Below are 108,589 nucleotides of genomic sequence, written 5' to 3'. Positions count from 1 at the left end.
GAGTCCGGCGGCATTCGTCGGAAGGAGCGAATGGGCGGGCGTCGGTTTCGGTAAACTCGCGTCTTCCGATAGACCCCCCGGATCAGGGTGGGCAGATATTTGTCTTGCAGGTTGAGTGCATGGTCGCACCGCCTGAAGCGGAGTTTGAGATGTCGCTGCAGGCGCTTTGGGCCATGTTCCTGGCCCACCCCGCACAGGTCGTCAATGGCCTGGCCGTGTTCTTTGCTTGTGCTGGTGCCTGGGTGCTGCTGGCTACCCGGCTGCGGGAACAGCGTTCCATTGCCCGCCTGGTTGCCGACAGCGAACTCGACGAAGCGGCCGATATGCAGGATGACGGTGCCCGGCGTCTGAACCGCTTCTTTTACGCCTTCGGCTATTTCAGCCTGGCGGTGGCCCTGGGGGTGTCCTGGGCCAGTACCCAACTCTGAGAACTTGCCCACGACCTGTTGCACGTTGGAATGAGTGCGTTGAATTTGGCTTCGGGCTGCTCATTTACTTCGCGCCCTCAGCCACCAGCTCGTGAACAGGTTCCGGTGCCTCTTGCTCAATAAAAAACGGCGACCCCAGGGTCGCCGTTTTGCATTCTGACTCCGCCTTACAGGGGCAGTCCTGCCTTGATCCGGTACTGATTGCGTACGGGGGTGGCGTATTGCTGGATCAGGTAAGGACGCTGCTCCTCCGGGCAAGCGTCAAGACGCTTCTGCCACTCGGCCTGGGCGCGAGCCAGTTCATCGCCTTTGAAGATATCGGCGGCAGTCGGTACGTGCAGATCGGGGGCGCGCTCGCCCCACATGGCGTAGGCCAGGTAATGCACAGGGAACAGGCGATAGCCACCGAGGATCTGCTTGTCGATTTCCTGGGCCAGTTGCTTGGCGTCCTCGCTGGAGCTGCCGATTTCGCTGCCGAAGGTGATGTGCACGCGGCCTTTGTAGCCGGTGATCCCGAGGGCAATGCTCGCATCGTCCTCACCAGGGGCCTTTGCGTAGCTGCCGGTGCTGGCGCGGACCTGCAGTTCGCGGGCCTTGGCCTGGTCGCACGGATCGTATTCGTAGCTGATGGAGACCGGGATCAGGTGCAGGTCACGAATGACGTCGGCGAACGCTTCGTCCTTGCGGCTCATGTGGAACATCTTGAGGATCGCCGAATCGGTGCGATCGTCTCCGTCCTTCGCGCGGCCTTCGGCCTGGGCGATCCAGATCGACTGACCATCCTTCTGGATCGAATGGTTGATGTACGCCGACAGCAACTGGAACGCCGCCAGCTTCTCGCGGCGCCCGGCGAGGTTGCGATGCACGATGAAGCTCTTGTTCAGGCGCATCAGGTCACTGACGAAGGGCTTCTGCAGCAGGTTGTCGCCAATGGCGATGCGTGGCGTCGGCAGCCCTGCGTGGTACACGGCGTAGTTGACGAAGGCCGGGTCCATCACGATGTCGCGGTGGTTGGCCAGGAACAGGTAGGCGGTACCCGGCTTCAGGCGCTCCACGCCGGAATAGGTCACGCCATCGGTAGCGCGCTCGATGGTGTTGTCCACATAGGGCTCAATGCGGTCTTGCAAGGCCGCCACCGAGTTGATGCTCGCGAACTCGCTGCGCAGCCGATGAGCTATAACAGGCTTGAGGAGCCAGCCCAGCGGGCCCGCCAGTTTCGGGAAACGATAGCGGGTGAGGGTGCCGAGGAAGGCGTCGTCGGCAAAGAGGCGCGCAAGCACCGCCGGGACCTCGGCATCGTCATAGGGTCGGATGGCTTCAAATTCGCCCATTGGTCACTCTTGTTCTGGAATCGGCTGGATAAAGGATGGAGGCCCCGTCATACGGGGCGTCAAATAGACCGGCGATTATACAGGCTAATCACAGCAATCCCGCAGAAGCCCCGCCAAATCAGCACCTCAGCAAGACCCCTCCACGAAATTGCCTACGAATTGACTACACCCTGTCCACGCATCGAAGCGAGGGCCAACGGGTTCAGCGACCGCGCCTTGTCCAGATACTCCGGTGCAAGGTGGGCATACAGCATCGTCGTCGTAATATCGGCATGCCCTAAGATATCTTTCAGCGTCCGCAGGTCACCGCCAGCCATCACGAAATGCGACGCGAAGGTATGGCGCAGCATGTGCGTCAATTGCCCAGGCGTCTCAAAGCCACAGCGCAGATAAGCCCGTTCATAAGCACCCCGAGCCGGACCAAACATCCGATCCGAGGGCAAAGCCAGCGCCAACGCTTCCCGCAGCAACTCAGGATCAACCGGCACGGTACGAAGCTTGCCGTTCTTGGTTGCCGAAAAAACGATCCGATCCCCCAGCACCTGAGAACGCCGCAGGTTTTGCGCCTCAGACCAGCGCGCACCCGTGGCCAAAGCAATGCGAGCAATCATCAGGACATAGGGATTGGTCGAATTGCGCAGCTCTCCTAGGAGCTGGTCTATCTGCTCAAAGGACAGGAACGCCAAGGGCTTCTGATCGACCTTGAACAGCTTAATCTGAGACAGCGGGTTAACCCCCTGATAGTGACCCTGCCGAATCAGCTCCGCGAACACCGACGAAACGTAGAGCTGTTCAATGTTCATCGTCGCCGGAATCACCTCCTTCATGCGCCGCGTCCGGTAATTCGACCAGAGCGACGAGGTGAATTCCGAGACGTAAGGATCACCCAACCGCGCCACCGTCAGACGCAGGGCAGCAAGGCGCCTAGGACCGCTTTTCAGCGTGCAGCCATAGACCCGATACCAGAGGTCAACCAAGCCAGAAAAACGCCCCGTAGCGGGCTCAGGGGACACCACGTAATCCCGTTCAAACCGTTGCGCGTGTGCCTTGCTACGGAAACCACCACGACGCACCCGCCGACTACCACGACCATCGACGTAGAAATCAACGGACCATGTTCCGTCAGGTTGTTTCTTCACCGTCATATCGCACGCCCCCACCGAACATGCCGTTCCTCCAGCAGGTCGCGGATATGCTCATAGAGAGCCTTTTCACCCTTTCCCTTGGCTGCGTAGTGGTCGCGAATCACCGGCCAGCATTCCCACTCTTTCAACCGTGCAAACGCCTTCTTTGCGCCGTGACGTTCCCGCGCCAAGAGGGACACGAAGTTACCAATGAAGAGTTCAACATTCTTGCCGCTGAACCCCGTAGCGGTCTTGTAGTGACGCTTGTAGCCGGTCTTATCGATCAGGGATTCGGCCTCCACCGACACCCGCACATCCTGACGAATCAACGACCAGAAAGGCTCCAGATAGCCCGGACGGTGAACCAAGCGAAACGCCTCCAGACCATAGCGCCACAGGCCATCCAGATGGCTCGCCAGCTCGACAAAGGTATGCGTATCGATCATTGCCCCAGTCGCAAAATCAGCGGAGCCGTCCGCAAACTGCTGGACAATCGAATGGTGGTAGCGCAGCTCAACCCGCCAAACCGGCAAGGTCGCGTCGTAGTTGTAGGAATCCTCAACGTCGAAGGGGTTATCCGAACGACGCCAGACCGCTTGCCAGTAGTCCAGTTTGTCGGTGGATTTAGCCTGATCGGTTTTGTTGTAGATGCAGAGCTGAACCCCGTCCGGCGAACCAAACAGGAATGTTTCCCCACGACCGTAGACCGAGGCATTGGACGCCCAATGAATTTGATCAATGCCAGTAACAGTGCGTTGAGCACGGGCCCGGCAATGCAGCCGAGCGACGAGATCAGCAGGCGGATTCCAACCTTGCACGTCCAAGGCCAAATGCACCGCGCATTGATTTGGGGAAACATGCGTCATTACCGCCGAGGCGAAGCGATCCAGGTATTCCTGCAAACGCTCCGGGGAAAAGAAATCGATAGCGTGCGGGCTCACTTCGATCTTGAGGTGCGGCCCAATGCTGTCGGCCTTTTTGCTGAAGGCCTTGATCAGCAGAATGAAGCCGAGGTCGGCATTCTGGAGCTTGAATTGATAACCCGAATCACGCCCAACCCGACCGGCGTGCCACTTGTGCCCGGCAAACTCAACCATGCCCGGCTCTTCGAACAGAGCCAGCACCTCAGGGCGAATCAGCCCGTGATAAAGCTGGCGAACGGTATCCACCGCACAGCGCAGCAACCGAACCGACGACAAATCAAAAATCGCAGCCGAACCCGGATCAACAAAGACGCGGGAAAACTGCTCTACACGGTTCATATCAACAGCAGCCTTGCTAGCCATCGGCAGTCCTTTTTTTAGAGATTGTTCGACTTTGTGTCGGTTTCTGGTTGGTTTATCTGACGTGTTACAGGGGCGTCAGTGGGGCGCGCCTTCGCTAGGCCGGCCCCGTCACCGGCTGCGCCGATTCCCGGGCCGGCCACGCTCAGCGCGGGCAACACGAGAGGGCGAACAGGATCACGCAGGGAAACGCCATCAGAGGCCCCATGAATGCGCGCGGTGAGCAGGACGACCAGATTGGTAGCCTTGGCGCGACTCGTCGTAGAACGGAAAATAGGACCGATTACGGGCACGTCCGAAAGGAACGGAATGGACGACACGGACTTATCCACCTGCTCAGAGCGCAATCCCCCGAGCAGCACGCCCTCCCCACTGCGAAGCTGAACCTTGGTGGTGATCCGGCGCGTGTTGGTGATGATGTCTGCCGCCGTTCGATCATCCGAAACGCTGGAGGCGGTTTGGCTCACCTCCAGCTCTATGGCATCGGCTGGCGTGATGAACGGGGTGACCTCCAGCGTCACGCCCACATCCTGACGAACAATGGTTTGGAACGGATCTGAAGCCGGCGTGGCGCCGCTGGTGGTTTGGCCGGTGATGAAGGGGACATTCTGGCCGACGACGATGGAGGCGGATTCCCGGTTGAGCGTGAGCAGCTGGGGCGTGGAGAGAATGCGGTTATTACCCGTGGTCTTCACCGCCTTAAGGAACGCCGAAAGAGTAGGGCCGGAGAACGTCAGGCTAAAGCCAAGATCGGATTTGTCCGACTCGCGCAACGACACCCCCGCGATATCGGTGCGATCCGAATCCAAGCCGACATTAAGCCCCAGGGCTTCGAAATCATCGTCGGCCAGCTCCGCCACCACCGCTGTGATGATCACCTGCCGACGAGGCCGGTCAATTTCCGCGACCACTTGCCTAATCACATCCAATTGGGAGCGGGTGCCGGTGACGATCAACGCATTAGACGTAGGGGAGGGGCTAACCATGGTTTGCACCGCCGCCCCTTCCTTGCCCTCAGAGCGCGACGACAGCACATCCCTTACCGCCGCATGGGCAAAGTCGGATTGCAGGTGCTGAAGCTGGAACACCTCAGTTACAAGGTCGGGGGACTCTTCGACCGCCTGAGCGCTAATCCGCAACGCCCCCGGCGTGGACGAAAAGTGAAAACCGGAGGACACCACCGCATTCTCTAGGAGTTGCTCCAACTCTTTCGGGCCGCTGTAGGTGGCGAAGATCGAAATCGGTGCAGAGCGAATGTCCGCCCCGACCACCACTGATTTATTGAGCTGAACAGCGGACCACTCCACGAAGTCTTGCAAAGTCGCGTCGTATAGTTCTACCCGCTCCGTCGCCTCAGACTCAGGAGCAAATACCAGAACGACAATCGCAAAAAAAACCGCAAGGAATGCAGCCTGCAATAATTCTACTAAATCCCTAAAAGACATAATTCCAACTCCTAGCGGAAAACCGAAATGTAATCGGCATCCCGCACTAACAAGGCTTCACGGGGGCCACGATCTTTTACGGAGACACCCTTAACGCTGAGGTCATCCATAGTGATTCGATTGCCGTCACCGTCTCTAAATACGTAAACAGTGTTCCCAGCGAGACGGCCATAAGTAGCAATGCGCAGTGTCCCGAAATCATCAGCCAGCTTTTGGGCTGGCTCAGCCGCTTTCGGCGCACTAACAACAGGAAGAGACTGGCCATTCGATCGATCAGAAATAGCGATAGCACTGAAGATAGGAACGCAAAGAAAGAGTGCACAGACACCTCCTAGAAAGAACGCATTCACAATGCGAGTTCGCCGGAAAAAGACTTTGGTAGTGCGCATATAGAAACCTATATTGCGAACGGCTTTCGGCAGGACGCGCCGCCAATAACCGGGAGGAAGGAGCGAATAGGAACCTTTGTCGTAATCCTTGTTGTATTCCTGCGTCGTGTCGTAATAGGAGTAAAAGTCTTCGCCCCGGTAATACCAGTCATCCACCTTGGGCGAGTTAAACTTCGCGCCGTACTTCACAATGGCCTGATGGAGTTTCGGCAGGCGCCCTTTCCAGCGTCCGAGGGAGAGAATTTGCAGCGGGAGACGGAACATGAAGGGCAATTTCAACCGGTCCCAGCGGTTTATATAAATCACATGCTCGGCAATGGATTCGCGGACTTGTTTGTCAATCACATTGACGTTTTGCACGCAGAGCCACAAATCCCAACGGCGTTTGCGCAGGAACAGGAAAAAATTAAGGAGGTCTTTGCGACCCCCTTGGTTCCAGTCCCGCGAGTTCAGCCAAACCCCACCCTCATCGAGGAAAATGCCACCGAACATTTCTTCGTTATAAGTTTCGAAACCCATGCCCAGACCGGTCAAATCATCCGCCGAGGGCAGATCAGGCAAGCGCACCACGCGGGAATACTTGTTGCCCGGCTTGCAGAGCTTATCCATGAAGACATCGACATTCACCGCAACTCGACGACGAGCCTTCAGATACTTCAATATCTGCATAATGAGCAAAAGGGTTTTGCCCGCCCCAAGCTTCCCTGTGACGATATAAACGGCCATGTTTAATTACTCAGGTATGGATCAGCTTTTCCGAGAGTCGAGTTACCCACATGAAAATCAACGACTTGAGGCGGGCTAACACTAGAAGTGTGATGCAGAACGAGAGGTTATCCGGGATAAACATGCGCCCCACTTCCAACATCCAAGGCGCGCTTTCCTCAATCACCATCTCCGCAATGATGCCTATGGCCGAAGACAGTCCCTCAATGGCCAACCCAATCGCCACCACAATCAAGGCGAGCAGGCCGATCTTCTTAAAGGCGGTCGCGACAAACTGGACCACTGTCGGCAGTGCGCTACCGACAAACCCCGCCAGAAACAGACCGGCCCTACGAAACAGCGTGGGGAAAAAGGCTCTGAGGAAGCCCAAGATAATCGGCATATCAGAAGCCCCCCTTCGACGCTTTCACATCTTCTTGCCGCAAGGCGCTATAGAGAATCTTCCAGAGGCCGACGACAGTGACCACCCAAATAACCCACTCCAACAGCGGCTTCATGCGGGTTAACTCGCACACAGGCAGATCGAGGCGAACCGTGTACGGCTTGTTATTGATGGGATTCTGAACGGTGAACTCTATTCGGTAATCCGCGCAGCCCATGGAGGTCGGCAACACACTATCAATCACGCCATTCAGGCCGACCTTTTCACCATTAATACCGAACCACCCGCCCACAGTGTTCGGCAGGCCATCTAGGAACGCTTCAGCTTCAGAGTCGCGCTCTGCCTGTATCTCTTCGGCCTTGCCCTCGAGCGCCTCACCAAGGCCATCTCCAGCCTGTTCACCGGCCTGACCTGCCCCCGACTCATCGCCCAAATCGCCCTCAGAGAACTCACCGCCGAACAGCCCCTCATTCAGCTCTTCGAACTTGCCGCGAATGTCGCTGAGTAGGGAGTTGGTCTTGTCAATCTTGGGCCCCAACTTTTCGCCCAGATCATTAACAGCCTGATTAGTGGCGCCAGAACCAGAACCCTGAACACTGGTGCCCGTACCACCCGACGGGCGTGGATCGTTGGTATCGTCGCCGTCAGCGTTACCACCGTTTACCGGGTGATCCGAAGACGTTTGAGCAATCTGTTTTGTCGGGTCTTTGGGGTCGAAACAGACCTGCTGACCATTGGCATAGCCGCAGTTGCGATTAGGCTTTTCCTTGTCGAAACATTGAAAGGTGCCGTTGAACGTTCCGCAGTTCTTTTCTTCGGAAAAGCAGCCTTCTTTTCCGTTGATAGTGCCGCAGCCTGTTTCCTCATCTTTGATACAGACGGTGTTACCGCCGTTAGTCACGCAACCTTCATCAGGAAGGGGCGGATTATTCTGAGGTACAGGCGCACAGGTCGCAGACGTGCACTCTTCTGCCCCGGCAGAAGCCACATTACCCGTCCCGCTAAAGCGAGGAGTGCAGATACTTGTAGCTGAATTGCAATTAAGCGAACCATTGGGCGTCGTTACATAAGAGCATCCATCGGTATATTTGACCTCAGACGGACAAGCCCAATACTTAGTCGCTACCTGATAACTACACTCCACTGCCGCATAAATCTCTTTATTAGCAGAGGCAGAGCAATTAATTGGCGCATCGCAAGCACCAGTAGTCGGGTTATACGTGCCACCAGCCGGGCAGGAATCACCGTATCGAGTGACGTAACCGATCTGGCTGGTACCGGAGCCACCATCGGAATTGCGGGTGTAAGTAACCACGCAATACTTCAAGTCGGCCGTTCCGCCCTGCACGTACGAGCTGACATAGGTATTGCCAGCAGTTGGCGCCCACAGCTTCCCACCGGCAGCACAGGCAGCCGCCGCCGAAGGCTGCTGGCCCCCGCCGCTCTGGGAGACCCAGTAATAATCCACCGCCAACGCAAATTGCCCCCACGCCATAAGCGTGAGGGCAATGAGGGTGCGGATAGCCGCGCGCATCTATCCGCGACCCCGTTAGGCGCCAGCGGCCGAGAAGATACGGCCAGCCAGTTTGAACAGAGCGACACCACCACGAATGACGCCGAAGAGCACGGCACCCGCAGCCATGATCACACCGAAGGCAGTCGCCAGATCGGTGAACACGTCGAGCATTTCCGGAGGAACGGTGATAGCCGCATTGGCCATCATGGGAACAGCAGAAGCCGCAGCAACTACGGCAACGATGGCGGTTTTCGCGCCCAGTGCTTTACCGACACTGGTAACGCTCTGACCATCTTCTTTGCCCATCAGGGCAGACAGCTTTTCTTTGAGCATGATTGCTCTCCTTCAGACAGAGGCGTCGATTACTTCTTTCCAGCTCAGCCGGAATTGTCCCCAGGCGACGCCGACACCCAGAGTGCCCATGAAGCAGCCAGCGATAACGAGATACGAAGTCCAGGTGAACCCCATGGCCGTTACCTCTGGTGCCCGTGGATAAGGCCGAGGGCGAGCAGTTGGCACGCCCCCGAGATCAGTTGAAGCGCCCACAGGTCACCGAGAGTGATCTGCGACAGCGCCTGTTCGATGACACCCATTGCGAGCGCTCCGTCATTCGTTGAATTCAGTCGCACAACCCTGACCGCGTGCCGGGGCGTGCCATGGAAAAGCGCGGCTGACAGGTTCGGAACTGCCGTAAGCGGAACCGGCCAGACGGCGGACGATCCGGGGAGACTGCCAGCGCAAGCGCGGACACCCCGGCGCGCGGACCGGTTGTTAAACAGGGCGCGAGGGAGGCCCCCACGCGGCCTGTGACGGCTTGTCCCGCGGAAAGGCAGCGGAGCCGTCGGGAAGGCCGCGGGGGCCTTTTCGCTGCCTTGGCTTCGGGCCGCTTCGCGGGTTCCGGCGCGGGGAGCGCAGCGTTCCACAGCCAAAACCGTGCAGGCGCCTAATCGGCCGTTGGCCGAGGTCGAGGCCAAACCTTGGCATTGGCGGGGGACGGCACGCCCCGGCACGCGGTGAGCCACGAAGCAGCCCATCACTTAGGCCTGAACCCCGGCCTTGGCCGGAACAACACCGATGATGTGCGGCTGCGACTTGCCACCCGCCGCATCCTTGAGAACCGCCAGGAACTTGATGGGGGTCATCGGCTTGTAGCCCTGCGGCATTTGCGGGATCAGGGCATCGTCAGCCGGGATCTTCTTCACCCGCAGACCGGAACAGCCATCGGCGCGTTCTTGATCCGTGGTTTCTTCAGCCACCATGACGTTCACGAAGCTACGGCCTTCGATCGACTGACGACGCACACCAATTACGATTGCAGTGAATTCAAATTGCATTGCTAGACCCTCCTAGGGTTATTAAGTCCCGAGCTACCCGATTAGTTCGGACTCTGGGGTTTTACAGATAACTACCGATTCGGCCTCAGCCAGCGAGTCGCTAATACGCGCAATGCTCTCCCGCATTCCCACCGTATCCGCATCAATTCCACGCATATAAAGCTTGATTTGCGAGACTTCATCTCTGAGAAGATGAATGTGTTTAAGGGTGCGCTCTAGCTTTACATCTAGTTCGTAATTACTGACCGGCTTCCCCATCCACCTGAAAACTAAGCGGACAGCCACTAGCAAGCCAAACAGAGAGAACAATGCCACTGAGAGATAGAATGTCCAATCCACGATCTGCCGCCTCCTTTTGCAGTGCGAGATATTCAGAAGTCTTAACCTGGGTTAAAAACTTCTTCGGGGGATCACCAGCGTCCTGCTTTTTAGGGGGAATGCTTGTGATACTCATATAGACCTGCCAAATTTTCTCTATCAGCAAAAAAGTTAGGTAGCAGCACAGACTGAACAACACCGCGAAGAACAACAAAAGGAGCAAAAACAGAATCGAACCTAAAAAGAACTGAAGAAATCCTTCAGAGTCCAACAAAGCGAGTCCCTGATTCATCCTTGATTACCCTCCAATTCTTTTCGCGAACCTGAGCCAGTTGAGGAGCTTCTACCCGATAAAGCTGGCGATCGGATTCACGCAGACGCGCCAAGAACTTCTCATTCCACCACTTCACCAGCGCATCAACATCGGAAACAAAGAAAGCCCGGCGTCCATGCTCATTACGGTGAACGGCCACGTAGCCCAAGTGATACAAGTGGTCGAAATAGAAGTTTCGAAAGTCACCATGAAAGGGAACCGGGCGACCCGAAAGCAAATGAAGGACCTGAGCGCGACGAGAAATAAGACTCATGGTTCAATCCCACTTAAAGCCCAGGCCACGAACTATCAGGATTATGGTCAGGACGGGCACGAAAAGGATGTAGCCAGAGACAGCGGCGACCGCCCAAACAACCGAATCAATCCCATTCCAAAGATCACCAACAACCGCAATCGAGGAAGTAAAGAAATTGATCAGGGCAAAAATGAAGAAAAGAACCTTAACGACATCTTTTAGATACTGAAGACGCTGACGCGATCCCTGTGCCATTTCTAAATCCTCAGCAGTAGTCGCCCGAAAGAAACTCGGTCTTGCCGGCTTCAAGGTCTTTAATGATCTGGTGAACATTCACCAGCGAGTGACGGCCAACCTTCACGGTAGGAAGGGCACCGAGATTGCACATGCCGAGAACGACAGACTTTCCCTCGCCTATCAGGCCGGTGATTTGCCCGAACTCTTCGCGGGTACAGAAAGGTGGAAGACTCACGTAGATGTTTGACATCAAAAGGCCACTCCCTTGGAAACGTGAACGCCTGCCATAGCTGCTAACCTCACAAAGTCTCATAATGTCTAACGGCGTGATAGTTACTATCGCTCCGTAATAGTTACGAATATAGTGAGCTTGACGTACCCCGTAAAGGTTACGAGGTAAAAAATAAATCTATGAGCAACGACCAAGAAGAAAGGTTTTATCTATTGTTAGATATGACCAGCCTTGACCGACTGGCGAAGGAGAGCGAGACCAAGCACTCCCGCTGGGACAACATCAAACGACGAAAAATAAGGATGGGCGCCTATGAAGCAGGCTTCTTGATGTCCCTATACCCGCAATACTCGCTATGGATAGGAACCGGAGCAGTCAGCCCAGAGATAGGGCAAACCAGCCCAGCCTATGACGAAGCGAACCTAAAATTGCCAGAACCAAAAACGGGCAGCAGATAACGGAAGCAGTGGCCCAACGCTGGTTTTCAAGGAAGGCTTAAGGGAGAAAAAATGCAGGAATGGATACTGATAACGACGTTTTTTATGACGCCGGCACCAGGGCAATACACTGACATAAGCCCCATGATGCTAGGCGGATTCACTAGCAAAGCAGCTTGCGAAGCAGCGGCCGAGAAAATACTACGACAGCTAATGGGCATGGGTGAGTCAGCAAGATCAATACAGAGTCCAGGACCGAACTACACAGGCGAGGGAAATCCCAACGGCGCCACTACATGCACAATGATTATCAAGTGACCACAACGCCCATAATGCATAAGAGATAGTGAGCGATCACGCAGAGGACAAAACGCCAACCCCCTGATTTTTCAGATGTTGTGAGAGCTTGTTAAAGAGCAGCGACGATACAGGCAAGTCACACGGGAGGCGGGATGCTGGAGACAGAGGACTACCAATGCCCCTATTGCGGCGAGCCGGCTGAAGCCGTGCTCGATCTCTCGGGTGGCGAACAGCAGTACATCGAGGACTGTCCAGTGTGCTGCCGGCCCATCCTCTTCCTGCTCTGGACCGATGGCCAGGACTGGACACTGGAGGTTCGCCGGGAGGACGACTGATGCGACGAATCTATGAGCCCAGGGACCTGATCGAAGCCGAACTGCTGCTGGGCATGCTCGCCAGCGAGGGCGTGGAGGCCCATCTGGCCGGTGGACATCTGTTGGGCGGAATCGGCGAGTTGCCTATGTTCGGCTTGCTCGGCCTGCTGGTCGAGGACGAGGACGCCGAACGCGCCAGCAGGCTGATCGCCGCGTACAATGCCGCGCAACCCCTGCCGGGTGAAGAGCCCGACAGTTACCCCGGGACTCTGCTCTGCTGATTTCCCGCACACGAACTGGCTGCCTCATGTCTGGACGTTTCGCACTGTTCCGCTGGTCGCCCACTCAGGCCGCCCTTCCGGGTTTCCCCGCCGACCACCAACCACACTGGAACCTGGCTCCCGGCAGCCGGGTGCTGATGCTGCGCGAGGTGGACGGCCAGTTGCGTGCCGACATGGCCCGCTGGGGCCTGACGCCGTCCTGGCTCACCGATCTGTCCAAGACCCCGTCGCACGCCCGTGTCGAAACCCTGGCCGACCAGCCGATGTTCCGTGAGCCTTTCCGCTCGCGGCGCTGCCTGATCCTGGCCAATGGGTTCTATGAGTGGCGTGGCGTGCGCAAGCGGCCCTACTGGCTCAGCGCCGAAGGCGGGAGCATGTACCTCGCCGCTCTCTGGGAAGCCTACCCGGTTGGCGATGTGGAATACCTCAGCCTGGCGATGGTCACCCAGCCTGTTGCCGGCCTGCGCCGCCCGCTGGTGCTGGATGAGGAGGGCCAGCGCCTCTGGCTGGCCGCCGATTCGACGCCGATTCAGTTGCAGGAACTGCTGGCCCGGCCCGGCCCGCAGCTGCGCGAGCGCGCCCTGGCGACACTGGTGAACAATCCCAAGCTAGATGGACCGGAGTGCCTGACACCGGCCTGATGTGTCGCACCCACCCTCGCAGTTACGCAGGTTCGTGCGTGCGGCGTTCCGCCAGAGCGAAGCGAAACCCAAGGAATCTCCGTCGGGCTGCGCGTTGGGCGTCGCATAGCTCAGACACAACCTACAAGAGCAGTTCGCAAGCCGAATGAAAAAGCCCCTCGTGATGAGGGGCTTTTTCTTACACCTTGAACTGATTGATCAGCCGTCGTTGCTGCTCGGCCAACTTGGTCAGCTCGGCGCTGGCCTGGGAGGCTTCGTCGGCGCCGCCGGCGACCTCGTTGGCCACCTGGCCGATGTTGATCACGTTGCGGTTTATATCCTCGGCCACCGCGCTCTGTTCCTCCGCGGCGCTGGCGATCTGGGTGTTCATGTCGTTGATCACCGATACCGCCTGGGTGATGGACTCCAGCGCATGGGCCGCTTCGTTGGCGTGCTGCACGCTGGTGTCGGTCTTCTCCTGGCTGTCCTGCATCACCTTCACCACTTCGCGGGTGCCGTGCTGCAGTTGCTGGATCATCGTCTGGATTTCTTCAGTGGCCTGCTGGGTCTTCTGCGCCAGGTTGCGTACCTCATCGGCGACCACCGCGAAACCACGCCCCTGCTCGCCGGCGCGTGCCGCCTCGATGGCCGCGTTCAATGCCAGGAGGTTGGTCTGCTCGGCGATACCGCGAATGGCGACCAGGATGGCATTGATGTTCTCGCTGTCCTTGGCCAGGTTCTGCACCACGCCCACGGCGCGGCCGATCTCGGTGGCCAGGGCGGAGATGGCTTCGGCGGTGCTGTGGACGATGCGCTTACCGTGGTTTGCCGCCTGGTCGGCGTGGCTGGCGGCTTCCGCCGCATGGGTGGCATTACGGGCCACGTCCTGGGCAGTGGCGGTCATTTCATGGACTGCGGTGGCCACCAGCTCGATTTCCGCTAGCTGCTTCTGTACGCCCTGGTTGGTGCGGATGGCGATATCGGCAGTGTGCTCGGAAGAGTCGCTGACCTTCTGCACTGAGGTCACTACCTGGCTGATCATCGACTGCAGTTTGCCGAGGAAGGTGTTGAAGCCCCCAGCGATGGCGCCCATCTCGTCGGCGCGGTTGTTGTGCAGGCGTTGGGTCAGGTCGCCGTCCCCCTTGGCGATGTCATCCAGCATGCCGACCATCTGGCGCAGCGGACGGGCGATACCGTAGCCGACGAACCAGATCACCAGCAGACCAAGACCAGCGATGAGCAGGCCCACCAGGGTCATGCCGAAGATATCGGCTTCGCGCTGGGAGGCGAGGTCGCTCTGCAGCTGAGACAGCTCCTTCATCACTGCCTGTACCGGCAACTGAATCAGCAGCACCCAGCGGGCGTCGGTGTCGCCGATGCCGAAGGGAACCATCAGCTCGATGCGCTGGCTGGCCTGGTCAATGCGGTAAGCCGGCTGGTCGCCGGACAGGCCGCGCAGGCTGTCCAGGGTGGTGGAGTCCAGCGCCTTGGCAGCGTCTTCGCCCAGCTTCGAGCTGTCGCGGGAATAGGCCACCAGGCGGTTGTTGCTGGCAAGCAGCGCCATGTCACCGGCGCCCTCGTAGAGCTGCTGGTCTGCTTTACTCAGCAGGTCCTGGATGAAGTTCAGGGAGAAGTCGGCACCGGCGATGCCCTTGAACTCGCCCTTGATCATGATCGGCGCGGTGAACGACGAGAGGATCACGATCTTGCCGCCCACATCATAAGGTGCGGGGTCGATGGCGCAGGGCTTCTTGCGCTCTTTCGAGCAAAGGTAGTACTCGCCCTCACGTACACCGGTGGGGAGCATCTTCTCGCTTTCCATGAAGCCGATGGCGTCCTGGCCAACGCTGCCGTCGGCATTGCGGAACCACCAGGGCAGGAAGCGGCCTGTGCCGTCGTAGCCATTCCCCTTCGGGCCGGCATAGTTGGCGTCGGCACCGTCGATGCCATTGGGCTCCCAGCCGATGTAGCTGCCATTGAGCTTGGGGTTGCGCTCGGTGGTCTGGCGAACCAGGTTGTTCAGCTGCTCACGACTGATGCTCAGCTTGGGATTGCCGGCGTCGTCGGTTTCACCGAGCAGGCTGTTGAGGTTAGCCATGTTCTTGGCAATTCCCAGGGGCAGCTCCAGTTCCCGCTGGATCTGGCTCACCTGGGAGCCAGCGAGCGCAATCAGGCGATCATTGATCACCTGTTCGAGCAATGCCTGGGTGCGTTGCTGGACCAGTTCCTGGGTTTTCGCACCGGAAAACAGGGCGTAGAGCACCAGGGCGGCAACCACCGCCAGCACGCTGGCTCCTGCCAAGGCTGCGATGGAGAACTGAATGGACCTGAACTTCATGTGGACTCCGGAAATGGGATTTCACCGTGATTCCTTATATCGGCCGGACTGTGAAATTTCCTAAGTCGTGCATGCAGTTAAAAACGTCGCCAGCTTGTCTACATGCGACGTGGTTGCCCGGGTTTCTGGCCAGCCTTAGCATTACCGACCTCGCAAAGAGATGGAGAGCCACCATGGCCAAGCTGTTTTACCTGTCCGGGCTGACCGCGGCCCTGCTCCTGGCAGGATGCCAGGCCGTCAATACCACCAGCGGCGGAGCAGTCGGCGTCGAACGCAAGCAGTACATGTTCAGCATGTTGTCGAGTTCTGAGCTGAATCAGATGTACGCCCAGTCCTACCAGCAGACCGTGACCGAGGCGCAGCAGAAGGGCGTGCTGGACAAGAACAGCACCGACGCCCGTCGTGTCGATGCGATTGCCAAGCGGCTGATCGCCCAAACTTCCGCGTTCCGTCCGGATGCCGCGCAATGGGCCTGGGAAGCCAATGTGATCGACAGTGACGAGCTCAACGCCAACTGCGGTCCGGGCGGCAAGATCATCGTCTACAGCGGCCTGATCGATAAGCTCAAACTCACCGACGACGAACTGGCAGCGGTGATGGGGCATGAGATCGCCCACGCCCTGCGCGAACACAGCCGCGAAGCCATGTCCAAGGCCTATGGCGTGCAGATGGCCAACCAGATCGGTTCGGTCCTGGGTGTCGGTCAGGCTGGTCTGGGGATGGCCAACGCGGGTGTGGAATACCTGATGACCCTGCCCAACAGCCGCTCCAATGAGAACGAAGCCGACCTCATCGGCCTGGAGCTCGCCGCCCGTGCCGGCTACAACCCGAACGCCGCCATCAGCCTCTGGCAGAAGATGGAGCAGGCCGGCGGTGGAGCTCCACCGGAGTTCATGAGTACACACCCGTCGTCAGGCTCGCGCATGTCGTCGTTGCAGGCAGCCATTCCAAAGGTGATGCCACTGTACGAGCAAGCGAAGGGACAGCGCTAGGAACATCCGGGTTGTCGGTGATCCCGGCTGGCATCCCGGCAACCCGCGTTCTAGACTGCTCGCCGCCACCTCGAAGCGTCGGGGTGGCGAATCTCCAGCGGATGAGGAGTCGCAGTGAAAATCGCCGTACTGGGAGCAACTGGCCTGCTCGGCCATCACGCGGCACGAGCGGTAAAGGTCGCCGGGCACCGCCTGGTGCTGATACACCGGCCGACGTCACGGATCGAACGCCTGGCATACCTGGAGCCCGAGTGCCGGGCGGCTGAACTGCTGGACCATGCCGGTCTCACCCGCGCGCTCAGCGACATCGACGGCGTGATCTTCTGTGCCGCCGGCTACCCGAAGCGGCCGCGCCGCTGGCAAGAGGAAGTCGCCAGCGCCCTCGACCAGACCAACCATTTCTATGCCGCATGTCTCGCCGCGCATGTCCCGCGCATCCTCTACACCGGCGCCGCCATCGCCCTGCCGCGACATCCCGAAGGACTGCCCGGCCACGAAGGGCTGTTCTATGAGGGGATGCCGCGCTGGAAGAACCCATATCTGCTGAGCAAGTGGGCACTCGATGAACAGGCCCGCGAACAGGCCCGCAGCGGACTGCCTGTAATCATCGGGATTCCCGGCATGTGCCTGGGCGAGTTCGACGCAGGTCCTAGTACCGGGCGCCTCGTCACCGCGATGGCGCAGGGCTGGATGACTCATTACGTACCCGGCCGGCGCAACCTGCTGGATGCAGCCGACGCCGGGCGGGGCCTGCTGTTGGCGCTGGAGAAGGGAAGGGCGGGCGAGCGCTACCTGCTGACCGGGCAGAACATCGAGCTGGCCGAGCTGACCGAGCGAATTGCCAGGCTGCTCGGTGTTCAGCCGCCGCAACCCATGCCGCTGGCAATGGCCAAGGGCATCGCGGTGCTCGGACGTTTGCGTTACCGGTTATCCGGCGAGCTGCCGAAACTGGATGACACCGCGATCGCGGTGATGGCTGGCGGGCAGTTCCTCGATGGCAGCAAGGCGCGCCATGAACTGGGCTTCGTCGCCGAGACGCCGCTGGACGTCACCCTGGAACGCACCATTGGCTGGTTCCGGGCCAACGGCTATCTCTGATTAAGGCAGGGCTTTCTCGGCCAGAGGCTGGGTGGCGAGACCGAGTTGGGCGCGGAAGCTTTCCATGTCGAACATGGTGCAGATTTCCTGCACTTCACCCACGCTGTTCAGGGTCCAGAAGGCCATGGCCGAAATGCTGAGGATCTTGTCGCTGGGCGGGTAGCCCAGGGCGGGTTTCTGGATGCTGCCGATCAGGGTGCACCAGGTCACCACCTTGTTGCCTTCGGCGATGCATTCCTCCACCACCACTTCCAGATCAGGCATGGCCTCGCGGATGTTCGCCACCATCTGGGCGTAGGCGGCGCTGTTCAAGGCGCGGCCGATGAAGGAGCTCTTGTAGAGGAAGTCCTTGCTCTGCAGCTGCTCGGCCAGGGCCAGGCGACCCTTGTTCCACGACAGCTCGATGTGCTGGCGAACCAGCCGCTTCATATCGTCCAGTGACACGATGCGCTCCCCTGCGCCTTGATCCAGCGCGTAACAATACCGATACACGTGGCGATTCCATTGGCCGAAGCGCCGTGGTGCGGGGTAAGCGGAGCGAAGCCCGAAGGGCGGCAGCCGCCCCACGGGCTTCTCAGGCGCGGCAACCCGTCAGAACGTCCCGCTGAGCTTCAGCGCTTCGTAAACGGCATAGACGGCCAGGGCAGCGAAGGCGATGGCGGCCAGGCGGCGGATCAAGGTTAGCGGCAGGCGGTCGGCGGCGAAGTTGCCGGCCAGCACCACCGGTACGTTGGCGATCAGCATGCCGAGGGTGGTGCCCATGACCACCATGACGAAGTGCGGGTACTGGGCGGCCAGCATCACGGTCGCGACCTGGGTCTTGTCACCCATTTCGGCGAGGAAGAAGGCGATCAGCGTGGTGAGGAACGGGCCGTACTTCTTCAGGCCGGACTCTTCGTCGTCATCCAGTTTGTCCGGCACCAGGGTCCACAGGGCCACGGCGGCGAAGGATGCCGCGAGGATCCAGCTGAGGGTGGCGGCAGAGAAGAAGCTGGCGACCCATGAACCTACGGCGCCAGCGGCGAAGTGGTTGGCCAGGGTAGCCGCGACGATGCCCCAGATGATCGGCCAGGGTTTGCGGAAGCGGGCGGCAAGCAGTAGTGCGAGCAACTGAGTCTTGTCGCCGATTTCGGCGAGGGCAACGATCAGCGTCGGGACGAAGAGGGATTCCAGCATCAGGGTTCCTACGGGGGCGGGTCGACTAATCACCATGACACACGCAATCTGCCCACCCCGGGTCAGGTTGTATGTGTCATAGGTCTTGTCAAACCGCTGGCCTGTCTTTGCAGGCTCGGGGTCGCATGCGCCATGGTCTGTGGACCAAGTGTGTTGACGCACGCCGGGCGAGCAGGGCGCTCGCGGGAGACTACTCCCCTAGGACGGGGCGCATTTTGCACAAGCCGGGCCGCCCCGGCAAGCGCGAAATGCCGGTCGGTCAGTTGTCGCCGCCGCGCACGTCCATCTCCGAGTAGGCGACCAGACGGCTGCCCTTCTTCATGCGATAGCCCAGCCAGATGGCGAGGAACAACGGCAGGCTGATGTAGGTGGCCGCCAGACCGGCCCAGTCGATCTTGTCGCCGAAAAAGGCCTGGTAGTTCTGCCCGAGGGTGATCAGCAGGCACAGGGTGAAGGCGAACAGTGGTCCGAAGGGGAACAGCTTGGCGCGGTAGGGCAGGTCTTCCAGGCGCCCGCCTTGGGTCAGGTAGCCCTTGCGGAAGCGGTAGTGGGAAATGGCGATGCCCAGCCAGGCGATGAATCCGCACATGCCCGAGGTGTTCAGCAGCCAGGTGTAGAGAGTGCTGTCACCGACGATGGAGGTGAAGAAGCACAGCGCGCCGACCAGGGTAGTGGCATAAAGCGCGTTGCGCGGCACGCCACTGGCGGAGAGGCGCGCGAAGAGTTTCGGCGCTTTGCCCTGCAGGGCGAGGTTGTAAAGCATGCGGGTCGAGGCATACATGCCGGAGTTGCCGGCGGAGAGGATGGCCGTGAGGATCACCGCATTCATCACGCTGGCTGCGGCAGCGAAACCGGCACGCTCGAATAGCAGGGTGAAGGGCGACACGCTGATATCGCTGGCGTCGTTCTTCAGCAGGTTCGGTTCAGTGTAGGGAATCAACATGCCGATCACGAAGATCGCCAGGATGTAGAACATCAGGATGCGCCAGAACACCTGGCGGATGGCGATGGGGATGTTCTTCTTGGGGTTCTCCGATTCACCTGCGGCGATGCCGATGAGCTCCGTACCCTGGAAGGAGAATCCGGCGATCATCGCCACCCCGACCATGGCCTGCAGGCCGCCGACGAAGGGCGCATCGCCTGTGGTGAAGTTGCTGAATCCGGGGGATTCGATGCCGCCCATGATGCCGAAGATCGTGGCCAGGCCGATGCCGATGAACACCACCACCGTCACCACCTTGATCAGCGCGAACCAGAACTCGCTTTCGCCGAAGCCCTTCACCGAGATCACGTTGAGCAGGAACATCAAGCCGAGGAACAGGGCGCTCCAGTAGATGCCGGGCACGTCCGGCAGCCAGAAACTCATGATCAGCTGCGCCGCTACCAGTTCAGCGGCAATGGTCACCGCCCAGTTGTACCAATAGTTCCAACCCAGGGCGAAACCGAATCCATCGTCGACGAAGCGGCTGCCATATGTGCTGAACGAGCCGGAAACCGGGATGTGCGCGGCCATCTCGCCCAGGCTGGTCATCAGGAAGTAGACCATCAGGCCAATCAGTGCGTAGGCCAGCAGCGCGCCGCCCGGCCCGGCAGTTGCGACCGTGGCGCCGGAGGCTACGAACAGGCCGGTACCGATGGAGCCGCCGATGGCGATCATGTTCAGGTGGCGTGGTTTGAGGGAGCGATGCAGCCCATCCTTGAGTGGAGTAGCGCTGGCAGTGTTCAAATTGGTCACAAAGATCTCCAGATCCCCCCCGCCGAGGCCAGGGGAGAGGGCGGCTATTGGATGCCGCTTGAGCAAGGGTATTGAGGCGGTGCCCGCCAGGTCAGGCCAGGCGGGCGCGGTAAATGCGGAAGCCATCCCCTTCGGCGAGGGTCTGGCAGGGGCCGAGATGGTACTCGATAAGCGGTGGGTACTTGAGGAAGCTGTTGGCCACGATACGCAGCTCACCGCCCGGCCGCAGGTGGTTGCGGGCCTCGTGCAGCAAGTCCTCGCTGGCCTGGTAGTCGGTGTGCACGCCCTGGTGGAACGGCGGGTTGCTGATGATTGCGCAAAGGCCTGCCGGAGCGCCATGGATACCGTCGGCGGCGATCACCTCCCCTTCCAGTCCATTGGCGGCCAGAGTCAGGCGGCTGCTGGCAACGGCGAACGCATCGACGTCCAGCAGGGTCAGCTGGCTCTGTGGATATCGCCGTTTGAGTACCGCGCCCAGTACGCCGGCGCCGCAGCCGAAGTCCAGCAGATGGCCATTGGGCAGGCCATCCAGTTGCTGCAGGAGCAGGGCGCTGCCGCGGTCCAGGCGGCCATGGCTGAAGACGCCGGGCAGGCTGACCACTTCCAGCGGGCCGTCGGCCAGATCCAGCGAGTAGCGCTGGGCCAGGGCCTCCAGGTCGGGGGCGGCGGGGGTCTGCTCAATACTCACCTGCCACAGCTGGCAATGGCGCGCGCTATCCAGTTTGCGCGGCTTGCCGAACGCGGCCAGTTGCTTGGCAGCACGCTCGATACCGCCGCGTTTCTCGCCGACGAGGAAGAGTTCACCGCCGGGCAGGCGGGCCGCAAGCGCGGCCAGCAGGTAGTCAGCCAGTTCACGGGACTTGGGCAGGAAAAGCACCGCAGCGGTGAAAGGGGTATCCGGCGGCGTGGTGCCGAAATGGCTACGCCCGGCAAAGCGGCTTTCAAGGGCCGCCTGGTCACCGGCGTGCCAGCTCCAGCCACTGGCCTGCGGCAAGGTGCCGAGCAGGTCGTCGGCGGGCAATCCGGCCAGTAACACCGCCCCTTGGAACAGATCGGCCTGTCGAAGCAGGACTTCGCTGCGTGGGTCCATCTAAAGGAGATCCTGATAAAAGCAGCGAATTTTATCAGGAAGTTGTAGGAACTAGCTGACGACTCTGACGGGCGAATCCTTCAGCCAGGCGGCGCCGTTCTCGGCAAGCTGTTGCACGATGCGCTGGCGGGCCTCGCGGCTACCCCAGGCGCTGTGCGGGGTGACTATCAGGCGCGGGATGTCGGTGGCCAGCAGAGGGTTGCCATCCCGTGGCGGTTCCTGGGTCAGTACATCAGTCGCGGCACCGCCGAGGTGGCCGCTGCGCAAGGCGGCGGCCAGAGCCTCTTCGTTCACCAGGCCGCCGCGGGCGGTGTTCACCAGCAGGGCGCCCGGTTTCATCAGGGCCAGTTCGGCGGTGCCGATCATGTCGCGGGTCTGCTCGTTTAGCGGGCAATGCAGGGTCAAGGCATCCACCTGGGGCAACAGTTCGTGCAGCGGCAGGCGGTCGGCGCGAGGTGGGCGACCCGGTAGCTGGCCGAGCAGCACGCGCATGCCGAAGGCCTCCGCCAATCGGGCCACCGCGCCGCCCAGCTCACCGTGTCCGAGCAGGCCGAGGGTCTTGCCGTCCAGTTCGAAGATCGGGAAGTCCAGCAGGCAGAACTGGCTGGACTGCTGCCAGCGGCCGGCGCGCACGGCGGCCTGGTAGTCCGGCAGGCTGGTGGTCAGGGCGAGCAGCAACGCGAGGGTGTGCTGGGCCACCGAGGGCGTGCCGTAGGCCTGGCAGTTGCAGACAGTGATGCCGCGGGCGCGGGCCGCCTCGAGGTCGATGTTGTTGGTACCGGTGGCGGCTACCAGGATCAGCTTGAGAGCCGGGTTGGCTGCCATCGCTGCCGCGTCGATGTGCACCTTGTTGCTGATCGCCACCTGGGCACCGCTCAGGCGTTCCGCCACTTCGGAAGGCGCAGTTTGCCCATGCAGTTGCAGCTCGCCGAAGACTTGTCGCAGCGGGTTCAGGTCGAGGTCGCCGAGATCGAGGGAGGCGTGATCGAGGAAGACGGCGCGGCTGCTTTTCATGCGGGGCTGTACCTTTTGCGAGTCCGTGGGAAGGCGTAAGGTTGCCAGCCTAACAAAGCTTGTTACATCCCTTGGAGGTCGCATGTACTGGACGGAATTCCTCACCGTCGCCCTGATCCACCTGCTGGCCGTGGCCAGCCCCGGACCGGACTTCGCCATCGTGGTGCGCGAGAGCGTGGCCCATGGGCGCCGCGCCGGAACCTGGACCGCGCTTGGCGTGGGCACGGGCATCTTCGTGCATGTGGCCTATTCGCTGCTGGGCATCGGCCTGGTCGTGTCCCAGTCGATCATGTTGTTCAACGCGCTTAAGTGGGCTGCAGCGGCCTACTTGCTGTACATCGGCATCAAGGCCCTGCGGGCCAAGCCGGCCGACCCAGTCGCTACCGAGGCCGCGCTCATGGCTGGCGAACGCAGTCCGCGTGGAGCCTTCGTCACCGGTTTCGTTACCAATGGCCTGAATCCCAAGGCAACCCTGTTTTTCCTGTCGTTGTTCACGGTGGTCATCAACCCGCACACGCCGCTGGCGATCCAGGCCGGCTACGGCGTTTACCTGGCTTTCGCCACTGCCACGTGGTTCAGCCTCGTGGCGCTGCTGTTCAGCCAGCGCCGGGTGCGTGCAGGATTCGCCCGTATGGGGCACTGGTTCGACCGGCTGATGGGAGCGGTGCTGGTGGGGCTGGGGATCAAGCTGGCCTTTACCGAGCTGAAATGAACCACGCTGGGCGGGCCTTCAGCCCGCTTGGCGTATGAGTTCGCCCCCGCAGGTAACGGTTCATCCTTTCCGTAGGAGCGAGCTTGCTCGCGAAGGATCGTGCTCGGACTGTTCGCGAGCAAGCTCGCTCCTACACGCCCGGTAAGTCGCCAGGCGCAAAGGTCATGCTTGGCGCAGGGGGCACAAACAATTCCACGTCCTACAAGCGTGGTTTTTCTATTCCTTCTCCAGCGTGGCCAGCAGCCCCAGGCTGTTCACGTACTCCTTCGGATTCTTACCCAGCAGGCGCCGGAACATGGCGCTGAACGCACGGCCGCTGCCGTAGCCAAGGTCAACGGCCACTTTCTGCACGCTCTGTCCCGACAGCAGACGCGGCAAGGCCTCGGTCAGCCGCAATTGCTGGCGCCAGTCGTTGAAGCTCATGCCCAGTTCGCGAGCGAACAGTCGGGCCAGGGTGCGGCTGCTGGCGCCTACTTCCAGTCCCCAATCTTCCAGCGTGCGGTCCTGTTCCGGAGCTTTCAGCAACGCCAGGCAGATGGCCCGCAGGCGGCGGTCTTCCGGCAAAGGCAGGTGCAAGGGCATGTGCTCCAGGGCGGCGATTTCGTGGAGGACCAGCCGTTGCACCAGGGACTTGTGCTCCTCGGCGTCCATTTCTTCCAGTTGAACGGCGCGCAGGACCAGCTCCCGCAGTAGGGGCGGTACCGCCAGCACGCAGCAACTGTCGAGCGAGGCGGGCGCTGCATCGGCGGTGATGAACAGGGTACGCATCTGCACCTGCCCGGCCATGAAGATCTGGTGCTCCACGCCCGGCGGAATCCACACCGCCTGGGTCGGTGGTATCACCCAGGCACCGGCTGTGGTGACCAGACGCATCAGACCTCGTGCCGCGTAGAGGAACTGCGCTTCCTCGTGGCAGTGGCGCTCGACATGGGCACCGTCCTGATAGTCGCGGGCGACCGCACTCAGGCGGCCTTGCTGGTGGAGTCTGATGAGCATGTCTGATTCGATGACTTCTATGGCAGGTTGGTTCAATGCGGACAACCTAGCATGGCCGCTCCACCAACAAGAACGTCGCCGTCATGAATCGACCCCGCACCGTTATCCGCTTCATCAATGCCGCCCATGTGATCGACCACATGTTCATGCTCATCTTCCCGGCTGCCGTGCTTGGCATGGGGCGCGACTTCGGTCTGGCCTACGGCGAGCTGATAGGCCTGTCGCTCGGCGGATTCATCGCCTTCGGTGCATGCTCGCTACCTGCCGGTTGGCTGGGGGATCGCTGGAGCCGGCGCCAGATGATGCTGCTGTTCTTCCTGGGTATCGGCGCCTCGGCCATCTTCACAGGCCTGAGTACTTCGGTCCCGACACTGGTGGCGGGCCTTACCCTGGTCGGAGTGTTCGCCGCCATCTACCACCCGGTGGGCACGGCGATGCTGGTGGCCCATGCGGAGAGTCGCGGACGTGAGATCGGCATCAACGGTATGTGGGGCAACCTGGGAGTGGCCTTTGCGGCGTTGCTGACGGGTTTTCTCACGGTGCGTTTCGGCTGGCGCGTGGCATTCATCCTGCCGGGCGTTGTGGCCATGCTGGTGGGGTTCTGGTTCGCCTGGTGCGTGCGCGACGAGGCTGCGCCCGTGGCAGCGGCCGGGGCCCGGCGTGGAGGTCTTGCGGGCGGGGTCTCCATGCCACTGGTATTCGGCGTGCTGGCATTGGTGACGGCCACCGGCGGGGTCGTGTTCAACGCGTCCACCGTGACCTATCCCAAGCTGTTCCAGGAGCGCCTGCATGACCTCTTCTCCACACCGGAAACCCTCGGCCTGGTGGTCAGCCTGGCTTACGCCTTCGGCGCCATCGCCCAGTTGCTGATCGGCCGGGTGATCGATCGCGTCAGCCTGAAGGTGCCCTTCGTCCTGCTTACCTTTTGCCAGGCGCCGCTGCTGCTGGCCATGGCCTGGGTCGATGGCGGGGTGGTGATCCTGCTGGGCGCGGCCTTCATGTTCGTGGTGTTCGGCCAGGTGACGGTGAACGATTCGATGGTCGCCAACTTCGTGGCACCGCAATGGCAGGCACGAGTGTTCGCACTGCGCTATTTCGTTTCCTTTGGTGCGAGTGCCGCGGCAATCCCGATGATTGCCTTCATCGAGCCGAGACAGGGGCTGACGGGGCTGTATCTGGTGCTGGTTGGATTCGCGGTGCTGACCTTCGCGGCAGCGCTAGTGTTTCCGCGCACGCCGGCGCATGTGCCGAAGGTGGTGGCGGCATAGCTCTTGGAAACTCCCTCATTCCCAGCCGCTCTCCGGGAAGTAGAAGTGCTCGCGCCTGTTAGGCAAAAGCCATACTGACGTCCACTCACACAAAAAAAGGCGCAGCCAAAGCCGCGCCTTTCTCTATCCAGCGATGGGCCTTAGAGCAGCTCGATCGCTACCGCAGTCGCTTCACCGCCACCGATGCACAGCGAAGCCACGCCGCGCTTGCCGCCCTTGTTACGCAGGGCGTTGATCAGGGTGATGATGATGCGCGAGCCGGTGGAACCAACCGGGTGGCCTTGGGCGCAGGCGCCGCCGTAGACGTTGACCTTGGCGTGGTCCAGGCCGTGTTCGCGCATGGCCAGCATGGTCACCATGGCGAAGGCTTCGTTGATCTCGAACAGGTCGATCTCGTCCTTGTTCCAGCCGGTTTTCTTGAGCAGGTTGGTCATGGCGCCAATCGGGGCGAGGGTGAATTCGGCCGGGTCCTGGCTCTGGGTGGCGTGGCCGACGATCTTCGCCAGCGGCTTGAGGCCACGGCGGGCGGCTTCTTCGGCGGTCATCAGGACCAGTGCGCTGGCGCCATCGGAAATGGAGCTGGCGTTGGCGGCGGTGATGGTGCCGTCTTTCCGGAAGGCAGGCTTGAGGCCTGGGATCTTGTCCAGGTTGGCGGTCAGCGGTTGCTCGTCGTCTTTGACCACGACCTCACCCTTACGGGTGGTGACGGTCACCGGGACGATTTCGGCGGCCAGTGAACCATCGGCAATGGCGGCCTGGGCGCGCTTGAGGGATTCGATGGCATAGGCGTCCATTTCTTCTCGGGAAACGCCGTACTTGTCGGCGGTTTCCTGGGCGAACGAGCCCATCAGACGGCCGGTACGGGCATCTTCCAGGCCATCGAGGAACATGTGGTCCTTGATTTCGCCATGGCCCATGCGCAGGCCGGTGCGGGCCTTTTCCAGCACATAGGGGGCGTTGGACATGCTTTCCATGCCACCGGCCACCATTACGGAGTTGCTGCCGGCCTTGAGCAGGTCATGGGCCAGCATCACGGCCTTCATGCCGGAGCCGCAGAGCTTGTTGATGGTGGTGCAACCGGTGGCTGCGGGCAGGCCGGCATTCAGCGCCGCCTGGCGGGCCGGGCCTTGCTTGAGGCCAGCAGGCAGCACGTTGCCCATGATCACTTCCTGCACGTCGGCCGGCTGGATGCCGGCGCGGTTGACGGCCTCGCGTATGGCCAGCGCTCCAAGGTCCACGGCGGAAACGCCGGACAGGCTGCCCTGGAAGCCGCCCATGGGAGTACGGGCGCCACTGACGATAACGATATCGGACATCTCGAACCTACCTCTGTGGATTACTGGCCGCGACCGGCCGGAGCGCCGGATTCTATCTCGTGACCAGAAGGCTAAAAAGAGTCATCCATCAAATCACTCTTTTGACTGATTTGCGCCTGGCCAATGCGACCTAAAGTCGGGAACAACGAAAAGTTTCCCAACCTCGCCAGGTGTGCCTCATGCTTCAGACCCGCGTCATCAAGCCCGCTGAAAACGCCTACGTCTATCCCCTGCTGATCAAGCGCCTGCTGATGTCCGGCAGCCGCTACGAGAAGACCCGCGAGATTGTCTACCGCGACCGCATCCGCTACAGCTACGCGACCTTCAACGAGCGCGTCGCGCGCCTGGCCAACGTACTTACCCAGGCCGGGGTGAAGGCTGGCGACACCGTTGCGGTGATGGATTGGGACAGCCATCGCTACCTGGAGTGCATGTTCGCCATCCCGATGATTGGCGCCGTGCTGCACACCATCAACATCCGTCTTTCGCCGGACCAGATCCTCTACACCATGAATCACGCCGACGACCGCTTCGTGCTGGTCAACAGCGAGTTCCTGCCGATCTTCAAGGCCATCGGTGGTCAGTTGACTACGGTGGAAAAGACCCTGCTGCTCACCGACGGCAGCGACCACGATGCCGACCTGCCGAACCTGGTGGGTGAGTACGAGACCCTGCTGGCAGCGGCCAGTCCGAAGTACGATTTCCCCGACTTCGATGAAAACTCGGTGGCGACCACCTTCTACACCACCGGTACCACCGGCAATCCCAAGGGCGTGTATTTCACCCATCGCCAACTGGTGCTGCATACCCTGTCCATGGCCGCCACCATCGGCGCGCTGGACAGTATCCGCCTGATGGGCACCAATGACGTCTACATGCCCATCACCCCGATGTTCCACGTGCATGCCTGGGGCGTGCCTTACGTGGCCACCATGCTCGGGGTGAAGCAGGTTTACCCCGGCCGCTACGAGCCGGACATGCTCTGCAAGCTGATCCGCGAAGAGAAGGTCACCTTCTCCCACTGCGTACCCACCATCCTGCAGATGGTGATGAATGCGCCCACTGCCCAGGGCCATGATTTCGGCGGCCTGAAGATGATCATTGGTGGCAGTGCGCTGAACCGTGCCCTGTATGAGTCGGCCAAGGCTCGAGGCATCCAGCTCACCGCCGCCTATGGCATGTCCGAGACCTGCCCGCTGATCTCGGTGGCCCACCTCAACGAAGAGCTGCTGGCCGGCAGTGAGGATGAGCGCACCACTTACCGCATCAAGGCTGGCGTGCCGGTACCGCTGGTCGAGCCCGCCATCATGGATGCCGACGGCAAGTTCCAGCCGGTGGACGGCGAATCTCAAGGGGAACTGGTGCTGCGCGCGCCCTGGCTGACCTATGGCTACTTCAACGAAGCGCAGAAGAGCGAGGAGCTCTGGGAGCACGGCTGGCTGCACACTGGCGACGTGGCAACGCTGGACGGCATGGGCTTCATCGATATCCGCGATCGCATCAAGGATGTGATCAAGACCGGTGGCGAATGGATCTCTTCCCTTGAGCTGGAAGACCTGATCAGTCGTCACCCGGCGGTACGCGAAGTGGCAGTGGTTGGGGTGCCCGATCCGCAGTGGGGTGAACGTCCCTTCGCCCTGGTGGTGGTTCGTGACAACCAGAGCCTGGATGCCAAAGTGCTGAAGGAACACCTCAAGCCGTTCGTCGAGCAAGGTCACATCAATAAGTGGGCAATTCCCAGCCAGATCGCCGTTGTTACTGAAATTCCCAAGACCAGCGTGGGCAAACTGGACAAGAAACGCATTCGTGTCGACATCGCCCAATGGCAGGCTGCCGGGAGCACTTTCCTCTCCGCACTCTGACCTTTCGTCCCTCGTCCGCTGAACAGCCCAGGCCGCGCCTTGCGCGGCCTGGGCTTTTTTTCGGCCAGGCAACCAAGCAAACGCTTGGCTTGTTAATTGCTGCTTTCTGAAAATTACTGGCTATCTTTCCTATCGAAGGATCGGACTAGTCCGTCGGAAGGTGCGAGCCAGAGTGCCTGGGGGTTCCAAATCACACTTTCGAGGGATCAAGCGCTAATACCCGCTGGCTATAGTCCGCAACCATCAATAACAAAAAACACATGGAGTAGCGTCGATGACAACAACCACAACGTTCTGGCGCCTGGCGAAACTGCCACTGGCCGTAAGCCTCGCTTCCACGCTTGCAGCTCCGGCCTTCGGCGTGACGTTCAACCTCGGTGAAATCGAAGGCCAGTTCGACTCTTCGCTGTCCGTGGGGGCCAGTTGGTCGATGCGGGGGGCCGACAAGGACCTGATCGGCGTGAACAACGGTGGAGACGGTCTGTCCCAGACCTCCGACGACTCCCACCTGAACTTCAAGAAGGGCGAAACCTTCTCCAAGATCTTCAAGGGCATCCATGACCTCGAACTGAAATACGGCGATACCGGCGTCTTCGTTCGTGGCAAATACTGGTACGACTTCGAACTGAAGGACGAAAGCCGCCTGTTCAAGGACATCGACGACAGCAATCGCAAGGAAGGCGCCAAGTCGTCCGGCGCCGAACTGCTCGACGCCTTCGTCTACCACAACTACAACATCGCCGATCTGCCGGGCAGCGTTCGCCTGGGCAAACAGGTGGTGAGCTGGGGTGAAAGCACCTTCATCGGCAACAGCATCAACTCCATCAACCCGGTAGACGTGTCCGCATTCCGTCGTCCGGGCGCCGAGATCAAGGAAGGCCTGATCCCGGTCAACATGTTCTATGTGTCCCAGAGCCTGACCGACAACCTGTCCGCCGAAGCCTTCTACCAGATCGAGTGGGACCAGACCGTCGTCGACAACTGCGGCACCTTCTTCGCCCAGCCGGACGTGATCGCCGACGGCTGCGACCAGAACCTGGCCGTACTGCGTACCCAGCAGGGTCTTCGCAATGCCCTTGCAGCCGCCCGTCTGCCGGCTGCAGCCCAGAACAACATTGTCAGCGCATTGCAAGCCCGCGGCGTGCAGTGGGGCAACCCGGACGAAGGCGCGATCGTCAAACGTGGTCCGGACCGCGACGCCCGTGATGATGGTCAGTGGGGTACCGCTTTCCGCTACTTCGCCGAGGAGCTGGATACCGAGTTCGGCCTGTACTTCATGAATTATCACAGCCGCAACCCGTACTTCAGCGGTCGTGGCGCACCGGCCGCCTCCTACTCGCCGACCGCATTGGGTCAGGCGCTGGGCGGCGCATTGGCTGGCACCATTCCTGGCGCCGCGATTCCGGGCACCGTCAATGCCCTGGTACCGCAATTGCTGCCGCTCGTAGTTGCCGGCAACAGCCAGTACTACGTTGAGTACCCGGAAGACATCCGCCTCTATGGCCTGAGCTTCTCCACCACCCTGCCCACGGGTACCGCCTGGAGCGGTGAGGTCAGCTACCGTCCGAACCTGCCGGTACAGCTGAACACCACCGACATCCTGTTCTCCGGCCTGAGCCCGCTGAACCCCAACGTGTCGGTGCTGACCGGTCGTCCGAACACCGACCAGCCTGGCTATCGCCGCAAGGAAGTCACCCAGTTCCAGACCACCTTCACCCACTTCTTCGACCAGGTCATGGGCGCCAGTCGTCTGACGTTGGTGGGCGAAGTCGGTGTCGTCCATACCGGCGGCCTGGAGAGCACGACCGAGGCTCGCTACGGCCGTGACCCGGTCTTTGGTCCTGGCCCGCTGCCGGCTGGTCAGTGCCGTGCGCTCAACCTGAGCACCCTGGGTAGCGCCACTGCGGAAAACCTCACCAAGTACTGCGAGGACGACGGCTTCGTCACCACTACAGCGTGGGGTTACCGCGCCCGTGCCGTGTGGGACTACAACGACGTATTCGCTGGTATCAACCTGAAGCCCAGCATCGCCTGGTCCCATGACGTCGATGGCTACGGCCCGAACGGCGTGTTCAACGAAGGCAACAAGGCCGTGAGCCTGGGCCTGGATGCCGAGTACCAGAACACCTACACCGCTAGCCTTGCCTACACCGACTTCTTCGGCGGCACTTACAACACTTCGATCGATCGCGATTTCCTCGCGCTCAGCTTCGGCGTGAACTTCTAAGCGGTCTGGAAATTTGAGGAAGACGATGAAAATGAAAACAACAAAGAGTCTGCTGCAAACCGGCGTGCTGGCGCTGTCCCTGCTGGCCACTGGTGTCATGGCTGCGGTATCCGCCGACGAAGCGGCCAAACTGGGCTCCACCCTGACGCCCATGGGCGCGGAAAAGGCCGGCAACGCCGATGGTTCCATCCCCGAATGGACCGGCGGCCTGCCGAAGAATGCCGGCAACGTCGATGCCCGCGGTTTCCTGTCGGATCCCTTCGCCAGCGAGCAGCCGCTGTTCACCATCACCGCGCAGAACGTCGACCAGTACAAGGACAAGCTGACTCCCGGCCAGCTGGCGATGTTCAAACGCTACCCCGACACCTACAAGATGCCGGTGTTCAAGACCCACCGTTCGGCCACGGTGCCAGACGGCGTGCTCGAGGCCACCAAGTTCAACGCCACCAATACCAAGCTGGTCGAGGGTGGCAACGGCCTGGAAAACTTCCGCACCGCCAACCCCTTCCCGATTCCGAAGGACGGCCTGGAAGCGATCTGGAACCACATCACCCGCTACCGCGGCGGCAGCGTGCGTCGTCTGGTGACCCAGGCGACCCCGCAGCCGAACGGCTCCTACAGCCTGGTGTACTTCCAGGACGAGTTCACCTTCCGCGACAAGCTGAAGGACTACGACGCGAGCAAGCCGAGCAACGTGCTGTTCTACTTCAAACAGCGGGTAACTGCGCCGTCCCGCCTGGCCGGTAACGTGCTGCTGGTGCACGAGACCCTCAACCAGGTGAAGGAGCCGCGCCTGGCCTGGCTCTACAACGCCGGTCAACGTCGCGTGCGTCGCGCCCCGCAGGTGTCCTATGACGGTCCGGGTACCGCGGCTGACGGCCTGCGTACTTCCGATAACTTCGACATGTACAACGGCGCACCGGACCGTTACGACTGGAAGCTGGAAGGCAAGAAGGAGATTTACATCCCCTACAACAGCTACAAGCTGGATGGCCCGAACCTGAAGTACAGCGACATCATCAAGGCCGGCCATATCAACCAGGACCTGACCCGCTACGAGCTGCACCGCGTGTGGCATGTGGTAGCCACCCTGAAGCCGGGCGAGCGCCACATCTATGCCAAGCGTGACTTCTACATCGACGAAGACACCTGGCAAGCCGCCGCCATCGACCATTACGACGGTCGTGGCACCCTGTGGCGCGTTGCCGAGGCTCATGCCCAGTACTACTACAACCATCAGGTGCCGTGGTACACGCTGGAAAGCCTCTACGACCTGCTGTCCGGCCGTTACCTGGCGCTGGGCATGAAGAACGAGGAGAAACAGTCCTACGACTTCAGCTACACCGCTGGCGAGAGCGATTACACCCCGGCGGCCCTGCGCCAGGCGGGCGTTCGCTGATCGCTGCAACACCCTGTTGCGAAGCCGGCCTCCGGGCCGGCTTTTTCTTGTCTGTACTTCCTTCCCGGCGGGGCTTCTATTGGCTCTCCCGAACGGCTAGGCTCCTTCGAGCTCGCCCCCCGCACGTACAACATTCCTAGAAGCTGGGTGATGACCGTACTGACCAGTTCGCGAACCATTTCGTCGTCCGCTGTCCCCGTGGCAGATGCGCGCTTTTTCCGCCCGCCGCGTCCCGCCGGCCATGTCCCGCGTCCGCGCCTGTGCGAGCGGCTTGCCGCCGGCCTCGACGGTCGTCTGCTGATGCTCAGTGCCCCCGCCGGCTTTGGCAAAAGCTCCCTGGCGATCGAGTTCTGCGAGGACCTGCCTGATGGCTGGCAAAGTCTGTGGCTCAGCCTGAGTCGGCGCGACAGCGATCCGGGGCGCTTTCTCGAGCGCTTGCTGGATGGCCTGCGCCAGTTCTATCCGGGCCTGGGCGACGAAGCCATGGGGCACCTGAAGATGCGCCAGCGCCACCAGCCTTTCGCCTTCGAGCAGTGGCTGGATGGCCTGCTCGACGAAGTCGCCGAGCGCCTGGATGCAAACCAGCCGCTGCTGTTGGTGCTGGACGACTATCACCTTGCGCAGAACGCAGTGCTCGATCGCTGCCTGCAGTTCCTCCTCAACCACTTGCCCGATGGCTGGGTACTGCTGGTCACCAGTCGCCAGCGCCCGGACTGGCACCTGGCGCGGCTGCGCCTGTCGCGTCACCTGTTGGAGCTCAATGAACAGGACCTTCGCCTGACTGAGGACGAGTGCCTGGCTCTGCTCAGCAGCCAGGGCACCAAACTCGATAGCGACGACCTTGAAGGCCTGCTGCAACGCAGTGAAGGCTGGGTCGCCGGCCTTCGCTTGTGGCTCCTGGCCGGCCAGGAAGCACCGGCTGGTACTGGTGTCGAGCAGGTCGCCCATGGCGATGAGAGCCTGATTCGCGAATACCTGCTGGAGGAAGTCATCGAGCGACAGCCGCCCGAAGTCCAGGCCTTCCTCTTCGAGACCGCCCGCTTCGAGCGTTTCTGCGCCGAGCTCTGCGATGCCGTGCGCGAGAGCCACGACAGCGCCGCGATCCTACGCCACCTGCAGGCGCACCAGGTGTTCCTGGTGCCGCTGGACGAGCAGGGCCAATGGTTCCGTTATCACCACCTGTTCTCCGATCTGTTGCGTGCCCGTGGCACCACGAGCCTGACGCCTTCCGGAATGCACCTGCGCGCCTGCCGCTGGTTCAGCGCACGTGGGCTGCTGGATGAGGCGGTGGAACAGGCCCTGCGTGCTGGCCAGCCCGATGTGGCGGCCTCGCTGGTGCAGAACCTGTCCGAGGAGCAACTGCTGGCCAACCAGAACATCGCCATGCTGCTGCGCTGGAAGATGGACTTGCCCGACAGCCTGCTGTCCAGCACGCCGCGCCTGATCGTGCTCTACAGCCTGGCCCTGGGCCTGGCTTGCCAGCTGGATGCAGCGGAAGAACTGGCCAGCAACCTGGCGCGCTTCCTGCCCGCACCGGACGCCGCTCAACAGCGCAGCCTGCTGGTGCAATGGCAGGCCATCAACGGGCTGATCGCCCGTGGCCGTGGCGATATCGAGCGTGCGGAAGCTTCCTGTACCGAGGCCCTGACTGCGTTGTCGCCGGAGAACTACGGCCAGCGCCACCTCTGCCTGTCGCTGCTGGGGAATATTGCCCTGGTGCGCGGCGACCTCTGGCGCGCTCGTGGCCTCAACCGCGAAGCGCTGGAAATGGCCCAGCGCGGCGCCAATCCGTTGTTCGAGTCGCTGGTCCATTACGACCGTGCCCGCGTCCTGCAGGTGCGTGGCGAAACGCTGCGGGCTCAGGCCGAAGTGCAGAAAGGCCTGGAGCGCCTGCGCGGCGTGGAAGTTCCCAGGGCCTGTGTGGCAAGGGCGCGATTGATGCTTTATCAGGGCTTCCTGCTGTGTATGCGCATGCAGCATCAGGCAGCACGGGTCAGCCTGCAGGCGGGCATTGCCGAAGCCCGTGCCTGCCGCGATATCAGCCTGTTGATCGGGCACTGCGCCCTGGCCGCCCTGGAAGGGCGTGAAGGGCGCTTCGCCGCCGCGTTTGCGCAACTGGCCGAGGCCGAGCGGCTGATGCACATCTGGGACGTACCGCCGGTTTACTACCTGGCGATGATCACCCTGTCCAAATGCGAGCTCTGGCTGGCACAGGGGCAGCTCGAACTGGCGGAAGCCTGGCTGCCACGACTGGAAGAAACCTACGCGGGCGAAGGGGCTGCAGCGGCGCCGGAGTTCCACCCGCTGCTGCCGTTGTGCATCGAGCAGCAATCGGCCGCGTTGTCCCGTGCGCAAGGTAAGGCGGTCGAAGCGGAGGCTCGGCTCAGGGCGTTGCTGGAGAAGGCCGAAAGCCAGGGAATCATGCATGTGGCCCTGGGAGCACGGCTGCAACTGGTAAGTCTGCTGCGCACCAGTCGCGAGCGCGAAGCCTCGGCGTTGCTCGACCGTGCCCTGGAATGCCTGCAATGCGGTTCCCTGCTGCCATATCGGGAGCTGCTGGAGCAGCATCCACAGTGGCTCCGCGAGCAACTGGCGACACGCTCTCCGGATTCGGTGCGCGAATTGCTCGACCTGCTGCCGGGCGCCGAGGTTGCGCTACCAGCGGACGTCGGGGCCGCCGAGGCATTGAGTTCGCGGGAGCTGGCGGTGCTGCAGCTGATCGCCCAGGGCTGCTCCAACCAGGAAATCAGCGAGCGCCTGTTCATCTCATTACATACGGTGAAAAGCCACGCCCGCCATATCAACAGCAAACTCGGCGTGGAGCGCCGCACCCAGGCCGTGGCCCGGGCCAAGGCGCTAGGTCTACTTCGCTGAGGTGGCCTGCGGTACCGAGAGGTCCAATGCCGGCTTGGCCGGTTTCGTCGGAGTGGGTTTGGCCAACTGGGCGTCCACGTCCTGCTGGATGCTGACCAGTACCGGTAGCAGGTCGGCCATGTTCGCGCGCACCTCGTCGTATTGATGTTTCTCCGCCAGTTCGGCCACCCGCGCCAGCAGTTGCCCACGCACATCCGCCGGCAGATGCACGAAAAGCTCCGGCAGTTGCTTGGCCAGTTCGGCGCTGTAGAGCACCAGGTCTTCGCGATTGAACTGGCGGGTCAGACCCAGGTAGTCCAGTGCGCTGGAGGTCAGCATGGCGGCGGCAGCCTTGGTCTCCTGCAGGCCCTGCAGGCGAATCTGGCTGGTCTGTTCCTTTTCGGAAAGCGTCATCCAGAACTCCACCGTGAGGGTGAAGAGGATGGCCTGCTGGCGCAGTGAATAGGTCATCAGGCCCAGCGCCTCGGCACCGTAGGGTTGCTGCGCGGCCTTGAAGTCGAAGTACAGGCGCATCAGCTCCTTGAGCTGGAAGAGCACTTCGCGCGCCTCGTTCTGTCGCAGCTCCAATGGCGCATAGATGTTCAGCTGTGGCTTGAAGTTCTGCTCACTGACCATGCGCGTGTAGATGGGGCCGGTGAACTCGCCGCTGCGTCGCGGCAGGGCGTTGACCTGGGTGGTATCGATCTTCTGCAGGGCCAGGATCAGTTGGTGATAGTCGGCGCTTGACCAGGGGCGCTGGATGTCCGGGATCTTCTGCCCCAGGTAGAACAGCTCGGCGGCCGGTGCGCGCAGGGCGAACACCAGCAAAAGGATGGCCAGCGGCAAGAGCAGGGGGCGTGTTAGCGTCATCGATCAGGACAATCCTGCGGGGAAGGGCCGGCCAAGAGTAACGAGGCCGCGATGCGCCGTCACCCGCGCCTTGGTTGGGAAACAGGCTGATGGAAACGAGCGAGCAGGGTGCCGTGCGTGCGGTGTTCGAGGACCTGGGTGGTTTCAACGCCGTGCGCCAGCAGGGCGAAGGCGAAGGGCCGCTGGTGGGCCATATTCTGCGCGCCAATATCCAGTTGGCGGCCATCCCGGTATTCGCCCGCAAGGGTATCGCCGAGACCACGGTTAACGACTTGCTGGAGGCGGCCCGGGTGTCCCGCCGCACTTTCTACAAGTACTTCGCGAACAAGATGGATGTGCTGGAAAGCATCTATCGCACGGCCGTGGTCCTGCTGCTGGCGCGCTTTCGCGAGATGCAGGACGACGCCGGCAGCGCCGACGCCTGGCTGCGCGGGATGGTGGCGCGTTTCTTCGATTACCACCTGGCCGTCGGCCCCATCATTCGTCTGATGCAGGAAGAAGCCCTGCGTGCCGATTCCCCCCTTGCGAGCCACCGCCAGCGGGCCCACGAGGAGATGGGCCGCCTGCTCGCCGAACGCCTGCATGGCGAAGGTGATGCGCGCGACCCGCTGACCTATCGCGCGCTGATCTGGGCGATGGAGGCGGCATCCCTGGAGCTGCTGGGTAGTGCCGCCTCCGCCAGCGGGATCGAGCGGGCCAAGACGGTGCTGGGGGATCTGCTGATCGCTGCACTGCGCCCACGCGCCCTCTAACACGACGGACACATCCTAGGTTGGGCGCGGTCTTCCGGGCTGCGTGCTGTGATAGGCCCTCGACAACAACAATCACGAGGTGCCCCCGCATGTCCGCATCCAGCTTGCCGCTGTCGCCGCCGCTCGCCGCCGGTTTCGCCCGTCTGGGTTTCGGCTCCCTGCCGCTCGACCGCCTCAAGGCGCGCTATGCCAGCGCCGATAGCGGTTCGCGTTTCATCGAGCTGGATGGTTTCAACGTCCATTACCGCGACGAAGGTAGCCGCGACAAGCCGGCCCTGGTGATGATCCATGGCGTGGTGGCTTCCCTGCATACCTGGGATGGCTGGGTCGAAGCCTTCGCCCCGTACTACCGCATCATTCGCTTCGACGTGCCGGGCTTTGGCCTCACCGGTCCCAAGCGCGGCGGTGACTACTCGGCCGAACGCATGGTCGGCATCCTCGGCCTGCTGATGGATTACCTGGGCGTGACCAGGGCATCCATCGCCGGCAACTCTCTGGGCGGCTACATCGCCTGGAACTTCGCCCTGACTCAGCCGCAGCGGGTCGACAAGCTGGTGCTGATCGACCCGGCCGGCTACCAGATGCGCAAGGTACCGTGGATGATCGCCTCCGCTGCGCTCCCCGGCGCCACCCTGGCCATGCCGCTGTGGATGCCCAGGGCACTGATCGCTCAGGGCATCAAGGAAGTCTACGGCGAACCGGGCCGGATCAGGCCGGGTGTGGTGGATCGTTACTACGACCTGAGCCGCCGCCCTGGTAACCGTCGGGCGATGATGGAGATCTTCCGCGTACTGCTGAAGGTCAACCAGGAGGAACTGGAAGGCACCGGCCAGCGCGTGGCGCAGATCACGGCGCCGACGCTGCTGCTTTGGGGCGAGAAGGACCGTTGGATTTCACCGAAGCATGTGCCGCTTTGGCAGCGCGACCTGCCCGGTATCGAGGTGAAGACCTACCCTGGCGTCGGGCATATCCCGATGGAAGAGATTCCGCAGCAGAGCGCGGCGGATGCGATGAGGTTCTTGTTGGGCTGACCGGTCGAACCTGGCTGTAGGGTGCGCCGCGCGCATCGAGTTTCCCGTGCGGACTTCCTGGTGCGCACGGCGCACCCTACCCAATCACCCCGAGCTCAAAAGAAAACGGCCCCGAAGGGCCGTTTTTCTCATCCGGTCAATGCTCAGGCAGCACTCGCTTGAGGCTCATCGAACTCTTCGCGGGTCTTGTACAGCAGGTCCAGGTTGTCGTGCTGCCACGGATGGAAGCCTTTCTTGAAGAAGTCCAGGTAGGTACGCACCAACGGGCGGAAGATACCGTTGCGCCCCCACATCCAGCTCAGGCCGTCGCGCCAGACGAGCCAGTTCCACAAGAGCCCGTCGCGCTTGAGCATGTGGGCCAGGCCGCGGGTGGTGTCGAGGACGAAGAAGAAGGTGCCCATCATCATCGCCCGGCGCAGCAGGCGATGACTGCCGCAGACCTGGTTGTACACGTCGAAGGCCACTGCCTTGTGCTCGGTTTCCTCCAGCGCATGCCAGCGCCACAGACGCGCCATAACCGGGTGGGCGCCAGCCATGTACTCGGGGTTCTTCAACAGACCATCGGCCATGATCGCGGTGATGTGTTCCAGGGCGGCAGTGGCGGCCAGTTGGCGGCGTGCAGAGAACTTCTTCTGCGTGTAGCGGATGCGTGCCTGGGCGCGGCGCTCGATGGCGCCGATGTCGTAGCCGAGGTCGCGCAGGCGATTGCTGTACTCCAGGTGCTCGCGGCTGTGGTGGCCTTCCTGGCCGATGAAGCCGCGGATCTGCTCCTTCAGGGTCGGGTCGTCGATCTGGTGGCGGAACAGGCGGACCGAGTCGATGAAGAAGCGCTCGCCGTCAGGGAAAAGCACCGACATCGCGTCGAACAGGTGGCTCTTGAAGGCATCGCCACTGTGCCAGTGGCGGGGCAGCGGATTGGGAAATTCGAAATCCATGTGGCGCGGGCGGATTACCAATCCTTCGGGTGTGGTGCTGGCCATGGGGGCTCCTTGAGTCTGTATGGACCATGGTCCCAATATCCGCTTGCCGGGTTTTGTAGGACAAGGTTATCTTCTGCCAACCTTCGGGTCATATCCGGCCACAACCAGAACAAGACGCCAATATGAAGCAATCCCTGACCTTCTCCGCCGAACTGGTGCCCGTCGCCTACGCCGAATCCTTGCTGGGTCTGGCTGAAGAGCTGGGCGTGGCGCGCGAGGCGCTGCTTGCCGGTGCGAGGGTCCGGCCGGAGATCCTCGGCACCCCCAATGGCCGCCTGTCGTTCCTCGATTTCAACCAGCTCGCCGGCACCGCCCTGCAATTGTGCCGGGAACCAGCCCTGGGCCTGCTGCTTGGCAGGCGTCTCAATGTCTCCACCCATGGAATCCTTGGCTATGCGGTGCTCTCCAGCGCCAACCTTGGTCGCGCCCTGCAGTTTGCCCTGAAGTACTACCGCGTCCTGGGACTAGCCTATGAACTGGAGCTGGTGGAGCAGGGCGATTGCCTGCAACTGCGGGCGACCGAATCTTTCCCGATGGGCCCCCTGGGACGATTCGCCGGGGAAGGGCTGCTGGCCAGCTTCTTCAGCATCGCGCGCTTTCTGTTGGGTGAAGAGCTGCACGGGCAGCAAGTGGGTTTCGCCCACCCGGCGCCGGCCTATGCGGCGCGCTATGTGGAGGTCTTCGGTGTCGAAGCGCAGTTCGAGCAGTCCTGCCATTGGCTGAGCCTGCCCAAGCACTACCTGGAGCGGCCCATGGCCCTGGCAAACCCCGCCACGGTGCAGATGTGCCAGCAGCAGTGCGAGGCGTTGCTGGCCACCCTGGATGTGCAGGACGCGTTGCTGACCCGTGTGCGCCGCCTGCTCATGGCTCGTCCCGGCGATTTCCCCGACCTCGACGGTGCCGCCCGCGCCCTGCATACCAGCGGGCGCAGCCTGCGCCGACACCTGGCGGCCATGGGCACCAGTTATCAACAGGTACTGGACGAAGTGCGCAAGGGGCTGGCGCTGCAGTACCTCAGCAGCACCCAGCTGCCGCTGTTCGAGATCGCCGGCCTGCTGGGCTTCAACGATCCCTCCAACTTCCGCCGCGCCTTCCGCAAATGGACGGGCAGGCTGCCGAGCGATTATCGTGCCGGGCCGTGATGCCCATTCCCCGAGCGCCGCAGAGCGCACCGCCGTACCGGAGATGCCCGATGACCCAAGCCACAGCCCTGATTCGCGAAACCTTCCCCGTCGGCCCTTTGCAGTGCAACTGCACCTTGATCGGCGATCCGGTCAGCAAGAAGGCCATCGTCGTCGATCCGGGTGGCAACCACGAGCTGATCCTGGCACGCCTGGAGGCCCACGGCCTGAAGCTCGTCAGCATCATCCATACGCATGCCCACCTCGATCATTTCCTCGCTTCGGGCGAACTGAAGAAAGCCACCGGTGCAACCCTGCATCTGCACAAGGAAGACCAGTTCCTCTGGGACAGCCTGGAAATGCAATGCCGCATGTTCGGTGTGCCCTACAAGCCAGTGCCGGCACCCGACCAGTGGCTGGCCGATGATGAGGAGCTGGCCTGCGGTTGCGGCGTTGCCCTCCACACTCCGGGGCACACGCCAGGCTCCATGAGCTTCTGGTTCCCCGAGGCCAAGCTGCTGATCGCCGGTGACACCCTGTTCCGCCGGGGCATCGGCCGTACCGATCTGTGGGGCGGCGACTACGGCACCATCGAACGCTCGATCAAGCAGCGCCTCTACAGCCTGGACGAGGATGCCACTGTGGTGACCGGTCACGGCCCGGACACGCGCCTGGGCGATGAGATGCGGGAAAATCCGTTCGTGCGAGCCTGATCTACGGAATTTTTACGCGCATTGATGTCTAATCGCCCGCAGCCACACCGGCTAAACGATTTCTCAGGAGTAAAAAGTCCATGTTCACCCCGCGTCGCCTGATCATCGCCGCCACCGCTTTCGCCATGCTGTCGGGCTGTGCTGCTCAGAATCCCTACAATCAACAGGGTGAAGTCCAGGCTCCCGCCGAAGGCGGCATGAGCAAAACCGCCAAGTACGGTGCCCTGGGCGCACTGGCGGGTGCCGTAGCCGGTGCCGCGATCAATCATGACAACCGTGGCAAGGGTGCGCTGATTGGCGCCGCCGTGGCTGGCGCTGCCAGCGCAGGCTACGGCTACTACGTCGACAAGCAGGAAGCCGAGCTGCGCCGCAGCATGGAAGGCACTGGTGTGCAGGTACAGCGCCAGGGCGACAACATCAACCTGATCATGCCCGGCAACATCACGTTCGCCACCAACTCGGCAGATATCGCCAGCAACTTCTACACCCCGCTGAACAACCTGGCGACGTCGTTCAAGCAGTACGACCAGAACAACATTGAAGTGGTCGGCCACACCGACAGCACCGGTAGCCACCAATACAACATGAACCTGTCGCAGCAGCGCGCCCAGAGCGTGGCCAACTACCTGATGGCCCAGGGCGTCAACGGCACTCGCGTTTCCTCCCGTGGCATGGGCCCGGACGTGCCGGTCGCCAGCAACGCCAACGAGGCGGGCCGTTCGCAGAACCGCCGTGTGGAAATCAAGCTGACGCCCATCCCCGGCGCCCAGGCTCCGCAGCAGTACTGATACTGCTCCACCACCACGAGGCCCGCTGTTGCGGGCCTCGTCGTTTCTGCCGCTCGTCGTGCGATTACTGGCGCAACGCCAGTTGTCACTTTCCTGTCTAGACTGCGTTGCAGGGTTCCACCGAACCCTGTTTGAACCGTCGGCCAACGCCCCCAGAGGCGCCGCCACGGACAAGGAGTAGTCAGGAGCGTGCATGGACGACAACCAATCCCCCTTCTCCCGCAAGTACCTGTTGCCGCTGCTGGTGACACTGACCCTGCTGCTCGTGCTCGGCGGTCTGGTTATCTGGCAATGGCTGGCTCTCGAAGCACGTAATCGCGACGAGTACGAGCAGCGCTTCAAGATAGAGGCGGAGGAAATTGCCCAGCGTGTCGGCATCCGGATGCGCGCTTATGAGATGGTCCTGCGTGGCATGTCCGGCCTGATGGTTGGTAGCACCGCCGTGTCTGCCGAGGAGTGGGCTCGGGCCACCGACCAGTTGCAGTTGCAGGACCGCTATCCGGGTATCCAGGCGCTGGCCTGGGCGCGTTACCTGAAACACGAGGAACTCAGCGAATTCGTCGGCGAGATCTGGGACCAGGGGCGTCGCGAGTTCCGCGTATTCCCGTCGGAGCCGAGGGACGAGTACCTGGTGGTGCAATACAGCAGCCCCATGGACTGGCGCAACCGACGTACCCTGGGCTTCGACATGCTCACCGAGGCGGTGCGCCGGGAGGCTATCAATCTCGCCTGGGAGACCGGCGAGGCCATCCTCACCGGACCGGTGAAGCTCAGGCAGGAAACCGATCAGCAAGTGCAGGGAGGACTGCTGCTCTACATGCCGGTGTACCGCCCTGATGCGCCCAGCAGCACCGTCGAGGAGCGCCGTGCGGCACTGATTGGCATGGTCTGCGGTGCCTTCCGCGTGAGCGACCTGATGGACGGCATCCTGGGGACCCAGAGCAGCCTCTACAAAATTGACCTGAAGGACCTCGGTAACCCAGGTCTGCCCCTGTTGGAGACGGTTGGTGGCGAACGCCAGCCACGTTTCCACCAGGTCCAGGAACTGAAACTGTTCGGCCGTACATGGGCTTTGGGCGTAGGCAGCACGGCCAAGTACGAGGCCATGCTGGGCAACAACCGCATCGCTTTCAGCCTCTGGACAGGCCTGGCGGCCGCGGTGCTGCTCTCGCTATTGGTAGGGGGCTACCTCTACCAGCGTGAGCGCCAATTGCAGCTCAGCCTGTCTTCCTCCATCGAACTTGCCGAGCGTGAGGAACGCTTCCGCCTGCTGCTGCAGCACCTGCCAGTGGCCACGCTTATCTGCGACGTCCAAGGGCGTATAGAAATGGCCAATGCCAGTGCTGGCGACTTGTTGGCTTGTGATACCGAATTCCTGCTGGGCCAGCGCCTGCAGCGATACCTGCCGAACATGGCTGCACTGGTGTCGAGTGAGGCTGACCAGGCGCCCACCCAGCTGACCGAGGTTGAAGTGCAACAGGAGGGGGGAGAGCGAATTCCGGTGGCGCTGACCCTGAGCAGCCTTAACCTTGGCGTGAATCATCGCTACCTGATCAACCTGGTGGATCTGCAGGCGCGCAAGAGCGCTGAGGAACGCTTCCGCCTGGTGGTCGAAGCCTCGCCCAACGCCATCGTCCTGGTGGATACCCAGGGGCGGATCGCCATGGTCAATCGGCAGGCCGAGCAGCTCTTCGGCTACAGCCGCCAGGAAATGCTCGATGCACCGGTGGAGAAACTGCTGCCCGAGGCGCTGCGCGAGTCCCATGTGGCGATGCGCGAAGGCTTCCTGCGCAAGCCCGAGCAACGGCGAATGGGCAGCAACCGCGAGCTGTTCGGCCAGCATCGCGACGGCACCATGATCCCCCTGGAGGTGGGACTTTCGCCGATCCGTGCAGGCCGCGAAGTCCTGGTACAGGCGGTGATCATCGACATCACCGAGCGCAGGGCGGCGGAACAGCGGCTGCGTGACCAGGCCGAGCAACTGATGCTGGCCAACCGGTACAAATCGGAATTCCTCGCCAACATGTCGCACGAGCTGCGTACGCCGCTGAACAGCATCCTGATCCTCAGCGACCAGCTACGGCAGAACATGGTCGGTAACCTGACCGAGAAGCAGACCCGGCACGCCGACATCGTCCACCGCGCCGGCAGCGACTTGCTGCAACTGATCAACGATGTCCTCGACCTGGCCAAGGTCGAGGCGGGGCGCATGCAGCTCAAGCTGGAGCCGCTGAACGTCCAGGACATGCTTGCCGAGCTGGATGGCAGCCTGCGGCCTATGGCCGAGATCAAGGGCCTGCGCCTGTCCACGCACATCCAGGCGGGCGTGCCGAGGGTTATCCACAGCGACCGCGTGCGCCTGCACCAGATTCTGCGCAACCTGTTATCCAATGCCCTCAAGTTCACCGAGCAGGGTGAGGTGGAACTGTCCGTGGAGCTGGACCCGTCGGCCGCAACCGATGAACGCGAAGTGCTGCGTTTTGCCGTGCGCGACACTGGTATCGGCATTCCCGAAGACCAGCACGATCGTATCTTCCAGGCTTTCCAGCAGATAGATGGTTCCACCAGCCGGCGCTTCGGCGGTACCGGGCTGGGGCTGGCCATCACGCGTCAACTGGTGCTCGCCCTGGATGGCGACATCACGCTGGAAAGTGTGCCGGGGCGGGGCTCGCGCTTTATCGTCCGACTGCCGGTGGCGGTGGCCGCCAGCCAGCCGAAGGACGACGAGACACCGCCGCAACCGGTGCGCAGCGGCCAAGGCCCGTCCGTGCTGATTGTCGAGGACGACGTCAATTTCGCCTCGGTGATGGCCGAGGAAGCCCAGGCCCACGGATTCTCCAGCGTTCACTGCCGCAGTGGAAAACAGGCCATCGCGCTGCTGCAGAGCGAGCGATTCGCCGCGGTCATCCTCGACATCCTCTTGCCGGACATCAGCGGCTGGCAGATCTACCGACGCCTACGCAGCCATGCGAACCACCGTGCCACGCCGGTGAACATCATCTCCTGCGTGCCACAGCCCCAGGACTGGAACGAGGACGATACCCGCTACCTGGTCAAGCCCATCGCCCGGGAAGACCTGGAGCAGGTGTTCCATGACCTGGAGGGCGGCACTCCGCCGGATGCGCGCAAGCTGCTGCTGGTGGAGGACGTGGATGTAGAGCGTGAGCACTACCGCGAACACCTGGAACAACTGGGCTTCAATGTGGTGGCCAGCGCCAGTGGCGAAGGGGCCCGGAAGGCCTACGCACAGAACGATTTCTCCGCCCTGGTGATCGACCTCGACCTGCCCGACCAGGATGGCTTCGAACTGCTCGACAGCCTCGACCGGGAACGTCCCCTGGACGGCTCGCGCGTGGTCATCAACACCGGTGTTGACGTCAATCAGCAGAACCTTCAGCGCTTGCGCCGCTATTCGGCAGTCGTGGTGCGCAAGGCGGGCGAGGACCTCGACAACCTCAGCTCGGCCGTGCAGGGCTTCCTTGCAGCCGTGCGTCAGCCGAACGCCCTCTCGGACATGGACCCTCTGGAAGGTAGCCGGGTGCTCCTGGTGGATGACGATGTGCGGAACATCTACGCCCTCAGCGCCTTGCTGGACGAGGCCGGCCTGAAGGTGACCGCCGCCCGCGACGGTCTGGAGGCCATCGAATGCTTCCAGCGTGAACCCTTCGACCTGATCCTGATGGACATGGCCATGCCCAATATGGACGGTTACACGGCCACCCGCGTGCTCAAGCAGGAGCACGGTTGCGCTATTCCGATCATCGCCCTGACCGCCCACGCAATGAAGGGCGACCGTGAGAAGTGCATCACCGCCGGTGCCGACGACTACCTGGCCAAGCCGGTCAGTCGCCAGGAAGTGCTGGACATGCTCTACCGCTGGCTGGAACAACCAGGAGGTCGCCATGGCGCACCTGCAGCTTAAAGAGGGCCTGGCGGCCAACATCCTGCTGGTGGTGGACGACCGCCAGGAAAACCTCGCCGCCATGGAGGCGTTGCTGGACGACGGTGAATGGCAGGTCCGTACGGTGGATTCAGGCGAGGCCGCGCTCAAGTGTCTGCTGGAAGAGGAAGTCGGCCTGGTACTGCTGGACGTGCAGATGCCGCGCATGGACGGTTTCGAAGTGGCTCGGTTGATGCGTAGCAGTCCGTTGACCCGCTTCACGCCGATCATCTTCATCTCCGCCATCGCCCATACCCAGGACGCAGTGCTCCGTGGCTACTCCTCCGGTGCGGTGGACTTCATTCTCAAGCCGTTCGACCCCCAGGTGCTGCGTCACAAGATCCAGTCGCTGCTGGCCCACGAGCGCAATCGGCGCGACCTGCTGCAGCTCAGCCAGCAACTCGACACCGCGCGCGCCTTCAACGCCTCGGTGCTGGAGAATGCCGCCGAGGGCATCCTGGTAGTGGGCGAAGACGGCCTGATCAGTTTCGCCAACCCGGCCATGGCGCAGATGCTCCAGGGCAGCGTGGACGATCTGGAGGGCCGGCCACTGCTGAGCCTGATTGCCCATCCCGAAATGGCGAGCGAATGGAAACTGTCGGATTTCTACCGCCACTGGAGGCAGAACCAGACCTACCGCCTGCATGACGCCAGTCTCAAGACAATGGGGGGCGAGCGTCTGCCGGTGGCACTGTCGTCCTCGCCGCTGCCACGGCTGCAGCGCTCCATGGTGGTCATTGCCCTGGATATGTCAGTGGTGCGTCAGTTGCACGCCCAACTGGAGTCCCAGGCAATCACCGATGCCCTGACCGGACTGCTCAACCGCCGAGGCTTCCACCAGGCGCTGGAGGCTTCCCTGGCGCGCATCGAACGTAACGGCAAGCGCATGGCGGTGCTCTACCTGGACCTGGACGGTTTCAAGCTGATCAACGACTCCCTGGGCCATGAGGCCGGCGACCGCGTGCTGCGACGGGTAGCGGAACAGTTGAAGAACTGCCTGCGCCCCTACGACATCCTGGCGCGCATGGGGGGCGACGAATTCACTGCACTTCTGGATACCCTCGACCACCCCGAAGACGCTGCAAGGGTTGCCGAGAAACTCATCGAACTGGTCTCGGTGCGCCACCGCATCGAGGGCATCGATGTCACCCTCGGCGCCAGCGTCGGCATCGCCTGCTTCCCCGAGTGCGGACAGAGTGTGGACGGCCTGTTGCGCGCGGCGGACATCGCCATGTACGAGGCCAAGCGCGCCGGTCGTCAGCAGTACCGCTTCTACTCGCCGGAAATGAATGGCCGCGCCCGCTCCCGTCTGATGCTGGAGGAAAGCCTGCGCAATGCCATCGAGCAGAACGACTTCCATCTGGTGTACCAGCCGCAGGTCAACCTGGAGACCGGTCGCCTGCGTGGCTTCGAGGCGTTGTTGCGCTGGGAACATCGAGTGGCCGGCACCGTGGCGCCCAATGTATTCATCCCGCTGCTGGAGGAAACCCGCCTTATCAACCGCCTGGGCGACTGGGTACTGCGGGAGGGGGCCAGCCAGTGCAGCGCCTGGCAGCCGACCTTTGGCAGCGACCTGGTGGTGAGCCTGAATGTCAGTCCGGTGCAGTTCGGCATGCCGCAACTGGTGGATGACCTGCGGCGGGTGCTCGGGGAATTCCGCTTGCGCCCCGAGCAGTTGGAAGTGGAGGTCACGGAAAGCGCGTTGATGCAGGACCTGGAGCTGACCCGCGAACAGCTCAGGCAGCTGCGTGCCCTGGGGGTGCGTATCGCCATCGACGACTTCGGCACGGGCTATTCGTCCCTGGCCTACCTGCGGCATTTCGAGCTGGATACCCTGAAGATCGATCGCCTGTTCATTTCCAACATGCTGGAGTCGCGTCGCGACGCCGCGGTGGTCAGCACCATCATCGACCTCAGCCGCCACCTGGGACTGGAAGTGATCGCCGAGGGGGTGGAGACCCTGGCGCAGCGCGACTGGCTGCTGGAACACGGCTGCACTTTCATGCAGGGCTTCCTGGTGGCGCCCGGGCTGCCGGTGGCCAAGGCTGAGGCCTTCCCGAAAGTGGTGGACTGGGTCGCGTTGCGCGAGGGATCAGATAGCCTGACGGCCTCTCCCTGAAACCGGGGCAGGCCATCACGCATACCGGAAGTCGCGGGCCTACACTTCATTAGTCGGGGCATCGGGGTTCGCGCCCGCTGCCTATTGAGAAAAGGAGGCTCCATGTACTGCTTTGTTGTGGCGTATCCCAATGCACCGGGCGCCAAGTTCGACTTCACCTACTACTGTGAGGAACACATCCCGCTCCTGTCCCGCCTGATCGGCGAAAACCTGGTGAAGCTCGAAGTGCGCAAGGGCTTGGCTGCAGCGGATGGCGCCGTGGCGCCGTTTATCTGCATGGCCAATATCTGGGTACTGTCGGTGGATGAATTGCGCAGCACTCTGGAACTGAACGGCGACGAGATAAGCGCCGATATCGCCAACTACACCAACCTGGCGCCGTTGCTCCAGGTAGATGAGGTGCTACAGACGGCCTAGAGCAAGAAAAAGCCCGCCAATCGGCGGGCTTTTCGTATCCGGCTCAGGCTGCCGGGAATTGCTGGTGCAGCCGCACCAGCTGGGCATCCTTGGCCTCCCACAGGCGGTTCACCCATTGCTGGAAGGCCAGGCGGTATTGCTCGTCCTGGTCGTAGTTCTTGCCGATGAACTCGCCAGGAATCTCCAGTTTCTCGATGCGTACCACTACCTGGCGCAAGCGGCCGGCCAGCAAGGTCCAGAAATTCGGGTTGCCATCCGGGTAGTGAATGGTGACGTTGACCAGCGAATGCAACTGCTCACCCATGGCGTCGAGCACGAAGGCGATGCCGCCTGCCTTGGGCTTGAGCAGGTATTGGAAAGGCGAACCCTGTTCGTCGTGTTTGGCACGGGTGAAGCGGGTGCCTTCGAGGAAGTTGAAAATGCCCACCGGGTTGTCACGGAACTTGTCGCAGGTGCGGCGGGTGGTTTCCAGGTCCTTGCCCTTTTTCTCCGGGTGCTTGGCCAGGTAAGCCTTGGAGTAGCGCTTCATGAAGGGGAAATCCAGCGCCCACCAGCACAGGCCGATCACCGGGACCCAGATCAACTCCTGCTTGAGGAAGAAACGCAGCAGACGGATGCGCCGGTTGAACAAGTGTTGCAGGACCAGGATGTCCACCCAGCTCTGGTGATTGCTGGTGACCAGGTAGCTGTGCTGGTAATCGAGCCCGGCCAGTCCGTCGACGTCCCAGCGGGTGTCGCGCACCAGGCGCATCCACAACTTGTTGCAGCTGATCCAGCCCTCGGCGATGAAGCTAGCGGCCCAGTTCAGCACGCCCTTGGTGGCGCGGAAGGGCAGCAGCAGCTTCAGCAGCGTCACAGCGAACAGCGGCATGCACCAGAACAGGGTGTTGAGCGCCAGCAGGACAGCTGCCAGGGCGCCGAGCAGGGGGGCGGGGATAAAGCTGAGCATGAAAGGGTGGAGCCTCACCGTGGGTGGTCGTAGCCACCGCGTCATGGATAGGGCCCGCTGCATTCCCTGACTGCGGGCAGAATGGTGGCCAAGGTTAACGGTTGTTCACTCAACTGCAAGCGGGAAGGGTGACCGGGCGGTCGGGAGCGAGGCTAATTCGTCGGCTCTGTTGTAGGGGCGAATGAATTCGCCCCTACAGAGGAAATTCCCGGCAAGGTGTGGTTCTGTCAGCCCTCGCTACCGCACGCCGCCTGGATCGCCGTCAGTGCGATGGTGTGGATGATGTCGTCCACCACGACATTGCGCGGCAGGTCGTTCACCGGCTTGCGCAGGCCCTGGAGCATCAGGCCGCCACTGGCTGCGTGATTGCCCTGTTGCACGGCCTTGTAGGCCGCATCACCGCTGGCGAGGTCGGGGAAGACGAACACCGTGGTGCGTCCGTCCCTGGCGGCGGCATAGGGCAGGGGGCCTTCGATGGGCAGGTCCGGGCGGGCGGCTCGGGCCAGGCGCGTAGCCTCGCCGACCTTGGCCAGCTCAGCTGCGTCTGCCGAATCGCAGATCATCGCCACGCGTGGGGTTATCCCCAGCGCCTCGGCGGAATCCGCACTCTGCAGGGCGATTTCCGCCAGGTCGCTGGCGTCGGGATCGGGGTTCACCGCGCAGTCTCCGTAGACCACCACTTGTTCCGGCAGCAGCATCAGGTAGACGGAAGAGGCGATGCGGTAGCCGGGCGCCGATTTGATCAGCTGCAGCGCCGGGCGAATGGTGTTCGCCGTGGGGTGGATGGCACCGGACACCAGGCCGTCCACTTCGTCCAGGGCCAGCATCATGGTGCCGAGCACAACGCTGTCTTCCAGCTGCGCGGTTGCCATGGGCGCATTGAGGCTCTTGTTCTGGCGCAGTTCCACCATGGGCTGCACATAGCGTTCGCGGACCTTGTCCGGATCGAGGATTTCCAGGCCCTCCGGCAGGTCGATGCCCTGCGCCCTAGCCACGGCATGAACATCGTCCGGCTTGGCCAGCAGCACACAATGGGCGATGCCTCGAGCCTGGCAGGCGGCGGCAGCCTGCACGGTGCGCGGCTCGCTGCCTTCAGGCAGGACGATGCGCTTGCCGGCGAGCTGGGCCTGCTGGATCAGGCGGTGGCGGAACGCCGGGGGAGACAGACGCGGGGTCGCGCTGGGAGCGCCGCAGCGGGCGCGCAGCCAGTCGAGGTCGAGGTTGCGGGCGACGAACTCGGTGACTTTCTCCGCGCGCTCGCGGTCGTCCACCGGGATTTCCTTGTTCATCCGGTTGAGGTTGGTCGCCGTGTCATAGGTGCCGGTTGCCACGCCCAGCACAGGCAGGCCGCCTTGCAGGGCACCTCGGCACAGTTCCAGGGTGCGTGGGTCGGGCTGGATATCGCTGGAGAGCAGCAGGCCGGCAAGCGGCACGCCGTTCATGGACGCCAGGCTGGCGGCGAGGATGATGTCGTCGCGATCGCCAGGCGTCACCACTAGCACGCCCGGTTTGAGCTGTTGCACGGTGTTGGGCACGGTGCGTGCGCAGACGACTATCTTCTGCACGCGGCGCTGGTCGTAGTCGCCGGCATTGATCACCTGGGCCTGCAGCAGGTCGGCGACGTCGCGGGTTCGCGGTGCGTTCAGTTCGTCCAGCCAGGGCACGCTGCCCAGCAGGCGGAAGTCGTCGCCGCGGAGCAGGGGTGACTGCTCCTTGAGGCGGCGGGCGAATTCGTCGTCGCGCACCTTGTTGAGGATCACCCCGAGGACCTTCGGGTCACGCGGTCCGCCGAATTGCTGGGCCTGGATCTCCAGGCGATCGGACAATTCCGAGAGACTCTCGTCTTCCGGCGCCGATACCAGGATCACGTCGGCGTCCAGGCTCTTGGCCAGGTGGAAGTTGATGCGCGCGGCGTAGCTGGCGTGTCGGGTCGGCACCATGCCTTCGACAATCACGACGTCCTTGTCCTCGGCGGCCTTATGGAACAGGCCGGTGATGTCTTCCAGCAACTCGTCCAACTGGCCGTCGGCGAGCATCCGCTCCACCTGGGACTGCGCCAGTGGCGTCGGTGGTTTGAGACCATGGGTGCGGGCCACCAGCTCGGTGGAGCGCTCCGGGCCGAGGTCGCCGGGGTGGGGCTGGGCCACCGGCTTGAGGAAGCCGACCTGCAGGCCAGCCAGCTCCAGGGCACGTACCAATCCCAGGCTGGTGGAGGTCAGACCGACGCCGAATCCGGTCGGGGCGATGAAAAAGCAGTGCATGGGGCTCCTTGGCGAAAACGGTTCAGGCGAGCAGGCCTAGGGTATCGAGGGCGATCTGGCGTTCTTCGTTGGTCGGCACCACCAGCACGCGTGGATGGCCACGCTGGTGGATGGGGCCGGCGATGCCGCGCACGCAGCGCGCGTTGGCTTCGCGGTCGATGGCCAGGTTGAGCAGCTTCAGGTGATCCACCGTGCGGCTGCGCACAAGGGGTGAATTCTCGCCGATCTCGCCGGTGAAGATCAGCCCGTCCAGCTGTGGCAGAGCGCAGCTTACGGCCGCCAGGGTCTTGGCCAGGCGATAGCAGAAGACTTCGATGGCCAGGGTGGCGCCGGCGTGGCCCTGGTCGCGGGCTGTTTCCAGGCTGCGCATGTCCTTGGCCAGATTGGAGAGGCCGAGCAGACCGCTTTCCTGACGCAGTACCTGGTCGATCTTCTCCAGGCTCCAACCAAGGCTGCGGTGCAACTGGGTATAGAGATGCGGGTCGATATCGCCGCAGCGGTTGGCCATGACCAGGTTCATGCTGGCGTCGCGGCTCTGGCCGTTGACGATGGCGCAGGCGGAGCTGTGCTCGCCGACGTGCGCGGAAAGCCAACAGCTGTCTCCGAGCGATAGTCCGGCCAGCTCGGCGGCACGGCGACTGACGAAACGGTGGCTGTTGCCGTGGAAGGCATAGCGGCGCAGACCGTGGTCGCGGTAGACGGCATCCGGCAGGGCGAGGCGGTAGACGTGCTCGGGCATGCTCTGGTGGAAGGCCGTATCGAACACGGCCACATGGGGCAGGTTCGGCAGCAGGTGCATGGCGGCGTCGATGCCGACCAGGCTGGCCGGCATCTGCTGCGGCGCCAGCGGGACCAGGGCCTGCAGGCAGCGGATCACCTGGGCATCCACGCGGCAGGCGGAGTTGAACAGCTCGCCACCGTGCAACACGTGGTGGCCGACGCCATGCAGCTTGCCGCCGGCCGCACCCAGGACAATGGGCATCAGCTGCGACAGCGCGGCGCGGTGGTCGGCGTTGGGGATCATCAGACTGTCTTTGTCACCGCCGCGCTGCCAGCGCAGTTCGGCGTTACGGCTGCCAAGCCCGTCGGCCATGCCGTGGAAGATGAACTGACTGTGGGCCTCGTTGACCAGGGCGAAGCGCAGGGATGTCCTGCGGGCATGGATCACCAGGATGTTGCGTGCAGGCATCAGGTTTCCTCGGTGGGGACAGGGGCCATGCCCTGGGCGCACCAGCCGCAGGGGAAGAGGCGGCCCAACTGGTCGGCGCGTTGCGCGGGATCGAGCACCCAGGCGCGCGACTGCCAGGGTGGCTGGTGCCGCAAGTGCTGAGTATGGCCGCAGGAAAGCACTGCCACCCAGTGACCGTCCTCGTCTTGCCTGTAGCCGACCAGCCGGGGCCGCCCGTCAGCGTTCGGGTCGCAATCGACTTGCCGCGCGGTTAAACTTGCTCGTTCATCATTCATTCGCAGAAGGTCTCGCACCATGCTGATCGCCGCCAACAAGGCCGTGTCCATCGACTATACCCTTACCAACGACGCCGGTGAGGTGATCGACAGTTCCGCTGGCGGCGCTCCGCTGGTGTACCTGCACGGCGCCGGCAACATCATCGCTGGCCTGGAACGTGCACTCGAAGGCAAGCAGATTGGTGACGAGCTGAATGTTGCCGTCGAGCCCGAAGATGCCTACGGCGAGTACAGCGCCGAGCTGGTCGCTACCCTGGACCGCGCCATGTTCGAAGGCGTCGACCAGCTGGAAGTCGGCATGCAGTTCCACGCCTCCGGCCCGGACGGCAGCATGCAGATCGTCACCATCCGCGACATCGACGGTGACGACGTAACCGTGGACGGCAACCACCCGCTGGCCGGCCAGCGCCTGAACTTCAAGGTCAAGGTAGTCACCGTGCGTGACGCCAGCGACGAAGAGATCGCCCACGGTCACATCCACGGCGAAGGCGGTCACCACCACTGACCGATCGTCCGCGACTGTCGACCCGGCAATTCGCGAATCGGCTGCTAAGCTGAAAAAACCGAAAAGGCGCCCCGGGGCGCCTTTTTTGTCCGCTGTGAAATCCCTGAGATTTTCGAGGAGTCAGTCATGAGTGCCTTTCACGACCTCAATCTGCGTGCGCTCGACGGTCAGGATCTGCCGTTGGCGCCGTACAAGGGCCAGGTGGTGTTGGTGGTGAATGTCGCCTCCAAGTGCGGCCTGACGCCCCAATACGCCGGGCTGGAAAAGCTCTACCAGCAATACCGTGACAAGGGTTTCACCGTGCTGGGCCTGCCGTGCAACCAGTTTGCCGGGCAGGAGCCGGGCAGCGAGGACGAGATCCGCGAGTTCTGCAGCCTGAACTACGGTGTGACCTTCCCCCTGGGCAGCAAGATCGAGGTCAACGGATCGGCCCGTCACCCGCTGTATCGCCTACTGGCGGGCGAGGGCGCCGAATTCCCCGGCGAGATCACCTGGAACTTCGAGAAGTTCCTTGTCGGCAAGGACGGCCGCGTGCTGGCGCGCTTCTCTCCGCGCACCGCGCCGGACGATCCCGCGCTGATCCAGGCTGTCGAAAAGGCCCTGGCCTGATGCACCTCCTGCACTCATGAACGCTTGACCGTAGGAGCCAGCTTGCTGGCTCCTACGTTTCCTCCCCCGGCAGTAACTTCCCCGGCTTTTAGTGCTCGATCAGCGTCGTCAATAGTGCTGGGCAAGGCGAGACGACCGGTCATATGCTCGCCGCCATGACCAGTATCCGACTCGACAAACGCGACCTCATTCTCGCCAAGGGCTCCCAGGTGATGACCCGCCGTGGCTACCACGGTACCGGCGTGCAGGAGATCGTCCAGGCCGCGGGCATTCCCAAGGGCTCCTTCTATCACTACTTCGCCAGCAAGGAAGACTTCGCCCTGCAGGCGCTGGAGTACCTCTACCTGCCGCGCCTGGATCGTTACGCACAGGCCCTGGGCAATTCGGCGCTGAGTCCGCGCCAGCGCATCCTCGGCTATTACCGCGAGCTGCTGGTGCACTTCTCCAGCCGCGAGAAACCGGAATACCACTGTTTCATCGGCAGTCTCGGCTTCGAGATGGCAGAACTCTCGCCCGCCATCGGCGAGCAGGTTGAACGCATCCTCCAGGGCTCGGTGGACATCCTCCAGGCCTGCCTGGAAGAGGCCGTGGCTGTGGGCGAGCTGTCCGCCGATGAGGACTGCGCCAACCTCGCGGCGTTCATCGCCAATGCCTGGCAGGGCGTGTTGACGCGCCTGAAGGTGGGCGGTGGCACCGTACCCATGAACGCATTCGTCGACCGTCTGGAGCTGCTGCTCCGGGCGTGATTTTTCAATGCCTTGAAACCGAGACGACCGGTCATATGGCCGGCCACAGGAGAACCCATGACCGCTCCCGTACAAGCCCTCTTCGAACCCTTCCGCCTCGGCGGCCTGGAACTGCCTACCCGCGTGGTGATGGCGCCCATGACTCGTTCTTTCTCGCCGGGCGGCGTGCCTAACGCCAAGGTGGTGGAGTACTACCGCCGCCGCGCCGCGGCCGGTGTCGGCCTGATCATCACCGAAGGCACCACCATCGGTCACAAGGCCTCCAACGGTTATCCCCATGTGCCGCGCTTCTTCGGTAACGACGCCCTGGCCGCCTGGAAGGAAGTGGTTGATGCCGTGCACGCCGAAGGCGGCCGCATCGTCCCGCAGCTCTGGCATGTGGGCAACGTACGTCGCCTGGGCACCGAACCGGACGCAAGCGTTCCCGGCTACGGCCCGACGGAAAAGGTGAAGGACGGCCAGGTGGTGGTTCATGGCATGACCAGGGACGACATCCAGGAAGTGGTTGCCGCTTACGCCCAGGCCGCGCGTGATGCCAAGGCCATCGGCATGGACGGCGTGGAAATCCATGGCGCCCACGGTTACCTGATCGACCAGTTCTTCTGGGAGGGCACCAACCAGCGCACTGACGAGTACGGCGGCAGCCTGGCCAACCGCTCGCGCTTCGCCATCGAAGTGATCCAGGCCATCCGCGCCGCCGTTGGCCCGGACTATCCAATCATCTTCCGCTACTCCCAATGGAAGCAGCAGGACTACACCGCGCGCCTGGTGCAGACCTCCGACGCCCTGGGTGAATTCCTCAAGCCGCTGTCCGATGCCGGTGTGGATATCTTCCACTGCTCGACCCGCCGCTTCTGGGAGCCGGAGTTCGAAGGCTCCGATCTCAACCTCGCCGGCTGGACCCGCCAGCTCACTGGCAAACCCACCATCACCGTCGGCAGCGTCGGGCTGGATGGCGAGTTCCTGCAGTTCATGGTCAAGACCGACAAGGTCGCCCAGCCCGCCAATATCGAAGGCCTGCTGGAGCGCCTGAACAAGGACGAGTTCGACCTGGTTGCCGTGGGCCGTGCCCTGCTGGTGGACCCGGACTGGGCGGTGAAGGTGCGCGAAGGCCGCATGCAGGACATCCTGCCGTTCAGCCGAGACGCACTGGCCAGCCTGGTGTAAGGCACTTGAGTGAAGAAGCCCCGCTAATGCGGGGCTTCTTATTTGTGGCCTTGATTCGAGTTCCCTCAAACCCTCTTTCAGTTGGGCTGACACCACATCCTCCTGCGGTCACTCTGCGCGCACCACAACAAGCGCCGGCACACCGGCCGAAGGAGTAACCCATGCGCATTGGCCTGGTAGTGGATGCCACCTGCGACCTGCCCCAGGACTTCCTCGTCACGCACCATATCCCGGTACTGCCCATCCGCATCCGGCTGGGGGAGCATTCCCTGGTGGATCGCCGCGTACCCCAGGCGACCCAAGCCTTCTACGGCGAATTGCTGCCCAAGGTCGGCCCGGCCGATCGCAGCGAGCCGCTGCAGGTGGTGGAAATGCAGGAGTGGTTCCTGGAAGAGCTTGTCACCCGCTTCGACCATGTGATCTGCCTGACGATTGCCTCCCAGCGCAGCCCGATCTTCGAGCACGCAACCCAGGCCTCCTTCGGTCTGCTCCAGCGCTATCGCGACCGTCGTTCGGCAGCTGGGGTGGCCGGGCATTTCGCGATGCGCGTGATGGATGGCGGCAACATCTTCGCCGGCACCGCAGTGCTGGCTGCCGAGGCAGCGAGGCTGATCGGTGATGGTGCCCACCCCAACGCCGTGCGTGCGCGGCTGGAACAGTTGGCAGGGCAGGTCTGTACCTTTCTCGTGCCGGACGATCTCGGCCATCTGCGCCAGCGAGGATTCCAGAAGGGCGAGCGCAGCGGGCTGCTCGACCGCCTGCGTGGCGCTGCACTGGGGCTGGGCTCGTTGCTGGATGTGAAACCGGTGATCAGCGTGCAGCAGGGTGAGGACAAACCCGTGTCGCTGGCCCCCAACTTCGACAAGGCGGCGGAGAAGCTTCTGGCCCATGCGTGCTTGCGGGTACTGGCAGGTGAGCTGCTAGCGCCCCAGCTGTGCATCAGTTATGCCGGGGAGCTGTCGCTGGTACGAGATCTGCCAGGCTTCGCCGAACTGGAAACGGCCTGTGTCGAGCGCGGGGTTGCATTGCACCTGGCGATGCTGAGCCCCACCGGGGCGATCAACCTGGGGCGTGGCGCTCTGAGTCTGGCCTACGCCGCGCCACCGGCGGCGTTTTCCTAGGCCTGCGGGGGCAGGCTACTACCAGCCGGGACTTCCAGCTCGGGGCGGCGGGCATGTGCCAGGTACTGCTCGAACTGCTGAACGATGGCTTCCCAGCCTTGGCGGCCGGCGTGCATGCGTGCGTTGAGGCGCACGCGACGCAGGCATTCCGGGTCTTCCAGCAACCAGGTGGCGGCCTCGATGAAACTGGTCGGCTCGTCCGGCAGCGCCAATGCGCCATTGTGCCCATGGCGAATGTGTTGGGCGGCCGCCGCCTGGTCGAATGCGACCACCGCCAGGCCGGAAGCCAGGGCTTCCAGCACCACATTGCCGAAGGTTTCCGACAGGCTCGGGAACAGGAACAGGTCGCCGGATGCATAGTGGCGGGCCAGCTCCTCGCCGCGTTGCACACCACAGAAGATGGCCTCCGGCAGGGCGCGTTGCAGTGCCAGGCGTTGCGGACCGTCGCCCACCACCACCAGTTTGAGGCGCAGCTGTGGATAACGTTGCTGCAGGCGCTGGAACGTTTCACCGAGCAGGCCGAGATTCTTCTCCGCTGCCAGGCGCCCAACGTGAATCACCGCGATTTCCTGTTCACCCACACCCCACTGCGCGCGCAGTTCGGGGCAGCGGCGGGCCGGGTTGAACAACTGGCCGTCTACGCCTCGCGAAAGCAGCTGCAGGCGCTCGAAGCCGCGCCGGGTGAGGTCCTGCAACTGGCTGACGCTGGGTACCAGGGTCAGTCGTGTGGCGTTGTGGAACCAGCGCAGGTAGTTGGTCAGCAAGCGGGTCAACAGGCCCGCGCCGTAATGACCGGTGTACTGCTGGAAGTTGGTGTGGAAGCCACTGACCACGGGAATCCCCAGGCGCCGTGCGGCGCGCAGGGCGGAGAAACCCAGCGGACCCTCGGTGGCGATATAGAGCACGTCCGGCTTGCGCTGGCGCCAGCGGCGCAACAACTTGTGCAGGCAGGACTGGCCCCATTGCAAGCCGGGGTATCCCGGCAGCGGCCAGCCGCGGATCAGCATCAGATCATCGTCGCTCCGGCGGCCTTGGTCGCACGACTGGCGCGGACGCACCAGCTGCAGCCGATGGCCGGCGGCGCGCAGGCCATCACAGAGGCGGCCAAGGGTATTGGCCACGCCGTTGACTTCGGGCAGGAAGGTTTCGCTGATCAGCGAGATGTACAGGGGCGCTGTGGTCATGCAACCAGTGTCGACAAGGGCCATGTAGCCCGCGTGACAACCCTGTGACGCCTCTGTGACTACCGGCCGCTGGCGGCAAGAATTTGCCGTCCAAGGGCCTGGCTGTCCCGCTCAGGAAATCCGCGAAGCTTTGATTTTCAACGCCTTGGCTCGAATGACGGAAATGGCATGGTACTTGAGTACCAACGCGCGGATCCCCTTAAAGGAGCGGCAAAGGTGTCAATCAACTCGATCGGCGGGGCTGGCGCGGGCAGCGCCTTGTCCGGCCTTGGATTCCGTAACAGCAAATCTTCAAAGGAGAGTGAGGATCCCTTTGGGATCAACACTAGGGAGGAGCCTCGACGCACTGCGTCTCCCGGCTCGGAGCGCGACTACCGGGCCTGGCAGGCAACCGAGGAGGGCTTTGCCCGAATGCGGGTGGAGCTGCAGAACTCCGCTGGGAAGTTGCAAATGAGCAACAAGGACCTGCCGGCCGACCTGGGGTTGGGTGGCAAGACTGCGGTGGAGAAATTCCAGGAGTACATGGACAAGTCACCGGCCGAGAAGATGCGCGACGCCATCCTCGCGGAGATGGGGCTGACCCAGGAAGAACTCGACGCCATGCCGCCGGAGCAGCAGGAGGCGGTGGAGAAGGAAATCGCCGAGCGCTTCCAGCAGAAGATGGAGATGCAGGCCAAGGAAGCGGAGGAGGAGCGTCAAGCGAGGGAGAATCCGATCAATATTCAGGCATGATCAGCAGCGTGCGCATGGCAGGCCCCGATGTGACCGGGGCCCGCCGCTCGTGCGGCCGGACGGTTCAGCGAACCAACTGGCCGGATTGTTTCTGCAGGGCCAGGTCGCCCTGCTCGCGTACCCAGAACAGCGTGGCGCCGGCCACGGCAGCCGGCATCATCAGGATGTTCACGAAGGGAATCATCAGCGCCAGGTAGGTGATGCCGCCAAAACCCAGGCTCTGCCAGCGCTTCTCGTGCAGCCAGGCGAGCATCTCGTTCCAGCCCAGCTTGTGGTTGTCCGCCGGGTAGTCGATGTACTGCACCGCCATCATCCAGATACCGAAAACGATCCACAGCGGGGCGGCCAGCAGGTTCACCCCCGGAACGAAGGACAGGATCAGCAGGGCTCCGGCACGCGGGAGGAAGTAGGCCAGCTTGCGCAGCTCGCGGCCCACGGTGCGCGGGATCATCGCCATCAGCTCGGCCCAACTGAAGGCCGGGAAGTCGTCCTGGCCACGAACCACCACTTCCACCTTTTCCGCGAGGAAGCCGTTGAACGGCGCGGCGATGATGTTGGCCAGCATGGTGAAGCTGAAGAACACCATGACCAGCACCAGAAGCACGAAGAGGGGCCAGATCAGGTACTGGAGGAAGCTCAGCCAGTCTGGAAGGCTGGGCATGAAGGCATCGACCCAGCCGCTGAATTCCCCTATCGCGAAGCCGATCAAGGCAGCGAACAGCAGCAGATTCACGGTCAGCGGCAGCAGGACGAACAGGCGCAGTCCGGGGCTCAGGACCAGCTTCAGTCCTTCGCCCAGGTATTGCGGCCCGGATAGTGCGGGTGCAGGCATGGTGGTTCCCCAAGGTTGCAAACGCGCCGACCTTAACGGCTTTGCCGGCGCCGTGGAAAGCCTGGAAAAGGCTCGGAACAAATTTGATCGCGGTTGCGCCAATAGGTGCGTCCTATGGCCGGGATTGAGAGCGGGTATTTCCGCTATCGAAGGGGCCTTAGTAACCTTGCGCCCATTCCTGGCCGATCGTTGACGGCCAGACCTGGTTCAACGGGGCCACTGCATCCAAAGCCTTCCCCAAGTGCCGCAGTGGCCCCTTTTTATGCCCAGCAGGGCGGGAGTCAGTCATGTCCGAAGTACGCCATTCGCGGGTCATCATCCTCGGTTCCGGCCCTGCCGGTTACTCCGCGGCTGTCTACGCCGCCCGTGCCAACCTCAAGCCGCTGCTGATCACCGGCATGCAGGCGGGCGGGCAACTGACCACCACCACAGAGGTCGACAACTGGCCTGGCGACCCCCATGGCCTGACCGGCCCGGCGCTGATGCAGCGCATGCAGGAACATGCCGAGCGTTTCGAGACCGAGATCGTCTTCGACCACATCAACGCTGTGGACCTGGCCGGCAAGCCCTTCACCCTGGTTGGGGATAGCGGCACGTACACCTGTGATGCGCTGATCATCGCCACCGGGGCCAGTGCCCGTTACCTGGGGCTGCCTTCGGAAGAAGCATTCATGGGCAAGGGCGTATCTGCTTGCGCCACCTGCGACGGTTTCTTCTACCGCAATCGCGAAGTAGCGGTGGTGGGCGGTGGCAATACCGCTGTGGAAGAGGCGCTGTACCTGGCCAACATCGCCAGCAAGGTGACCCTGGTGCATCGCCGCGAGACCTTCCGTGCCGAGAAGATTCTCCAGGACAAGCTGAAAGCGCGCATCGCCGAAGGCAAGATCGAGCTCAGGCTGAATGCCGAAGTGGACGAAGTGCTGGGCGACGACATGGGCGTCACCGGCGTGCGCCTCAAGCGCAACGATGGCGGCACTGACGAGCTGAAGGTAGACGGATTGTTCGTCGCCATCGGCCATACCCCGAACACCTCGCTGTTCGAAGGCCAATTGGCGCTCAAGGACGGCTATCTGGTGGTCAATGGCGGTCGTGACGGAAACGCCACCGCCACTAGTATCCCCGGTGTGTTCGCCGCTGGCGACGTGGCCGACCACGTCTATCGCCAGGCCATCACCTCGGCCGGCGCGGGCTGCATGGCCGCCCTGGACGTCGAGCGCTACCTCGACGCGCACTAAGTTTCAGCCTGATGAGGAAAAGCCCCGCCAATGCGGGGCTTTTCTTTTGTGTCAGGCCAACTTTTCTTTCACGGTGTCAAGCTGCAGATGAGCTTCAGGATGGTTTGGGCCTGGCCAGTGTGAGTCACCCCTCGCCCTTTGGGAGAGGAGCGGGGGGAGAGGGAAGCGTCAGGTCGGCTGGGTGTCCAGCGTGGCAGCCCTTCGGCCTACCTGGCGAATGAATTCGCCCCTACGGAGAAGCGCGCAACCCTGACCCGGATCTGCCTTGCAGGGGCGGGCACCGCTCCGCTACGGATCAAACCCAGGTATTCAGCGACAGGGTCCGCGCGCTCATGCGCTGGTACAGGCCCTGGGCTTCCAGCAGCAGGGATTGCCGGTCCACGGTCAATTCGATCGCCTTGCGGCCTTCCGCCTCGCAGCGATACAGGCTTTGCTGGGGTTGCTGGCGAAGGCAGTGGTAGCGCATGCGGCGGGCTTCCACGCGCATGCTCGACAGGTCGATGTAGGCAACGTGCAATTGTTCGCTCTGGCCCGTTCCCAGGTCGCAGCGATGCAGCGCCGGCGTGTGGGTGAAGGGTGTGCCGGAGAGCATCACCAGCTGGCATTGGTCGAGGTCGCGGCGGTGCTGGCCATCGAGCATCCAGCGGCCGCGGATGTCACGGCTCAGGCGCAGGCTGCGAGATCCCAGGTTCTCCACCTTCAGCCAGAGATGGCGAAAGCGCCAGCGCGGGTCGCTGTCCAGCACATAGGCGGCGGCGATGCTTTGGCCATTGCGGTTCTGGATCAGGTGGCTGCTGGCATGGATACCGGTTTCATCCGTGGACAGGCGCAGGCTTTCCACGCCGGGCGTCGTCAGGGGCTTCCATACGAGGGATTGCTGCATCCGTGCGCTCCGGCAGAGAGAGTGGTGCTGTTCCTGTGGGGATTCCGGTAGCTCCACAGCTATCTGATGAGAATCCTACGCGTTTGAGTGGCGAATTGATGTCAGCCATTGCTGACAGAGAACGGAAGCTAAAGCGTAAGAAAGCCGCCCCGGAAGGGGCGGCGGGGGGAGTCAGGCCTTGCGTTGCAGCGACTGGCGCTCGAAGCGCACACCCGCCAGGCCGGTATTCATCAAAGCGCGGATATTGCCGTGGTCAGTGCCTTCCGGGGTGGCCAGCACTGCGCGGTAGTGCTCGCCGAAAGCCAGCAGGGTTTCTTCCAGGCTGAAACCTTCCAGCAGCGCAAGGCCAAGGGTCTTGCAGGAGCCTTCGTTCTGGCCGGAGGCGTTTTCCACCGCGCCGTTGGTGAAGGCGCTCTGCTGGTAGTCGTAACCATCGGCGATGAACGCCAGGGTGTCGGCGAAGACGTGCTGGTCGCTATGCAGGCGGGCGCGGAAGTCGTTCAAATTGGTCATTCTTTGTTCGCTTTGTTGAAGGCCGTTTGCTGCTCGGCGCTGGCTTCTTTCTGGTACTTGGCTTTCCAGTCGGCGTAGGGCATGCCGTAGATCTCTTCGCGTGCCTGGTCCGGAGTGACCTCCAGGCCCAGATCGTCGGCGGCGGCCTTGTACCACTTCGACAGGCAGTTGCGACAGAAGCCGGCGAGGTTCATCAGGTCGATGTTCTGTACATCGGGGCGGCTACGCAGGTGTTGCACCAGACTGCGGAAGGCGGCGGCCTCAAGTTCAAGGCGTTCTTGCTCGGTCATGGCAGGATTCTCCTGGGGCTTTCGGGAGGGAGTGGCCGGCATGATAAGAGCCCTCCGTGGCACCGGCAAACAGGTCCGATCAAAGACTCATCTATGGCTGGACAGGGTGATCGATACCGACTCGGCGAAGCGCAACGCATGGGGCTTATCCACCTCCACCTCGGCATAGCGCACGCTCGGGTTGGCCATCACCAGGTCGAGGATTTCCTGGGTCAGGCGCTCCAGCAAGGCGAAGCGGTTTTCCTCGACGTGGCGGATGATCGCCTTGGTAATGGTGCGGTAGTTCAGCGCGTGGTCGATGTCGTTGTCGCGCACTGCCTCGGCAGCCGGGTAGAGGATGGTGAGATTGATCAGCACATCCTGCTTGTTGAGGATTTCCTCCTCCTTGATTCCGATGAAGGTGCGCAGGCGCAGGTCCTTGACGCGAATTCGCGCCATTCCGGGCTCCAGTCTCGGCATTCTCTAGTTGCTCCGTCCGATCAGTTTCAGGAATTCGTGGCGGGTATTCTGGGACTCCCTGAAGGCGCCCAGCATCACTGAGGTGCTCATCACCGAGTTCTGCTTTTCCACGCCGCGCATCATCATGCACATGTGCTGGGCTTCGATCACCACCGCGACGCCGGCGGCACCAGTCACCTGCTGCACCGCTTCGGCGATCTGGCGGGTGAGGTTCTCCTGGATCTGCAGCCTGCGCGCGAACATGTCGACGATGCGCGCGACCTTCGACAGCCCCAGCACCTTGCCGGTGGGAATGTACGCCACATGGGCCTTGCCGATGAAGGGCAGCAGGTGGTGTTCGCAGAGGGAATAAAGCTCGATGTCCTTGACCGTCACCATCTCGTCGTTGTTCGAGGCGAAGAGGGCACCGTTGACGATTTCGTCCAGGCTCTGTTCATAGCCGTGACACAGGTAGCGCATGGCCTTGGCCGCGCGCTTGGGCGTATCGCGCAGGCCTTCACGGTCCGGGTCTTCGCCCAGGCCAAGCAGGATTTCCCGATAGTGCCGGTTCAGTTCATCGCTCATGGTGGCAGTCCTTGTGGCGCCTACTTGAGGTGGCGGCCGCCGTTCAGGGTCAGGGTCGTTCCGGTGACGTAGGAGTTGTCCAGGAGGTAACGCAGGCCCTGGTAGACGACCTGCGGGCCGGGCTCGATGCCCAGCGCCGACTTGGCCAGGGTCTTCTTGCGGTAAGCGTCATCGTCATCGGCATTGAACATCACCAGTGCTGGAGCAATGCCGTTGACCTTGATGTGCGGGGCAAAGCGCGCGGCGAAGGACAGTGTCAGATTGTCCAGCCCGGCCTTGCTGGCGCAGTAGGCGATACGCTTTTCGCTGCCACGGCGCGCCACGTCGTCACTGAGGTGGATGATGTCGGCCGGGCTGCTGCGGCGCAGCAGTTCCTCGCACTGCAGGTTGATCAGGTAGGGCGCCAGCATGTGCACGCTGAACATCCGCTGGAAGGCCTCGGCCTCATGGCCGGGCGCTTCCGTGAGCCAGTCCGAGGCGTTGTGGATGATGGCGCGCAGGCTGTTGGTGCAGGCTTTGAGCGAGTCGATGAAGGCAAGGATCCCGACTTCGCTGGCGAAGTCCGCCTGCAGCGTCACGGCACCGCGTTGGCGCAGGTGCCGGACGCCGTCACGTTCGGTGCGGTAGCTGATGATCACCGGCTGGCCGTCGTCCAGCAGGCGCTCGGCGCAGTAGAGGCCAATGCGCTGGCTGGCGCCGGTGATCAGGATGGGGGCGGTGGGGCGGCTCATTTACGCCTCGAAATCTGAGGACTATGGCCGGCCACGTTATACCAGGGGTGGGGCTTGTACAAATTTCCAGAAGAGCGGGCTCAGCGTGGTTGCACCGCCGCCGCACCGCGTGCCATGGATTCCCGACCGCCTTGCAGCCACGGGGCCAGCAGGCGGGTGGAGAGCGGGATGAACCAATAAGTCATGAGTGGCGTCAGCGCCAGGGTGCTGATCAGGATCCGCAGGGCCAGCGGCAGGTCACCCAGCGCGCCTTCGAACAGCAGGTTGAAGGCCAGGGATACCGGGAAGAAGGCCAGCCAGATGGCCACGCTCTGCTTCCAGCGGGGCGGGCGCTGTTCGGCCTTGCCGAACCAGGCATCCAGGCCCAGGGCGCGATGTTCTTGGGGTTGCTCGAACAAGCCGGTGCCGCGTTCCAGCCAGGCGCGACGCGAAGCGGAGTGCTCCCAGGCTGTCATGGTCGGCTCGTCGGTGAAGCGGAAGATCATCTGGAATTCGTCGTCATCCGGCGGCGGCGCCAGTACGCCCGAACCGAGATAGCCGGGAAAGTCGGCGGCCAGTTGCTCGCCTTCGCGCAGCCAGGCCATGAAGTCGTGGTAGCGCTCGCGGGCGACGCGGCGGGCCACCATCAGGGTGACGGGATCGGCAGACATCGTGTATCTCCTTGCAACCGGGTGCCCGCCCGGGTAGGGCTGTGGCACATCACGCAGCGCCGGGGTGGTGGGCTGCGCAAAAAAAGAGGCAAGGATTATTCCGTTTTTTCAACAAAGCGCCAGCGTGAAGGATGACTGGCGGGTCGTAGCGCGCTTTCCGTGGCCTGCGGCCAATTGGAATCCCCGCCGCAAGGTTTAAACTGCGTGAATCTTTCCCCTGACGATTGCCTGCCATGACCGAATCCGGTGCATCCCTCGCATCCCGCGCCCTGAAACAGGAAGAACTCTTCCCGATTCGGGAAGTTTCGCGCCTGACGGGCGTTAACCCGGTCACCCTGCGGGCCTGGGAACGGCGCTACGGGCTGATCCAGCCGACGCGCACCGACAGCGGTCACCGCCTCTATTCAATGGCGGATGTCGAGGCGGTGCGCAGCATCCTCGCCTGGATCGAGCGCGGCGTCTCGGTGAGCAAGGTGGGCAAGCTGCTGGCCCGTAGCCACGCGGCGAAGGTGCCGGTGGCGCCGGTTCACCACGAAGCGGCCGCAGGGGAGTGGAGCGAGCGGCGCGCCCAGGTGCACAAGGCCTTGTCCACCCTGGACGAGGCGGAGCTGGAACGGGTCTACGGCCAGGTGTTCTCCACCTATCCCCTGCATGTGGCTTTCGCCGATGTGCTGATGCCGGTCTGGCAGGCACTGTTGCTGCGCCAGGATGAGTTCGGCCGTGGCAGCGAGTGGGTCTTTTTCGACAGCTTTCTCCGCGCCCGCGTCCTGCAGCGTCTGCAACTGGCCCGCAGTGGCCAACAGCAGCGCGTGCTGCTGGCGCCGTTGCCAGGGCAGGGGCGTGAACTGGAGCTGCTGGTGGCCGGCCTGTTGCTTGGCAGCAGCGAGGTGGCCGTCAGCGTGCTTGGCCTGGGCCAGCCGCTGGCCGAGCTGGAGATGGTTTGCGGCAAGCTGCAGCCCCAGGCCATGGTGCTGTTCTCCAACCAGCCGCCGGACGATGACCTTGGCCAGCAACTCACCCGGCTGGCCCAGGGCCTGGACTGTCCTCTGGCCCTGGCCGGCGATACCTCCGACCTGATGAGCGAGGAGCTCGACGGCACGCCCGTCGCCTGCCTCGGCAGCGAGGGACGACTGATGCAGCGGCGCCTGCGGCAGTTCCTTTCCGGTCACCTGGATACCTGAAGCTGCTTTCGCCCGTCTTTCGCCGAATTCATCGAGGCTAAGGCTGCTGGCCGGCTAGCGGCCCGACACGCTGCGCTTCAAGCGACCGTTCGGCAGGAAGAGTCCAGCAACCCCTTGCTGGCGTGCTGATCAAATTCTATACAATAACTTGTACATAAATTTGTTTTGTACAGATTTTGTCTGCGCTACCGGTGGCCGATTTGTTCACCCTTCTTGGGCTACCGGTTTTTTTCAGCCTTTCAAGGCCGCCAGCTCGGCCTTGAGGCTGGCCAACTCCGCTTCCAGTTCACGCACCCGCTGACGAGCTTCCACCTGTTCGGTGACATCTTTCTGGATGCCGATGAAGTAGGTGAGTTGGTCGGACTCGTTCAGAACCGGGGTAATCGACAGCTCGTTCCAGAAGGGACTGCCGTCCTTGCGGTAGTTACGTAGGATCTGCCGGCTCGGCTGGCCATTGCGGATCGCCTGGCGAATGGCGGCCAGGCCCAGCTGGTTGCGGTCCTTGCCCTGGAGGAAACGACAGTCCTGATAAAGGATTTCGTCGCGGGAGTAACCGGTCAGGCGTTCGAAGGCGGCATTGGCATAAATCAGGATATTGTCTTCGCCTTCCTGCTCGGCGACCACGATGCCATCGTTGGAGGCGTCTATTACCAGTTGCAGCAGCTTGGCATTGATCATTTTTTCGGCTCGTTCGACCTGACCGGAAGCAGTCTAAGGCATCCTGCGCCCGCTGCCAGTTGCGGCATAATGCGCGGCATTTCGCCCCAGACTCGGAGTACCCATGAAAGTCGCCATCCTGTCCGGCTCGGTCTACGGCACCGCCGAAGAAGTCGCCCGTCACGCAGAAAAGCTGTTCAAGGCCGCCGGCCTCGACGCTCACTACTTGCCGCGGGTGAGCCTGGACGACCTGATCGCCTTCGACCCCGAGGCGCTGCTTACTGTGACCGCCACCACGGGCATGGGCGAACTGCCGGACAACTTGCTGCCCCTCTACACCGAGCTGCGCGACCGCCTGCCCAACTGGCGTGGCCGCGCTGGCGCCATCCTCGCCCTGGGCGATTCCAGCTACGACCTGTTCTGCGGCGGCGGCGAGATGATGCGCGAACTCTATGCCGAACTGGGCCTGCGTGAAGTGGTGGAGATGCAGCGCCTGGATGCCAGCGAAACCGTCACGCCGGAACTGGATGCCGAGCCCTGGCTGAACAGTGTCGTCGTTGCGCTGAAAGCCTGATGCATCCGCGCGCTGAACAGCTGATCCGCGAACTGCAACTGCTGCCGCACCCGGAGGGAGGTTTCTACCGCCGGGTGTTCGAGTCGGCCATCACCCTGCCAGGTGGCCGAGCGGCATCGTCAGCCATTTTCTTCCTGTTGCCGCAGGGCGGCGTGAGCCGCTGGCACCGGGTGGATGCCGACGAGATCTGGCACTTCTATGAAGGCGAACCGCTGGAACTGCTGGTTGCCGATTCTCCGGAAGAGGTTCGCCGGGAAATCCTCGGCCCGGTCGCGGAGGGCAGCCTGCCCCAGTGTTCCGTACCCGCCCACGCCTGGCAGGCCGCCCGCGCCCTCGGCGCCTATACCCTGGTGGGCTGCAATGTGGCGCCAGGCTTCGAGTTCGCCGGCTTCCGCCTGCTGGCAGACGATCCGCAGGCGCAGCAGGACTGGCCGTTGCTGGATCGCGAACTGCTCTGAACCTGCCTTGCTTGTGCTGTGGAAGATTCCCTGTCAGTCAGCCGCAGCGTACCCGCAGGTTGGTCCGAGCCCACGAGGCCCAACGCGGCAAGGCACAGGAGCCGCAGCGTTGGGTTTCGCTGCGCTCTACGCCAACCTACGAAAAACTCCGCGCCCTATAAGGTTTCGTCTCGCCCCAGCGGCGAATATTCCCGCAACAGCTCCAGCCACGCCTGTGCGGCCCGTGACAGGTAGGCGCCGCGTCGCCAGACGAAGGCGATGTCCCAGCGCAGGTCCGGTTCGCGCAGCGGAACCAGGCGCAGGCCAGGACGTTGCAGCGGGCGGGCGACGATGCGCGGAAGCAGCACCACACCCTGACCAGCAGCCACCAGCGCGGCGAGGAAATCTGCCTGGCCACTTCGGCCCACTTCGCGCGGAGTGAAGCCGGCCTGGCGGCAGGCCAGCAGCAATCGGTCATTGAGGGTGAAGCTCTGCTGGTAGAGCAGGAACGGCGAGTCGGCCAATTGCGCAAGGGCAAGGCTTGTCTCGCCTACCAGCGGATGGCTCTCGGGTACGAGGACATCCAGTGGTTCGTTGCAGAAGGGCTGGTACTCCAGCACCGGATCGCTGGGCGTCAGGCTGCCAGCCAGTTCGAGTTCCCCCTGCAGCAGCGCCTCTTCCATCAGCTTGCTGCCGCCTTCCTGCAAGCGCACCACGATGTTCGGGTAGCGCCGTCGGTATTCGGCGAACAATTCGGCGAACAGCACTTCACCGCCCAGCAGCGGCAACCCCAGGCGCAGTTCACCCCGGCGCAGGTGGCTGAGGTCATCCAGCTCGCTATGCAGGTCCTGGCGCTGGCGCAGCATGTCTTCGGCGTGGCGCAGCACCACGGCTCCGGCGTCGGTCAGGCGCAGATGCGGGCCACTTCGCTCCAGCAACTGTACGCCCAGCCGCTGTTCAAGCTGGGCCACCTGTTTGCTGACGGTGGATTGGGTGGCATGCAGGGTTTTGCCGGCCTGGGTGAAGCCGCCCTGACGGACGACCTCTACGAAGCTGCGTAACTGGCGGAATTCCATGGCTATTCCAATATCGAATGGCTGCAAGTCGAATAATTCGCTTTTGGGATGATAGGCGCGGACCTAAGCTGGCCACCAGTACCGAGGGTCACCGCCATGAACCGTTCCCGCCTGCTCCATATCACTCGCCTCGCCGCCGAACTCGTCGTTCTCCTGGGTCTCTACGCCCTGGGCGGCAAACTGGCGACGGTGCTGGGTTGGCCGATTCCCGGTGGCGTGATCGGCCTCGGCCTGCTGTTGTCGGCCTTTGCCACCGGCTGGGTAAAGCCCGCGGCGCTGCAACTGGGTGCCGGACTGCTGATGGCCGAGATGCTGCTGTTCTTCATTCCGGCCCTGATGAGCCTGCTGGACTACGGAGCGCTGCTGCGCGCGGACGGACTGCGCATACTTCTGGTGATCGGCGCCAGCACCCTGCTGGTCATGCTGGCCACCGCGCTGACGGTTGAATTCGTTTGCCGCTGGAGGGTGCGCCATGAACATTGAGCCCATGTCCTGGTTCTGGCTGGCGCTGACGCTCATCGGCTACCTGGCCAGCCGCTGGATGTACCGGCGCACCGGCCGCTACCTGCTGTCGCCGCTGATCTTCGTGCCCGCGCTGCTGCTCGTCGTGGCCGTTCCGCTACACACCGCCTACGCCGAGTACGCCGGGGCAACCCACTGGCTGATGTTGCTGCTGGGCCCGGCTACCGTGGCCTTCGCCGTGCCCATCTGGCAACAGCGCACCTTGCTTGCCCGTCATTGGGCGGCGCTGCTTCTGGGCATGCTGGCCGGGAGCGCGGTCGCTATTGCCAGCTCCTGGTGGCTGGCCAATGCCCTGGCGTTGGAGTCCGAGGTGAGCCTGTCGCTGGTGCCGCGTTCCATCACCACGCCCTTCGCCATGCCGGTGGCCCAGGACCTGGGCGGCGTGCCCGAGCTGACGGCGGTCTTCGTCATGCTCACCGGGGTATTCGGCGCGCTCGCCGGCAGCCTGCTGATCCGCTGGCTGCCCCTGCGCAGTGCGCTGGCCCGCGGTGCGTTGTTCGGCGTTGGCGCTCACGGCGCGGGCGTCAGCCGGGCCCAGGAAGTGGGCCGCGAAGAGGGCACCGTGGCCGGTCTTGTGATGGTCCTTATGGGCCTGCTCAATCTGTTCGCCGCGCCATTGGTGGCATCGCTGATCTGACTCGCAAGGCCATTAAGCTGGCTGCCAAGGCGACTATCGCCGCGGCAGCCCATGGCTAGACTCCTCGCACACATAACAACAACGAGGTTTCGCCATGACAGCCGCCCAAGCTCTCCCGTCACTCAACCTCAAGGACCAGGTGTCCGCAGCCGAATGGCAGACCCGTGTCGATCTGGCCGCCTGCTACCGCCTGATCGCCCTGTACGGCTGGGACGACCTGATCTTCACCCACATCTCCGCCAAGGTTCCCGGCACCGAGGATTTCCTGATCAACCCCTACGGGCTGATGTTCCATGAGATCACCGCGTCCAGCCTGGTGAAGATCGACCTGGCCGGCAACAAGCTGATGGACAGCCCCTACGACATCAATCCGGCCGGCTACACCATCCACAGCGCGGTGCACGAAGTACGCCCGGATGTGGGCTGCGTGCTGCACATCCATACCGCCGCTGGTATCGCCGTGTCGGCGCAGAAGCAGGGTCTGCTGCCGCTGTCTCAGCAATCGCTGTTCGTCCTCGCCAGCCTCGCCTACCACGGCTACGAAGGCGTCGCACTGAACCACGATGAGAAAGCCCGCCTGCAGGCCGACCTCGGTCAGGCCAACTTCATGATCCTGCCCAACCACGGCCTGCTCACCGCCTTTGGCAGCATCGCCGACGCCTTCCTCGGCATGTTCACCCTGCAGCGCGCCTGCGAAATCCAGGTGATGGCCCAGTCCGGTGGTGGTGAGCTCATCCATATCCCGCAGCAGATTCTCGACGGCGCCAGTGCAATGATCGCCGGGGTGATGAAAAGCTCCACCGGCATGGGCGGTGCCTTGCCCTGGCCAGCCCTGCTGCGCAAGCTCGATCAGCAGTTCCCCGGTTATGCCCAGTAAAGGCCTGTCCGGCATTTGCCTGGGCGACTGGCGCGCCCAGGCGAGGGACATGGACTTCCGGGGCCAGCGCATTCGCTACTGGACGGCAGGGGAGGGCGAGCCGCTGTTGCTGATACACGGCTTTCCCACCGCCTCCTGGGATTGGCACTACCTCTGGGCGCCGCTGGCCAGGCGCTTTCGCGTCATCGCCTGCGACATGCTCGGCTTCGGTTATTCGGCCAAGCCCCGCGGCCATGACTACCGCCTGTTGGAGCAGGCGGACCTCAAGCAGGCGCTGCTCGCCCATCTGGACGTAACCGGGCCAGTGCATCTGCTCGCTCATGACTACGGCGACAGCGTCGCCCAGGAGCTGCTGGCGCGGCACCACGAAGGGCGTTTCAACCTGGCCAGCTGCGTCTTCCTCAATGGCGGCCTGTTTCCGGAAACCCACCGGCCGGTGCTGGTGCAGAAACTGCTGCTGAGCCCCATCGGTGGGCTGGTCGGGCGGTTGTTCTCCCGCCGCAAGCTGGCCGCCAGCTTCGCCCAGGTGTTCGGGCCATACACCCAACCCAGTGAAGCGGAGCTGGATGATTTCTGGCGACTTATCGCCGAGCAGGATGGCCCAGCGGTCATGCACCGGCTGATCCACTACATCCCTGAGCGTCGCCAACAGCGTGACCGCTGGGTGGCGGCCATGCAGAAGGGCGGTGTGCCGCTGCAGGTGATCGATGGTGCGGTGGACCCCATCTCCGGTGCGCACATGGTCGCGCGTTATCGGGAGCTGATTCCGGACGCCAATACCGTGTTGCTCGAAGGTATTGGCCACTACCCACAGACAGAGGCGCCGGAACAGGTGCTGGAGCACTTCCTGGCGTTTCATGATCGAGGCCGATAGCGGCATTTCCCACAGACTAATCGGACTTGCTCGCCTCCAGTTGCTGGCGGCGTAGCACTAGCATTTCCGGCCTCATCCATTGGCCGGGCACGGGTTGCCCGGCGCCATCGAGGCTCGATCATGCTGTTCCGTTTCTTGGTGTTCCTCTATCCCGTCATTCGTAACCTGGGACCGGCTGCCGCCGCCCTGCTGCTCATCGCCGGCATCAGCCTGATTGGTTACGCGGTACTGCGCCAGCCCGGCTGGTGGAGCTGGCTCGCCGCCGGCGCTTGCCTGCTGGGCGCCGGGCTGCTGGCGCTGCTCTGCCACAGCTATCACTGGTGGTTGTTCAAACTGCGGCCGCACGGTTGCCTGTTCATTCCCATCAAGTAGCGTTGCCCTTATCGGGCACCATTCATGGCGGCTCCGATTCTTGTGGGTCCGGTTGAGCTGCCGGAGACTCGGCGGATACCCAGGCGTGCCGAGGAGCCCAGCCAATGAGCGATGCAATCCGCTTCCAAGACAAAGTCGTAATCGTCACCGGCGCCGGTGGTGGCCTTGGCCGCGCCCACGCGCTGAATTTCGCCCGGCACGGCGCCCGGGTGGTGGTCAACGACCTGGGTGGCAGCACCCACGGTGAGGGTGCCAACGCCTCGGCGGCCGACCGTGTGGTGGCGGAGATTCGCGAAGCCGGCGGCACCGCCGTGGCCAGCCATGACTCGGTGACCGATGGCGAGAAGATCGTCCAGGCCGCCCTCGATCACTTCGGCCGCGTCGATGTGGTGGTGAACAACGCCGGCATCCTGCGCGACAAGACCTTCCACAAGATGGAAGACGCCGACTGGGAGCTGGTCTACAAAGTCCATGTCGAAGGCGCCTACAAGGTCACTCGCGCCGCCTGGCCGCACCTGCGCGAGCAGAACTACGGCCGCGTCATCTTCACCTCGTCCACCTCGGGCATCTATGGCAACTTCGGCCAGTCCAACTACGGCATGGCCAAGCTCGGCCTCTACGGCCTGACCCGCAACCTGGCCATCGAAGGCCGCAAGAACAACATCCTGGTCAACGCCATCGCCCCAACCGGTGGTACCCGCATGACCGAAGGGCTGATTCCACCGCAGGTGTTCGAACAGCTGAAGCCTGAACTGGTCAGCCCGCTGGTGGTATTCCTGGGCAGCGAGCAATGCCAGGAAACTTCCGGCCTGTTCGAAGTCGGCGGTGGCTGGATCGGCAAGGTGCGCTGGGAGCGTAGCCTGGGCTTTGGCTTCGATCCCAAGGCCGGCTTCGACGCCGAGGACGTGGCGGCCAACTGGAAGACCATCTGCGACTTCGAAGGCGCCGCGCACCCGGCGGACAACGTCGAAGCCCTCCGCGAGATGATGGCCAACCTGCAGAAGTACGCCCTCTGATCCCGCCGTTCACCGGGGCAGTTCCGCCAGTGGGCTGAACATTCCTTCGGTGAAGCACTATGTTGAAGGCCGGCCTTGTTGCCGGCCTTTTTCATTATGTGGGAGCGAGTTCATTTGCGATGCAGGCCACAGGCCTGCCCTACGGAGTCCCCAAGGGGGCTGCCGCGCAGCATCTTCGCGAATGAATCTCCCACAAGAAAACTGCCCCTCCATCTGCCAAACCCAGGAGCCCCCCATGAACGTCAAAGTCGAGAAGAACGGTCCGGTCACCACGCTCATCATCGACCGCCCCGATGTGCGCAATGCCGTGGACCGTCCTACCGCCGATGCCCTGGCGGCAGCACTGCGTGCGTTCGAGGCGGATGAGGAGGCTCGGGTCGCAGTGCTTACCGGGGCGGGCGGCACCTTCTGCGCCGGGGCTGACCTGGGTGCGGTGGCGGAAGACGGTGCGCGGCGCAATCGCCTGGAAACCGAGGGTGACGGCCCGATGGGACCGAGCCGAATGCAACTGGCGAAGCCGCTCATCGCAGCCGTCGAAGGCCATGCAGTGGCGGGGGGATTGGAGTTGGCCCTGGTAGCGGATATGCGGGTAATGGCCGAGGACGCGGTGTTCGGGGTGTTCTGTCGACGTTTCGGCGTGCCGCTGATCGACGGCGGCACGGTGCGTCTGCCACGCATCGTCGGCCAGGGCAGGGCGCTGGACCTGATCCTTACTGGACGCCCGGTGAAGTCACAGGAAGCCCTGGCAATCGGCCTGGCCAATCGAGTCGTCCCAAAAGGGCAGGCCCGTGCCGCAGCCGAGGAGCTGGCCCATGCGATTGCGGCCTTTCCTCAACGCTGCATGCTGGCTGACCGAGCCAGCGCCTATGCCCAGTGGGAACTGCCGTTTGAGGCGGCCATCGCCAACGAATTCGCGGGAGGGATGGAGGTTATCCGCAGCGGGGAAACATTGGCCGGCGCGCGCTCCTTCAAGGCGGGGCAGGGGCGGCACGGCAGTTTCAGCGATTGATTTCGATGGAACGCTGTAGGGGCTAATTCATTCGCCAAGCAGGGCGCAGCCCTGCCTGGAGGCCAGCTTGATCAGCGCGAGATGATCACGTACGTCTTGCGCAGGGTTTCCTTCACATCCCAGATGCCCAGGCTGTTGGCCGGCAGCAGCAGGGCGTCGCCTGCCTTGATCTCGATGGGCTCGCCACCGTCCGGGGTGAAGGTGCAGCTGCCGTGGGTGAAATGGCAGAACTCCTGCTCGACGATCTGCCGGCGGAAACGACCGGGGCTGCATTCCCAGACGCCGGTTTCCACGCTGTCGGTGCGCTCCACCGAATGCACGCGGGTGTGCGGCACGGGCTCGTCGATCGGCACCGCGACCGGGCTAGGAGCGGACAGGGGCATCTCGTGGGTGTTCTGCAGCAAGGTGGCTTTCATGTCGTTGGCTCCGCAAATGCCTGGGTGTGCGAGCTCTGCTCGCGAATGGGTGCAGTAATGTTTCGCGCGGCTCAGCGCATCAGGCCTTCCATGAGGTTGGCCAGCTTCAGCGCCATGGCGCGGCGCCAGGGCGCGCTGTGAGGATTGGCCAGCACCCGGTCTTCGTGGACGAAGCTGCGGATGATGGCGTTGTAACCGAGCCAGCGGCAGGGTTCCGGCTCCCAGGTGCTGAGGCGCTCCAATGGGCCGTCGCCCAAGACCCAGGGCTGGCGGGTGAGCAGGGTTTCCTTGCCGAGGATCAGGTCGGCCAGGGTGCGACCGCCCAGGTTGCTGGCGCCGACACCTTCGCCGCCGTAGCCGCCGGACAGCGCGATGCCGTTCCTGCGGTCCACCAGCATGTGCGGACGGAAGCGCCGCGCCATGCCCAGGTTGCCACCCCAGCTATGGGTGATGCCCACGTTGCGCAACTGCGGGAAGAGTTCGCCGAGCAGGTAACGACGCAGGCCGACTTCGTCGTCGGTGAGCTGGAAGTCCTCCCGCAAGCGGCCGCCGAAGCGATAGCCGCCCCGTGCGCCGAAGGCCAGGCGGTTGTCCGCGGTGCGTTGTGCATAAGTGACCTGGCGGCTGCTCTCGCTGAACGCCTGGCCATGTCCCAGGCCGATCTCCGCCCATTGCGCGTCGCTTAGTGGTTCCGTGGCGATGAGCAGGCTCTGTACCGGCAACTGGTATTTGCCCAGCGGGGGCAGGCTGGCGGCGTAGCCTTCGATGGCAGGCACTACCCAATGCGCCTTGAGCTCGCCCTGCGCGGTGCGCACCAGTCCTGGTTGCCAGTGAGTGGCTGGGCTCTGCTCGAACAGTTGCACACCCATGCGCTCCACCGCCCGGGCCAGTCCGCGCACCAGCCGGGCCGGCTGGATGGTGGCGCAGTGCGGGGTATGGATGCCGCCGTAGGGGTTGGCCACACGGAGCTGGCCATTCAACTCTTCGGGGCTCATCCAGCGGTAGTCGGCTTCGCTGAGGCCTTCGGCATGCAGGTCCGCCAGTTGGTCGCGCAGACGCTTTTCCTGCTCCGGATAGCGGGCGGCGCAGTAAAGGATGCCGCCCTTGCGGAAGTGGCAATCGATGCCTTCGCGTTGCAGCACTTCGGCCACTTCATCGGGAATGCCGTGCAGCAGGTCGAAGGACGCCTTGCGCACGTCAGCAGGCAGCGGTGCCAGGGCGCGGTCCTCGCCCAGCAGGTTGCCCATCAGCCAGCCGCCATTACGGCCACTGGCGCCGAAGCCGGCGAACTGCGCCTCGACGATGGCGATCTTCAGCTCCGGGGCCTGGCGCTTCAGGTAATAGGCCGTCCACAGTCCGGTGTAACCGGCGCCGATGATCGCCACATCCACTTCGAGCGATCCCGCCAGCGCCGGTCGTGGCTTGAGGTCTTCGTCGAGCGTGTCCATCCACAGGCTGATTTGGCGCCAGTTCGGCATAGGCAGGTCCCCGTTGGCAGGTTGTCGTGGCTGGCAAGGCTAGAGGGTGGCAGGGCGCTTGTCGTGTGCGCGGGCACGCTGGGAATGTGCTGGTTGCACATGCCCTGTCGCAGGGGGCGCCGTGCACACCAGAACCCCGGTGCGGGGCTGAACTCTGCTCGGTGCGCGTAGCGCACCCTACAATTTGGGGTGTTGCTTGAGATAGGCCTTGGGTGATTGGCCGGTGTGCTGACGGAAGCAGCGATAGAACGCCGAAAGGGAATTGAAACCGGCGCTGAAGGCCAGTTCGTCGATTCGAACCGGCGGCAGGGCGGTTTTCAGCAGTTCGAGCAAGTGCTGCAGGCGGGCCTGGTTGACGTACTGGTAGAAGCTCTGGCCAAGCATCTGGTTGAGCAGGTAGGAAATCTGGTTACGGGTGTAGCCGGTGGCGTTCGCTACCTGATGCAGGTCCAGGCTCGGGTCGAGGTAGGGCTGGGAGCGCTGGAAGTACTCCTCGATGTCCCGCGCCAGCATGCCCAGTTGGCGTGCCGAAAGGCCAAGACGGCTGGCCGCCGGGCGCGGCGACTGGGCCTTGCCGGGCTGGGCAGCGGGTTGTACCAGCAGGGCGTATTCGTTGATCCGCCAGATCAGTCCGTCGCGCACGGTGATGGCTTCACTGGCGCGGAACGTGCCACCGCCGGCGACGCTGATGGCGTACTGGATGAATGCGGTGTCCCCATCGATGCGGATGCGGTCGTTGTGCTCGAGGAAGTCTTCCGGGCCGCTGGGCATGGTGGCGATCAGGTAGTCGCGGAGGTCTTCGCGGCGCATGCAGCGGTTCTGGAAGAAGTCGTTGTATTCCACCTCGGGGTGGTAGAGCGCGAGCACGGCCTCGATGTCACGGGCTTTCCAGCTAAGGTGGTAGCGCATCACCACGTCACGGGTGGCGGTGGTCAGGGGATCGGCAGCTTGATCGTGCGAACTCATGAGGCGGTCACGGCGAGGGGAAGCCCAAAGCATGCCCGAGCCAGAGGGTGGCCTTCAATGCAGGGCTTGAACATGCCCCAGCCTGCGCAGGCGCTGAGCAAGTTGCAGGTGCTGGGTCGGGTTGTCGCAGAGCAGCAGGGCGCGCTCAAGGTCGTAGCGCTCGGCCTGCGGGCAATCCAGACGATGGTAGATGTCGGCGCGCGCCAGATGGTCGTGCATGTTCGGCGGGCCAAGCAGTAATACGCGCTCGGCGTCTTTCAGGGCAGCGAGGAACTCGCCGGCCTCGCGGTGTAGCTGGCTGAGGTTGCGTGACAGACGCTGGATCATGTCTCCGGGGCTGGCGGTCTGCAGGTGCACGGCTTTGAGATCGGCCTGCGGGCCTTGAACGCGTATCAGCAGATCCCGGCAGTCACGGGTATAGAGCCGGCGCCCGCTGCACGGGTCGAGCAGGTGATCGGCGCTCGGCACACGCAGCAGGAAGTGGCCCGGGAAGTTGACCCCGACCAGCGGAATGCCCAACCGGGAGGCCAGTTCCAGGGCGATCAGCGCCAAGGACAGCGGCTGGCCACGTCGCGTTGCCAGCACCTGAGGCAGCAGTGCAGCCCGCGGACGAAGGGGCGTTTCGTCGTCTTCGTGAAAGTCCAGTTCGTTCAGACGCCGCAACAGGGGTTGCGCCAACTCCGTCGGCGGCAGTTGTGGCAAGCCGGCAGCGACCAGTTGCAGCAGTGCGCCGAAGTCACGCAGCACTTGTCCGGGCTCCAGTCTCGGATCGTGTTCGGCGGCAATCCACAGCGCCGCCTCCAGCATCGCTGGAGGGGCGCGTTCGAGGCAGGCTAGACAGTGTTGGCGCGGGTCCATGGGTATCTCCGACGGGTTGATTCCTTGTAGTCAACTGGTTGATTTTCGTCCAGTAGTGGCGCGAATAGCGGTTATCTCGATGGCCAGGCTTATGCCCGGATGCGAGGGGGCGGACGGCGAAGCTCGGCCTATACTGGCCGTAACGTCAGGAAGGGAGCCCGCCATGTTCGCCATGATGGAAACCGCCCGGCTGGAGGCGTTGCACCTCGCCAATGATCCCGCCACCGGACTCAAGGCCATCATCGCCATCCATAACACTCGCCTCGGCCCAGCCTTGGGCGGTTGTCGCTATCTCGCCTACCCGGATGATGAAAGTGCCATTCGCGATGCGATCCGCCTCGCCCAGGGCATGAGCTACAAGGCCGCCCTGGCCGGCCTTGACCAGGGCGGCGGCAAGGCTGTGATCATCCGGCCTTCCCATGTGAATGACCGCGCCGCGTTGTTCGAAGCCTTCGGGCGCATGATCGAGTCCTTGAGTGGCCGCTACATCACTGCCGTGGACAGCGGTACCTCCAGCGCCGACATGGACTGCATCGCCCAGCAGACCGGGCACGTCACCAGCACCACCGCTGCCGGCGACCCCTCGCCGCACACCGCGCTTGGCGTGTTTGCCGGGATTCGCGCCACGGCCCATGCGCGCCTTGGCAGCGATGACCTGGAAGGCCTGCGCGTCGCCGTGCAGGGGCTCGGCCATGTCGGTTACGCCCTCGCCGAACAGCTCCATGCGGTGGGTGCTGAACTGCTGGTCAGCGACCTGGACGCCGGCCGCGTGCAACTGGCGATGGAACAGCTTGGCGCCCATCCGGTGGCCAGCGATGCGTTCCTGACCACGCCTTGCGACATTCTTGCGCCCTGCGGTCTGGGCGGCGTGCTCAACGCCCAGACCGTGGGGCAGTTGCGTTGCGCGGCGGTTGCCGGAGCGGCCAACAACCAGCTCGCCAGCCCCGATATCGCCGACGAGATGGAAGCGCGCGGCATCCTCTACGCGCCGGACTACGTGATCAACTCCGGCGGGCTCATCTACGTCGCGCTCAAGCACAAGGGCGAAAGTCTGCCGGCGATCACCGCGCACCTGTCGCGGATCAGCCAGCGCCTTACCGAGATATACGCGCACGCCCAGGCCGACAAGCGATCCCCCGCGCGGGTCGCCGACGCCCTGGCCGAACGCCTGCTATTTGGCTGAGCGACCGCCAACCAGCGGTCCGGCCCGCACGCTCCCGGCGCCACAAGCCCCGGGCCTCGACAGGCACCCACAAGGTGTAAGGAGAGATGCCATGTCCAATCGAATCGAATTGCCCTATACGCGCTTCCTCGACCCTGAGGGACACCTGGTCGGCGAGCTGCCGGTCTGGGCCGACGACTTCAACCTGCTCACCGACCTTTACCGCCGCATGGTGCTGACCCGCCTGTTCGACCAGAAGGCGGTGGCCCTGCAACGCACCGGCCGCATCGGTACCTACGCGCCGACACTCGGCCAGGAAGCCATTGGCGTTGCCATCGGCAGCCTGATGCAGAGTGAGGACGTGCTGGTGCCTTACTACCGTGACACCGCCGTGCAACTGATGCGTGGCGTGCGCATGGAGGAAATCCTTCTCTACTGGGGTGGCGACGAACGTGGCAGTGATTTCCAGGACCCGCGCTCGAAAGAGGACTTCCCCATCTGCGTGCCCATCGCCACCCAGTCCCTGCATGCCTGCGGCGTGGCGACGGCAATCAAGATCCGCGGCCAGCATCGCGCCGTGGTGACCACCTGTGGCGATGGCGCCACCAGCAAGGGCGATTTCCTCGAAGCCCTTAATGTGGCCGGTGCCTGGCAGCTGCCGGTGGTCTTCGTGGTGAACAACAACCAGTGGGCGATTTCCGTGCCCCGGCGTATCCAGAGCGGCGCGCCCACCCTGGCGCAAAAGGCCATCGGTGCCGGCTTCCATGGCGAACAGGTGGATGGCAACGACGTGCTTGCCGTCTACGACCGCATGCAATGGGCGCTGGATCGTGCGCGACACGGCAAGGGGCCGGTGCTGCTGGAGTGCATCAGCTACCGTCTCGGTGACCACACCACCGCCGACGACGCCACCCGCTACCGCAGTGCCGAGGAGGTCAAGGCGGCCTGGCAGGACGAGCCCATCAAGCGCATGCAGGCCTTCCTCGCCAGTCACAAGGTCTGGGACGAAGGGCGCGAACAGGCGCTGATCGCCGACTGCCAGCGCCAGGTGCAGGTCGCTGTGGATAACTTCGAAGGCGCCGGCGTCCAGCCAGTCGAGTCGGTGCTCGACCACGTCTATGCGCGCTGGCCGGCCGCCCTTGGCGAGCAGCGCGAAATGCTCCTTGAACGGGTCGCCCGCAGGGAGGAACAGGATCATGAGTAACCTTAACGCCACCATCGAAAAACGTGCCCTGCTGGAAGCCGTGAACATGGCCCTGCACCGTGCCATGCAGGAAGACGAGAACGTCGTGATCCTGGGGGAAGACGTGGGCGTCAACGGCGGCGTGTTCCGCGCCACCCTCGGCCTGCGCGACCGCTTCGGATTCAAGCGGGTAATCGACACGCCGCTGGCCGAAGCCATGATCGGCGGACTGGCTGTGGGCATGGCCGCCCAGGGCCTGAAGCCGGTGATGGAGATCCAGTTTCTCGGCTTTATCTACGCCGCCATGGAGCATCTGGTATCCCACGCCAGTCGCCTCCGCTGCCGCACCCGTGGCCGGCTTACCTGCCCGCTGGTGCTGCGTAGCCCCATGGGCGCCGGCATCCGTGCGCCGGAACATCACAGCGAAAGCACAGAGGCCTTGTTCGCGCATATCCCCGGCCTGCGAGTCGTGATCCCGTCGTCACCGGCACGGGCCTACGGACTCCTGTTGGCGGCCATCGACGATCCGGACCCGGTGATCTTCCTCGAACCTACCCGGCTCTACCGGATGAACCCGCAACCCATCATCGACGACGGCAAGCGCCTGCCGCTGGATAGCTGCTTCACCCTGCGCGAAGGTTCGGACATCACCCTTGTCAGCTGGGGCGCCAGCGTCCATGAAACGCTGCAGGCCGCCGCCAGGCTGGAAGGGCAGGGCGTGTCTGCCGAGGTCATAGATGTCGCCAGCATCAAGCCGCTGGATCTCGACACCCTGGAAGCCTCGGTGCGCAAGACCGGCCGTTGCGTGATCGTCCACGAAGCACCGCGCAGTTGCGGTGTGGGCGCAGAGATCGCCGCCAGTCTTTACGAGCGCGTGCTGCTCGACCTGCAGGCGCCGATCCAGCGAGTCACCGCACCGGACATTCCGCCACCGTTGTATCGCCTGGAACAGCTCTATATCCCCAGCCCGGAAGACATTCTCGCGGCCTGCGACCTGGTGCTGAACTACGCCTGAGGAGTGCACGATGAAATACTTCAAACTGCCCGACCTGGGCGAAGGTCTGCAGGAAGCGGAAATCGTCCAGTGGCACGTGAAGGCGGGGGACAGCGTCAAGGCTGACCAGTTGCTCGTCTCGGTGGAAACCGCCAAGGCCCTGGTGGACATCCCGGCGCCCCACGATGGCGTGGTAGCGAAGACGTTCGGCAAGGAGGGCGACATCCTCCATGTCGGCGAACCCTTGCTCGGTTATGAGGGGGAAGATGCCGACGCCGGAACCGTGGTCGGTCGCCTGGAAGGTGGCGGCAATGCTCAGGCCGACAGCTTCTTCGTCGGCGCCGCGCCCTCCACCCGTGAACACCTGGCGCCTCGCGCCACTCCCGCTGTTCGCCAGCTTGCCCGGCAAATGGGCGTGGAGCTTGCGGCCCTGGCCGGCAGTGGCCCGGATGGCCTGGTGACCCGCGCCGATGTGGAGCAGGCCGCGCAAAGCGCCCGCGACAGCTTCGGCGGTGAGCGGCTGCGAGGTGTGCGCCGCAGCATGGCGATCAACATGGCGCGTTCCCACGCCGAAGTGGTGCCGGTGACCATCTTCGGTGACGCCGACCTGCACCGTTGGCCGGAAGCCCGTGACCCGCTGATCCGCCTGGGCAAGGCCATTGCCGCGGCCTGTGAGGTGGAGCCGATCCTCAACAGCTGGTTCGACGGCCGCGCCCTTTCCATCCGCCAGCACGACAAGCTCGACCTCGGTATCGCAGTCGATACCCCCGACGGGCTCTTCGTACCGGTGTTGCGCAATGTGGGCGGGCGCAGCGCGGAAGACCTGAAAGAGGGCATGTCGCGCCTGCGGGCGGACGTGAAGGCACGCTCCATCCCGCCGCAGGAAATGATGGGCGCCACCATTACCCTGTCCAACTTCGGCACCCTGTTTGGCCGCTACGCCAATCCCGTGGTGGTTCCGCCCCAGGTGGCGATCATCGGTGCGGGCGGCATCCGCGACGAGGTAGTGGCCTGGCAGGGCAAGGTGGAAATCCACCCGGTGCTGCCGCTGTCGCTGACTTTCGACCACCGGGCCGTCACCGGTGGCGAGGCGGCGAGGTTTCTGAAGGCGCTGGTGCACGCGCTGGAGCAGCCGTAGGGCAGGGCTGTGCCTTGCTCAGCAATTGACATCGCCCCCACAGGAAAAGCACGTCGCTAAGCTCCGGCGCGAACTGTCCCCTCTCCCTTTGGGAGAGGGTTGGGGTGAGGGCTGTGTCAGGCGCCGCTCAGTGCCATTCCATTTCGCGAATGAATTCGCCCCCAAAGATACCTCGACACTCATCTTGCCGATCCGGCGACCGGCAGCTATTGCTGTCTGCCTTGAGCCGGCAGGAGGCCCCTGATGATCGAGTTACCCTGGCAGGGCGCGCTATGGATGGCCCGCGACTTTTGCCTGCTCGAGGGCGTTGCTGGTAGTGCGCGCCCCCACGCCCACTACGCCCACCAGGCGCTATTGGCCAAGGCCTTGCCGTTTCGCCTGACCCTGGAGGGTGAGCTATTTTGCGGGCGCTTCCTGCTGGTGGAATCGATGCGTTCCCATGCCATCGAGGATCCCAGCCAGGAGGTGGTCGCCGTGTATGCCGAACCCCTGGCCTTCAGTCCGGAGACGTTACGCCAGTTGCTCGCGGATGCCCCGACGAACCTTGAAGCGCTGGCCGACCTGCTGCAGGCTGCGCCCCGGCAACAGTTGGACCCGCGAATCGCCAATGCGCTGGCAACGGTGGATACCTTGCTGGAGGAGAAGGTCAGTGCGGTGGCCCTGGCGCAAAGGGCCTGCCTGTCACTTAGCCAGTTGGAAAGACTGTTCAGCGACCAGGTGGGGCTCTCGGTGCGGCGTCTCGTACTCTGGCGCCGCCTGCGTCTGGCGCTGCGTTTGGCCCTCGAAGGCGCGACGCTGACCCGCGCTGCCATGGACGCCGGTTTCGCCGACGCCGCGCACTTCTCTCGCACCATGCGTGCCACCTTCGGAATCCGCGCCGACCGCAACGTGGCGCGGTTGTCGTTGCGGCTGATCGACTAGACCTGGCGCAGCCCTTCCGGTGCCTCGGGGCTGGCTCCATGCGGCTGAGGGCGGAAGGGTTCGATCAACTGGGCCAGGTAGTTGCGCGGATAGTCCGGACGGCTGCCGATGCCAAGATCATGCACGCCCAAGGGGTAGTCGCTGTGGAAAGCGGTGCCAAGCAGGCGGTCCCAGAAGCTGAAGAACAGCGCGAAGTTCACGTCTCCGGCGCGGCCGTACTTCATGTGGTGGAAGCGGTGTACCGGCGCCCAGGCGAACAGATGGCGTAGTGGGCCGATGCGCATGTCGACGTTGCTGTGCTGCAGCAGGAGCTGCAGGGCGATGGCGAAGGCCAGCAGCGCGGCGATGCCCTGCGGCATGCCTAGTAAGAGTAGCGGTGCGGTACCTGCCAGTGCCTCGACGGCCTGGTGCAGCGGATGCTTCATCAGGCCATTGAAGCCATACAGCCGCTGGACGCTGTGGTGCACGGCATGCAGGCGCCAGAGCGGCTCGAGTCGGTGGCTGAGGTAATGCATCAGGGTAACGCCGAGGTCGGCGACCAGGACGGCCAGCAGCAACTGGAAAATCAGTGGCCAGTGATTGGGCCAGGTATCGAGTCCCTGCAGCCAGGTAGCGACCAGCGGGATGACCGACACGCCGAGCAGGCTCTGGCTTTCGTTGAACAGCGCGTGCAGGCCGTCCCGTAAGCGGTCGCCCCGTGGTCGGTTCCACTGTGGCTCATAGGGCAGCCCGGCTTCGGCGAGGAAGGACAGGGCAATGGCCGGCACCAGCAGGGCCGCGAGCCAGTAGGTCGGATGATGGGCAGTGGTCCAGAGCCCAAGGGCGAGGAAGCCGAAAAGGAACAGCGGGGCGTAGAGCCAGGCAAAGAGTGAGCGCATGGGAGGTCTCCTTGAAAGGGACCTCCAGCGTGAGGGGAAGGGCCTCCGCCGGATTGAAGAAACCGCGCAAGATGGGATTGGGCGACACCCATTGCAGGGGCAATGGGCGGGGCCGTTGGAGAGGGCGGATTACTCGCCAGCCAGCTCCAGTTCGCCCAGGGCGTCGGGCTGGTTCTTGAAGGCGCGGGCGAAGGTGTCGCGATGCTTGGCCATGAAGATGCCGATGTCTTCCACCTGCTGCTCGCTCAGTGACGGAACCGCCTTGTGCAGGACTTCGGCCAGGGATTCGGCCAGCTCGAGCATCTTGTCGTAACGGTCGGCTTCGGCCTTATCCATGAACAGGCGCTCCGGATCGCGGCTGCTGCGGTACACCACTTCGACGGCCATTCATCACCCCTCACCTTCATTGGTTGGAAAAATACTGGATGTGCGTACAGTATTCGGAATGATGGCAAATGGAAATACCCCGTAGGAAATTTCCATTTGCCGGCCTCTCTCAACGGTCGCTGCGAATCGGCCCGAATTCCGCTGGAACCCAAGCATAGTCCGTGCCTCGTCCCTGCGGAGGGCAGGCTGCGACAACCTGCCTCGTGGCGTGGGGGCCAGGGCGGCCCCCATCCTGCATAACCCCACTGTCATTTTTCGCCGGCACCATCGGGGCCGTTGTCGCAAGGAGCTGTATCGTGAAAATCAACTGGGCTGAACAACTGCGTGCAAATGTGCATGGCCTGGCCGAGTCGCTGGGAAATCTCCTGGTGGAGAGTTTCCACTACCTGGCGCTGTTCGCCATCGGCGGTATCACCGCCTGGGCCGCTGTCGTGGCCTTCCTGGGCATGGTGGAGAAGGGGCACATCACGGTCGATGACATCTTGCTGCTGTTCATCTACCTCGAACTGGGCGCCATGGTCGGCATCTACTTCAAGACCAACCACATGCCGGTGCGTTTCCTGATCTATGTGGCAATCACCGCTCTGACGCGCCTGCTGATCTCCGACGTTTCGCACCATCATCGTCCCGACCTGGGTGCGGTATTCGTCTCCGGCGCGATCCTGTTGCTGGCTCTTGCAATCCTGGTGGTGCGCTTCGCTTCTTCGCGCTTTCCCTCCGAGCAGTCCGACGCCCCGCCGCGTCGGCGACACCTGCGTCGTCAGGTCGAGGCGGAAGAGGAAGCCTGACCTCGTGCACGGATAGCGTGCATCAGATGCGCGCTATCTGTGCGGCATTGACCAGCCCCGCGCGGACCGGCGCCACATGACCTCCTGTCATGCTGGTGAGCAGTTCGCCCACCTTGTGCCCGCTCTCGATGGCTATCCCCAGGCGAATGCTTTCGATCACGCGATTGAGGCGTACCACGTCATTACGCTGTGCCGCACTGATCAAACGCCGCGCCACCACGCCGCGTTCATTGGTGAGGGTCAGCATGATGCTGCCGTCCGGGCTCACGAGGCTGAGGTTGACCCGGTATTCGGCCTGGAATGCGTCGGTGAGGATCTGGAAGGGGTTGTACATGGCCTGTCACCTGGTTGATGGAGCGATGTGTCGATGGACGCCAGGAGAACTGCAAAGTTCGAACCGCAATGACCGACGGACCGACCAGCTGTCGCGTATAGCCTGATCCGGGTCGCTCCCTGATGGCTGATAGTATTTCTCTGTTGCAAATATGATGCGTATGTAAATAATTCGCAGTATATTTCTGAAGATGCCTCTTGCCCTGCCGGAACGATCCCGCCGGGAGCGTCCTTGATCAAGGAACTAACGTGAGCAAAGCCAAGACCTCCACGCGCTGGGACGTGACCGCAAGGATGCTGGCGGCGATTCTCGGTGGCTACGCGGCGGCCTATGCGGCCACGGCGTTCCTGTCCGTTTATCTACCGCTGGTGCGCAGCGACCGGGTGGTGTTCGCCAGTCTGTCCTGCTTCGCCGTCTACACCTTCGCCATCATCTACGCCTTTGCCGCGCGTTCGGCCGTGCGCGTCTGGTTCATGCTGGTCGGAGCGACCGTCCTGATGGCGCTGGCCGCCTACCTGCCCAGCGATTTCGGAGTACGTCCATGAGCCTGCGCCAATCCATGGCGGGACTGCACACCTGGGGCGGACTGCTACCGTCCTGGCTGCTGTTCGTCATCTTCTTCGCCGGCAGCATCGCTTGCTTCGACAAGGAACTGGAGCGCTGGATGCGCCCGGCCCTGCATGAGCCATCCAGCCACAGCATGACCGTGGACCAGGTGCGTGAAGCAATTCTCGCCAAGGCGCCGGATGCCCATGCCATCTGGATTCGCCCGCCGAGCGAGCGCGAGCCCTTCTACTGGGCCGGTTACGAGCCGGCCGACGAAAGCGAGTTCGTGCGTTTCGCCCTCGACCCGGCCACCGGCGAGGCGATGCCGGAAACCGTCGGTGGGCTGTTCTTCTTCACGCTGCACTACGACCTCAACGCCGGCATGATCGGTATGTACATCGTGGCCATCGCCGCCATGTTCATGCTGGTGGCATTGATCAGCGGCATCATCATCCACCGGCGCATCTTCAAGGATTTCTTCACGTTGCGTCCGGACGCCAACGGCCAACGGGCCTGGCTGGACGCGCACAGCCTGTTCGGCGTGGTGGGGCTGCCGTTCCACCTGCTCATTGCCTACACGGGCCTGGCCATCTTCGTGACCTTCTACATGCCCGCCGGCATCCAGCTGGCGTACAAGGGCAATGCCGAAGAGTTCTTCAACGACACCATGGGCGCGTACCACCGCGAGGATGTGAAGCGCCCGGCGCTTGCGCCCAAGTCCCTCGATGCGTTGCTGGCCGATGCACATCGTCGCTGGGGTGGCACCGAGACCGGCTGGATCAGCGTGCATCATCCGGGAGACGAAGCTGCAGTAGTGGATATCCGCCGCTACGACCGTTCCGGCATTGTCGACTTCCAGTGGACCCTGTCCTACGACGCGGCAAGCGGTGAGCTGCTCCACGAACAGAAGCCCTACAGCCCCGGCTACCAGAGCTATGCCTGGCTGACCAACCTGCACATGGCGCAGTTCGGTGGGCAGATTGTCCGTGCCCTCTATCTGCTGCTCGGCCTGATGGGCTGCGCGATGCTGGTGGCTGGCCTGCAGGTCTGGCTGCGCAAGCGCGAGGCGCGTGGCGGCTACGGCATCGGTCTGGTGCGGGCGCTGAATGGCGCAGTGGTCGGCGGCCTGCCGATCGCCAGCCTGGGCTTGCTCTATGGCAATCGCCTTTTGCCGGCCGGTCTGGCTGAGCGCGCCAGTGTGGAAACCTGGGTCTTCGTCGGTGTCTGGCTGCTGGTGGCAGTCTGGGCCGTACTGCGCCGCGATAGCGGCAAGGTCGCCCGCGACGCGCTGGTCGCCGTGGCAGCGCTGGCCCTCGGCTTGCCGCTGCTTAACGCGCTGGTCACTCCTCAGGGCAGCCTGTTGGCGACTCTGGCGCGCGGTGATTGGGACATGGCGGGCATCGACCTGGTGCTGATTGCGGCTGGTACCCTTTGCGGCTTCCTGGCCTGGCGCCGTTCGCAACCGCAGACGGCGAAGGCCCCGCGCGTCCGCCGCCTGGTAGAGGAAAGCGCCTGATGCTGCTCCTGAGTTTCGCCTTCTGCTACCTGGCCATGACCGGATTGGCCCTGGCCATGTCCCGACAACACAAGCTGCTCTTCAGTGTCGCCCTGAGTGAATCCCGTACCCGACTGCTGCGGGTCGGCGCGGCGCTCGCCATGCTGGTTAGCCTGGCCCTGGCCATCGCCGAACTGGGTGGCGAAATCGGCATCGTGATCTGGCTCTGCCAACTGATGCTGTCCGGCCTGTTGCTGGTTGCGCTGCTGGCCTGGCAGGCCCGCTGGGTCCTGCCGCTAGTGGCCCTGCTGCCGTTGGGCGCTGGCCTGCTGCGCCTGTTCTGAACCGTCCGACTGGAGCCGCATCCCGTTCGCAATTGCGGACGTAAACTGGTCCTTGCGGTGCCTCGCTTCGCCGTCAGGAGGTGTTCCATGCGACCCACGCTGCCCCTCGTCGTGCTGGCCCTGGTGATCCTTTCCCCGACCGTGCTCGCCTCCACCACCGAGGTCAGCTTCAGCCAGCCCGACAAGTACAGTGATGCGCGCCTGAACCGGGATTACGGTCGGGGTGCGGATGACTTCGTGCTGAAGGATCTCAAGGCGCATATCGAGAAGCTCGGCAAGCGCTACCTGCAATCTGGCCAGACCCTCAAGATGGATATCCGCGACATCGACCTCGCCGGCCAGTTCGAGCCCTGGCGGGTCAATTTCAAGGACGTGCGCTTCATGCGCGAAGTGACCTGGCCCAGGATCAAGCTGTACTACAGACTGGAACAGGACGGCAAGACCCTGGTTAGTCGCGATGTCACGGTGATCGACCAGTCCTACCTGCAACACGGCAACTACTACTTCAGCAACGACCGCCTGCGCTACGAGAAGACCATGCTGGATGACTGGTTCCGCTGGAACATCGCGCCTAAGGACAAGACAGTGTCGTACTGAACGGCCATTGGGGCGGACCTGTGGCCCGCTTGGCAAATGAATTCGCCCCTACAGGATTGCGCTGAAGGTGAGCCGGGAGTCACCCCTCTCCCTCTGGGAGAGGGGCTGGGGGTGAGGGCTGTCAGTACTCCACGCTGTAGCTCAGGCTGTAGGTACGACCACGGCCGTGGTAGTCGAACAGGTCGGCCGGGATGTTGGCGCTGTAGAACACCTGCGCGCGCTGGCCCCAGACGGTGGTGTAGTCCTTGTCCAGCAGGTTCTGGATGCCGAAGTTGAGCGTACCCACCGGCAGGACCTGGCTGCCCAGCAGGTCGAAGGTCGCGTAGCCGTCGATCTTGTGGTCGTTGCCGTCGAACTGGCCATTGGCGAGGACATTACCGTCGTCGGAGAGGTTGAAGGTGCGCACACCTTGCAGGCGCAGGCTGGTGTCGTCGTCACGCCAGCCGACGAAAGCGGTCAGTTTGGAGGGACTGGCCGCGGTCACGTCCTGCTTTTGCCAGCGGTCGTCGATCTTCTGCTGGGAACGGATCGCGAGGGCGCTGGTGCCGATCTGCCAGTTATCGTTCAGCCAGTAGTTGGCCTGGCCTTCCAGGCCAAAGTTGCGCTTCTTGTTGTCCAGCTGCTCCACCAGCAGGGTGGTGCGGTTATAGGTGATGCTCTTGTCGGACCACGCATAGAAGGCCGCCAACTGGGCGTCCAAGCTACCGTCGTAGTGGCGCCAGCCGAGCTCCACCTGCTTGGTCTTGATGCCGTCGAGGGCAGAATCCTTCACGTTCACGCCCTTCTGCAGCACCCAGCGGCCGTTGACCGGCGCGGCGGAGTAGGTGCCCTGGCCGTAGTACTTGGCCGGGTCGGGCAGTTCGAAGCCTTCGGAGTAGTTGGTCCAGACTTGCTGCGCCTTGTTCAGCTTGTACACGGCTCCGAAGTTGTAGAGGTCGACCTGGTAGTCCTTCTCGCCGCCGGGAATGGCGTCGGCACTGGTGCCGTTGCCCTTGCTGATCTGGATCTGCTGGGCCGCTGCAACGAAGTCGCCGACGTCGTTGTTGGTGCGCTGGCGACGCACACCACCGGACAGGGTCAGGGCGTCGGTCGCGCGCCAGCTGCCCTGGGCGAATAGCGAATTGCTGTCTGTATCGATCCCCGGGTAGCGGCCGACCTTGGCGTATTCGTCAGCTACCAGGCCGCCGGTCTGGGCAGCTGTGCTGAGGTCGAACAGAGCCTGGTCGGAGTCGAAGCTTTCGCGCTCGACATCGGCGCCGTAAGTCAGGGTGAAGCGGTCCCACTCTTTCACCAGCACGGCCTTAAGCCCGTAGTAGTTGGTGTCCTGTTGGGAGGCGGAGTAGTAGGAGCGGGACGGGTTGATCGCGCCAGTGCCGGTGAAGGTGATGCTCGGATAGGGCTGGAAGGCCATCTCTTCGCTGCGGTAGTAGGCCTGCAGGTAGAGGTCGTGGCCCAGCACTTCGGGGGCATGGTAGGTGGCGTTGAACTGGGTGCGTTCGGTGCGCGGCTCGCGGTCGAAGTTGGCGCCGCCTTCGATCTCGAAGGGCTCCAGTCCACGCAGACCACGGAAGTTGCGACCGAGGTCTACGCCCTTGTCGCCGTCGTAGCCGGAGTCGTACCACTGGGCACCCAGGCTCAGGCTATGCCCATTGGCAAAGGCAAAGTCGAGGCTGCCCATGACATCCACCGACTGGTTGTACTGCAGGTCGGTCTGGGTGATGTCGAGCATCACCTGGTCGCCGTTGCCGTCATAGGCGGCGCCGTTCTTCTGGTACGCCACCGCGGCGCGGCCCTTGATCTGTTCGCTGCCGCCGCTGACGGACTGGGCCACACGCCAATCGTGTTCCTGGCTGGTTTCGAAGCCGCTGCGCAGGCCCACTTCACTGTTGAATCGGGCTGCGCCAGCGTCACCTTTCTTGGTGACGATGTTGATGATGCCGCCGGTGGCGCCGCCACCGTACACAGCACTGGCACCGGAAAGGACCTCGATGCGTTCGATGTTGAACGGATCGATGGAGTCGAATTGGCGGCTGATGCCACGGGAGCTGTTCAGGGAAACGCCGTCGATCATCACCAGGGCGCTACGGCCGCGCATGTTCTGGCCGTAATTGGTGCGGCCCTGTGGACCTATGTCGAGGCCAGGGATCAACTGACCGAGGGCTTCCTTGAAGGGCACGCCGGCCTTGGTCTGCTCCTGTAGCTGCGGCGCGTCGATGATCCAGACGGTGCCTGGCAGTTCGCTGATGCTGGTGGGCGCGCGGGAGCCGACCACCACCTGGCGATCCACTTCGATGGCCGCGCCGGACGATTGCAGGCTGTAGCCACCGTCCTGGGCCACGGCGTGCAGGCCGCTGCCGGCCAACAACTGGTTCAGGCCTTCTTCGACGCCGTACTGGCCGCGCAGACCCTGGGTCTGGCGGCCAGCGGTCAGCTCGGGGCTGAACGACAGCAGCACGCCGGCTTCACGGCCGAACTGGTTGAGTGCCGCCTCTAGCGGGCCGGCTGGAATGTCGAAGGCTCGGCGCTGGCTTTCGGTGCCAATTTCCAGGGCGGCAGCAATGACCTTGGCGGGCAGGGCAGCGGTCAGGCATAGGCTGAGCAGCAGGGGTTGCATGGCGCGGACCAGCGGTTTTCGGGCGAAGTGGCGAAGGCGGGGCGGGCACTGCATGGGGGCGTCTCGTTCGTGAATTGGGAAGGTCTCTGCCTGCCTTGTCACGCGAGGTCGGAAAAAAGGCTCAGCTTTCGCAAAAAATCTGGCTATCGATGGAGGCCGTAGGTTGGGCTGAGGTACGAAGCCCAACGTCAGAGTCGTGCCGTAGGCTGGGCCTCGCTTCGCACTGTGCCAACCTACGGATACTCCCCTTCAACCGGTGGCGCGCGGATGCACCTTGACCCAGTAGCGGGTCAGGCTATGCACCTCCACTGGCAGCGCCTTGGGCAGCATGGCGAGGATGCGCTCGGTGTTATCCAGCGGATAGCTGCCGGAAATCAGCAGCCCGGCCACTTGCGGGGCGCAGCTGAGGTGGCCATGGCGGTAGCGGCCGAGTTCGGCGAGAAAATCGTCCAGGCGCATATGACTCGCCACCAGCATGCCCCGGGTCCAGGCCAGGCTGTCCTCGCTGACGCTGTCGGGTGTATCGATGCGGGTGGGGCTGAGATTCGTCTGCTGACCGGGCAGCAGCGACTGGCGCTGGCCGTCGGCGAGCAGGTCGGCGCTTCCGGCGAACAGGCTGACCCGGCTACTGCGATCGAGGACGCGCACATTGAAGCGACCGCCACGGCTCTCTATCAGCCCTTGCGGGGTATGGATACGCAGGGGGCGGGAATCGGCGACACCATCGACGAGGATTTCCCCTTGGCGCATCTCGATCAGGCGTTGCCCGGCATCAAAGCGGATATCCACAGCGCTTGCGGTGTTCAGTTCCAGGCGCGAACCGTCGGCCAGGCGCAGCGCACGACGCTCGCCGACGCTGGTGGATTCGTCGCTGCGCAGGACCAGCAGCGGCTCGCTGTTACGCAGGCTGATGGCGCCGCCACCGACCATGGCGCAGAGCATCAGCAGTTTCAGGGCCTCGCGGCGGCTACGGTGGGCCGGAGCGCCGAGGGCTGCCAGCGCCGCGGGGGATTCCAGGCCGCGCAGGCCCACGTTGACCGCCTCGATGCGTTGCCAGGCACGCTCGTGCTCGGCATTGGCGCTGCGCCAATCCTGCCAGGCCTGGCGACGTTGTTCGCTGACCTCGCCACCCTGCAATTCCACCAGCCATTCCACCGCCTGCTCGGCGATGGCCGGGGCGATTCGGTTGCGATCCACGCTGAGCAGGTTCATCTCAAAGGCTCTCCGCGAAATAGCAGCGCTGCGCCGCCTTGACCATGTGGCGCTTGACGGTAGAGAGAGAAATATTGAGTTGGGCAGCGATTTCCACGTAAGTCATGCCGTCCACCTGGGCCAGCAGAAAGACCTTCTTCGCCACCGCCGGCAAGCCGTCCAGCAGGCGGTCAAGCTCCACCAGGGTTTCCAGGATGATGGCGCGCTCCTCTTCGCTCGGCGCGGCCGCTTCCGGCTGCGCGCTCAATGCTTCGAGGTAGGCACGTTCGATGTCCTGGCGCCGGTAATGGTTGGCCAGCACGCGCTTGGCCACCGTGGTGAGGAAGGCGCGAGGTTCGAGGATCACCGGCTTTTCCCGCGCCAGCAGCACGCGCAGGAAGGTGTCTTGCGCAAGATCTGCGGCGTTCTGCGGGCAGCCCAGGCGACGGCGCAGCCAGCCTGTCAACCAGCCGTGGTGGTCGCTGTAGAGCTTCTGCAAAGATTCGACCGGCGGAGGCGGAAGGGCGTCGGCTCCGTGATTCAAGAGCTGGACTCGGAGGCAAATGGGAATGTTTCGCATTCTATATCTGCTGGCCGGAGTTCAGCAATAATCAGTCTGTGGTGAAGAATCTTCTGCTATTGCTGTGGGAAAGCTGGAACCGGCAAACACGTACCGTGGTCAACTGGCAACAAAACCTGGAGAACCATTATGCTTTCACGTCCCTGCAACCGCCGCCTTGCTTCTTTGCTGATTGCCAGCCAGTTCGTTTTCCTTGCGCAGATGCCCTTGGCCCAGGCGGCCATGATTGGCACTCCACAAGCCATGCAGGAACAGCAGGCGCCGCAGCAGCAGCCGGTGGACCAGGCACAACTGCGCGCCATGCTCGATGACGAGAAGGTGCAGCAGAAGCTCGAATCCCTCGGCGTGCCGCGTGAGCAGGTGGAGGCCCGTATCGCCAGCCTGACGCCGGCCGAACTGCAACAGTTCAATCAGCGCCTTGAGCAGGAACCGGCTGGGGGCTGGGTGGGCATCATCGTGCTGTTCCTGGTGATCTTCATCATCACCGACATGCTCTGCGCCACTGACATCTTCAGCTTCATCAAGTGCATCAACTGATGCGGCTCTGGCTCGCTGTCCTGACGCTGGCCTTGGCGGGCTGCGCCGGGCAGCAACCCTTGCTATCGCCCCAGAGCGACCGCCTGCCACAGCGCACGGAGCTGGCCCAGACGCCGTTCTATCCACAGGAGATCTACCAGTGCGGCCCGGCCGCGCTGGCCACGGTGCTGGTGCAGCGTGGGGTGAAAACCTCACCCGAGGAGCTGACACCCAAGGTCTACCTGCCTTCCCGGCAAGGCAGCCTGAAGCTGGAACTGGTGGCCGCCGCGCGCCAGTACGGGATGCTGGTTTATCCACTGGAGCCCAACCTGGATGCGCTGCTGGCCCAGGTGGCAGCCGGCAACCCGGTGCTGGTGATGCAGAACCTCGGCCTGGACTGGTTGCCGCGCTGGCACTTCGCCGTGGTGGTCGGGTTTGATCGAAGCAAAGACGAACTGGTGCTGCGGTCTGGCACCGAGAAGCGCTGGGTGACCGACCTGCGCAGCTTCGATCGCACCTGGCAGCGTGCCGAGCGCTGGGCCGTAGTGACCTTGCCGGCGGATCAACTCCCCGCAGAAGCTCGCCTGGAACCCTGGATCAAGGCCGCCAGCGACCTGGAGCAAACCGCCCAGCGCCCAGTCGCGGAGCGTGCATTCCGTACAGCTGCCGAACATTGGCCGACGGAGCCGTTGCCTCTATTCGCGCTGGCCAATGCGCGTTATGCCGACGGTGATCGTGAAGGCGCCGAGCAGGCCTTGCGCGAGAGCCTGAAGCGCAAGCCTGATTACGCGTTGGGCTGGTTCAATCTGTCTGAGGTGCTCAACGAGAAGGGCTGCGCTGCCCAGGCTGCACAAGCCCGAGCCTGCGCTCGCCAATTGGCGCCGGGGGATGCGCGTCTGTCGGCGCCGCTGGGAACAGCGTCAAGCGGAAAAGGGCAGTGCAGCGCGCTGCCGGTGTGTGGGGAAGGAGCGGCGGGTCGCGAGTGAACTCGTTCCCGCAGGGCACGAATCTGTGCGCGCTAGTTCTGCGCGAGTGGACGCAAACAAGGCTTCGCGAGCAAAGCTCGCTCCTACACCTGATGTCCTGCAATAAAAAAAGCCCCGCAAATGCGGGGCTTTTTCATGGTGCGAGGTATTACAGGCGCAGGCCGCCGTCCAGCTCCAGGACACGACCGGTGTAGTAGTCGTTCTCCAGGATGTAGGCGACCGAGTGGGCGATTTCCAGCGGTTTGCCCAGGCGACGCAGGGGGATCCCCGAGGTCATCTTTTCCAGGGCTTCCGGCTTCATGCTGGCGACCATGTCGGTCTCGATGAAGCCCGGAGCCACGCCTGCCACACGGATGCCGTAGCGAGCCAGTTCCTTCGCCCAGACCACGGTGTCCGCAGCTACACCGGCTTTGGCGGCGGAGTAGTTGGCCTGGCCCATGTTGCCGGCGCGGGAAATGGAGGAAATGTTGATGATCGCGCCTTCGTTCTCCAGTTCGATCATCTTGGCGGCGACTTCACGGGTGCAGAGGAAGACACCGGTCAGGTTGACGTCGATCACAGCCTGCCACTGAGCCAGGCTCATCTTGGTCATTTCGCCGTCCTTGACCTTGATGGTCAGGCCATCGCGAAGAATACCGGCGTTGTTCACCAGGCCGTTGATGGCGCCAAAGTCTTCGGCCACCTGGGCGACCATGTGGGTCACTTGCTCTTCGTTGGCCACGTTGCAGAGGTAGGCACGGGCATCACCACCGGCGGCCTTGCAGGCAGCCACGGCTTCATCCAGTTTTTCCTGGTTCAGGTCGACCAGGGCGAGCTTCGCGCCCTTGGCGGCCAGATACTCACCCATGGCGCGGCCAAGGCCCTGGCAACCACCGGTAATGATGATGACCTTGTCTTTGAGTTGCATGAGAATCCCCTCGAATAACTGTCGCTTTGTCCCCGCTTGCGCCGTTAAACCGCTATTCTGGGCGCTCGTCCGTTTTCGACGGATTCTTTGCGAGGAGTCATAAGGTGAGCGTGAAAGCCGCAAAGCATGCACGAGAAATGCTGCTCAAGGAATACCAGGGGGTGCTGTCCACCCATTCCAAGACCATGCCTGGCTTCCCTTTCGGATCAGTGGTGCCTTACTGCCTGGACGCCGAAGGCCGGCCACTGATCCTCATCAGCCGTATCGCTCAGCACACTCACAACCTGCAAAAAGACGCCAAGTGCTCGCTGCTGGTGGGCGAGCGCGGCGCCGCGGATGTCCAGGCCGCCGGGCGCCTGACCCTGCTGGCCGAGGCACGGCAAATCAGTGTCGAAGCCGAAGTGGAAGCCGCATCAACCCGCTACTACCGCTACTTCCCGCAGGCCGCGGACTATCACCGCACCCACGATTTCGACTTCTGGCGCCTCGAACCGGTGCGCGCCCGCTTCATCGGTGGATTTGGCGCCATCCATTGGGTGGATCAACTGGTGCTGGCCAATGCGTTTGCTGGCGAAGCCGAGATCAGCATGCTGGAACATATGAACAGCGATCACGCCAATGCCATCGCTCACTATGTGGAACTGGCCGGTTTGCCGTCCCAACCTGCGGCGGAGATGGTTGGGATCGACTCTGAAGGATTCCACCTACGCATCGGTCAGACGCTTCATTGGCTGCCCTTCCCAACATCCTGTAACAACCCTGGCGCTGTCCGTCAGGCCATGGTACAGCTGGCTCGCGCCGAATCCTGGCCGACCAGTGATGAGGCCGTAGCTTGAATTGGGAGGAGGGCGGCTTCATCTAACGGATTATCGGAAACCGTTCTTCCGCCAAGGAAACCCCAGATGCGCGCTTTTCTCTTTCTGTTCCTGCTCTTTCCGCTGATCGAGCTGGCCGTCCTGATCCAGGTCGGCAGCGCGATCGGCGTCCTGCCCACCCTGCTGCTGGTGATTGGCACCGCCGTGCTCGGCAGCGTGCTGCTGCGGGTAGCCGGTGTCGCCACTGCCTGGCGCGCCCGCGAGCGCCTGGCCCGGGGCGAGGTGCCGGAGCAGGAAGTGCTTGAAGGCCTGCTGATCGCCGTCGGTGGCGGCCTGCTGCTGCTGCCGGGCTTCATCAGCGACATCTTCGGCCTGCTCTGCCTGATCCCCTTCACTCGTCGCCTGTTCATTCGCAGCCTGCGCCAGCGCGCTGCGGCCCAGGCGATTCGCCAGCGCGCCTTCGCCGACGACCTTGCCGCCCGCAGCGGCCAAACCCGTCCGCGCGTGATCGAAGGTGAGTACGAGCGCCGCGATCAATAAAGTGCATTTTTTTTGCGCCTCGCCCTTGAAATGCCTTCGCGCGCCCCTATGTATCGGTCACCGCAAGGTTCCTGCTGATCTGCAGGTCTGAATTCAGCGGCGCCCCGTCGCGCTGCAACCGGCTCCGCCGGACATTACCAACCCACCGGTGCTCGCGCCGGTCGAAGTAACAACACTATTGGGAGAGATCGACAATGAAGCTTCGTCCTCTGCATGACCGCGTCGTCATCCGTCGCAGCGAAGAAGAGACCAAAACCGCTGGCGGCATCGTGCTGCCGGGCTCGGCTGCCGAAAAGCCGAACCGTGGCGAAGTCGTCGCTGTAGGTACCGGTCGCCTGCTGGACAACGGCGAAGTGCGTCCTCTGGCCGTCAAGGTCGGTGACCAGGTGGTATTTGGCCCGTACTCGGGCAGCAACACCATCAAGGTCGATGGCGAAGAACTGTTGGTGATGGGCGAGAGCGAAATCCTCGCCGTCGTCGAAGCCTGAGTCTCGCGAATCTCCGCCTACACACTAAAGAATTGAGGATCAATCAACATGGCTGCTAAAGAAGTCAAATTCGGCGATTCCGCCCGCAAGAAAATGCTGGTTGGCGTAAACGTACTGGCCGACGCCGTCAAAGCTACCCTGGGCCCGAAAGGCCGTAACGTGGTTCTGGACAAATCCTTCGGCGCTCCGACCATCACCAAGGATGGCGTTTCCGTTGCCAAGGAAATCGAGCTGAAAGACAAGTTCGAAAACATGGGCGCCCAGCTGGTGAAGGACGTTGCCTCCAAGGCCAACGACGCTGCCGGTGACGGCACCACCACTGCTACCGTTCTGGCTCAGGCCATCGTCAACGAAGGCCTGAAGGCCGTTGCTGCCGGCATGAACCCGATGGACCTGAAGCGCGGCATCGACAAGGCCACCATCGCCATCGTTGCCCAGCTGAAAGAGCTGGCCAAGCCTTGCGCCGACACCAAGGCCATCGCCCAGGTAGGCACCATCTCCGCCAACTCCGACGACTCCATCGGCAACATCATTGCCGAAGCCATGGAGAAAGTGGGCAAGGAAGGCGTGATCACCGTTGAAGAAGGCTCGGGCCTGGAAAACGAACTGTCCGTCGTAGAAGGCATGCAGTTCGACCGCGGCTACCTGTCCCCCTACTTCATCAACAAGCCGGACACCATGGTCGCCGAGCTCGACGGCCCGCTGATCCTGCTGGTGGACAAGAAGATTTCCAACATCCGCGAAATGCTGCCGGTCCTGGAAGCAGTCGCCAAAGCCGGCCGCCCGCTGCTGATCGTCGCTGAAGACGTTGAAGGCGAAGCCCTGGCCACCCTGGTTGTGAACAACATGCGTGGCATCGTCAAAGTCGCAGCCGTCAAGGCTCCGGGCTTCGGCGACCGCCGCAAGGCCATGCTGCAGGATATCGCCATCCTGACCGGCGGCACCGTGATTTCCGAAGAAGTCGGTCTGTCCCTGGAAAGCGCTTCCCTGGAGCACCTGGGTAACGCCAAGCGCGTTGTCCTGAGCAAGGAAAACACCACCATCATCGACGGCGCTGGCGCCCAGGCTGACATCGAAGCCCGCGTTGCCCAGATCCGCAAGCAAGTCGAGGAAACCACCTCCGACTACGACAAGGAAAAACTGCAAGAGCGTCTGGCCAAGCTGGCCGGCGGTGTTGCCGTAATCAAGGTCGGTGCGGCTACTGAAGTCGAGATGAAAGAGAAGAAGGCCCGCGTTGAAGACGCCCTGCACGCTACCCGTGCTGCCGTCGAAGAAGGCGTGGTTCCTGGCGGTGGCGTAGCCCTGGTTCGCGCCCTGCAGGCCATCGAAGGCCTGAAGGGCGACAACGAAGACCAGAACGTCGGTATCGCGCTGCTGCGTCGCGCTGTAGAAGCCCCGCTGCGCCAGATCGTGGCCAACGCTGGTGACGAGCCGAGCGTCGTGGTTGACAAGGTCAAGCAAGGTTCCGGCAACTACGGCTTCAACGCTGCTACCGGCGTTTACGGCGACATGATCGAAATGGGCATCCTGGACCCGGCCAAGGTCACCCGTTCCGCTCTGCAAGCTGCTGCCTCCATCGGCGGCCTGATGGTCACCACCGAGGCCATGGTTGCCGAAGTGGCCGACGACAAGGGCGCCCCGGCCATGCCGGACATGGGCGGCATGGGCGGCATGGGCGGCATGATGTAAGCCACCCGGCCATCCGGTCCGAAGAAGCCCCGCCTCGCGCGGGGCTTTTTCTTGCCCGCGAAAATGTGCGGAAGCGCCGCACGTGGGTATGATCGGTCGTTGCGCGCTGACGGAAACTTCCTGCGGATTCCCGGTTAGGGCGTGCTCTGGCCGGCAAGTGGCCATCAGTGGATGAATGGAGTTGAGCCAATGCGGATCCTGCTAGTCGAAGATAACAACGACATTCTGGGCAACATGGTCGACTTCCTCGAACTCAAGGGTTACTCCGTCGACTGTGCACGGGATGGCCTATCCGGGCTGCACCTGGCCAGTAGTGAGCATTACGACCTGATCGTGCTCGATGTCATGCTGCCGGGGCTGGATGGTTACAACCTCTGTCGTCGGCTGCGTGAAGAGGCTCGACGTGATACTCCGGTCATCATGCTCACCGCCCGCGATGCCCTGGACGACCGCTTGCAAGGCTTCAAGTCCGGCGCCGACGACTATCTGCTCAAGCCCTTCGCCCTCTCTGAACTGGCTGCGCGTATCGAGGCCGTGCTGCGTCGTTCCCAGGGCGGCGGCAGGCGCAGCCTGCAGGTGGGCGACCTCAGCTATGACCTGGATACATTGGAAGTCAGTCGCGCGGGCAAGACCCTCCGGCTCAATCCCATCGGTCTCAAGCTGCTCGCAGTGTTGATGCAGAAGAGCCCGCACCTGGTGCGCCGGGAAGCCCTGGAAGAGGCCCTGTGGGGAGATGACTGCCCTGATAGCGACAGCCTGCGCAGCCATATCCACCAGCTGCGCCAGGTGATCGACAAACCCTTCGGCAAACCCCTGCTGCACACCATGCATGGCCTGGGCTACCGCCTGGCGGAGTCGGCTGATGGAGTTTAAGCAGAGCCTCGCACGGCGGATTCTCATCGCCTTCGTGCTGATGACCGCCTTGGTGGGAGGCACCTTCTCTATCGGCATCATCGAAGTCGTACACCTGATCGAAGAGCAACTGATTTCCCGTGACTTGAACAACGAGCTCCACCGTGTCCTCACCCAAAACATCTTCCAGGGCAAGCCGCCTGCGCTGGATAGCGATACCCGCTTCTACAGTAGCGACAATGCCGGGCCCTATGCGATTCCCGAGACCCTGACCGATCTGGAACCAGGGTTTCACGAGGTCTTCGAGGGCGATAGTTCCTACCATGCGCTGGTCCGCGAAATCGAGGGCCGCCGCTATGTGATGCTGCAGGACCAGAGCGAGTTCGAGGCCCGCGAGCAGGTGCTTTACCGGGTGGTGATGGTCGGCTTCGTGCTCAGCGTGATTCTGGCGCTGATGCTGGGCTGGGTGCTGGCGCGCAAGGTCATCGAACCGGTGGTGCGCCTGGCCGGGCAGGTCCGCCATCGCGACCAGCTGCTGGGCATGGCCCCCCCGCTGGCGCCGGACTATGCCGCTGACGAAGTGGGACAGCTGGCCCAGGCCTTCGACGACACCCTGGGACGGCTGCATGAGGTGCTCAATCGCGAGCGCCTGTTCACCAGCGACGTCAGTCACGAGTTACGGACCCCGCTGATGGTGCTGGCAACCTCCTGTGAGCTGTTGGCGGAGAATCCCCATGTCGATGCTCGTGGCCGTGCCCATGTGCAGCGTATTGCCCGGGCTACCGAGGAAATGCGCGACCTGGTCCAGACTTTCCTGATGCTGGCGCGGTCACAGCGCGATGAAGCCAGCGTGGCGCCCCAGGCGAGCCTGACCAGTGTCGCCGGTGATCTCGCCAACCAGTGGCGCGAAGCCATCGAGCAGAAGGGCCTGCGTTTCGAGTACCAGCCCGGAGTGCCACACGAGCGCGCCTACAACGCCTCATTGCTGCGCTCGGTGCTGGGCAACCTGCTCCGTAACGCGCTGCACTACACCGATACCGGCAGCATCCGCCTGGTGCTGAAAGATTGCGGCTTCGTGGTGGAGGACAGTGGCGTTGGCATTCCCGAAGAGGAGCGAGAAGCGATGTTTCGTCCTTTCGTGCGTGGTCCGGCGAAGCGCGGCGATGGTCTTGGGCTGGGGCTCTCCCTGGTGCAGCGAATCTGTGACAACCAGGGCTGGACGGTCAGCCTGAGTGCCGTCGAGCCTACTGGTTGCCGCTTTGAGGTGGATCTCGGCGGGCGAAGCGCTCTCGTCGATTGACGTTTTTTTCACCTGTGCTTGACCACTTCTTGACCAGGGGCTGGCTAATTTAAGGGCCATCTTCAAGCTGGAGGTGGTCCATGACCCGCCCGATCAACCTCGAATTCTCCGACAAGTACGACCGCAAGCACGCCGAGGCATATCACCGTAAGCATCAGGCCGGCCTGTGGCGTCGCCTGTCCAACTGGCGAGACCTGCAGCTGGCGCGCAAGGCGCTGGCCCTGGCCGACGATCCCGGCCTGGTGCTGGACCTTCCTTGCGGCGCCGGACGCTTCTGGCCGTTGCTGGCGGAAAAGCCGAATCGGGTGATTATCGGTGCCGACAACTCCGAGCAGATGCTGCGCGTGGCCAGCGAGGTCCAACCGGTCGAAGTGGTCAGGCGCGTGCGCCTGCTGCAGACCTCGGCTTTTTCCATCCAGTTGCCCGAGAGCTCGGTGGACAGCATTTTCTGCATGCGCCTGATGCACCACATCGGTGACCCTGCACATCGCATGACGTTGCTTCGGGAGTGCCGGCGGGTCACCCGTGACAGCCTGATCCTTTCCCTATGGGTCGATGGCAACTACAAGGCCTGGCGTCGCCAGCGCCTGGAAAACCGACGCCAGGCCCGCCACAGCGAGCAGGGATACCAGAATCGTTTCGTCCTGCCGGTGGCCACTGCCGAAGCGGAGTTTCGCGAGGCGGGTTTCGACATTCAGGAGCGGCTGGACTTCCTGCCCTTCTACGCGATGTGGCGGGTCTACGTGCTGCGCAAGGTCGCCGGCCATGGCCAGTGAGCTGGTCGGGGCGGTGGGCTCCCGGTCGGATGAGCCGTTCCTGCGTGTCTGGTCGCTGCGTGGTGAATGGGTTGAGGAGCCCAATCGACGTCGCGGTGGTGAAAGCGGCGTACAGCGAGTTGTCCTGGGGGACGGTCGGCAGTGGTATGTGAAGCGTCAGGTCGAGCACCTCTACCGCAGTCTGCGCCATCCCTTTGGTCGTCCGACGGTGCTGCGCGAGCGCGAGGCACTGTTGGCCGTCGAGCGGCTGGGCGTGCGCGTCCCTAGGGTCGTATTCGGGGGTGTTCACCGCTGCCCGCTACAAGGGTGGCAAGGGCTGCTGGTGACCGAAGCGCTGGAAGGCTTCATCGAGTTCGAACGCTGGTACGCCGCCCAGGTGGGCGAAGGCGCCAAACACCTCGTATTGCAACAATTGGCGGCTACCCTGGCCCGCTTGCATCGGGGTGGGTGGCAGCACGGTTGCCTCTATGCCAAACATGTTTTCGTCCGTCCGGCGGGAGAGGGTGGCCTGCCCGAAGTTGCCCTGTTGGATCTGGAAAAAGCCCGGCGCCGACTGTCGAGCAAGCGGGCAGCTCTGCGCGACTTGTGGCAGTTTAAGCGCCACTCGTCGCTGAGCGAAGCGGATTGGCAGGTGCTGATCTACGGTTATGAAGCAGCGTTTGGCAGCGCTATCAAGGGTTTGCGATCATGAAATTAGAAGTCACGCGAGCTTTGTTTCTCGTCGGCGCTTTGGGAGTAGCCTCCCTGGCGGTGGCTGCCTGGCATGAGCCTTCGCCCTCCGTGGTCAGCGTCAACGGCCTCGGCTACTGCCCGTTACCGCCCAATGCGCGGTTGAAGGCGCAAGTGCAGCCGGACCAGAACCTGCTGCTGTTCATGTTCGGATTGTCCCAGGGATTGCGCGCCCAGGAATGAGATCCGAAAACCCCGCGAGAGCGCTTGTTTTGCGCACCTTGGGTAGGGTGCGCCGCGCGCACCAATGGCGTTACCGGTTTACTTCAAACCCCACACAGGCACAGAGCCGGCGCGCATGGCGCACCCTATGATGAGGCCGGCAAAGAAAAGCCCCGCAATCGCGGGGCTTTTCTTTATCGCGTCCGGGCTCAGTGGCTCACCGCCGGCTGGCCCTCGGGCACCAGGTCCTTCTTCGCCAGCAGCGTATAGATGCAGGGCAGGACGAAGAGGGTGAACAGCGTGCCGATGGACATGCCGGTGGCGATCACCAGGCCGATGTCGAAGCGGCTGACCGCACCGGCGCCGGTGGCGAAGATCAGGGGCACCATGCCGAACACCATTGCTGCCGTGGTCATCAGTACCGGTCGCAGGCGAATGGCTGCGGCTTCTTCGACCGCTTCGCGGACAGAGAGGCCCTTATCGCGGCGTAGCTGGTTGGCGAACTCTACGATCAGGATGCCGTGCTTGCTGATCAGGCCGATCAGCGTCACCAGGCCCACCTGGGTGTAGATGTTCATGCTGGACACGCCCAGGAACAGCGGGATAAGTGCGCCACAGATGGACAGCGGTACCGTGACCAGGATCACCAGCGGGTCGCGGAAGCTCTCGAACTGGGCTGCCAGCACCAGGAAGATGATCGCCAGGGCCAGCGCGAAGGTGACGTAGAGCGCGCTGCCTTCCTGTACGTACTGGCGCGACGCACCTGCGTAATCGAAGCCATAACCGCGCGGCGCTTCTTCGCGGGCGATCTGTGCCACCGTGTCGATAGCCTCACCCATGCTCACCGTCGGGAAACCTTCGATGATCGCCGAGTTGAGCTGCTGGAACTGCTTCAGGCGGGTCGGCCGGGCGCTGTCATGCACGCTGATCAGGGTCGACAGGGGCACCATGGCACCGCTCTCGCTCTTCACGTAGTAGTTGCTCAACCAGCCCGGATTGTCGCGGTAGGCGCGCTCCACCTGGGCGATGACCTTGTAGCTGCGGCCGTCGATGGTGAAGCGGTTGATTTCACCCTCGCCCAGCAGGATCGCCAGGGTCGACCCCAGATCCTCCATGGACACGCCCATCTGCGCAGCCTTCGCCCGATCGATGTCAACCACCACTTCGGGCTTGTCGAATGCCAGGTCGACGTTGAGGAAAGCGAACTTGCCGGACTCCATGGCACGCGCCTTGATCCGCTCGGTCACCTGTAGCAGCGACTCGTAGTCGTTGGGGGTGTTGACCACGAACTGGAACGGCAGGCCTTCACCCGTACCCGGCAGCGACGGCAGGTTGAAGCCGAAGATCTGCAGGCCGGGAATCTCGTTCAGCTTGCCTTGGACCTCGTGGAGCAGTTCCATCTGAGTGCGCTCGCGCTCGTCCCAGGGCTTGAGCAGGAAGCCGCCGATACCCGACTGCACGCCGTCGAAGCCGTTGATCTGGAACGAGGAGTAGTACTCGGGGAACTCCTTGAAGATCTTCACGAAAGCCTGGGTGTAGGCGTTCAGGTAGTCCAGGTTGGTCGGTTGCGGGGCCTTGGCCATGATGAAGACGATGCCCTGGTCTTCGTCCGGGGCCAGTTCGCTCTTGGTGAACTTCAGCAATACCGGGATCAGGCAGAGCACGATGACAGCGAATACCACGACTACCGGGCGCGTATTCAGGGTGCCATGCAGGGCCTTCTGATAGCGCTGTTTAAGGCGGTCGAAGATCATGTCCAGTTTGTGCGCCAGGCCTGACGGGTTCTCGTCGTGGCGCAGCAGCTTGGAACACATCATGGGCGACAGGGTCAGGGCGACGATGCCGGAGATGATCACTGCGCCCGCAAGTGTCAGGGCGAACTCGCGGAACAGCGCGCCGGTCAGGCCTTCCAGGAAACCGATGGGGGCATAGACCGCTGCCAGGGTAATGGTCATGGAGATCACCGGCACGGCAATTTCACGGGCGCCCTCGATGGCCGCATCGAATGGCGTCTTGCCTTCTTCGATATGCCGGTGGATGTTTTCCACCACCACGATGGCGTCGTCCACCACCAGGCCGATGGCGAGAACCATGGCCAGCAGGGTCAGCAGATTGATGGAGTAACCCATCAACTGCATGAAGAAGAGCACGCCGATCATCGACAGCGGGATGGTTATCACCGGGATCAGCACCGAGCGGAAGGCGCCGAGGAACAGGAACACGACCACGATCACGATCAGCACTGCTTCACCCAGGGTCTTCACCACCTCGTCAATGGAGGCCTGGATGAATCGGGTGGCGTCGTAGGCAATGGATGCCTTGAGGTTCGGCGGAAGCTGGGACTCCAACTCCGGCATGATCGCGCGCACGTGCTTGATCACGTCCAGTGGGTTGGCGCTGGGGGTGCCCTTGATGCCGATGTAGACCGACGGAATGCCGTCGAAGGAGCTGATGGAGTCGTAGTTCTCCGCGCCCATTTCCACCCGTGCCACGTCGCGCACCAGCACGCGGCTGTCACCCACGGTCTTCACCGGGATGGCGCCGAAGGCGTCGGGGGACTTGAGGTCGGTGGTGGCATTGATGCTGGTGACTACGTACTGGCCCTTCACCTCGCCAGCGGCGGAGAGGAAGTTGTACTTGCGCACCGCGTCGTTGATGTCGTTGGCGGTGATGCCGTAGGCCGCCATCCGCACCGGGTCCAGCCACAGGCGCATGGCGAAGACCTGGTTGCCGAGGATTTCCGCCTCGGCCATGCCCGGCAGGGTCGCCAGCTTGGGCTGGATCACCCGCGAGAGGTAGTCGGTAATCTGCGGGTTGGACAGCTCATCGCTGTAGAAACTGATGTACATCAGCGCCGAAGCGTCTGCCGCTTCCTTGGACAGCACCGGGTCTTCGGCGTCCTGTGGCAGCTGGTTCTTCACCTCGTTGGCCTTGGCCAGGAGTTCGGTGAAGAGGCGGTCCGAGTTGGCGCCGATGCGTGCATAGATCTGGATGACCGACATGTTCTGCTGGCTCGACGACGTCATGTAGTCGATGCCCTCGGCACTGGCCAGGCTCTGTTGCAACGGTTGGGTAATGTAGCCCTGGATGGTCTCGGCGTTGGCGCCAGGGTAGGCGGTGGTTACCGTGATCAGGGCGTTTTCCATCTGCGGGTACTGGCGGATCACCAGCTTGCTGAAGGCCTGGAAGCCCAGCAGCACGATCAGCAGGCTGACCACGGTCGCCAGTACCGGGCGACGGATGAAAGGATCTGTGAAAGCCATGTTCTGTTCCTTCGCGCGTATGCCGCTTATTGGGCGCGGGCTTGTTTGTCCGGGGGGCTGGACAGGGTCTGGTCGGGCGCGATGGCGACGTGGGAGCCGTTATCCAGCTTGAGCTGGCCGGACGTCACCACCTGCTCGCCAGCCTGGAGGCCCTTGAGGATCACGACCTTGCCATCGCGATGTTCGCCGGTTTCAACGAAGCGGCGCTCCACCACCAACTGAGGCTGACCGTCCTGGTCTTTCTCGGTCTGGCCCTCGGCATTCTTCTTCTCGTCGATCACATACACGGAGTTGCCGTAGAGGGTGTAGGTGATCGCGCTTTCCGAAACCACCACGCGCTCCTGGTCGCCCGGCAGCAGCACTTCGAGGTTGGCGAACATGCCCGGCAGCAACTTGCCGTCGGGGTTTTGCAGCATCGCGCGCACCTGCAGGTTGCGGGTGGCTTCCTCGACCTTGGGGTTGAGCGCGGCGATGTCGCCTTCGAAGGATTCGCCAGGGAACGCGGCGACGCTGATGCGCACCTTCTGTCCGACTTTCAGCAGCGGAGCGGATTGCTCCGGCAGGAAGAAGTCGACGAACAGGGTGTTCAGGTCCTGCAGGGTGGCGATGATGGTGCCCGAGGAGAGGAAATCGCCGACGTCGACCTGGCGGATGCCGATGGTGCCGGCGAAGGGCGCGACGATGCGCTTCTTGTCCATCAGGGCTTTGAGCTGGGCAACCTTGCCAGTGGCGGCCTGGAGTTCCGAAGACAGGCGGTCGAACTCGCTCTTGGAGATGTTCTGCCGGCTGACCAGGCTGCGGCCGCGTTCGAACTCGACGCGGGCCAGGGACAGTTCGGCTTCCGCGGTGGCCAGGCTGGCGCGTTCGACGTCGCTGTCCATCTGGATCAGCGGTTGGCCCAGCTTGATCTTCTCGCCGGAAAGGAAGAGCACGTCCTGGACGGTACCGCTGGCTTCCACGGTGAGGTCGACGCCCTGGAAGGCTTTCAGCGAGCCGATGGCGGGCAGGCGGCTTTGCCAGGGCTGCTCGACGGCCTGCTCGGCAGAGACGCTGATGGGAGGCTGGGGCGCAGAAAACTGCTGGATCTGCTGGTAGATCGAGAAGCCTTTATAGGCGGCAAGGGCGGTCACCACGAGGGCAACCACGCCCAGCATGATGAGCATGCGGCGGAGCAACATATTCCGGTTCCTTGGCAGGGAAAAAGTGGCCTGGGAATAGGCGAGGCAAGCACCTTAGTACCAGAGTTAGACCAAGTCAAAGACAAGAAATTGCAGAACGTTGCGTTCACGCAGTTTGCTGCTTATGCGCCGTGAGAATCGCTGGAGATCGAATCAGATCGATGAATTTCCTGCGGAAGGATTCGGACCTTTCTGATCGTGGGACAAGGCCCGGCAGCACTTCCCTGTGCTGCATTCGGTTCAGGCTTGGAGGCGTCCCGTAAGCTGGTTGAGGTCGCCGGAAAGTCCATGCAGGTGCTGGCTGGCGCCCTGGGTGCGCCGCACATTTTCCTCGTTGGTGGTGGCGATGGCGGTTATCTCGGTGAGGTTGCGCGAGATGTCCTCGGCCACCGAGGTCTGTTCTTCCGCGGCGGTAGCGATCTGCCGGTTCATGTCGCGGATGGCTTCGACCGAATCGGTGATGCGTTGCAGCATGGCGCCGGCCTCGGTGACCTGGGCAACGCTTTCCTCGCTGCGGTTCTGGCCGTTCTCAATGGCGCGGACAGCGTTGAGGGCGCCGGTCTGAACCGTGTCGATGATCTGATGGATCTCGGCGGTGGACTCGGCAGTGCGCTGTGCCAGGGTACGTACCTCGTCGGCGACGACCGCGAAGCCACGGCCCTGGTCACCCGCACGGGCCGCCTCGATAGCGGCGTTCAGCGCCAGCAGGTTGGTCTGTTCGGCGATGCCACGAATCACTTCCAGCACCTTGCCGATGCGGCCGCTGTCGCTTTCCAGGCGACGGATCACTTCGGCAGTGTTGGCGATCTCGCTGCGCATGCCGGTGATGCTGTGGATGGTCGCCTGCATCACCGCGCCACCCTGCTGCGCCGAATGGTCGGCCTGATCGGCCGCACCGGCGGCCTCGGCGGCGTGGCGAGCCACCTCCTGGGCCGTGGCGGACATCTCGTGCATGGCTGTGGCCACCTGGTCGGTGCGTGAGAACTGCTCACGGGTACCTTCGGCCATCAGGCTGGCGATGGCGCTGAGTTCGCCGCTGGCGCTGTCCAGTTGCGCGGTGCTCTGCTTGAGGCGGTTGAAGGTATCGGCGAGGAAGTCGCGCAGGGTGTTGGCGGCTACGGCCAGCCGGCCCAGTTCATCCGCGCGGCGGGTATCGACGCGCTGGCCGAAGTTGCCCTGGCTGAGTTGGGCGATGTGCTCGATCAACGAGCTGATGGGCGCGATCAGGTTGCGGTTGAGCAACCAGAGGCTGAACAGGCCGATGCCGATGCTCGACAGCAGCATGACCGCCAGGCCGAGGTTCACGGTGTTGTCGGCG

The 108,589-nt window shown here is 63.0% G+C and carries 111 protein-coding genes, 2 pseudogenes and 1 riboswitch; of the genes and pseudogenes, 59 read left to right on the top strand and 54 right to left on the bottom strand.

All coding sequences use genetic code 11. From position 1 onward, the window contains the following. The first annotated feature begins 149 nt into the window (after positions 1-149). Positions 150-428, top strand: a complete 279-nt coding sequence (locus SA496_RS21405) for a hypothetical protein (RefSeq protein WP_120654630.1) — start codon at positions 150-152, stop codon at positions 426-428. A 167-nt stretch (positions 429-595) separates the two neighbouring features. Here the strand turns inward: SA496_RS21405 and SA496_RS21400 are convergent, their stop codons facing one another. From SA496_RS21400 to SA496_RS21340, 13 genes are all read right to left on the bottom strand, one after another. Further along, complete coding sequence (locus tag SA496_RS21400) at positions 596-1,759, bottom strand: 1-acyl-sn-glycerol-3-phosphate acyltransferase (protein WP_120654631.1); 1,164 nt, start codon at positions 1,757-1,759, stop codon at positions 596-598. A 152-nt stretch (positions 1,760-1,911) separates the two neighbouring features. Next, positions 1,912-2,904, bottom strand: coding sequence for a phage integrase (locus SA496_RS21395; protein WP_330114433.1), 993 nt, complete (start codon positions 2,902-2,904; stop codon positions 1,912-1,914). Beyond that, positions 2,901-4,169 carry a hypothetical protein gene (locus tag SA496_RS21390; protein ID WP_330114432.1) on the bottom strand — a complete coding sequence of 423 codons (1,269 nt, stop codon included), beginning with the start codon at positions 4,167-4,169 and terminating at the stop codon, positions 2,901-2,903. Before SA496_RS21390 ends, SA496_RS21395 begins: the two co-directional genes overlap by 4 nt. Before the next feature lie 14 nt (positions 4,170-4,183). Next, positions 4,184-5,611 (bottom strand): type II secretion system protein GspD, encoded by a 1,428-nt coding sequence (locus SA496_RS21385; RefSeq protein ID WP_330114431.1) that lies wholly within the window; start codon positions 5,609-5,611, stop codon positions 4,184-4,186. Between the two features lie 11 nt (positions 5,612-5,622). Then, entirely contained in the window at positions 5,623-6,726 is a 1,104-nt protein-coding gene (locus SA496_RS21380; protein WP_330114430.1) for a zonular occludens toxin domain-containing protein, read from the bottom strand. Between the two features lie 10 nt (positions 6,727-6,736). Further along, on the bottom strand, positions 6,737-7,108 hold the full coding sequence (locus SA496_RS21375) for a hypothetical protein (RefSeq protein WP_330114429.1): 372 nt from the start codon (positions 7,106-7,108) through the stop codon (positions 6,737-6,739). A gap of 1 nt (position 7,109) precedes the next feature. Beyond that, the gene (locus SA496_RS21370; RefSeq protein ID WP_330114428.1) at positions 7,110-8,642 is read right to left on the bottom strand and encodes a hypothetical protein; all 1,533 of its coding nucleotides are present in this window, start codon (positions 8,640-8,642) and stop codon (positions 7,110-7,112) included. A gap of 15 nt (positions 8,643-8,657) precedes the next feature. Further along, complete coding sequence (locus SA496_RS21365; RefSeq protein ID WP_330114427.1) at positions 8,658-8,957, bottom strand: hypothetical protein; 300 nt, start codon at positions 8,955-8,957, stop codon at positions 8,658-8,660. A gap of 704 nt (positions 8,958-9,661) precedes the next feature. Next, positions 9,662-9,958 carry a hypothetical protein gene (locus SA496_RS21360; RefSeq protein ID WP_330114426.1) on the bottom strand — a complete coding sequence of 99 codons (297 nt, stop codon included), beginning with the start codon at positions 9,956-9,958 and terminating at the stop codon, positions 9,662-9,664. 238 nt (positions 9,959-10,196) lie between these two features. Next, positions 10,197-10,568 (bottom strand): hypothetical protein, encoded by a 372-nt coding sequence (locus tag SA496_RS21355; RefSeq protein ID WP_330114425.1) that lies wholly within the window; start codon positions 10,566-10,568, stop codon positions 10,197-10,199. Then, entirely contained in the window at positions 10,537-10,863 is a 327-nt protein-coding gene (locus SA496_RS21350; protein ID WP_330114424.1) for a hypothetical protein, read from the bottom strand. The genes SA496_RS21355 and SA496_RS21350 overlap by 32 nt, the downstream gene beginning before the upstream one ends. A gap of 3 nt (positions 10,864-10,866) precedes the next feature. Then, the gene (locus SA496_RS21345) at positions 10,867-11,100 is read right to left on the bottom strand and encodes a hypothetical protein (protein WP_330114423.1); all 234 of its coding nucleotides are present in this window, start codon (positions 11,098-11,100) and stop codon (positions 10,867-10,869) included. Positions 11,101-11,110: 10 nt separating this feature from the next. Further along, entirely contained in the window at positions 11,111-11,332 is a 222-nt protein-coding gene (locus SA496_RS21340; protein ID WP_330114422.1) for a DNA-binding protein, read from the bottom strand. 161 nt (positions 11,333-11,493) lie between these two features. Here SA496_RS21340 and SA496_RS21335 point away from each other — a divergent pair, with 161 nt between their 5' ends. The 4 genes from SA496_RS21335 (at position 11,494) to SA496_RS21320 (ending at position 13,287) form a co-directional block, all read left to right on the top strand. Continuing rightward, a complete protein-coding gene (locus SA496_RS21335) occupies positions 11,494-11,772 on the top strand; it encodes a hypothetical protein (protein ID WP_330114421.1) in 279 nt (92 codons plus the stop codon). Positions 11,773-12,203: 431 nt separating this feature from the next. After that, positions 12,204-12,386 carry a CPXCG motif-containing cysteine-rich protein gene (locus SA496_RS21330; RefSeq protein WP_120654632.1) on the top strand — a complete coding sequence of 61 codons (183 nt, stop codon included), beginning with the start codon at positions 12,204-12,206 and terminating at the stop codon, positions 12,384-12,386. Continuing rightward, the gene (locus SA496_RS21325) at positions 12,386-12,646 is read left to right on the top strand and encodes a putative signal transducing protein (RefSeq protein ID WP_120654633.1); all 261 of its coding nucleotides are present in this window, start codon (positions 12,386-12,388) and stop codon (positions 12,644-12,646) included. Before SA496_RS21330 ends, SA496_RS21325 begins: the two co-directional genes overlap by 1 nt. A 26-nt stretch (positions 12,647-12,672) precedes the next feature. Next, positions 12,673-13,287, top strand: coding sequence for an SOS response-associated peptidase (locus SA496_RS21320; RefSeq protein WP_120654634.1), 615 nt, complete (start codon positions 12,673-12,675; stop codon positions 13,285-13,287). Between the two features lie 178 nt (positions 13,288-13,465). Here the strand turns inward: SA496_RS21320 and SA496_RS29335 are convergent, their stop codons facing one another. Together SA496_RS29335 and SA496_RS29330 are read right to left on the bottom strand one after the other, a co-directional pair. Next, on the bottom strand, positions 13,466-14,308 hold the full coding sequence (locus SA496_RS29335; protein ID WP_371924431.1) for a methyl-accepting chemotaxis protein: 843 nt from the start codon (positions 14,306-14,308) through the stop codon (positions 13,466-13,468). A 15-nt stretch (positions 14,309-14,323) separates the two neighbouring features. Continuing rightward, a pseudogene (locus tag SA496_RS29330) lies at positions 14,324-14,524 on the bottom strand (HAMP domain-containing protein); the annotation flags it as partial. Positions 14,525-15,777: 1,253 nt separating this feature from the next. Here SA496_RS29330 and SA496_RS21310 point away from each other — a divergent pair. Next, entirely contained in the window at positions 15,778-16,596 is an 819-nt protein-coding gene (locus tag SA496_RS21310) for a M48 family metallopeptidase (RefSeq protein WP_153918512.1), read from the top strand. Positions 16,597-16,710: 114 nt separating this feature from the next. Beyond that, positions 16,711-17,694, top strand: a complete 984-nt coding sequence (locus tag SA496_RS21305; RefSeq protein WP_280358273.1) for an NAD-dependent epimerase/dehydratase family protein — start codon at positions 16,711-16,713, stop codon at positions 17,692-17,694. Here the strand turns inward: SA496_RS21305 and SA496_RS21300 are convergent, their stop codons facing one another. From SA496_RS21300 to SA496_RS21280, 5 genes are all read right to left on the bottom strand, one after another. After that, entirely contained in the window at positions 17,695-18,138 is a 444-nt protein-coding gene (locus SA496_RS21300; protein ID WP_120655355.1) for a ketosteroid isomerase-related protein, read from the bottom strand. A 147-nt stretch (positions 18,139-18,285) separates the two neighbouring features. Continuing rightward, on the bottom strand, positions 18,286-18,867 hold the full coding sequence (locus tag SA496_RS21295) for a TMEM165/GDT1 family protein (protein ID WP_120655356.1): 582 nt from the start codon (positions 18,865-18,867) through the stop codon (positions 18,286-18,288). Positions 18,868-18,960: 93 nt separating this feature from the next. Further along, a riboswitch (yybP-ykoY riboswitch) is annotated at positions 18,961-19,081 on the bottom strand. A 48-nt stretch (positions 19,082-19,129) separates the two neighbouring features. After that, positions 19,130-20,605: an amino acid permease gene (locus SA496_RS21290; protein WP_120654638.1), complete on the bottom strand. Its 1,476-nt coding sequence runs from the start codon at positions 20,603-20,605 to the stop codon at positions 19,130-19,132. Between the two features lie 91 nt (positions 20,606-20,696). Beyond that, on the bottom strand, positions 20,697-21,695 hold the full coding sequence (locus SA496_RS21285; protein ID WP_153918514.1) for a class I SAM-dependent methyltransferase: 999 nt from the start codon (positions 21,693-21,695) through the stop codon (positions 20,697-20,699). Positions 21,696-21,746: 51 nt separating this feature from the next. Then, on the bottom strand, positions 21,747-22,709 hold the full coding sequence (locus tag SA496_RS21280) for a 2-hydroxyacid dehydrogenase (RefSeq protein WP_330114419.1): 963 nt from the start codon (positions 22,707-22,709) through the stop codon (positions 21,747-21,749). An 82-nt stretch (positions 22,710-22,791) separates the two neighbouring features. Between SA496_RS21280 and SA496_RS21275 the strand changes: the two genes are divergently transcribed. Next, positions 22,792-23,421, top strand: coding sequence for a LysE family translocator (locus SA496_RS21275; protein ID WP_120654641.1), 630 nt, complete (start codon positions 22,792-22,794; stop codon positions 23,419-23,421). A 216-nt stretch (positions 23,422-23,637) separates the two neighbouring features. On the opposite strand, the gene SA496_RS21270 is transcribed toward SA496_RS21275, so the two are convergent. Continuing rightward, positions 23,638-24,417 carry an AraC family transcriptional regulator gene (locus SA496_RS21270; protein WP_330114418.1) on the bottom strand — a complete coding sequence of 260 codons (780 nt, stop codon included), beginning with the start codon at positions 24,415-24,417 and terminating at the stop codon, positions 23,638-23,640. 83 nt (positions 24,418-24,500) lie between these two features. On the opposite strand from SA496_RS21270, the gene SA496_RS21265 reads away from it, so the two are divergent. Further along, positions 24,501-25,685 carry an MFS transporter gene (locus SA496_RS21265; protein WP_330114417.1) on the top strand — a complete coding sequence of 395 codons (1,185 nt, stop codon included), beginning with the start codon at positions 24,501-24,503 and terminating at the stop codon, positions 25,683-25,685. A gap of 140 nt (positions 25,686-25,825) precedes the next feature. On the opposite strand, the gene SA496_RS21260 is transcribed toward SA496_RS21265, so the two are convergent. Beyond that, positions 25,826-27,001, bottom strand: coding sequence for a thiolase family protein (locus SA496_RS21260; RefSeq protein WP_120654644.1), 1,176 nt, complete (start codon positions 26,999-27,001; stop codon positions 25,826-25,828). A 179-nt stretch (positions 27,002-27,180) separates the two neighbouring features. On the opposite strand from SA496_RS21260, the gene SA496_RS21255 reads away from it, so the two are divergent. The 4 genes from SA496_RS21255 (at position 27,181) to SA496_RS21240 (ending at position 35,363) form a co-directional block, all read left to right on the top strand. After that, entirely contained in the window at positions 27,181-28,863 is a 1,683-nt protein-coding gene (locus tag SA496_RS21255; protein WP_330114416.1) for a fatty acid--CoA ligase, read from the top strand. Positions 28,864-29,137: 274 nt separating this feature from the next. Further along, on the top strand, positions 29,138-31,090 hold the full coding sequence (locus tag SA496_RS21250; protein WP_120654646.1) for a DUF1302 domain-containing protein: 1,953 nt from the start codon (positions 29,138-29,140) through the stop codon (positions 31,088-31,090). 31 nt (positions 31,091-31,121) lie between these two features. Beyond that, positions 31,122-32,489: a DUF1329 domain-containing protein gene (locus SA496_RS21245; protein ID WP_120654647.1), complete on the top strand. Its 1,368-nt coding sequence runs from the start codon at positions 31,122-31,124 to the stop codon at positions 32,487-32,489. A gap of 150 nt (positions 32,490-32,639) precedes the next feature. After that, the gene (locus SA496_RS21240) at positions 32,640-35,363 is read left to right on the top strand and encodes a LuxR C-terminal-related transcriptional regulator (RefSeq protein WP_153918524.1); all 2,724 of its coding nucleotides are present in this window, start codon (positions 32,640-32,642) and stop codon (positions 35,361-35,363) included. On the opposite strand, the gene SA496_RS21235 is transcribed toward SA496_RS21240, so the two are convergent. After that, positions 35,352-36,212, bottom strand: a complete 861-nt coding sequence (locus SA496_RS21235; protein WP_153918526.1) for a hypothetical protein — start codon at positions 36,210-36,212, stop codon at positions 35,352-35,354. The two genes, SA496_RS21240 and SA496_RS21235, sit on opposite strands and share 12 nt — an antisense overlap. Positions 36,213-36,301: 89 nt before the next feature. Between SA496_RS21235 and SA496_RS21230 the strand changes: the two genes are divergently transcribed. Next, positions 36,302-36,964 (top strand): TetR/AcrR family transcriptional regulator, encoded by a 663-nt coding sequence (locus tag SA496_RS21230; RefSeq protein ID WP_120654650.1) that lies wholly within the window; start codon positions 36,302-36,304, stop codon positions 36,962-36,964. Positions 36,965-37,053: 89 nt separating this feature from the next. Further along, the gene (locus SA496_RS21225; RefSeq protein ID WP_153918528.1) at positions 37,054-37,995 is read left to right on the top strand and encodes an alpha/beta fold hydrolase; all 942 of its coding nucleotides are present in this window, start codon (positions 37,054-37,056) and stop codon (positions 37,993-37,995) included. A 143-nt stretch (positions 37,996-38,138) separates the two neighbouring features. Here SA496_RS21225 and SA496_RS21220 read toward each other — a convergent pair whose 3' ends face one another. Continuing rightward, complete coding sequence (locus SA496_RS21220) at positions 38,139-38,975, bottom strand: metal-dependent hydrolase (protein WP_330114415.1); 837 nt, start codon at positions 38,973-38,975, stop codon at positions 38,139-38,141. 122 nt (positions 38,976-39,097) lie between these two features. Here SA496_RS21220 and SA496_RS21215 point away from each other — a divergent pair, with 122 nt between their 5' ends. The 6 genes from SA496_RS21215 (at position 39,098) to SA496_RS21190 (ending at position 48,073) form a co-directional block, all read left to right on the top strand. After that, entirely contained in the window at positions 39,098-40,117 is a 1,020-nt protein-coding gene (locus SA496_RS21215) for an AraC family transcriptional regulator (RefSeq protein ID WP_120654653.1), read from the top strand. Positions 40,118-40,167: 50 nt separating this feature from the next. After that, positions 40,168-40,809: an MBL fold metallo-hydrolase gene (locus SA496_RS21210; protein WP_153918532.1), complete on the top strand. Its 642-nt coding sequence runs from the start codon at positions 40,168-40,170 to the stop codon at positions 40,807-40,809. Between the two features lie 80 nt (positions 40,810-40,889). After that, a complete protein-coding gene (locus tag SA496_RS21205) occupies positions 40,890-41,597 on the top strand; it encodes an OmpA family protein (RefSeq protein WP_120654655.1) in 708 nt (235 codons plus the stop codon). 193 nt (positions 41,598-41,790) lie between these two features. Then, entirely contained in the window at positions 41,791-45,519 is a 3,729-nt protein-coding gene (locus SA496_RS21200; RefSeq protein WP_120654656.1) for a response regulator, read from the top strand. Continuing rightward, complete coding sequence (locus SA496_RS21195) at positions 45,500-47,656, top strand: putative bifunctional diguanylate cyclase/phosphodiesterase (RefSeq protein WP_120654657.1); 2,157 nt, start codon at positions 45,500-45,502, stop codon at positions 47,654-47,656. The genes SA496_RS21200 and SA496_RS21195 overlap by 20 nt, the downstream gene beginning before the upstream one ends. Before the next feature lie 102 nt (positions 47,657-47,758). Beyond that, complete coding sequence (locus SA496_RS21190) at positions 47,759-48,073, top strand: EthD family reductase (protein WP_120654658.1); 315 nt, start codon at positions 47,759-47,761, stop codon at positions 48,071-48,073. Positions 48,074-48,116: 43 nt separating this feature from the next. On the opposite strand, the gene SA496_RS21185 is transcribed toward SA496_RS21190, so the two are convergent. From SA496_RS21185 to SA496_RS21170, 4 genes are all read right to left on the bottom strand, one after another. Then, entirely contained in the window at positions 48,117-49,022 is a 906-nt protein-coding gene (locus SA496_RS21185; protein ID WP_120654659.1) for an acyltransferase, read from the bottom strand. Between the two features lie 227 nt (positions 49,023-49,249). Further along, complete coding sequence (pta, locus tag SA496_RS21180) at positions 49,250-51,283, bottom strand: phosphate acetyltransferase (protein WP_330114414.1); 2,034 nt, start codon at positions 51,281-51,283, stop codon at positions 49,250-49,252. Positions 51,284-51,305: 22 nt separating this feature from the next. Next, entirely contained in the window at positions 51,306-52,472 is a 1,167-nt protein-coding gene (locus SA496_RS21175) for an acetate/propionate family kinase (protein ID WP_330114413.1), read from the bottom strand. After that, positions 52,472-52,798 carry a DUF3565 domain-containing protein gene (locus SA496_RS21170; protein WP_120655357.1) on the bottom strand — a complete coding sequence of 109 codons (327 nt, stop codon included), beginning with the start codon at positions 52,796-52,798 and terminating at the stop codon, positions 52,472-52,474. Before SA496_RS21170 ends, SA496_RS21175 begins: the two co-directional genes overlap by 1 nt. On the opposite strand from SA496_RS21170, the gene SA496_RS21165 reads away from it, so the two are divergent. From SA496_RS21165 to SA496_RS21145, 5 genes are all read left to right on the top strand, one after another. Continuing rightward, the gene (locus tag SA496_RS21165; protein ID WP_120654662.1) at positions 52,767-53,252 is read left to right on the top strand and encodes an FKBP-type peptidyl-prolyl cis-trans isomerase; all 486 of its coding nucleotides are present in this window, start codon (positions 52,767-52,769) and stop codon (positions 53,250-53,252) included. The two genes, SA496_RS21170 and SA496_RS21165, sit on opposite strands and share 32 nt — an antisense overlap. 126 nt (positions 53,253-53,378) lie before the next feature. Further along, positions 53,379-53,861 (top strand): glutathione peroxidase, encoded by a 483-nt coding sequence (locus tag SA496_RS21160; protein WP_120654663.1) that lies wholly within the window; start codon positions 53,379-53,381, stop codon positions 53,859-53,861. Positions 53,862-54,016: 155 nt separating this feature from the next. After that, positions 54,017-54,607 (top strand): TetR/AcrR family transcriptional regulator, encoded by a 591-nt coding sequence (locus tag SA496_RS21155; RefSeq protein ID WP_256660919.1) that lies wholly within the window; start codon positions 54,017-54,019, stop codon positions 54,605-54,607. Between the two features lie 57 nt (positions 54,608-54,664). Next, a complete protein-coding gene (locus SA496_RS21150) occupies positions 54,665-55,774 on the top strand; it encodes an NADH:flavin oxidoreductase (RefSeq protein ID WP_120654665.1) in 1,110 nt (369 codons plus the stop codon). Positions 55,775-55,935: 161 nt separating this feature from the next. Further along, entirely contained in the window at positions 55,936-56,895 is a 960-nt protein-coding gene (locus tag SA496_RS21145; RefSeq protein WP_153918541.1) for a DegV family protein, read from the top strand. Here the strand turns inward: SA496_RS21145 and SA496_RS21140 are convergent. Beyond that, positions 56,892-58,103 carry a glycosyltransferase family 4 protein gene (locus tag SA496_RS21140; RefSeq protein ID WP_120654667.1) on the bottom strand — a complete coding sequence of 404 codons (1,212 nt, stop codon included), beginning with the start codon at positions 58,101-58,103 and terminating at the stop codon, positions 56,892-56,894. The two genes, SA496_RS21145 and SA496_RS21140, sit on opposite strands and share 4 nt — an antisense overlap. A 426-nt stretch (positions 58,104-58,529) precedes the next feature. On the opposite strand from SA496_RS21140, the gene SA496_RS21135 reads away from it, so the two are divergent. After that, positions 58,530-58,811 carry a hypothetical protein gene (locus tag SA496_RS21135; RefSeq protein WP_174235592.1) on the top strand — a complete coding sequence of 94 codons (282 nt, stop codon included), beginning with the start codon at positions 58,530-58,532 and terminating at the stop codon, positions 58,809-58,811. A 64-nt stretch (positions 58,812-58,875) separates the two neighbouring features. On the opposite strand, the gene cysZ is transcribed toward SA496_RS21135, so the two are convergent. Then, on the bottom strand, positions 58,876-59,643 hold the full coding sequence (gene cysZ, locus SA496_RS21130; protein WP_330114412.1) for a sulfate transporter CysZ: 768 nt from the start codon (positions 59,641-59,643) through the stop codon (positions 58,876-58,878). 287 nt (positions 59,644-59,930) lie between these two features. Here cysZ and trxB point away from each other — a divergent pair, with 287 nt between their 5' ends. After that, positions 59,931-60,878, top strand: coding sequence for a thioredoxin-disulfide reductase (gene trxB, locus SA496_RS21125; protein ID WP_330114411.1), 948 nt, complete (start codon positions 59,931-59,933; stop codon positions 60,876-60,878). A gap of 295 nt (positions 60,879-61,173) precedes the next feature. On the opposite strand, the gene SA496_RS21120 is transcribed toward trxB, so the two are convergent. From SA496_RS21120 to SA496_RS21090, 7 genes are all read right to left on the bottom strand, one after another. Next, positions 61,174-61,761: a putative glycolipid-binding domain-containing protein gene (locus tag SA496_RS21120; protein ID WP_120654670.1), complete on the bottom strand. Its 588-nt coding sequence runs from the start codon at positions 61,759-61,761 to the stop codon at positions 61,174-61,176. A gap of 171 nt (positions 61,762-61,932) precedes the next feature. After that, a complete protein-coding gene (locus tag SA496_RS21115) occupies positions 61,933-62,274 on the bottom strand; it encodes a HopJ type III effector protein (protein WP_120654671.1) in 342 nt (113 codons plus the stop codon). Continuing rightward, complete coding sequence (locus SA496_RS21110) at positions 62,271-62,564, bottom strand: DUF1244 domain-containing protein (RefSeq protein ID WP_120654672.1); 294 nt, start codon at positions 62,562-62,564, stop codon at positions 62,271-62,273. Before SA496_RS21110 ends, SA496_RS21115 begins: the two co-directional genes overlap by 4 nt. A gap of 87 nt (positions 62,565-62,651) precedes the next feature. After that, a complete protein-coding gene (gene folX, locus SA496_RS21105; protein WP_120654673.1) occupies positions 62,652-63,023 on the bottom strand; it encodes a dihydroneopterin triphosphate 2'-epimerase in 372 nt (123 codons plus the stop codon). Positions 63,024-63,026: 3 nt separating this feature from the next. Then, on the bottom strand, positions 63,027-63,587 hold the full coding sequence (gene folE, locus SA496_RS21100; protein ID WP_120654674.1) for a GTP cyclohydrolase I FolE: 561 nt from the start codon (positions 63,585-63,587) through the stop codon (positions 63,027-63,029). A gap of 20 nt (positions 63,588-63,607) precedes the next feature. Then, positions 63,608-64,318: a dihydromonapterin reductase gene (gene folM, locus SA496_RS21095; protein ID WP_120654675.1), complete on the bottom strand. Its 711-nt coding sequence runs from the start codon at positions 64,316-64,318 to the stop codon at positions 63,608-63,610. A gap of 80 nt (positions 64,319-64,398) precedes the next feature. Beyond that, the gene (locus tag SA496_RS21090; protein ID WP_120654676.1) at positions 64,399-64,968 is read right to left on the bottom strand and encodes an antibiotic biosynthesis monooxygenase; all 570 of its coding nucleotides are present in this window, start codon (positions 64,966-64,968) and stop codon (positions 64,399-64,401) included. Positions 64,969-65,201: 233 nt separating this feature from the next. Between SA496_RS21090 and SA496_RS21085 the strand changes: the two genes are divergently transcribed. Further along, on the top strand, positions 65,202-66,149 hold the full coding sequence (locus SA496_RS21085; RefSeq protein WP_120654677.1) for a MerR family transcriptional regulator: 948 nt from the start codon (positions 65,202-65,204) through the stop codon (positions 66,147-66,149). A gap of 231 nt (positions 66,150-66,380) precedes the next feature. Here SA496_RS21085 and SA496_RS21080 read toward each other — a convergent pair whose 3' ends face one another. Further along, entirely contained in the window at positions 66,381-66,827 is a 447-nt protein-coding gene (locus SA496_RS21080; RefSeq protein ID WP_120654678.1) for a PAS domain-containing protein, read from the bottom strand. A gap of 103 nt (positions 66,828-66,930) precedes the next feature. Between SA496_RS21080 and SA496_RS21075 the strand changes: the two genes are divergently transcribed. Both SA496_RS21075 and SA496_RS21070 read left to right on the top strand, forming a co-directional pair. Further along, positions 66,931-67,380, top strand: coding sequence for a flavodoxin (locus SA496_RS21075; RefSeq protein WP_330114410.1), 450 nt, complete (start codon positions 66,931-66,933; stop codon positions 67,378-67,380). Continuing rightward, a complete protein-coding gene (locus SA496_RS21070; protein ID WP_330114409.1) occupies positions 67,380-67,838 on the top strand; it encodes a cupin domain-containing protein in 459 nt (152 codons plus the stop codon). Before SA496_RS21075 ends, SA496_RS21070 begins: the two co-directional genes overlap by 1 nt. Positions 67,839-67,993: 155 nt before the next feature. On the opposite strand, the gene SA496_RS21065 is transcribed toward SA496_RS21070, so the two are convergent. Continuing rightward, positions 67,994-68,893, bottom strand: coding sequence for a LysR family transcriptional regulator (locus SA496_RS21065; RefSeq protein WP_153918547.1), 900 nt, complete (start codon positions 68,891-68,893; stop codon positions 67,994-67,996). 96 nt (positions 68,894-68,989) lie between these two features. Between SA496_RS21065 and SA496_RS21060 the strand changes: the two genes are divergently transcribed. The 7 genes from SA496_RS21060 to SA496_RS21030 all read left to right on the top strand — a co-directional run bounded on the left by SA496_RS21060 (position 68,990) and on the right by SA496_RS21030 (position 74,200). Then, a complete protein-coding gene (locus SA496_RS21060) occupies positions 68,990-69,376 on the top strand; it encodes a CidA/LrgA family protein (protein WP_120654682.1) in 387 nt (128 codons plus the stop codon). After that, entirely contained in the window at positions 69,366-70,052 is a 687-nt protein-coding gene (locus tag SA496_RS21055; RefSeq protein WP_120654683.1) for an LrgB family protein, read from the top strand. The genes SA496_RS21060 and SA496_RS21055 overlap by 11 nt, the downstream gene beginning before the upstream one ends. Before the next feature lie 94 nt (positions 70,053-70,146). Continuing rightward, positions 70,147-70,929 carry a class II aldolase/adducin family protein gene (locus SA496_RS21050; protein WP_120654684.1) on the top strand — a complete coding sequence of 261 codons (783 nt, stop codon included), beginning with the start codon at positions 70,147-70,149 and terminating at the stop codon, positions 70,927-70,929. Beyond that, complete coding sequence (locus SA496_RS21045) at positions 70,919-71,803, top strand: alpha/beta fold hydrolase (RefSeq protein ID WP_153918551.1); 885 nt, start codon at positions 70,919-70,921, stop codon at positions 71,801-71,803. Before SA496_RS21050 ends, SA496_RS21045 begins: the two co-directional genes overlap by 11 nt. 120 nt (positions 71,804-71,923) lie before the next feature. After that, positions 71,924-72,175: a hypothetical protein gene (locus SA496_RS21040; protein ID WP_120654686.1), complete on the top strand. Its 252-nt coding sequence runs from the start codon at positions 71,924-71,926 to the stop codon at positions 72,173-72,175. Between the two features lie 104 nt (positions 72,176-72,279). Then, entirely contained in the window at positions 72,280-73,191 is a 912-nt protein-coding gene (locus tag SA496_RS21035) for an SDR family oxidoreductase (RefSeq protein WP_120654687.1), read from the top strand. Between the two features lie 235 nt (positions 73,192-73,426). Further along, positions 73,427-74,200 carry a crotonase/enoyl-CoA hydratase family protein gene (locus SA496_RS21030; protein WP_120654688.1) on the top strand — a complete coding sequence of 258 codons (774 nt, stop codon included), beginning with the start codon at positions 73,427-73,429 and terminating at the stop codon, positions 74,198-74,200. A gap of 71 nt (positions 74,201-74,271) precedes the next feature. On the opposite strand, the gene SA496_RS21025 is transcribed toward SA496_RS21030, so the two are convergent. From SA496_RS21025 to SA496_RS21010, 4 genes are all read right to left on the bottom strand, one after another. After that, positions 74,272-74,616 carry a cupin domain-containing protein gene (locus SA496_RS21025; RefSeq protein WP_120654689.1) on the bottom strand — a complete coding sequence of 115 codons (345 nt, stop codon included), beginning with the start codon at positions 74,614-74,616 and terminating at the stop codon, positions 74,272-74,274. A 71-nt stretch (positions 74,617-74,687) separates the two neighbouring features. Continuing rightward, a complete protein-coding gene (locus tag SA496_RS21020) occupies positions 74,688-76,094 on the bottom strand; it encodes an NAD(P)/FAD-dependent oxidoreductase (protein WP_153918553.1) in 1,407 nt (468 codons plus the stop codon). A 177-nt stretch (positions 76,095-76,271) separates the two neighbouring features. Next, positions 76,272-77,003 (bottom strand): helix-turn-helix domain-containing protein, encoded by a 732-nt coding sequence (locus SA496_RS21015; protein ID WP_330115659.1) that lies wholly within the window; start codon positions 77,001-77,003, stop codon positions 76,272-76,274. 111 nt (positions 77,004-77,114) lie between these two features. Next, positions 77,115-77,918 carry a SirB1 family protein gene (locus SA496_RS21010; RefSeq protein ID WP_330114408.1) on the bottom strand — a complete coding sequence of 268 codons (804 nt, stop codon included), beginning with the start codon at positions 77,916-77,918 and terminating at the stop codon, positions 77,115-77,117. 163 nt (positions 77,919-78,081) lie between these two features. Here SA496_RS21010 and SA496_RS21005 point away from each other — a divergent pair, with 163 nt between their 5' ends. The 5 genes from SA496_RS21005 (at position 78,082) to SA496_RS20985 (ending at position 83,316) form a co-directional block, all read left to right on the top strand. Beyond that, positions 78,082-79,101 carry a Leu/Phe/Val dehydrogenase gene (locus SA496_RS21005; protein ID WP_120654692.1) on the top strand — a complete coding sequence of 340 codons (1,020 nt, stop codon included), beginning with the start codon at positions 78,082-78,084 and terminating at the stop codon, positions 79,099-79,101. 91 nt (positions 79,102-79,192) lie between these two features. Next, positions 79,193-80,284 carry a pyruvate dehydrogenase (acetyl-transferring) E1 component subunit alpha gene (gene pdhA / locus SA496_RS21000; protein ID WP_120654693.1) on the top strand — a complete coding sequence of 364 codons (1,092 nt, stop codon included), beginning with the start codon at positions 79,193-79,195 and terminating at the stop codon, positions 80,282-80,284. Further along, a complete protein-coding gene (locus SA496_RS20995) occupies positions 80,277-81,278 on the top strand; it encodes an alpha-ketoacid dehydrogenase subunit beta (RefSeq protein ID WP_120654694.1) in 1,002 nt (333 codons plus the stop codon). Before pdhA ends, SA496_RS20995 begins: the two co-directional genes overlap by 8 nt. A gap of 10 nt (positions 81,279-81,288) precedes the next feature. Beyond that, positions 81,289-82,395, top strand: a complete 1,107-nt coding sequence (locus tag SA496_RS20990) for a dihydrolipoamide acetyltransferase family protein (RefSeq protein ID WP_330114407.1) — start codon at positions 81,289-81,291, stop codon at positions 82,393-82,395. A gap of 243 nt (positions 82,396-82,638) precedes the next feature. Beyond that, on the top strand, positions 82,639-83,316 hold the full coding sequence (locus SA496_RS20985; protein ID WP_120654696.1) for a helix-turn-helix domain-containing protein: 678 nt from the start codon (positions 82,639-82,641) through the stop codon (positions 83,314-83,316). Here SA496_RS20985 and SA496_RS20980 read toward each other — a convergent pair. Together SA496_RS20980 and SA496_RS20975 are read right to left on the bottom strand one after the other, a co-directional pair. Further along, positions 83,313-84,194: a sterol desaturase family protein gene (locus SA496_RS20980; RefSeq protein WP_330114406.1), complete on the bottom strand. Its 882-nt coding sequence runs from the start codon at positions 84,192-84,194 to the stop codon at positions 83,313-83,315. The two genes, SA496_RS20985 and SA496_RS20980, sit on opposite strands and share 4 nt — an antisense overlap. Before the next feature lie 129 nt (positions 84,195-84,323). After that, positions 84,324-84,581: a YebG family protein gene (locus SA496_RS20975; protein ID WP_120654698.1), complete on the bottom strand. Its 258-nt coding sequence runs from the start codon at positions 84,579-84,581 to the stop codon at positions 84,324-84,326. A 296-nt stretch (positions 84,582-84,877) separates the two neighbouring features. Here SA496_RS20975 and SA496_RS20970 point away from each other — a divergent pair, with 296 nt between their 5' ends. Continuing rightward, entirely contained in the window at positions 84,878-85,369 is a 492-nt protein-coding gene (locus tag SA496_RS20970) for a phosphate-starvation-inducible protein PsiE (RefSeq protein WP_120654699.1), read from the top strand. A 22-nt stretch (positions 85,370-85,391) separates the two neighbouring features. Here SA496_RS20970 and SA496_RS20965 read toward each other — a convergent pair whose 3' ends face one another. Continuing rightward, positions 85,392-85,703, bottom strand: coding sequence for a DUF3509 domain-containing protein (locus SA496_RS20965; RefSeq protein WP_120654700.1), 312 nt, complete (start codon positions 85,701-85,703; stop codon positions 85,392-85,394). 248 nt (positions 85,704-85,951) lie between these two features. Here SA496_RS20965 and SA496_RS20960 point away from each other — a divergent pair, with 248 nt between their 5' ends. The 4 genes from SA496_RS20960 (at position 85,952) to SA496_RS20945 (ending at position 88,685) form a co-directional block, all read left to right on the top strand. Further along, positions 85,952-86,248 carry a DUF3649 domain-containing protein gene (locus SA496_RS20960; RefSeq protein ID WP_330114405.1) on the top strand — a complete coding sequence of 99 codons (297 nt, stop codon included), beginning with the start codon at positions 85,952-85,954 and terminating at the stop codon, positions 86,246-86,248. Next, on the top strand, positions 86,245-87,765 hold the full coding sequence (locus SA496_RS20955) for a PepSY-associated TM helix domain-containing protein (protein WP_330114404.1): 1,521 nt from the start codon (positions 86,245-86,247) through the stop codon (positions 87,763-87,765). The genes SA496_RS20960 and SA496_RS20955 overlap by 4 nt, the downstream gene beginning before the upstream one ends. Then, a complete protein-coding gene (locus SA496_RS20950) occupies positions 87,765-88,088 on the top strand; it encodes a DUF3325 domain-containing protein (RefSeq protein WP_330114403.1) in 324 nt (107 codons plus the stop codon). Before SA496_RS20955 ends, SA496_RS20950 begins: the two co-directional genes overlap by 1 nt. A gap of 87 nt (positions 88,089-88,175) precedes the next feature. Next, a complete protein-coding gene (locus SA496_RS20945) occupies positions 88,176-88,685 on the top strand; it encodes a DUF3016 domain-containing protein (RefSeq protein ID WP_330114402.1) in 510 nt (169 codons plus the stop codon). Positions 88,686-88,806: 121 nt separating this feature from the next. On the opposite strand, the gene SA496_RS20940 is transcribed toward SA496_RS20945, so the two are convergent. The 3 genes from SA496_RS20940 to SA496_RS20930 form a co-directional block, all read right to left on the bottom strand. Further along, a complete protein-coding gene (locus tag SA496_RS20940; protein WP_330114401.1) occupies positions 88,807-91,353 on the bottom strand; it encodes a TonB-dependent receptor in 2,547 nt (848 codons plus the stop codon). Positions 91,354-91,548: 195 nt separating this feature from the next. Beyond that, positions 91,549-92,511: a FecR family protein gene (locus SA496_RS20935; protein ID WP_330114400.1), complete on the bottom strand. Its 963-nt coding sequence runs from the start codon at positions 92,509-92,511 to the stop codon at positions 91,549-91,551. Between the two features lies 1 nt (position 92,512). Then, complete coding sequence (locus SA496_RS20930; protein ID WP_256660920.1) at positions 92,513-93,034, bottom strand: sigma-70 family RNA polymerase sigma factor; 522 nt, start codon at positions 93,032-93,034, stop codon at positions 92,513-92,515. Positions 93,035-93,199: 165 nt separating this feature from the next. On the opposite strand from SA496_RS20930, the gene SA496_RS20925 reads away from it, so the two are divergent. Together SA496_RS20925 and SA496_RS20920 are read left to right on the top strand one after the other, a co-directional pair. Next, positions 93,200-93,607, top strand: a complete 408-nt coding sequence (locus tag SA496_RS20925) for a PA2779 family protein (RefSeq protein WP_120654707.1) — start codon at positions 93,200-93,202, stop codon at positions 93,605-93,607. Beyond that, positions 93,607-94,572 (top strand): PA2778 family cysteine peptidase, encoded by a 966-nt coding sequence (locus SA496_RS20920; protein WP_120654708.1) that lies wholly within the window; start codon positions 93,607-93,609, stop codon positions 94,570-94,572. Before SA496_RS20925 ends, SA496_RS20920 begins: the two co-directional genes overlap by 1 nt. A 148-nt stretch (positions 94,573-94,720) precedes the next feature. On the opposite strand, the gene SA496_RS20915 is transcribed toward SA496_RS20920, so the two are convergent. Further along, a complete protein-coding gene (locus tag SA496_RS20915) occupies positions 94,721-95,479 on the bottom strand; it encodes an SDR family oxidoreductase (protein ID WP_120654709.1) in 759 nt (252 codons plus the stop codon). Positions 95,480-95,583: 104 nt separating this feature from the next. Between SA496_RS20915 and SA496_RS20910 the strand changes: the two genes are divergently transcribed. The 9 genes from SA496_RS20910 (at position 95,584) to SA496_RS20870 (ending at position 102,851) form a co-directional block, all read left to right on the top strand. Further along, positions 95,584-96,315, top strand: coding sequence for a HugZ family pyridoxamine 5'-phosphate oxidase (locus SA496_RS20910; protein ID WP_330114399.1), 732 nt, complete (start codon positions 95,584-95,586; stop codon positions 96,313-96,315). A 66-nt stretch (positions 96,316-96,381) separates the two neighbouring features. After that, positions 96,382-96,834: an FxsA family protein gene (locus SA496_RS20905; protein ID WP_120654711.1), complete on the top strand. Its 453-nt coding sequence runs from the start codon at positions 96,382-96,384 to the stop codon at positions 96,832-96,834. A gap of 194 nt (positions 96,835-97,028) precedes the next feature. Next, a complete protein-coding gene (locus SA496_RS20900; protein ID WP_028628402.1) occupies positions 97,029-97,322 on the top strand; it encodes a co-chaperone GroES in 294 nt (97 codons plus the stop codon). Positions 97,323-97,370: 48 nt separating this feature from the next. Then, positions 97,371-99,011, top strand: coding sequence for a chaperonin GroEL (groL, locus tag SA496_RS20895; RefSeq protein WP_120654712.1), 1,641 nt, complete (start codon positions 97,371-97,373; stop codon positions 99,009-99,011). Positions 99,012-99,200: 189 nt separating this feature from the next. Further along, complete coding sequence (locus tag SA496_RS20890; protein ID WP_120654713.1) at positions 99,201-99,884, top strand: response regulator transcription factor; 684 nt, start codon at positions 99,201-99,203, stop codon at positions 99,882-99,884. After that, positions 99,874-101,163, top strand: coding sequence for a sensor histidine kinase (locus tag SA496_RS20885; RefSeq protein WP_120654714.1), 1,290 nt, complete (start codon positions 99,874-99,876; stop codon positions 101,161-101,163). The genes SA496_RS20890 and SA496_RS20885 overlap by 11 nt, the downstream gene beginning before the upstream one ends. A gap of 80 nt (positions 101,164-101,243) precedes the next feature. Beyond that, the gene (locus tag SA496_RS20880) at positions 101,244-101,939 is read left to right on the top strand and encodes a class I SAM-dependent methyltransferase (RefSeq protein ID WP_330114398.1); all 696 of its coding nucleotides are present in this window, start codon (positions 101,244-101,246) and stop codon (positions 101,937-101,939) included. Then, the gene (locus SA496_RS20875) at positions 101,929-102,630 is read left to right on the top strand and encodes a lipopolysaccharide kinase InaA family protein (RefSeq protein ID WP_330114397.1); all 702 of its coding nucleotides are present in this window, start codon (positions 101,929-101,931) and stop codon (positions 102,628-102,630) included. The genes SA496_RS20880 and SA496_RS20875 overlap by 11 nt, the downstream gene beginning before the upstream one ends. Next, positions 102,627-102,851 (top strand): hypothetical protein, encoded by a 225-nt coding sequence (locus SA496_RS20870; RefSeq protein ID WP_120654717.1) that lies wholly within the window; start codon positions 102,627-102,629, stop codon positions 102,849-102,851. The genes SA496_RS20875 and SA496_RS20870 overlap by 4 nt, the downstream gene beginning before the upstream one ends. A gap of 188 nt (positions 102,852-103,039) precedes the next feature. Here the strand turns inward: SA496_RS20870 and SA496_RS20865 are convergent, their stop codons facing one another. The 4 genes and pseudogenes from SA496_RS20865 to SA496_RS29320 all read right to left on the bottom strand — a co-directional run. After that, positions 103,040-106,093, bottom strand: coding sequence for a multidrug efflux RND transporter permease subunit (locus SA496_RS20865; RefSeq protein ID WP_120654718.1), 3,054 nt, complete (start codon positions 106,091-106,093; stop codon positions 103,040-103,042). A 26-nt stretch (positions 106,094-106,119) separates the two neighbouring features. Then, on the bottom strand, positions 106,120-107,271 hold the full coding sequence (locus tag SA496_RS20860; RefSeq protein WP_120654719.1) for an efflux RND transporter periplasmic adaptor subunit: 1,152 nt from the start codon (positions 107,269-107,271) through the stop codon (positions 106,120-106,122). Between the two features lie 240 nt (positions 107,272-107,511). Continuing rightward, positions 107,512-108,216, bottom strand: coding sequence for a methyl-accepting chemotaxis protein (locus tag SA496_RS29325; RefSeq protein WP_442965095.1), 705 nt, complete (start codon positions 108,214-108,216; stop codon positions 107,512-107,514). 228 nt (positions 108,217-108,444) lie between these two features. Beyond that, positions 108,445-108,555: pseudogene (locus SA496_RS29320) on the bottom strand (hypothetical protein); the annotation flags it as partial. Positions 108,556-108,589: the final 34 nt, after the last annotated feature.

Origin of the sequence: Pseudomonas sp. JS3066 (genome assembly GCF_036328175.1) — a bacterium.
In the GTDB taxonomy this organism is placed as follows: Bacteria; Pseudomonadota; Gammaproteobacteria; order Pseudomonadales; family Pseudomonadaceae; genus Metapseudomonas.
The sequence above is the reverse complement of the archived record's forward strand: the minus strand, read 5'-3'. Positions and strand labels throughout refer to the sequence as shown.

What these genes read in the sequence shown, in the direction of transcription:
- SA496_RS21405 (WP_120654630.1), top strand. Translation starts at nt 150, where the DNA reads ATGTCGCTGCAGGCGCTTTGGGCCATGTTCCTGGCCCACCCCGCACAG.
- SA496_RS21400 (WP_120654631.1), bottom strand. Translation starts at nt 1,759, where the DNA reads ATGGGCGAATTTGAAGCCATCCGACCCTATGACGATGCCGAGGTCCCG.
- SA496_RS21395 (WP_330114433.1), bottom strand. Translation starts at nt 2,904, where the DNA reads ATGACGGTGAAGAAACAACCTGACGGAACATGGTCCGTTGATTTCTAC.
- SA496_RS21390 (WP_330114432.1), bottom strand. Translation starts at nt 4,169, where the DNA reads ATGGCTAGCAAGGCTGCTGTTGATATGAACCGTGTAGAGCAGTTTTCC.
- SA496_RS21385 (WP_330114431.1), bottom strand. Translation starts at nt 5,611, where the DNA reads ATGTCTTTTAGGGATTTAGTAGAATTATTGCAGGCTGCATTCCTTGCG.
- SA496_RS21380 (WP_330114430.1), bottom strand. Translation starts at nt 6,726, where the DNA reads ATGGCCGTTTATATCGTCACAGGGAAGCTTGGGGCGGGCAAAACCCTT.
- SA496_RS21375 (WP_330114429.1), bottom strand. Translation starts at nt 7,108, where the DNA reads ATGCCGATTATCTTGGGCTTCCTCAGAGCCTTTTTCCCCACGCTGTTT.
- SA496_RS21370 (WP_330114428.1), bottom strand. Translation starts at nt 8,642, where the DNA reads ATGCGCGCGGCTATCCGCACCCTCATTGCCCTCACGCTTATGGCGTGG.
- SA496_RS21365 (WP_330114427.1), bottom strand. Translation starts at nt 8,957, where the DNA reads ATGCTCAAAGAAAAGCTGTCTGCCCTGATGGGCAAAGAAGATGGTCAG.
- SA496_RS21360 (WP_330114426.1), bottom strand. Translation starts at nt 9,958, where the DNA reads ATGCAATTTGAATTCACTGCAATCGTAATTGGTGTGCGTCGTCAGTCG.
- SA496_RS21355 (WP_330114425.1), bottom strand. Translation starts at nt 10,568, where the DNA reads ATGAATCAGGGACTCGCTTTGTTGGACTCTGAAGGATTTCTTCAGTTC.
- SA496_RS21350 (WP_330114424.1), bottom strand. Translation starts at nt 10,863, where the DNA reads ATGAGTCTTATTTCTCGTCGCGCTCAGGTCCTTCATTTGCTTTCGGGT.
- SA496_RS21345 (WP_330114423.1), bottom strand. Translation starts at nt 11,100, where the DNA reads ATGGCACAGGGATCGCGTCAGCGTCTTCAGTATCTAAAAGATGTCGTT.
- SA496_RS21340 (WP_330114422.1), bottom strand. Translation starts at nt 11,332, where the DNA reads ATGTCAAACATCTACGTGAGTCTTCCACCTTTCTGTACCCGCGAAGAG.
- SA496_RS21335 (WP_330114421.1), top strand. Translation starts at nt 11,494, where the DNA reads ATGAGCAACGACCAAGAAGAAAGGTTTTATCTATTGTTAGATATGACC.
- SA496_RS21330 (WP_120654632.1), top strand. Translation starts at nt 12,204, where the DNA reads ATGCTGGAGACAGAGGACTACCAATGCCCCTATTGCGGCGAGCCGGCT.
- SA496_RS21325 (WP_120654633.1), top strand. Translation starts at nt 12,386, where the DNA reads ATGCGACGAATCTATGAGCCCAGGGACCTGATCGAAGCCGAACTGCTG.
- SA496_RS21320 (WP_120654634.1), top strand. Translation starts at nt 12,673, where the DNA reads ATGTCTGGACGTTTCGCACTGTTCCGCTGGTCGCCCACTCAGGCCGCC.
- SA496_RS29335 (WP_371924431.1), bottom strand. Translation starts at nt 14,308, where the DNA reads ATGATCAGCCAGGTAGTGACCTCAGTGCAGAAGGTCAGCGACTCTTCC.
- SA496_RS21310 (WP_153918512.1), top strand. Translation starts at nt 15,778, where the DNA reads ATGGCCAAGCTGTTTTACCTGTCCGGGCTGACCGCGGCCCTGCTCCTG.
- SA496_RS21285 (WP_153918514.1), bottom strand. Translation starts at nt 21,695, where the DNA reads ATGGACCCACGCAGCGAAGTCCTGCTTCGACAGGCCGATCTGTTCCAA.
- SA496_RS21280 (WP_330114419.1), bottom strand. Translation starts at nt 22,709, where the DNA reads ATGAAAAGCAGCCGCGCCGTCTTCCTCGATCACGCCTCCCTCGATCTC.
- SA496_RS21275 (WP_120654641.1), top strand. Translation starts at nt 22,792, where the DNA reads ATGTACTGGACGGAATTCCTCACCGTCGCCCTGATCCACCTGCTGGCC.
- SA496_RS21270 (WP_330114418.1), bottom strand. Translation starts at nt 24,417, where the DNA reads ATGCTCATCAGACTCCACCAGCAAGGCCGCCTGAGTGCGGTCGCCCGC.
- SA496_RS21265 (WP_330114417.1), top strand. Translation starts at nt 24,501, where the DNA reads ATGAATCGACCCCGCACCGTTATCCGCTTCATCAATGCCGCCCATGTG.
- SA496_RS21260 (WP_120654644.1), bottom strand. Translation starts at nt 27,001, where the DNA reads ATGTCCGATATCGTTATCGTCAGTGGCGCCCGTACTCCCATGGGCGGC.
- SA496_RS21255 (WP_330114416.1), top strand. Translation starts at nt 27,181, where the DNA reads ATGCTTCAGACCCGCGTCATCAAGCCCGCTGAAAACGCCTACGTCTAT.
- SA496_RS21250 (WP_120654646.1), top strand. Translation starts at nt 29,138, where the DNA reads ATGACAACAACCACAACGTTCTGGCGCCTGGCGAAACTGCCACTGGCC.
- SA496_RS21245 (WP_120654647.1), top strand. Translation starts at nt 31,122, where the DNA reads ATGAAAACAACAAAGAGTCTGCTGCAAACCGGCGTGCTGGCGCTGTCC.
- SA496_RS21240 (WP_153918524.1), top strand. Translation starts at nt 32,640, where the DNA reads ATGACCGTACTGACCAGTTCGCGAACCATTTCGTCGTCCGCTGTCCCC.
- SA496_RS21235 (WP_153918526.1), bottom strand. Translation starts at nt 36,212, where the DNA reads ATGACGCTAACACGCCCCCTGCTCTTGCCGCTGGCCATCCTTTTGCTG.
- SA496_RS21230 (WP_120654650.1), top strand. Translation starts at nt 36,302, where the DNA reads ATGGAAACGAGCGAGCAGGGTGCCGTGCGTGCGGTGTTCGAGGACCTG.
- SA496_RS21225 (WP_153918528.1), top strand. Translation starts at nt 37,054, where the DNA reads ATGTCCGCATCCAGCTTGCCGCTGTCGCCGCCGCTCGCCGCCGGTTTC.
- SA496_RS21220 (WP_330114415.1), bottom strand. Translation starts at nt 38,975, where the DNA reads ATGGCCAGCACCACACCCGAAGGATTGGTAATCCGCCCGCGCCACATG.
- SA496_RS21215 (WP_120654653.1), top strand. Translation starts at nt 39,098, where the DNA reads ATGAAGCAATCCCTGACCTTCTCCGCCGAACTGGTGCCCGTCGCCTAC.
- SA496_RS21210 (WP_153918532.1), top strand. Translation starts at nt 40,168, where the DNA reads ATGACCCAAGCCACAGCCCTGATTCGCGAAACCTTCCCCGTCGGCCCT.
- SA496_RS21205 (WP_120654655.1), top strand. Translation starts at nt 40,890, where the DNA reads ATGTTCACCCCGCGTCGCCTGATCATCGCCGCCACCGCTTTCGCCATG.
- SA496_RS21200 (WP_120654656.1), top strand. Translation starts at nt 41,791, where the DNA reads ATGGACGACAACCAATCCCCCTTCTCCCGCAAGTACCTGTTGCCGCTG.
- SA496_RS21195 (WP_120654657.1), top strand. Translation starts at nt 45,500, where the DNA reads ATGGCGCACCTGCAGCTTAAAGAGGGCCTGGCGGCCAACATCCTGCTG.
- SA496_RS21190 (WP_120654658.1), top strand. Translation starts at nt 47,759, where the DNA reads ATGTACTGCTTTGTTGTGGCGTATCCCAATGCACCGGGCGCCAAGTTC.
- SA496_RS21185 (WP_120654659.1), bottom strand. Translation starts at nt 49,022, where the DNA reads ATGCTCAGCTTTATCCCCGCCCCCCTGCTCGGCGCCCTGGCAGCTGTC.
- pta (WP_330114414.1), bottom strand. Translation starts at nt 51,283, where the DNA reads ATGCACTGCTTTTTCATCGCCCCGACCGGATTCGGCGTCGGTCTGACC.
- SA496_RS21175 (WP_330114413.1), bottom strand. Translation starts at nt 52,472, where the DNA reads ATGCCTGCACGCAACATCCTGGTGATCCATGCCCGCAGGACATCCCTG.
- SA496_RS21165 (WP_120654662.1), top strand. Translation starts at nt 52,767, where the DNA reads ATGCTGATCGCCGCCAACAAGGCCGTGTCCATCGACTATACCCTTACC.
- SA496_RS21170 (WP_120655357.1), bottom strand. Translation starts at nt 52,798, where the DNA reads ATGGACACGGCCTTGTTGGCGGCGATCAGCATGGTGCGAGACCTTCTG.
- SA496_RS21160 (WP_120654663.1), top strand. Translation starts at nt 53,379, where the DNA reads ATGAGTGCCTTTCACGACCTCAATCTGCGTGCGCTCGACGGTCAGGAT.
- SA496_RS21155 (WP_256660919.1), top strand. Translation starts at nt 54,017, where the DNA reads ATGACCAGTATCCGACTCGACAAACGCGACCTCATTCTCGCCAAGGGC.
- SA496_RS21150 (WP_120654665.1), top strand. Translation starts at nt 54,665, where the DNA reads ATGACCGCTCCCGTACAAGCCCTCTTCGAACCCTTCCGCCTCGGCGGC.
- SA496_RS21145 (WP_153918541.1), top strand. Translation starts at nt 55,936, where the DNA reads ATGCGCATTGGCCTGGTAGTGGATGCCACCTGCGACCTGCCCCAGGAC.
- SA496_RS21140 (WP_120654667.1), bottom strand. Translation starts at nt 58,103, where the DNA reads ATGGCCCTTGTCGACACTGGTTGCATGACCACAGCGCCCCTGTACATC.
- SA496_RS21135 (WP_174235592.1), top strand. Translation starts at nt 58,530, where the DNA reads ATGAGCAACAAGGACCTGCCGGCCGACCTGGGGTTGGGTGGCAAGACT.
- cysZ (WP_330114412.1), bottom strand. Translation starts at nt 59,643, where the DNA reads ATGCCTGCACCCGCACTATCCGGGCCGCAATACCTGGGCGAAGGACTG.
- trxB (WP_330114411.1), top strand. Translation starts at nt 59,931, where the DNA reads ATGTCCGAAGTACGCCATTCGCGGGTCATCATCCTCGGTTCCGGCCCT.
- SA496_RS21120 (WP_120654670.1), bottom strand. Translation starts at nt 61,761, where the DNA reads ATGCAGCAATCCCTCGTATGGAAGCCCCTGACGACGCCCGGCGTGGAA.
- SA496_RS21115 (WP_120654671.1), bottom strand. Translation starts at nt 62,274, where the DNA reads ATGACCAATTTGAACGACTTCCGCGCCCGCCTGCATAGCGACCAGCAC.
- SA496_RS21110 (WP_120654672.1), bottom strand. Translation starts at nt 62,564, where the DNA reads ATGACCGAGCAAGAACGCCTTGAACTTGAGGCCGCCGCCTTCCGCAGT.
- folX (WP_120654673.1), bottom strand. Translation starts at nt 63,023, where the DNA reads ATGCCGAGACTGGAGCCCGGAATGGCGCGAATTCGCGTCAAGGACCTG.
- folE (WP_120654674.1), bottom strand. Translation starts at nt 63,587, where the DNA reads ATGAGCGATGAACTGAACCGGCACTATCGGGAAATCCTGCTTGGCCTG.
- folM (WP_120654675.1), bottom strand. Translation starts at nt 64,318, where the DNA reads ATGAGCCGCCCCACCGCCCCCATCCTGATCACCGGCGCCAGCCAGCGC.
- SA496_RS21090 (WP_120654676.1), bottom strand. Translation starts at nt 64,968, where the DNA reads ATGTCTGCCGATCCCGTCACCCTGATGGTGGCCCGCCGCGTCGCCCGC.
- SA496_RS21085 (WP_120654677.1), top strand. Translation starts at nt 65,202, where the DNA reads ATGACCGAATCCGGTGCATCCCTCGCATCCCGCGCCCTGAAACAGGAA.
- SA496_RS21080 (WP_120654678.1), bottom strand. Translation starts at nt 66,827, where the DNA reads ATGATCAATGCCAAGCTGCTGCAACTGGTAATAGACGCCTCCAACGAT.
- SA496_RS21075 (WP_330114410.1), top strand. Translation starts at nt 66,931, where the DNA reads ATGAAAGTCGCCATCCTGTCCGGCTCGGTCTACGGCACCGCCGAAGAA.
- SA496_RS21070 (WP_330114409.1), top strand. Translation starts at nt 67,380, where the DNA reads ATGCATCCGCGCGCTGAACAGCTGATCCGCGAACTGCAACTGCTGCCG.
- SA496_RS21065 (WP_153918547.1), bottom strand. Translation starts at nt 68,893, where the DNA reads ATGGAATTCCGCCAGTTACGCAGCTTCGTAGAGGTCGTCCGTCAGGGC.
- SA496_RS21060 (WP_120654682.1), top strand. Translation starts at nt 68,990, where the DNA reads ATGAACCGTTCCCGCCTGCTCCATATCACTCGCCTCGCCGCCGAACTC.
- SA496_RS21055 (WP_120654683.1), top strand. Translation starts at nt 69,366, where the DNA reads ATGAACATTGAGCCCATGTCCTGGTTCTGGCTGGCGCTGACGCTCATC.
- SA496_RS21050 (WP_120654684.1), top strand. Translation starts at nt 70,147, where the DNA reads ATGACAGCCGCCCAAGCTCTCCCGTCACTCAACCTCAAGGACCAGGTG.
- SA496_RS21045 (WP_153918551.1), top strand. Translation starts at nt 70,919, where the DNA reads ATGCCCAGTAAAGGCCTGTCCGGCATTTGCCTGGGCGACTGGCGCGCC.
- SA496_RS21040 (WP_120654686.1), top strand. Translation starts at nt 71,924, where the DNA reads ATGCTGTTCCGTTTCTTGGTGTTCCTCTATCCCGTCATTCGTAACCTG.
- SA496_RS21035 (WP_120654687.1), top strand. Translation starts at nt 72,280, where the DNA reads ATGAGCGATGCAATCCGCTTCCAAGACAAAGTCGTAATCGTCACCGGC.
- SA496_RS21030 (WP_120654688.1), top strand. Translation starts at nt 73,427, where the DNA reads ATGAACGTCAAAGTCGAGAAGAACGGTCCGGTCACCACGCTCATCATC.
- SA496_RS21025 (WP_120654689.1), bottom strand. Translation starts at nt 74,616, where the DNA reads ATGAAAGCCACCTTGCTGCAGAACACCCACGAGATGCCCCTGTCCGCT.
- SA496_RS21020 (WP_153918553.1), bottom strand. Translation starts at nt 76,094, where the DNA reads ATGCCGAACTGGCGCCAAATCAGCCTGTGGATGGACACGCTCGACGAA.
- SA496_RS21015 (WP_330115659.1), bottom strand. Translation starts at nt 77,003, where the DNA reads ATGCGCTACCACCTTAGCTGGAAAGCCCGTGACATCGAGGCCGTGCTC.
- SA496_RS21010 (WP_330114408.1), bottom strand. Translation starts at nt 77,918, where the DNA reads ATGGACCCGCGCCAACACTGTCTAGCCTGCCTCGAACGCGCCCCTCCA.
- SA496_RS21005 (WP_120654692.1), top strand. Translation starts at nt 78,082, where the DNA reads ATGTTCGCCATGATGGAAACCGCCCGGCTGGAGGCGTTGCACCTCGCC.
- pdhA (WP_120654693.1), top strand. Translation starts at nt 79,193, where the DNA reads ATGTCCAATCGAATCGAATTGCCCTATACGCGCTTCCTCGACCCTGAG.
- SA496_RS20995 (WP_120654694.1), top strand. Translation starts at nt 80,277, where the DNA reads ATGAGTAACCTTAACGCCACCATCGAAAAACGTGCCCTGCTGGAAGCC.
- SA496_RS20990 (WP_330114407.1), top strand. Translation starts at nt 81,289, where the DNA reads ATGAAATACTTCAAACTGCCCGACCTGGGCGAAGGTCTGCAGGAAGCG.
- SA496_RS20985 (WP_120654696.1), top strand. Translation starts at nt 82,639, where the DNA reads ATGATCGAGTTACCCTGGCAGGGCGCGCTATGGATGGCCCGCGACTTT.
- SA496_RS20980 (WP_330114406.1), bottom strand. Translation starts at nt 84,194, where the DNA reads ATGCGCTCACTCTTTGCCTGGCTCTACGCCCCGCTGTTCCTTTTCGGC.
- SA496_RS20975 (WP_120654698.1), bottom strand. Translation starts at nt 84,581, where the DNA reads ATGGCCGTCGAAGTGGTGTACCGCAGCAGCCGCGATCCGGAGCGCCTG.
- SA496_RS20965 (WP_120654700.1), bottom strand. Translation starts at nt 85,703, where the DNA reads ATGTACAACCCCTTCCAGATCCTCACCGACGCATTCCAGGCCGAATAC.
- SA496_RS20955 (WP_330114404.1), top strand. Translation starts at nt 86,245, where the DNA reads ATGAGCCTGCGCCAATCCATGGCGGGACTGCACACCTGGGGCGGACTG.
- SA496_RS20950 (WP_330114403.1), top strand. Translation starts at nt 87,765, where the DNA reads ATGCTGCTCCTGAGTTTCGCCTTCTGCTACCTGGCCATGACCGGATTG.
- SA496_RS20945 (WP_330114402.1), top strand. Translation starts at nt 88,176, where the DNA reads ATGCGACCCACGCTGCCCCTCGTCGTGCTGGCCCTGGTGATCCTTTCC.
- SA496_RS20940 (WP_330114401.1), bottom strand. Translation starts at nt 91,353, where the DNA reads ATGCAGTGCCCGCCCCGCCTTCGCCACTTCGCCCGAAAACCGCTGGTC.
- SA496_RS20935 (WP_330114400.1), bottom strand. Translation starts at nt 92,511, where the DNA reads ATGAACCTGCTCAGCGTGGATCGCAACCGAATCGCCCCGGCCATCGCC.
- SA496_RS20925 (WP_120654707.1), top strand. Translation starts at nt 93,200, where the DNA reads ATGCTTTCACGTCCCTGCAACCGCCGCCTTGCTTCTTTGCTGATTGCC.
- SA496_RS20920 (WP_120654708.1), top strand. Translation starts at nt 93,607, where the DNA reads ATGCGGCTCTGGCTCGCTGTCCTGACGCTGGCCTTGGCGGGCTGCGCC.
- SA496_RS20915 (WP_120654709.1), bottom strand. Translation starts at nt 95,479, where the DNA reads ATGCAACTCAAAGACAAGGTCATCATCATTACCGGTGGTTGCCAGGGC.
- SA496_RS20905 (WP_120654711.1), top strand. Translation starts at nt 96,382, where the DNA reads ATGCGCGCTTTTCTCTTTCTGTTCCTGCTCTTTCCGCTGATCGAGCTG.
- SA496_RS20900 (WP_028628402.1), top strand. Translation starts at nt 97,029, where the DNA reads ATGAAGCTTCGTCCTCTGCATGACCGCGTCGTCATCCGTCGCAGCGAA.
- groL (WP_120654712.1), top strand. Translation starts at nt 97,371, where the DNA reads ATGGCTGCTAAAGAAGTCAAATTCGGCGATTCCGCCCGCAAGAAAATG.
- SA496_RS20890 (WP_120654713.1), top strand. Translation starts at nt 99,201, where the DNA reads ATGCGGATCCTGCTAGTCGAAGATAACAACGACATTCTGGGCAACATG.
- SA496_RS20885 (WP_120654714.1), top strand. Translation starts at nt 99,874, where the DNA reads ATGGAGTTTAAGCAGAGCCTCGCACGGCGGATTCTCATCGCCTTCGTG.
- SA496_RS20880 (WP_330114398.1), top strand. Translation starts at nt 101,244, where the DNA reads ATGACCCGCCCGATCAACCTCGAATTCTCCGACAAGTACGACCGCAAG.
- SA496_RS20875 (WP_330114397.1), top strand. Translation starts at nt 101,929, where the DNA reads ATGGCCAGTGAGCTGGTCGGGGCGGTGGGCTCCCGGTCGGATGAGCCG.
- SA496_RS20870 (WP_120654717.1), top strand. Translation starts at nt 102,627, where the DNA reads ATGAAATTAGAAGTCACGCGAGCTTTGTTTCTCGTCGGCGCTTTGGGA.
- SA496_RS20865 (WP_120654718.1), bottom strand. Translation starts at nt 106,093, where the DNA reads ATGGCTTTCACAGATCCTTTCATCCGTCGCCCGGTACTGGCGACCGTG.
- SA496_RS20860 (WP_120654719.1), bottom strand. Translation starts at nt 107,271, where the DNA reads ATGTTGCTCCGCCGCATGCTCATCATGCTGGGCGTGGTTGCCCTCGTG.
- SA496_RS29325 (WP_442965095.1), bottom strand. Translation starts at nt 108,216, where the DNA reads ATGTCCGCCACGGCCCAGGAGGTGGCTCGCCACGCCGCCGAGGCCGCC.